Consider the following 112547-nt stretch of genomic DNA (forward strand, 5'->3'; position numbering starts at 1 on the left):
CGCGGAACTGGGCGCCAGGGCCGGTGCGGTCCTCGGCGGCAGGACGCTGCTGGTCACCGATCCCGGCATCCGAAAGCTCGGCCTCGCCGAAAAGGCGATCGCTTCCCTGCAGGCAACCGGCGCGGAAATCCTCGTCTTCGACGCCGTGGAAGCCGACCCGTCCCGAACGACGCTGATGAATGCGGTCGATGCGGGCCGGTCGCTGGGCGCTACCGGAGTGATCGGATTCGGCGGCGGCTCGTCGCTCGATGTCGCCAAACTCGCCGCGCTCCTTCTCGGCTCCGGCGAGGATCTCGACGGCGCCTGGGGCGTCGCCCAGGCGAAAGGGCCGCGCCTGCCGCTCGTCCTGGTGCCGACGACCGCCGGAACCGGTTCCGAGGTGACGCCCGTGTCCATCATCACGGTGGGCGGAGACGAGAAGCGTGGTGTCTCCAGCCCAGTGATCCTCCCCGACATCGCCGTGCTCGACGCGGAACTGACATTGGGCCTGCCTGCCCATATCACGGCCGCGACCGGCGTCGACGCGATGGTGCACGCAATCGAGGCCTATGCCTCGAAGAACGCGAACAACAACCCGTTGTCGAAAATGCTGGCCCGGGAAGCGCTGCGGCTGCTTGGCGCCAACATCGAGAAGGCCGTGTTCGAGGGCAGCGACATCGAAGCCCGCGGTGCGATGCTGCTCGGCTCGATGCTGGCAGGACAGGCCTTCGCCAACTCGCCCGTCGCGGCCGTCCATGCGCTCGCCTATCCGCTCGGCGGATTCTTCCACGTCCCGCACGGGCTATCGAATGCGCTCGTGCTACCGCACGTATTGCGGTTCAATGCGCCGCGCGCTTCGATGCTTTATGCCGAGATCGCGGCGGACGCGTTCCCGTCACTGGCAAGCGAGACAGATGCCGAGACGCGCGCCGCAGCATTCGTCGATGCACTCGCCGACCTGTCCAAGCGCCTGGGGATGCAGACCACCCTGCGCGAGGTGAACATACGTGAGGCCGACCTGGCCGACCTCGCGGCGAATGCGATGAAGCAGCAGCGCCTGCTGGTGAACAATCCGCGCGATGTCACGCAGGACGACGCTCTGGCGATCTATCGGGCTGCGCTGTAACCCGGACAGCGACCGGCATTGCAACGGTCGCCGTTCAGGGCGACCGTTGGCCTTTCCATCGGACTACTTGGCCGTCATCTTCTCGTAGGCGACCTTGCAGACGTCGCCGCAGCGGCTGAGCCACCCGGGAACCACTGCTTTCTCGAACGCCTCCTTCTGAAGCGACAAGTCCGCCTCGTTCGGCGTGACGATGGTCTGGTTTGCCGGTTCACCCAGAGAACAGGGGCCGGCGCCATTGCAGGCGATGCCCTCGCGGTCCTCGCGGCGGTTCTGCGCCCACATTTCGGCGGAGAGAGCGGTCACCTCCTTGGTCAGGAATTCTTGCACCTTCGGGTCGAGGCCGTCCCACCATGCCTGATTTGCGGCCGTCGCCCCCGCGCCGAAGTTGATAGGCATGTCGAACACGTATTTGGAGCCTTCGTACCAGCGCGCCGTGTAACCGCCGACCGTGCTGGTGATGGCGCAGTCGATGACGCCCTGCTCGAGCGCCTGCTGAACCTCGCCGAACGGCATGTTGACCGGTGCGCCGCCGAGATAGGCGATGAAGTCCGACTGCGATGCACCCGAGGTGCGGACGCGCTTGCCCTTCAGGTCGGCGAGACGCTCGACGGGAACCCGGCAATACGTCACTTGGCTCTGATAGGACTGCAGCGACATCAGATGGATGCCGAGCTTTTCCTTGTAGTATTGCGCGAGCACCGGGAAGAACGCCTTGGACGCCGCCTCGAACTCGTCGTAGTTCGACGACATGCCAGCGAGGTCGTTGCCATCGTTGATCGGATCGTGGCCGGAGTGGTGGCCCAGCTGCGCCGTTGTGATGTTCATCACGCCGTCCGACAGCATGCCCAGCATTTCCGGACCCTTGAGCCCGAGCTCGTTCATCGGACGGAAGCGCGTGGTGATCTTGCCGTCGGACAGCTCGGTGATCTTCTGCGTCCAGAAAGGCGTCTCCAGTAGCTTGCTCTGGGTGGTCGTGCCGAGATTGCCCACGACGTTGATCTGGGTCTCGGGCAGCTCCTGAGCGGATGCACCCGTGAGCGCTCCGGCGACAAAAAGGGCACTGAGTGAAAGCGTTTTCTTCATGACATTCCCCTTGGTTGAATTTCTGTCGTCAAGTTTCTGCCCGCCGCGCTCAGCCGCGCATGAATGTGGGGAGCCAGGTGGCCATGGCAGGGAAGGCGGTGAGGATGGCGACCATCACGAGCATGACGATTACGAAAGGCAGCGATCCGCTCGCCACGTCGCGGAAACTGCCTTCGCCCCGGACGGACTGCACCACGAAGAGGTTCATGCCGATCGGCGGCGTGATCAGGGCCATTTCGATCAGGATCATGAAGATGACGCCGAACCAGAGCGGATCGTAGCCGATGGCCGTTATGATCGGCACGACGATGGGCGTGGTGGCGATCATCAGCGAGAGCGTCTCCATGAAACAGCCCAGCACCAGATAGATGATGACGATCGCCGTGAGGATGACGACGGGCGGAGCGTCGATCGCGCCGACCGCCGTCTTTATCTGTTCGGCCAGCCCGACGGACACCATCACGAAATTGAGCAACTGAGCCGCAAGCACGATCAGCATGACCATGCAGGTGGTTCGCATCGTCCGCTCGAAGGCCTTCATTAGCAGCGCGAATGTCAGCTTGCCGCGCATCGCGGTCATCGCCAGCGCGGCGATGAAGCCGAGCGCCGCTGCTTCAGTTGGCGTGGCGATGCCGAGATAAATCGAGCCGACCATGAGCAGGAACAGGAAAAGCGGCGGCAGCAACCCCGGCAGCGCCTCGAACCGCTCGCGCCACGTCGGCTTGTCTTCGATGCGGCCGCCCGCCGCCGGCTCCCAGAGGCATATGCCCAAAATGAGCAGCGAGAACAGGCCGGCGAGGACGAGGCCCGGGATCAGTCCGGCCAGATAGAGGCGCCCGATCGACACGTCTGCGAGCACCCCGTAGATGATCATGTTGATCGACGGCGGGATGAGGATGCCGAGCGTGCCGCCCGCCGCGATGGATCCCAGGAACAGCGGCGGCGAATAGCCTCCGGTCTTCATCTGCGGGATGGCGACGGTTCCGATCGTCGCCGCGGTCGCCACCGAAGACCCCGATGTCGCCGAGAAGAGGGCGCTCGACCCAATGATCGTGTGCAGAAGACCGCCGGGCACGACGCGCACCCAGCGGTCGATGGCGTTGAACATGCCGGCGGCGATGCCGGAATTGAGCAACAGTTCGCCGGTCAGGATGAACAGCGGCACCGCCACGAGCGCGAAACTGGTCGATCCGCCCCACAGCATCTCGCCGCTCGCCGGGAGCACGGGGAAGAAGGAGAAGAAATGGTCGAGGATGAGTGTGACGATGACGAGCACCGCCGCGACCGGCAGGCCGAGCGCGATCAGAATGAAAAGGACGAGTACGAGCGTCGGTATCATTTCAGGCCTCCCGATGCCGCGCTTCGGCGACCGCCTCTGCGACTTCCTCGTCCTGGCCGAAGCGGCCGATACGATCCGCCTCGGCGCTGCGGCCGTTCAGGAGATGCAGGCCGTGCTGGACCGTGAGCAGCACGCAGGTCAGGGCGAAGACGGCAAAACCGATAGCCCAGGCCATTTGCGGCGGTCCAAGCGGAAAGGCGAGGGCCGAACTCGACATGGTATGGCGCGAGAAGCTGGTCAGCGCGAGGCGGATCGACAGATAGGCGAGCAGCACGGCGAGCGCGGCAAGCGAAAGGAAGGCGACGAAGTCGAGCAGGCGCCGCAATGCCGGCGGGAAGACCGTCAGCATGATGTCGACGCGGATGTGGGCGCCGGACAGCGCGGTGTAGGACAGGCCGAGACTGATGGAAATGGCAAAGAGGTATGTGCTGAACTCGTAGGAATTGAGCACGGTCTGGCCGGAGAGGTTGCGCGTCACGACATCGATCGAAATGCCGATGGCGATCAGCACGACCATCGCGCCTCCAAGCCGCGCGAACAGCGATGACACCTGTTTTACCAGCCGGTCGACCGTCTCCACCCATGGTCCCCTTCACGATTGATATCTCAATAAGCCTGCTGGAGATGAAGGGTATCGAAATCTGCATTCGTATGCAATAGTTGATTTCGTCATGATCGTGGGGCGGGTATCCGCTGAGAGGACGACATTTTTATGGAAAAACAATATGATATGTGAAGAAGCCATGACCTGTACAGAAAGCGCCGGCTCGGCAGGAGAATTCGCATGCACTATCTTGATCGAGCGCCCGATGTCGGGGCTGATGGGGCCAAATTCTTGGTGAAAATGCCGGGTCACCTCCTAACGGAAATCAACAGCCGGATGCACCACGCCACAAATCGCAGCGATCACCGATCACTCACTAAAGACGGTGACGACGATCCTCGACAAGTATCTCGCACGCACGCGCGTCCTGGCCAGCGAGGCTGTCAGTCCGTTCGAGAACGCAAAGAGCACAAAGTTTGCAAACCAAACGTGGCACAGGTCGCTAGGCGCAATGCTTAAGCATTGAAATAAATGGCGCACCCGAAGATTCGAACTTCTTCTTCCATTCGTAGTCTAGAGAATTGAAAGGCATGCGAGATGCGTTGTTTCCCGCGGGTCCGACATGAAGCGGTCGGCCCTTTTGAATGTCTCGAGTGTCGCAGGAGGCTGTGTGCAGTTGCGCACATTCAAGCGCGAGCTGCACGTAAACGCATGACGTTGTCTTTCCCCTCGATAATCGCCATCAACCGAGCGGCCCAAAGGTCTAACGCAGCTCTCTTTTCTTTGTCGTAGGTATATCGAGCGTATACGCGACTGGTGATGCTGCCTTTGGTCACCGTGGCATGATTCAGGACATGACCGATGACGAAGGGCGAGACCCCTAACTCCTCCATGTGTGTCGCCGCGGAACGGCGGAGGTCGTGGCATGTCCAGCGCGCTATGCCCAGTACGGTTTCGCTTCCCGCCGCGCCCACCTTGCGCTTTCCGATGGCCTGCGCCACCGCGGCCGGCGTTAAAGAGCCTAGTGTGCGCACTCCAGGAAAAACGTAAGGCGACCTTGTACGCCGTTTTCGGTCGGTTAGTGCGTCCGCTGCCGCCAATTGCTCTCGAATTATTCCTAAGGCCATTGCTGAGAGCGGTACGACATGCTCGCGACCGTTCTTTGCTCGGTTCGCGGGGATCGTCCAAACAGCCTTGTCCAAGGAGATCTCGTCGAGGGTCATGCCGGACACTTCACCTACTCTCTGACCCGTGACGAGGCAAAGCTTGATCGCCCGGCCAGTCGAACGCCAGAATCCTGCGGTATCCAGTTCAGGCCACATAGTCCTTATTTCATTCGCGGTCAAAACTCGATCACGCTCAACTGTCTCAGTCGGCTTCCTCATTCCCTCAGTTAGATTTTGATCCAGGTCGCCGCGAGCGCGTGCCCACTTAATCATGGAGCGCATGTCTTCGAAAATTCGGTTGGCCTCGACATGCGCACCTCGATCCTTCGCCGCGTCAATGCAACGTGTAAGGTCGCGGCGATGTAGGTCCGCGAGCTTAATGGAGCCAATCAGTTCCTTGACATTCCTCCGGAGCCGCCGCGCTATAGCTTTTCCAGACCGCTTAGTTGAAGCGTGTCGATCGATATAGTTCTCGACGAGCTCAGCGACGGTTTGCGACGCCAGAAGCGCCCGCTTTCCAGCGATAGGATCTTGGCCTTCACCCAAATTTCCCCGTGCCAACCGGGCCTTCTCGCGCGCCTTGGCTAGCTTCATTTCGGGATAGCGCCCGAGCTTCATCCTTGCCCGCTTCCCGTCAATCGGTTTTGTGTAATTGAGATTAAAGGCCTTGGTACCTGCGGGCGAGACCCTTAGCGACAGACCCCTCACGATGGTGTCGAAATAATCTTTTTGCGATCCGTCTGCCGACTTTACAGCGGCGCAAAACTTGTCGGTAAGTTCGACAGTCGGCATGAATTTGACATCCGAGCATTCGATAATAGGTACGGAAATAGGTACGCCATACCTTGCGCTTTGTCGATACTCATTGCGACGTGCTGCAACTCTGCGAATGGCAAAGGAACTTAATTTTCAATGGTTTCAATGTCCAACGCTGTGTTGACGAGTCGCACGGTGTCTCTTAATGAAGCCTCTCATAACCGCTTGGTTGGGGGTTCGAGTCCCTCCGGGCCCACCAAAATCGTTGGATTTCAGCGACATAGCACCGGAATTTCTGCAAAGGCGGCCGATCGAGAGTTTTGTCGGTGAGCAGCCCGAGCCGCAGGGCAAAGCGCGCCGGATCGAACGAGATGGTCGACCCGGCGCGTCCTGGGGAAGTCAATTCAGTGCGCGTGCTTGCCGGCGCGGTCGTCCCAGAAGGTCATGCGGCGGTCACCGCCTGGGCCCGCCGCGCTGACATGCGACAGGATCTCGATCATCTCGGGCTGCGGCGCTGCGAGTACCTCTTCCGTCGCGCCCTCGACCTCGGCTTTCATCTGTGTGCGCAGCGCATCGACACCGCCCGCATCCAGCGCGCCTTCGCCGACCAGTTTGTCGGCGAAAAGGTTGATCGGATCGCGCTTCAGCCATTTGTCGAGTTCGCCCGGCAGGCGGTATGTCGCCGGATCGGAGCGCGAATGGCCGGAGTAGCGGTAGGTCTTCATCTCGATCAGTGACGGCCCTTCGCCGGCCCGCGCGCGGGCAACAGCCGTTTCCATTGCTTCGGCGACCGCGTCGACGTCCTGGCCGTCGACGATGACGCCTGGCATGGCGTAGCTGGTGGCGCGGATGGCGATGTCCTCGATCGGCGTCGTCAGGTTGATGCGGCTGTATTCGCCGTAGAGATTGTTCTCGCAGACGAAGACCACCGGCAGCTTCTGGATCGCTGCGAAATTCAGCGATTCATGGAAGGCGCCGATATTGGCCGAACCGTCGCCGAAGATCGCCACGGCGACGCGGTCGGTGCCGCGTGCCTTGGCGGCGATGGCCGCGCCGCAGGCGATCGGCAGGCCGGCGCCGATGATGGCCGCCGTCGGCATCAGCCCGACCGTCGGCTCGACGAGATGCATGGAGCCCCCGAGGCCGCCGGCGCAGCCGATGGTGCGGCCACAGATTTCACCCAGCACGCCCTGCGGCGTCGCGCCCAACGCCAGAGCATGGCTGTGGCCGCGATAGGTGCAGGTGACGATGTCGTCGGGGTCTATGCTGCGGGCGATGCCGACCGCGACCGCTTCCTGGCCATTGGCGAGGTGGGTCGAGCCTCTGACATAACCGTCCGAGAACAGTTTCTGGATACGCTCCTCGACGAAGCGGATTTCCATCATGCGTTTCAGCTGCTCGACACGGTCGTCCAGAGCCTCGCGGCGGGCGATCGGCGTGTTCGAATTCTTGGCACTCATGATGCTTTCCTCCACCACGGTTCCGGGATGCGGTTCTTGGCAACGAGCGACGCCGTCTGCGCGGCGACGTAGTCGGGGCTGGGCAAATAGCGCGCCTCGAGTTCGCCATTATAGGGGACAGGCGCGTCGGGCAGGGTGATGCGCAACGGCGGCGCCTTCAACTCGCCGAACAATTCGGTCGAGACGGTCGCCGCGATGTCGGCGCCCCACCCGCTGCCGGCCGTGGCTTCCTCGACCGTGACGAGGCGGCCGGTCTTGCGCACCGAGTTCAAGATGGTCTCGCGATCCCACGGCCATATGGTCAGAAGGTCGATGACCTCGGCGTCGAGCCCGTCCTGCTCGGCCGCCTTCTTCGCCACGCGCACCATCTGGCCGCAGGCGACGATGGTCGCGTCCGTGCCTTGTCGCACCACCTCGGCCTTGCCCAGTGGAATGCGGAACGTGTCGGCCTCGTCGAAATCATCGCGCTCGCCGTAGAGGATGCGCGGCTCCAGCACGACCACCGGATCGGGGTCCTCGATGGCCGAGCGCAGCAGGCCATAGACCGAGCGCGAACCCGAGGCGACACAGATTTTCAGGCCCGGCGTGCCGCGGAACCAGTGGTCGAGCATCTGCGAGTGCTGGCAGCCGAAACCCTGGCCGGCGCCGGCGGAGGCGCGCACCACCAGCGGCGTCGTCAGCCGGCCGCGCGACAGGTAGCGCATCGTTGCGGCCTGCGTCGTCAACTGGTCGAGCGCCACGCCGATGAACTCGATGAACATCATCTCGACCACCGGCTTCATGCCGCACACGGCGGCACCCACCGCCGCGCCCATGAAGGCCATTTCGGAGATCGGCGTGTCGATCACCCGCTGCGGCCCGTGGATTTCCAGAAGTCCTTCGGTGACCTTGAACGGCCCGCCGGCGGCGGCGATATCCTCGCCCATCATGATGACGGTGGGGTCCTCGCGAAGCGCGTCGTCGAGTGCCTTCATCACCGCCTGACGCATACGCATCATGGCCACTTCAACACCTCCCTGCTGCTGGCCCGGCCTGCGTCGAGGCCGGCTGATTAGGCCGCGTCAAGCGGCCGGTTTGTAGTCTCCGAACCCTGTCGCCGTCTGGATCAGCTCTACCCTAAAGCCGTCCGGATCGATCAGATACACCGCCCGGCCGCCCTTGTTCGGACCGATCGTCGGCGTCACTGGAGGAGATACGCTTTTTACCCCAGCCTCGGCAAGCCGTTTGTGAAACGTTTCCAAATCATCGACGGTAAAGGCTATGTGACCGTTGCCGATATTGGCGTTTGCCATGTCAACGCGGTCCTGCGGCACGTTCCGGTATTCGAGAAGCTCCAGAAACGTTTCCGTTCCTGGCACGCGCAGGATGGCGCCATGCAGGTCGACATCGGGATAACCGACCAGTTCGCCGATATAGGCGGCCTTCGGATTCCACTTGAAGACAAGCTCAAGCCCGAGCAGGTCACGATAGAAGGCGATTGACCGCTCCAGCGACGTGACCGTGAAGCCGGTGTGGTGTCCCTTGGTGATCTTGGCCATGGTGGTCCTGTTTCTCGGGGCAGTCGGCAGTCGGCAGTCGCAAAGCTCGAAGACCTCGTTTTCCTACTGCCGACTGCCTATTGCCGACTGCCCCTCTATCATCACTGCGTCATGTACCCGTCGTCGCACATGACGATGTGGCCGGTCACGAGTTCGGACGCATCGCTGGCGAGGAAGATTGCCGTGCCGACCAGTTCGCGCGGCAGGCCGAGGCGAGGGCGCAGCATGCGTGCCTTGATCCAGTCGGCGGTGATCGAGGTTTTTTGGCCTGCCGCCTTGGTCAGCGGCGATTCCATCAGCGTCGGGCCGATGCCGTTCACGCGCACGCCGCGGTCGCGCCATTCCAGCGCCAGCGCCTTGGTCACCTGCAGCACGCCCCCCTTGGACGCCAGATAGGCGCTGGCCCATGGGTATGCAGTGAAGGAACCGATCGATGCAATGTTGATGATCGAGCCCTTGCCCTGCTTGAGCATTTTGCCGCCAAAGGCTTGGCAGCAGAAATACGTGCCCTTGAGGTTCAGATCGAGGATGAAGTTGAATTTTTCCTCCGGAAACTCTTCCGCCGGACTGCGGAAGGCCGAGCCGGCGCTGTTCACCAATATATCGACGTGACCATGGGAGGCCGCGACCTTGTCGGCCAGCGCGAAGCAGGCGGCCCGGTCGGTCACGTCGAGTTTTTCGATCTCGGCCTTGCCGCCCTGTTCCAGGATCGTGGCGCGCGTCGCCTCCATGCCGTCAACGTTGATGTCGGCCAGCACGACGTCGACGCCGACCTGCGCGTAACCGATCGCCATGGCCGCGCCCAGCCCGCTGCCGGCGCCGGTGACCACCGCGACACGGCCCTCCAGGTCGAACAGGGTTTTCGCGTAGTTGGCAGGTACGGAAGGTTCGTCCGTCATGGTTTTCCGATCGATCGTTTTAACAACTTTTAGTCCTGCAAAATGTGGTCGGGGTCCTGATGCGGCTGGCTCAGGCACCACTCCTTGTCGATCATCTTGCCGAATCCCGGCCCCTGCGGCAGGGGCTTCATCAACCCGCTCCCGTCCTGCATGATTTCCGGCTGCGCCAGCGCATCGTCATAGGGATGCACGCCCGTCCAAGGCACGCCCCACTCGACCGGCTTGTCGTCGAAACCCCAGGCGCTGAACACCTGGCTGTGGGTGTGCGGGAACATATGCGGGCAGAAATCGACCCCCGCCGCCAGGCATTCGTCGATGACGGCGCGACCGCCGGTGATGCCGCCCATGCAGGTGAGATCGACGCGCACGCGATCCACCGACTTCGCCATGATCAGCGCCTCGGGGAAGTACGAGCCGCCCTGTTCGTCACCAAACCAGATCGGCATTGGCACGCGCTTGCGCAGCTCGGCGAGCTTGCCGGCGTTGCCGGGCGGGAAAATGTCCTCGATGCAGCCCATATCGAGCTCGGCGAGCGTGTTGGCGTAGGCCGCGGCTTCGTCGACGGTCTTGAACATCCAGACCAGATCGGTGCCGAGCCAGGCGTCGGGCGCCGCGTCGCGCGCCGCCTTCAGCCGCGCCTTCGAGATCTCCCAGGTCGCCCCCATCGGCGCCTTGAAGCGCCGCCAGCCGTTCGCATAAAACGCCGCCGTCTGCGCGCCGGTCTTTTCCGGCGGCATGATCGCAGGCGGATAGCCGATGATGCAGGTCGCCGGCATCGGCTTCACCTGTCCGCCCAAAAACTCGGCGATCGACTTGTCGGCGATCTTGGCCGCGGCGTCCCAGCAGGCGAGGTCGACGATGGAAAGGGCGCGAAGCCCCACCCCGGCGCTATGCGAGCCGTAGGTGCGTCCCTTGGTCGTCCTGTATGTCGCCTCGCGGTCGGCGATGTCGGTGCCGACATAGACCGGGGCGATGCTCTTGCGGATCTGCTCGGCAACGGCTCCGTCGCGCGTCAGCGTGAATGCCCAGCCCTCATGCCCAGTCGACGTACGCACGCGCACGGTGGCGAATTCGCGGATCTTCATGACCCAGTCGCCGAAGACGACCGGGGCCGGAAGCTGCGCCTGGATGCTCGCGACCTGGACGTCCTTGATGATGGCCGACTGCGCCATTGAAACGTTTCCCCATTGTCCTTTTGGTCGCGACGTTACGAGCCGCCTGCCGACTAGTCAACCGATTGATTGCGCAAAGTCAAACGATTGACAAGAGGGATTCTGCTGTCTAGGACTCGGCTCATGGTTGGGCCAGAGCGGCTATTCATCGGGCAGTGGAGCGGATGGGGTCGATAAGCCTCAGGGACTTGAGCAAGACGTATGGCGGGGGCGCGATCGCCGCCGTCAAATCCGTCAATCTCGAGATCGAGGACGGCGAATTCGTCGTCTTCGTCGGTCCGTCCGGCTGCGGAAAATCGACGCTGCTGAGGATGATTGCCGGGCTGGAAAAGATCAGCGGCGGCACCGTCGCGATCAACGGCAGAGTTGTGAATGAGGTCGCCTCGCGCAACCGCGACATCGCCATGGTGTTCCAGAACTACGCGCTCTATCCGACCATGACGGTGCGCCAGAACATCGCCTTCGCGCTCGAACTCAGAAAATTCCCGCAGGCGGCCATCGACGAACGCGTCAACGAGGCGGCGCGCATCCTCGACCTGAAAGAACTGCTCGACCGCAAGCCCGGTCAGCTTTCCGGCGGCCAGCGCCAGCGCGTCGCTATGGGCCGCGCCATCGTTCGCCACCCGCAAGCCTTCCTGCTAGACGAACCGCTCTCCAACCTCGACGCAAAACTGCGCGTGCAGCTCCGCGCCGAGCTCGGCCGTCTGCACCAGCGGCTCGGCGTCACCACCATCCATGTCACCCACGACCAGGTCGAGGCGATGACTTTGGGCAGCCGCGTCGCCGTGTTCTCGCGCGGCACGCTGCAGCAATACGATACGCCGCAGAAACTCTACGACGCACCAAAAAACCTGTTCGTGGCCGGCTTTATCGGCAGCCCGGCGATGAATTTTCTGGAAGGCACGCCGGCCGCCGATGGCCTTGTGCGAGTCGGCTCGGCCGAAATGCGGCTGCGTGCTCCGTTGACCGGCAAGCAATCCGGGCTGGTGATCGTCGGCGTCCGGCCGGAGCACCTGAGTTGGAGGCCGCGCGAGGAAGCAACCCCGGGCGCGCTCGCCGGGACGGTCGATCTCGTCGAGACCATCGAGCCCGAAGCCTATGTGACGATCGCGCTGGACGATCCCGCGGCACGTGTCCGGCGGGCGGATGAGCCGGCGGCGAACGGGATGGCGAGCGACGCAACGGCCGGCTCCGCGGTTCAACGCATCCAGATGCGCGTCTCGGCGCGCGCCGCGCCCGCGCTCGGACAGAAGGTGGCGCTGGTTGCCGATCCCGACCGCATAAGACTGTTCGATGCGTCGAGCGGAGCGGCATTGTGATGTCGACGCGGCCTGTTTTTTCTCTTATCGGAAGGGGGCGAGGCTGCCCCAGGGCGGGCAGCCGTCCGGAACTGGAAACGTTTCAAAGGAAAGGCAGCCTATGCGTTCGACCCTGAAGATGCCGAAAGTCGGCGACGCCGCCAACGAGGTGGTGATCATGGAATTGCTGGTGAAGGTGGGCGACGCGGTCGCCGAGGGCCAGAACCTGTTCGTCGTCGAGACCGACAAGGCGCAATTGGAAGTTCCAGCTCCCTTCGCCGGCACCGTGCGCGACATCCTGATCAAGGTGGGCGACGAGGTGCCGACCGGCGCGCCGACGCTGGTTCTGGAGGGCTGACGCATGCCCCGAGTCCACGATGCACGGCAAGAACATTTCGGCCTGTATCTGGACGAATACGAGGCTGGCGACGTGTTCCGGCACTGGCCGGGACACACGGTGACGGAGGCGGAGGATCATCTGTTCTGCCTGCTGACCCACTCCGCCAGTTCCATCCACACCGACCGCCACTATGGCGAGCACGAGACCGCGTTCGGGCGCAACGTCGTCGTCGGCACCTATGTCTATTCGCTGCTGGCCGGCATGAGCGTGCGCGACATATCCGGCCGCGCCATCGCCAATCTCGGCGTCCACGAACTAAAACATCTCGCGCCGCTCTTCCACGGCGACACGCTCTACGGCGTCACCGAAGTACTCTCCACCAGGCCGTCGAAATCGCGGCCGGGGCAGGGGGTGCTGACGGTGCGCACCGACGGTTTCAAACAGGACGAAACGAAGGTCTGTACCTTCACGCGGTCGGTGCTTTTGCCGATGCGTCCTGCCGGGGAGGCGTGATGGACGCGACAGAAGGCCCGCTCGCCGGGATTAAAGTCATCGAACTTGCCACGGTCGTGGCGGGGCCGGGCAGCGGCCGCTACCTCGCCGATTTCGGCGCGGAGGTGATCAAGGTCGAGTCGCCCAGCGGCGACCCGACGCGCCGCATGGGCTGGACCGGCCCGGGCGAAAAGGACGCCTATTTCTGGAAGCTGGTCAACCGCAACAAGCAGGTGGTGTCGCTCGACCTCAAGTCGGAGCAGGGCAAGGCCGACCTCTGGGGGCTGCTGACCGACGCGAATGTGCTGATCGAAAACATGCGGCCCGGCAAGCTGGAAGCGCTGGGATTTTCGCCCGAGGCGCTGCACGCGAAAAACCCAAAACTGGTCATCCTGCGCGTCAGCGGGTTCGGCCAGGACGGCCCCTATGCGCAGCATCCGGGTTTTGCCACCATCGCCGAGGCGCTTTCCGGTTTCGCCGGCCTGCTCGGCGAGGCCGACGGGCCGCCGCTGCTGCCGCCGATCGCGCTGACCGACGAGGTGACGGCGCTCGGCGGCGCCTTCGCCACGCTGGTTGCGGTGCGCCATGCCGAGCGCACGGGCGAGGGGCAGGTGGTGGACGTCAACCTCTTGCAGTCCATGTTCCAGATCATGGGGCCGCTGGTCTCGGCCTACGCGCATATGGGCTATCTTCAGCCGCGCCTTGGCTCCGGCATCCCGTATACCGTGCCGCGCGGCACCTATCGCTGCGCCGACGGTATATGGGTCGCGGTCTCCAGTTCGTCCGACAGCATCGCGCGGCGGGTGCTCGATCTCGTCGGCCTCTCCGGCGACGAACGGTTCTCTTCGTTCCAGGCGCGCAGCGCCAACCGCGAGGCGCTGGAGGAATTGATCAGCGCTTGGATCGCCCAACGGCCCTACGAGGCGGTGCTTGCCGAATTTCGCCGTGTCGACGCGGCCATCGCCAAGGTGCTCGACATGCGCGACATCTTTGCCGACCCGCATTTCCAGGCGCGCAAGATGATTACCGAGGTCGACGGCGTGGTCATGCAGAACATGCTGGCGAACCTGTCGAAGACGCCCGGCCGGCTTCGCCATGCCGGAAAGCCGTTCGGCGCGGACAATGAGGCGGTGCTCGGGCCGCTGCACGAGACAGACGCCGTGGGTTAGCGTCGGATTTCACTCCTGGAGTCATCGCTGGCGGCGCAGGGCCGACAGCATTCAATCTTCCTGCAAGCGCCGAAATCGGCGCCGCTGCCCGCTTCTCTCCTTCTCCCTGTCTCCAGACCTGGGCTATCGCATGTGAGCATAATCCGCTTCGGTCCGGCTTCGCCGGCTCGTTTCGGCATCACCCCCTTGTATCTGCACGAGAGTGATTTTGTGCGATTGCAGCGACTGAACCTCGAACCGGATGGCCATCCGGTTCGAGGTTCAGTCGCTGCAATCGCACAAAATCACTCTCGTGCAGATACAAGGGGGTGATGCCTCCGCGTCTCGCCGCAGGCGAGGCGGGGAGGATTGTTGTCAAATCAACACCATATGCGCTCGCCCTCGTCTCCGGACGGGGAGAATATGCCGGCAGGCGCATGAGGGCCGGTGCCGATAGTCAAGGGCAGGCGCCCAGAGCAACCCATTGGAACGACAAGGAAAATCGCGCAGCAAGCGCCGTGCGAACACCGCCCTTCCGGCTTCCGCCAGAGTTATTTTTCGCGGAACTTATCCCCCTCCGTCCCGCCTGCGCGACAATTGCCGTCGCCCGTGCTGGAAAGGAGGCGGGTGGCGATGGACTGGACGCTGGCGGTCGACAGGCACCTTGAGGCGCTGAGGCGCGTCGTCATCATGCTCGTCGCCATGGCCGGCATGAGCGTCGAGGCCACGCCGGTTGCCGAAGATCAGTCTCTGTTCGCACGAAAAGGCGCTGCGGCGCGAAAAAGAGCGCTGGCGGAGAGAAGCAGACTGTCCCCGGCATTTACCCTGCCGCGCTATCTCTACCGCGCGGTGCTGAAACTGCTGCGTCCGGCCGAGGCGGCGGCGCGGCGCCTGATCATCGTCGCGGCGCGCGGGCTGGTCCTGCCGCCGCCGCGTTTGCGGGAGCCGAAGCCGAAAAGCCCGGAGCCGATGCTGCGCGGGTTCGGAATTGCCGTCACCATGTCGCGTGAGCAGATCAGGCGGGCCGCGGCGGCCAGGCGGGCGGCCGAACTCCGCGCCGCCCGGCCGCAGAAACTCAGCCTGCCGCTGTTCGATCCGCTGAAACCGTGGAGTGTGCGCCCATGGCCGGTCGCTGCCGATGGATCGGGCGTGCCGTTCCGCCGCCTGCCTGCCGGCGATGCCGTCGATGCGACGCGGCTCGCCCTGCGGCTGCGGGCGCTGGCGGCCGCATTGAACGATCTGCCGGGCCAGGCAAGACGGTTCGCCCGCTGGCGGGCGCGCAACGAGGCCATGATTGCCCGAGACAAGCAACGCCGCGAGGCGGGAAACGCGCGATCCAGGAGAGCCGGCAAGGCGGCCCGCTTCCGCCGGATCTGGCCACTGAAACCCGGCTGGCCGCCGGGCTGGCGCAAAAAACCCACCCACGACATTCACGAAGTGCTGAACGACGTCCACGGCCTCGCCTTCGACGTCCTCCAGCGCCCCGACACGTCATGACGCCCCAGCCTTGCCCGACACCACGAGCCGGGGATCGGCGGCCAGCGCGAAAAGTTTCGCGGTCTGGAGGGGATGTTGCGTTGCCCGAACCTCCGCGCGCCGGTTGGCGAACCGAAACAAACCGGCTTAGATTGACCGGGAACAATTACGCTCCAATCTGGTGAGCGTCCCAGGACTCCAAGACGCTCATGGCACTTCCCGTCACCATCCTCGGCAGCGACATCGGCAAGACCGTCGCCGGCGCGCTGCAATACATCTCCTGCTATCATCCGCCGGATTACATCCGGCATCTCGCCGCCGCCTATGAGCGCGAGGAAAGTCTTGCGGCGAAGAACGCGATTGCGCAAATCCTCGTCAATTCGCGCATGGCGGCCTTCGGCAAAAGGCCGATCTGCCAGGACACGGGGCTGGTCGTCGTCTTCGCCAAGATCGGCATGGATGTGCGCATCGAGGCCGCAGAAAGCTTCGCCGACCTGGTCAATGCGGGCGTGCGCGCGGCCTATCTGGATGAGGAAAACCCGCTGCGGCCCTCCATGGTTGCCGACCCGCTGTTCTCGCGGGTCAACACGCGTGACAACACGCCGGCGATCACCCATGTCGAACTGGTGCCGGGCAGGACCATCGAACTGACCGTCGCGGCCAAGGGCGGCGGCTCGGAAAACAAGGCGCGTTTCGTCACGCTCAATCCGGCCGCCTCTGTCGTCGATTGGGTGGTGAAGACCATGGAAGGTTTGGGCAGCGGCTGGTGTCCGCCTGGCATGATCGGCATCGGCGTCGGCGGCGATGCCGAAAAGGCGATGCTGCTGGCCAAGGAGGTTCTGAACGACAAGATCGACATGCTCGATTTGCTGCGGCGCGGCCCGGCCAATGCGCTTGAGGAAATGCGCGTCGAAATTTACGAGAAGGTCAACGCCCTGGGAATCGGCGCGCAGGGCCTTGGCGGTCTGACCTCGGTGGTCGACGTGAAGATCGCAACCTATCCGTCCCATGCGGCCTCAAAACCGGTGGCGCTCATCCCGCAATGCGCGGCCAACCGGCATATCAAGCTGGTGCTCGACGGCAGCGGCCCGGCCTTCGCCGCTCCGCCCGACATCAATGACTGGCCCGAGATTTTTCTGGAGGAAGCCGGCGGCGCGACGCGGCGGGTCGATCTCGATTCGCTGACGCGGGACGAGGCCGCCACCTGGCACGCCGGCGAGACGCTGCTGCTTTCCGGCCGCCTGCTCACCGGGCGCGACGCCGCGCACAAGCGCATCGCCCAGTTGCTGGAGCGTGGGGAACCTCTGCCGGTCGATCTCAACGGCCGCGTTATCTATTATGTCGGGCCAGTCAAAGCGGTGCGCGACGAAGTGGTCGGCCCGGCCGGCCCGACGACCTCCACCCGTATGGACGATTTTGCCGATCTCGTTTTGCGCGAGACGGGCTTGCTCGGCATGATCGGCAAGGCGGAGCGCGGCCCGGCGGCGATCGAGGCGATCCGCAAATACCGGGCGCCCTACATGATCGCCGTCGGCGGCGCGGCCTATCTCATCTCGCAATCGATCAAGTCGGCGCGCGTGCTCGCCTTCGAGGACCTCGGCATGGAGGCGATCCACGAATTCGAGGTCAAGGACATGCCGGTGACGGTCGCCGTCGACGTGACGGGGGAGTCGGTGCATGCCAGCGGACCGAAAATGTGGCGGAGGGTGACTGCCGACGCGGCAAGTTGAATTGCTTGGAAGTCTTTGCGGCATGGCCTACCCTGCCGATGAAGACCTTGCTTGCGATCGGTTCAGCTTTCAAAAAGTCGGAGGTTCAACAATGCCCACCAAAATCATCTATCAGGATCGGGTCGGCACAGGCATCCAGGAGACTCTGCTTGCCGGCGAAGATGTCTATGTCGCCGGCGGGATCACTGTCGGCTCTACCGAAAACGAGGCAATCGCCGGAACAACGGATGACCATGAGTATACGATCGATGGCTACGTGTTCGGCGACTACATGGGCATTCTCAACAACAACGATCTCAGCCGCAACAACCATGTCGTCGTCGGAGAAACCGGAACGGTCAGCGCGAGCTTCCATAGCGGCGTCTATCTGAGCGGCGGCGAGCACACCGTCGCCAATTTTGGCGAGATTCGCGGCAGCACCGGCATCACCATGTACACGACGTCTACCGACGGCGGCCAATCGAAGATCGTCAATCACGGCCTGATCTATGGTGATCACACCGGGATCGGGCGGCAGAACTCCGACGTCCGCGAGACTTTGGTCGTGCTGAACTACGGCACGATCTCCGGCGGTTCGGAAAGCTACTCCTATTCGGCCGGCGATTCGGTCGAGCGCATCATCAACAAGGGCCTGATGATCGGCGACGTATGGCTCGGCGACAATGACGACACCTATGATGGCCGGCTGGGGACGCTCGATGGCATCGTCATGGCTGGAACCGGCAACGATCGCGTCTATGGGGGAGCGCAGGACGATCAGTTTTTCGGTCAGGACGGCAACGACACACTCATGGGTGGGGCCGGTGCGGACGAACTCAACGGCGGCAGCGGCAGCGACCGGGCATCCTACGCTTCGGCCGCCGCGGGCCTGGTCGTCAGCCTCGCCAATCCGACGATTAACACCGGCGATGCCTTCGGCGATGTCTTCGTTTCGATCGAATACCTGTCCGGATCGAACTACAATGATTCGGTATTCGGCAATTCGTCCAAGAACGCGCTCAATGGCGGCGCCGGCGACGACATCATCAAGGGTTACGGGGGCAACGATTCGTTGACCGGCTATAGCGGGGCCGACATCTTCATCTTCAACTCGGCACTCAGCGCATCGACCAATGTCGACACGATCACCGACTTCAACGTGGCCGACGATACGATCCAGATCGACAATGCTTATTTCACCGGGCTTGCGACCGGCAAGCTGGCAGCATCGGCCTTCGCGGCCAACTCGACGGGCCTCGCCGCCGATGCCAGCGACCGGATCATCTACGAGTTCGACACAGGCCGGATTTTTTTCGACGCGGATGGCAATGGCGCCGGAGCGCGGATTCAGTTCGCGACGGTCGCCGTCGGTCTCGGGCTGACCGCCGCGGATTTCGTGGTCATTTGAGGCCGACTAATCGGCGCGAGCCGCCCGCTCGGCCCGCCGCGCGCGCTGGTATTTGATGAACTGGTCGAGCGTGACGGCGAGCACGATGACGGCACCGGTGACGAAGGTCGACCAGGTGGCGTCGATGCCGAAGAAGATCAGGCCGCTCGAAATCACCTGGATGATCATCATGCCGACAACGGCTCCGACGATTGTGCCGTGGCCGCCCGACAGCGGCGTGCCGCCGATGATGACGGCCGCGATCACCACGAGCACGAAATCAGAACCTTCCTGCGGGTCGATGGCCCCGCGGAAGCCGACATACATCACCCCCGACAGGCCGCACAGCGCGCCCATCATCACCAACGTCTGCAATCTTACCTTGCCGGTCGGAATGCCGGCGAAGCGCGCCGCCTCCGGGTTGCTGCCGACCGCCTGCACACGATAGCCGAAGCGCGTGCGATGCAGCACGAAATGCATGACCACCGCGAGCACCACGAAGACGAGGGCCGCCACCGGCAGCACGCCGAACAGCTTTGTCGAGATGATGCTGAAGAAATTGCTCGACGTGTCCGACGGCACGATGGCGCGGCCCTGGTTGGCGACCAGCGAGGCGCCCTGGAACATCGAATAGGTGCCGAGCGTGACGATGACGGCGGGCAGCCGCAGGCCGACGACGAGCGCGCCATTCACGAAACCCAGGCCGGCGCCGAAGATAACGCCGGCAAATGCCGCGAGCCAGGGGTTCAGCCCGGCGACCATGAGGATCGCGGCAAAGACGGCGGAAAAATTGAACATCCAGCCGACCGACAGGTCGATCTCGCGGATCGCGAGCAGAAACACCATGCCCAGCGCCAGCATGCCCAAAAACGTCGTGTTGCCGAGCAGGGCGAACAGGTTGATCGGGTTGAGAAAACGCGGCCGCGCCACGCCGACGATCACCATCATGGCGACGAGTGCTGCGATCACGCCGATCTCGTCGGGCAAGGTGAAGCGGCGGCGGGCCGGCGTTGTGGAAGTTTCGCTCATGGGGCGGCCTTGGCGTTCTTGGCGTTGAGGTCGCCGGTGTTGATCAGGCGCAGAAGCGCGGGGTTATCGGTTTCGCCACCCTTGACCTCGCCGACCAGCCTGCCCTGGTAGATCACGAGGATGCGGTCGCACAGCCCGATCAGTTCGGGCAGTTCGGTCGAACTGAACAGTACGATGCCGCCGTTGGCCGACATTTCGCGGATTAGCCCGTAGATCTCGCGTTTGGCCCCGACGTCGACGCCTCGGGTCGGATCGTCGAGCAGAAAAACGTCCGGTCCGATCTCCAGCCACTTGCCGATCACGACCTTCTGCTGGTTGCCGCCGGAGAGCGAATTGGCGAGCGACCAAGCCGAGCCGGCCTTGATGCGCAGCGCGTCGATCTGGCGGCGCGCGCGCGTGAACGCCTCCTGCGGCAGGTACCAGACGGGACCATCGCCGCGCGCGCCGACGAAGACGTTGGATATGTTGAAGAGTATGGACTTGTCGAGCATCAGCCCGTTCTTGCGCCTGTCGGCGGGGACCAGGCAGACACGCCGTTTCGCGGCCTCGGTCGTGTTCTTCGGGAGACCCCTGCCGTCCGGAAAGGTGACGCTGCCGCTGCGCGCCTGATGGAAACCGAAGAGGATTTCGAGGATGTCGGTGACGCCCGACCCTTCGAGACCGGCAAGCCCAACCACTTCGCCGGAGCGCGCCGAGAAGGAAATGTGCTCCAGCCTTCCTCCCGACAGATCGGAAACTTCGATCCGCCGTTCGGCCACGCCGGGTTTTGGGGGCAGGGGCGGTGGAAACAACGCTTCGCGCTGGCGGCCGATCATCGCCTCGATCACTTCGGGGATGGTCAATTCGGCCGTGTCCTTTGTCATCACGTCGCGGCCGTTGCGGGTCACGGTGATGCGGTCGGTTATCGAAAACACCTCTTCCAGCCGATGCGAGACATAGAGCATGGTGATGCCGCGCTCTCTCAGTCCCTGCAGGACCGAGAACAGCCGTTCCGTCTCGCGTCGGTTCAGCGCCGAGTTCGGTTCGTCGAGGATGAGCAGGCGCGGCTCTTCAAGCAGAACCCGGCAAAGCTCGACCAGCTGCCTTTCGCCGATCGACAGGCGGCTGAGCGGCGCGCGCACGTCGACGTGAAGACCGAGCCGGTCGAGCATGGCGCGGCTTTCGTCCTCCATCGCCTTCAGCGAGATCAGCCCGCCGCGCGTCGGCTCGCGGTTTACGAAAAGGTTGGCGAGCACCGAGCGTTCGGGGAAAAGGCTGAGTTCCTGATAGACGATGCCGATGCCCTGGCGGTGTGCGGCGCGCGGGCTGCCCAACGTCACCGGTGCATCCTCGATAAAAATCTCGCCGCTGTCGGCGTGGACCGCGCCGGCCAGGACCTTCATCAGTGTCGACTTGCCCGCGCCGTTCTCCCCGACGACGGCATGGATGGTGCCGCGCTCGACCTCGATGTTCATATCGGCCAGCGCCACAACGCCGCCGTAGCGTTTGGTAAGATGACGGACCGAGATCAAAGGTATTGACGTACTGGCGCTCACGTTTCCGCGTTCCTTACTGGACATCGGAACGCCTCGTCCCAGCTTGGCGGGAATGTTGACCGAATGAAGCGGTCGATATGAGACGCCAGCCGACAACTAATAATGCGGAAGGCGGTCTTGCGACCGCCTTCCAACGACTTCTGAAAAAAATCCTCACTCCGATTCAGCCGCGATCGGCTGCGGGGCGGCACCCAGCAGTTCGGCCGTCAGCGATTTTGTCCATGGCGCGTAATAGGTGGCCGTCGCCGCCGGGTCGGCGGCGAGCTTTTCCGCTTCCTCGAAGGTGATCTTCGGCAGGCCGTTCGCCATATCGACGCCCTCGGACGTCACGATCTGTGACCCGGAATTGTAGAAGCCGGGCTGCAGGGCGACGCCGTTGCGGATCGAGTTCACCAAGAGCGCGATCGGCAGGTAGCCCTGTACGAAGGCGCTCTGGCCGATCGTCACATAGGCGTGGCCCTCCTTGATCGCCTTCAGGTTGAGTTCGGTCAGGTCGTATCCGCCGGCCACGAACTTGTCGCCGTTGGCCGCATTGAGCTTTCCTAGGCTGGTCACGTCCGGCGCGCAGAGCCCGATGAGCGCAACAGCATCCGGGTTGGCGGCGTAAAGCTGCTCCCAGCGATTATAATTGTCGACCGCCGAGACTTTTACGTCGAATGGGCCGAGCACGTTCAGGCCGGATGCGGCTTTGAGTGACTCCTGGACGCCCTTGGCGCGGTTCTCCAGCACCGGGAAGCCAGGGAAACAATTGCCGATAATGACGGTGCCCTTGGCCGATGCTCCGCCCAGTTTGTCGACGATCATCTTGCCGAGGATGCGGCCGCTTTCCACCGACTTTTCGCCAACATAGGGTGCCTTTACGCCCTGGCTCAGCAGGTTGTACTGAACGATCGGTACACCCGAGCCGATCAGCTCGTTCAGCGCGCCCGCCATGGATTCGCCGGGAACGGACGTCGCGACGCCCTTGGCGCCGGCATTGGCGAAATTCTGGACCAGCTTCAACTGGCCTTCGGGGGCGCCGCCTGCCTGTTGCGCGACGGTCAGCGTCACGCCCAAATCCTTCGCGGCGGCCTGCGCGCCGTCGATGATCTGCTGGATGAAGGGGTCGCCCTGCGAATGGGTGACGAAACCGACCGTTTCGTCGGCCGCCCAGACAGCGGTGCTGACGATGAGAGCGGCGGCTGTTGCCGCCAGTCTTGCCGTGATTGTCTTCAAGCTCATTAGAATCTCCTCCCGAGATTTTCGTTGTGAACTTCTCATTGCCGCGACGCCGACGGCGAGGCGGATGTCAGATGGCGGTCAAGCCGCCATCGACGAACATGAAAGAACCGGTCATGTAGGATGCGTCGTCGGACGCCAGGAACGCCACCGCGCCAGCGATCTCCTCCGGCTCCGCGCCGCGCTTCAGCGGAATGTTCTGAATCTGCCATTCATAGACTTTCGGGTCGGCGACCAGTTCGCGCACGATCGGCGTCAGCGTGAAACCTGGCACCACGACGTTGACGCGGATTCCCTCCGGGGCATGATCGACCGCCATCACCCTCGACAGGCCGTGCACCCCGCCCTTTGACGAGCCATAGGCGATGTTGGCCGGCGTGCAGCCCGACATGCCGGTCGGCGAGCCGGTGAGCACGACCGCGCCCTTGCCGGCGGTTCTTTTGATAGCAGCGACACCGTGCTTGCAGGCCAGATACATGCCGGTGAGATTGACGCCGACGATCTCGTCCCAGACCTCCTTGGGCAGCGCATCGACCTTGCGGTCGCGCTCGCCGGAAAAGATGCCGGCATTGGAAACCAGAATATCGAGCCTTCCAAACGCCTCGACAATTTTGGCAAAGGCCGCCTCGACAGCAGGCTCATCACTGACATCGACTTTGATGGCGATCGCCTCGCCACCAGCGCCGTTGATCATCGCCGCCGTCTTCTCGGCGCTTTCGACCTTCCAGTCGAGAACGGTAACCTTGCAACCCTCCTCGCCAAGGCGGATGGCAGCCGCCTGACCGATGCCGGAACCGGCGCCGGTGATGGCCGCGACCTTTCCTTTCAACCCGCGCATCGCTCCTCCCCAGCTCGCCGCGGCGCTGTCGCGCGGAGAGCGGACCGGCGTAGCTTGCCGGCCTATTTATGGGATAATAACGTTTCCATTCTTCTCGTCAAGCAATGCGAAGTGGGTACTATCATCGTTGATTTTAAAAGATTTCTTGCCCGGAAATCGGTTCCATCGTCCATAGGCCTTCTCGGGACCGGTGGCTGATCGCGCCATCCTTGCAGTTCAGGCGGCCTTTGCCGTTCGCCCGTGCGCTTCCAGGCGGGTAATGTCGGTGGCGAGCTGCTCGACATGATCGTAGGAAGCTAGCGAAAGCGGCGGCGACAGCCGGCCGTCGGACACGACATAGGCGGTGTCGGCGACCTCGAATATCTCCAGCACTTCCGTGCAGAATATAACCACCGCCTTGCCGCTCGCAGCATAGTCGCGCAGCAGGCGATAGATCTCTGCCTTGGAGTGGTTGTCGACGCCGCGCGTCGGCTCCTCCAGCACAAGCAGTTCGGGCGAGCAATGCAGCGCCTGGGCAATCGCGACCTTCTGCTGGTTGCCGCCGGACAGCGAGCGGATCGGCTGGCCGATCGAGCCGGTCTTGACGAGGAAGCGCTTCACGGCGGCTTGCGCCAGCGTCTTCATCCTTCCCCGCTTCAACGCAAGGCTGGGCCAGGCGATCTCGGGTATGCCTAGGCGCACCAGCAGATTGTCGCCGACGGAAAAGTTCGAATAGAGGCTGAGCGCACGGGTGGCGGGCACGTAAGAGCGCAGGCGGCGCAGGCCGAAGTCGTCGGTGTCGCCCAGCCTCGCGGCGCCGGTTGTGCGCTCCAGCCCGGCGAACGAGCGCAGAAGCTCGCGCGCACCGGAGCCTTCCACCCCCATGAGCGCGACGATCTCGCCGCCGTGCGCATCGAAGCTGATATTCTTGAAAGCCGTGGCATGCGACAAGTCGCGCACCGAAAACAGCGCTTTGCCCGCCTGCTTGCCGGAACCCCGGCTGTTCGCCGATGCTGCCTGCGCACTCTCGGTGACGAGTTGACGCGCCAGCCCGTCCTCGGTCAGCGCATCGCCGGAAAGGATCGTGCGAACGCGGCCGTCGCGCACCACCGCGACCCGAGCACAATGCGAAACAAGGTCGTTGAGGCGATGGGTGATCAGCACCACCATGCGGCCGGATGTTGCCAGCTTATCCATCTCGCGGAAAAGTTCGTCGGATTCTTCAGCCGTCAATGCCGAGTTCGGCTCGTCGAACAGGAAGACGCGGGCGTCCCGCGCCACGGCCCGCGCGATCTCGGTGCGCTGCTGGGTGGCCAGCGAGCAATCGGCGAGCGCCGCATCCCGCCATGGCGTGAGGCCAAGCGCGTCCATCACGGCTGCATCGGCAGCGCCAAGTTTAGGCCAGGTCCTCGACGTTCCCTCGCGGCCGGCCATGACATTCTGCGCGACCGTCAGGTTCGGGAAAAGCTGCGGCTCCTGATGAACCACTGCCACCGCATGCCAGTCGTCGGTCGGCGACCAGGGTTTGCCGTCGAAGGCCAGCGTACCCGCGCTGGGCTTTTCCTCGCCGCCGATGATGCGCACCAGTGTCGACTTGCCGGCGCCGTTCGGCCCGGCGATGCCAAGAATTTCGCCCGGCTTGATGTCGAGATCGACGCCGTTCAGCGCGACCGTGTTGCCATAGTGCTTGCTGACACCGCGCAGGCTGATGCCGCTTGACGCGTTCATGCCGCGCGCCTCTTGCGCAGCGAGGTCAGGAACAGGTCGAGCGAGACCGCGCCGATGGTGACCGCGCCGAGGAATATCTGCTGGACGTGCGGGCCGGGCGAGAGCAGGGCGAGGCCGATCTGCAATTCGGCGAGCAGCAGCGCGCCGCCCAGCGTGCCGATGACCGTGCCCTTGCCGCCGGACAGGCTGGCGCCGCCGATAATGACCGCCGCGAATACCGGAAAAGTCTGCGACAGGCCGATGTCGGGCTGGCTGGTCTGGATGAAGGAGAAGTCGAGGATGCCGGCAATCGCCGCCAGCACGGAGCAGAGGATGAAGGCGGTGACCTTGTAGCGCTTGACCGGCAGGCGCGCGAGCTTGCCGGCTTCCGGGTTGCCGCCGATCGCCATCAGCCGGAAGCCGAACAGTGAACGATGCAGTAGGAAGCCGACCACAAGCGCGATGCCGATCATCCAGAAGACTTCGATCGACAGGCGGTATTGGCCGATGCTCTGGGTGAGGCCGATGAAAAAATCCAGCTCGCCTTGCGGCATTTCCGCGTCCGGCGGCGGATAATTGGGATTGAAGGTAGAGGTGTTGGTGATCCAGAGCGACAGGCCGTAGAGCAGGTTGTAGCTGCCCAGCGTCACGATGAAGGACGGTATCTTGAAGCTGGTCACCATCAGCCCATTGAACAGGCCGACGAGTACGCCGACGCCTATGGCGATCGGAATCGCCAGGTAGACCGAAACGCCCATGACGATCCAGACGACGGCAAGCGTGTTGGCCGCAAGGCCGTACATGGCGCCGAAAGACAAGTCGATTTCGCCGACCACGATGACGAGGGTCAGGCCGAGCGCCATGATAGCAACCGAACTCATCGCACGCAGCACCGAGACGCCGAGGACCGGATTGGCGAAGTTCGGATTGATGAAGATGAAGATCAGCGCGACGAGGATGACGGCCAGGAAAAGTCCTCCCAGCCGCAGCACCACGTCGAGCGTGGCTTTTCCGACACCCGTGGCGGGCCGCGTCGCGGCGGTCTGCGTCGTGTCGGTTGTCATCAAGAACCTCGAATATTGTTGAAACGGAAAGCGGGCGGGAATTTTTTCCCGCCCGCGAAAGATCGATGCGGCTATTTCGCCTGCAGGGTGCGGTCGAGTTCCTCGCGCGCCTTGGCGACGTCGGCCTTCATGACGGCCTTAAGCGTCTGCGTGTTCGGTAGGATCTCGCCGTCCTTCAGGAATTTCGCGCAGGCCGGTCCGCCAAAGGCGGCCTGGTCGGGCCAGCGCTGGTCGAGCTGCGCCACCTGTATGCCTTTTTCGATGGCATCGAGCTGGCCCTTGGAGGAGTTCCAGCCGATGGTGAATACCTTGACTTCCAAGCCGAGGTCGACGATCGCACGGTCGGCATGCTCGGCGCCGATGTCGACGTTCTGAATGAACTGAACGTTTGGATTGGCGAGCAGGAAGGCCTTGTAGACGTCGTAGGTCTTACCGGGCTCGTAGGACGTGTTGAGGCCGTTTGCGGCCGCCGTAACGAAGGTAGCGTCGGGAATGGCCGCCTTGATGCCCTCTTCAAAACCCTTCATACGGCCCTGCGCCCAGAACTGGGTCGGGTCACCGCCCGACACCGCAAACACCTTGATGTCGGACTTGTTGTTGTCCTTGATCCACTTCAGCACCGTCTCGGCGGCCGTGGCGCCTTCCGTGTCCGGAATCTGCGTGAAATTCGTGAATTCATGGCCGCGCGAGGTGACGCCGGCCGTGAACACTGGAATGCCTTGTTCCATCACCTTGTTGGTGATTGCGGTCATCGCGTCGGAGGAGACCGGCTCGATGCTCAGGCAGTCGATCTCGCCCGCCGCCAGCTTAGCCTCGATCTGGCTGACCTGCATGTTGGGGTCGTTCTGGACGGGCGCGATTGCAGCGCACTCCATCGGATAGATTTCCTTGCCCATCTTGCAGCCCATCTCGAAGCCCGCCTTGTATTGCGGCGAGAACAGCGGGATGCCGGAGGCCTGATAGGAGAAGACATAGTTGACCGGCTGGTTGTTCTTGATCTTCTCGGCGATGCGGTCGGCAAGCTTGAACGTGCCCCAGTCGCGCTTCACCTCGAAGGGCGCGCCCTCGACTTTGTCGCCGGATTTCGGAATCTGGCTTTCGCTGGATTCCTGCGCGAGCGCGGCGCCGGCAAGCGCCAGGCCGGCGCAGCCGACAGCGGCTGCAAGCATATGCTGGTAGATCGTCTTCACTTCAAACCTCCCATTGTTGTCGTCCGACGAAATGTTCCCTTCGCCTCCCGGCGCCCCGTGCCGGGAGCATGCTTTCAGATGAGGCCAAGCACTTTCTCGCTGCGATAGCCTTCGACCACTTCCTCAATGACCTCGATGCCAAGGCCGGGACCGGTAGGCGGATAGATCCAGCCGTCCCTGTGGTCGAATGGCTTCGTCACAAGGTCGTGCTGCATTGGGTTGCGCAGCGGCTTCAGTTCGAACAACTTGCAGGCCGGCGAATTGAAGGAGATGGCGAGGCTGGCTGCGCTGACGATCGCCGACGACCACGCATGCGCGTTGGCCTGGCGACGGTAGAATTCGCAGCGCTCGGTGACCTTCTTGAAGCCCGTGATGCCTTCGGCGCGGCCTGGATCGACGCCGATGACATCCACCGTGCCCGTCGCCAGCACGCGTTCGAACTGTTCCAGCGTCCATTCGCGCTCGCCATAGGCGATGCGTGTCGTGGTCTTGGAACGCAGATTGGCGTAGCCCTCCGGGTCCCAGGCGCCAAGCGGCTCCTCGATCCAGGCGAGGTTGTATTCCTCCATCGCCTTGGCGCGGCGCACGGCGTCGGTGACATCCCATTTGATGGCGATGCCGTTGTCGATCATCAGCATCTTGTCGCCGAGCACCTCGCGCATCGCCTTGACATAGGCGACGTCGCGTTTGTGGTCGTAGCCGAGATTGGCGTTGCCGCGCTTGCCGAAGCCGGTCTTCAACCCTTGGAGACCGGTCGAGACCCATTCGGCGGTCTCCTCCGCCATCTCCTCGATGTTCTCGTAGTGGGCATGGCATGAGGCGATGGCCGGCAGGCGCTCGTGCACGGGACCGCCAAGCAGGTCGAGCACGCTCTTGCCCAGCGCCTTGCCCTTCAGGTCCCAGAGCGCGATGTCGATCGCGGCCGTGGCATAGGAGGCGATGCCGCCATGATAGCCGTACCACCAGGCCTGCTGCTTGTTCTGCCGCCACAGCGCCTCGGTATGGACCGGGTCCTTGCCGATCAGGTTCGGCGCCATGCCTTCGATGATCGCCTTGGCGGCGAAATTTGCCTCCGGGAACTGGGTGATCGATTCGCCCCAGCCCACCTGGCCGTCATCGGCCGTGATCTTGGCCAGGCAGAGGTGCCTCAACGCATTGAAATCGTTCGGCTCCGGATAGCTGACGGGGATGGCTTCGACCTTGGCGATCTTCATAATGCTTATGCCCTAACCGATTGTGCCGCGAAACAGCGGCATGCCTTCGACCCCGACGTCGACCTCGATGAGTTGCCCCGTCATGGCCGCGCCCGTGACATCGAAGGGGCCCATGTCGCAGCAGAACAGTTTGCCGCCCTTGCCGAAGCAACAGTTGAGGATGGTGCCGCCGGTCTCGACGAAGTGCAAAAAATTGCCGTTGGTGTCGATGACGTCGACACCGCCGCCCGCCACCGCCGTGATCCAGAAATTGCCGTCGACATCGATCTTGAAGCCGTCCGGGATATGCCCGTCCGGAAGCGTCCAAAGATGTGTCTTGGTGCCGTCCGGTTTGCGGCGGACGACCTTCAGCGTGTAGGATTCGACCCAGACGATCGACCCGTCCGGCTCGGCGACGATGCCGTTCGGATAGACATAGTCGAGTTCCTCCAGGATCTTCGCGACGCCGTTCTTTTCGACAACGATGATGCGGCCGGGGTGTGGCTTGTCGGCCGGGTTCCAGTCGCCGGAATCGGTGAAATAGAGGCGGCCATCGGCGCCGAAAGTGAGGTCGTTCGGCCCGTCGAATTTCTTGCCGTCGGCCTCGGTCACAAGAATCTCGACCTTGCCGTTGGGCAGGGTCTTCTGGATCGACGGCGGACGATGCACCGGTGCAACCCAGGCGCCGACATTGGGCGTCTGCGTCGAATAGATGGCGCCATCCGATCCCAGCATGCAGGCATTCGGCCCGCCGCCGACGAAGGCATATTGACCTTGGGTGTTGGTTTTGGGGTCCCAGACGCCGATCTCGCTGGCATAGGTGTTGGCGTAGATCACGCGGCCGTCGTCAAGCTCATAGGGGCCTTCCGGATGGCCGAGGCCCGTCGCGCGGATCTTGATGGGCTTCTTCATTTGTCTCCTCCCCAAAGTCCTCGTCTCGGATTTTACCAGTTGACCGTTCCACCCGTGAAATTCAGGGCCTGCCCGGTCATGTACGCCGCCTCATCGGACAGCAGGAACCAGATCAGTCCGGCGCATTCCTCGGCACTTGCGCCGCGGCCGAGCGGAACGGCCTTCTTGCGCTGCGCGTCCAATTCGGCGGCGGTGATGCCGCGCTTTTTCGCCACGCCCGCCAGGAAATTATCCTGCATCTCGGTGTCGACAATGCCGGGACAGATGGCGTTGACCCTGACCGGTCGGTCAGCCAGCGCATAGGCGAACGAGCGGGTGATCGACAGAATCGTCGTCTTCGACGCGGCGTAGGGCGCGACATCCGTCGAGGTCGCCAGTTTGGCGGAGCTTGACGAGAGGTTAACGATCGCGCCGCCCGGATTGAGCTTTGGGCCGATGCCCTGGCAGAGGAAAAACACCGACTCCGCGTTGACCGTCTGGATGGCGCGCCATTCCTCGACCGTCACCTCGAAGATCGGCTTGACGCGCAGCATGCCGGCCGAGTTGACGAGGTAGTCGTACCCGGCGGCATCGCCGGCCAGCGCCTCGCGCTGAGAATGATCCGAAAGATCCACGACCCGCGTGGAGCATCCTTCGTCAGTGAGGTTGTTCAGCCGGTCTTCGTCGATGTCTACGGCCAAAACCTCGATGTCTTCCGCAAGCAGGCGGCCGACGACGGCCTTGCCGATACCGCGCGCGGCACCGGTCACCACCGCTCGTTTCTTGCCGTGCCCTGAACCCATCAACCTCACCGAGGCGCCTTCGCGCCGCCATTCCTTGCGACCGGAAATTCATCAACGCATGCCGCCCGCAAAGGCAGCGACCCGGTAGCCGCCCGATCTCTGGGGCGATATCGGGGGAACTATATTGAAACGTTCCCATGGCGTGCAAGCGATTTATTTGCATGGTGGAAAGTGAAAAGACAACGCACCGCGTGGAACGGGGGCAGGAGGCGCCGTTCGCGAGGTTCGATGCCGATCTGAGTGCCTTGCGTGGCGATCCCGGAATTCCGCGAGCTCCTGGTTGGAACGCCGTAAAAGCCGGTCAAACCATTGTGCAGTGCGGAATGCTGTGTCGCGGGAGGGCCGTCAGAGCGATTGAGCGCATGCAATTGTTGGTGCGTAGCTATGCGAGTCCCGGTCCCTTGATCGGCACGTCTCACGGCGTTTGGGAGAAATCTGCCGAGGTTTCAGGCCAACATATCCAATTGGTCATTCAGCGGAAACGCCGCCTTGAAAATGGAGAAAAGCACCGCTAATAATGGAAACGATATCATAAAAGGAGCGCCAATCACGCTCCATTGTCCGGGGACGATATGGCTGGCTTCAGGATCGCGGTGATCGAAGGCGACGGCATCGGCAAGGAGGTCGTGCCGGAGGGCATCCGCGTGGTCGAGGCGGCGGCAAAGGCATTCGGCCTCGACATTTCGTGGGACCGGCTCGACTGGGGCTGCGACCATCACGCCCGCCATGGCCGCATGATGCCGGAGAAGGGGCTCGACCGGATCGCGGGCCACGACGCCATTTTCCTCGGCGCCATCGGCTGGCCGACCGTTTCGGATGTGGAATCGCTGTGGACGCTGCTGATGCCGATCCGTCGCAATTTCCAGCAATATGTGAACCTTCGCCCCGTCCGTCTCTTCGAGGGCGTTCCGTCGCCGCTGGCAAATCCGGGGGACATCGACTTCTACATCGTGCGCGAGAATAATGAGGGCGAGTATTCCGAGATCGGCGGGCGGATGTTTCCCGACATGGATCAGGAAATGGTCAGCCAGGAGACGATCCTGACGCGCTTCGGCTGCGACCGCGTCATGCGCTTCGCCTTCAATCTGGCGCGCAAACGCAAGAAAAAACTGACATCGGCGACCAAGTCCAACGGCATCATCCATACCATGCCGTTCTGGGACGAGCGATTCCGCGCCAACGCCAAGGATTTTCCCGACGTGGCGACCGAGCAGTATCATATCGACATCCTGACCGCGCATTTCGTGCGCCGGCCGGCGAGTTTCGACGTGGTGGTGGCGAGCAATCTTTTTGGCGACATCCTATCCGATCTGGGCCCGGCGGTGACCGGCACGATCGGCATCGCGCCATCAGGCAATCTCAATCCCGAGCGGCGGTTTCCCTCGATGTTCGAGCCGGTGCATGGCTCGGCGCCGGATATCGCCGGCCAGAACATCGCCAATCCGATCGGCCAGATCTGGTCGGGAGCGATGATGCTGGAGCATCTCGGCGCGAAGGATGCTGCCAATGCTATTGTGGGCGCTATCGAGCGCGTGCTGGCATCCGGCGAAAACCTGACGCGAGACATGGGCGGCACGGCTTCGACCACCTCGCTCGGGCAAGCCGTGGCTGATGCGGTGTCAAAACATCCGGCGAAGAAGGTGCTGGTCGATGGCTGAACTCGCCTTCGTCGATACGCATTTCCACCTGCACGACATGAAGCATCCGACGCTGCGCTATGGGTGGCTGGAGCCGGATGCCGTGCACGGCTTCCTGTCCGACACCGACCCGCTGAAGGCGCAGCGCTATCGCATCAAGGATTATCTCGCCGAAATCCGCTTCGCCAACGTGCCGAAGGCGATCCACGTCCAGGCGGCCGTCAACACGCCGGACCCGGTCGACGAGACGGCTTGGCTCCAGGCCTTCGCCGACGAGACCGGTTATCCGCACGGCATCGTCGCCGAATGCCATCTGGCACTGCCGCACGCGGGCGAAGTGCTCGACCGGCACATGAAATTCGCCAACCTGCGCGGCATCCGCGATTTCGGCGAGGGCGACTATTATCTGAGAGATCCCGCTTGGCGGCGAGGCTTCGCCGAACTCGGACCGCGCGACCTCGTATGCTGTCTCGACACCAGCATCGAGCGCGCCGCTGACGTACTCGATCTCGCCCATACCTTCCCGGAAACGGTCATCTCGGTTGACCATTGCGCGATTCCGGGGGCGCGCGATGCCGACTATTTCTGCCGCTGGCGCGACGCGATCGCCATCATGGCCGATGCGCCCAACGTCATCATGAAGGTCTCCGGGCTGGGCATGCGCGACCCGCTCTGGACCGTGGACTCGATCCGCCCCTATGTGTTGGGCAGCATCGAGGCGTTCGGGTCGGATCGGGTGGTGTTCGGCACCAACTGGCCGGTCGACCGCATGTTCAGTTCCTACCCGGACGTGATCAATGCCTATGCCGAGATCATTTCCGGTTTTCCGCGCGCCGAGCAGGTCAAAATGTTCTCCGGCAACGCCGAACGCATCTTCAGGATCTGAGCCATGCCTGACACAACCGATGCGGCGGTCATGCTTGGCGTTCATCATGTCGGCCTAACGGTGGCCGACCGCGACAGCGCCCTGAAGTTCTGGGAAACGTTCCTCGGCAAGCCGGCGCGGTGGGCGACGGTGCTGGACCGGCCCTATCTCGGTCGCATTGTCGGCATGCCGGGAGTCAGGATCAACGCGGCCTTCATCGACCTGCCGGGCGGGGTGATCGTCGAACTGCTCGACTACCAGGTTGACGAGCGTTCGCCCAATCCCGACCGCACCTCCAACCCCGGCAATGTCCATCTTTGCGTCAAGGTCGAGGACGCGGCGGAGAGTTTTCGGCGGGCGGTCGATGCCGGCGCGCGGCCGCTGACGCCCGACGGTCCCGTCGACATAGACGGCGGCCCGAACATCGGCGCGCGCGGGGCCTATCTGCGCATCCATGACGGGATTACGCTGGAGATCTTTCAGCCGCCGGCACGGGGGAAATCGGCATGATCAAGCGCGTCAGTTTTCTTAGGCGCAAGGACGGCATGAGCGAGGAGGAGTTCTTCGCGCATTGGACCGGCCCGCATGCCGATATTGTCAGGCAGATGCCGGGCGTGCGCGGGCTGCGCTTCGGCCGCGTGCAGAGCTGGACGCCCGAGGAGGCGCGCTGGGACGGTGTCGGCGAATTGTGGTTCGACAGCGTCGAGGCGGCGCATGCGGCCTTCGCAACCGAGCCGTACAAGTCGCTGCTGGCGGCGGACCGGCCAAAATTCACGCGCGAGATCCAGGCCTGCTTCGTGGAGGAGAAAACCGTCGTCCAGCCACCGGACGGCCGCTGAGAATTTCGGAGAAGCGCAAATGCCTTTCGATCTGAATGCGGGTCTCGCGGGAAAGTCGGTGCTGCTGACGGGGGCGGCCGGCGGCATCGGCCGGGAGGTTGCGATGGCCTTCGCGGGAGCGGGGGCACGTGTCGCGGCAGTCGATATCGACCAGAAGCGCGCCGACGAAGTCGTCGCCAAGATGGAGGGCGGGCCGCATATCGGGATCGGCTACGATTTGAAGCCGGTTGCCGGCCACAAGCCGCTGATCGACCGCGTCGTCAGCGAATTCGGCCGGCTCGATGCGCTGGTGCAGACGGCGGCCGTGCTGGTGCGGCGGCCGACGATTTTCGATGTGTCGGAGGCCGACTGGGATTTCCAGCACGACGTCAATCTCAAGGCGAGCTTTTTCCTGGCGCAGGCCGCGGCGCGGCAGATGACCGAGCAGGGCGGGGGTGGGCGCATCGTCAACTTCACGTCACAAGGGTTCTGGAGTGGCGGGTTTGGCGGGTCGGTCGCTTACGCCGCGACCAAGGGCGGCATCGTCTCGATGACGCGCGGTATGGCGCGCTCGCTTGCCAAGCAGAAGATCACCGTCAACGCCGTCTCGCCGGGCGCAGCCGACACCGCGATGATGCGGAGCGGCATGGATCAGGCAGCACTCGACGCGCAGGTTACGCAGATCCCGCTGGGCTACATGGCGCATCCGTCGCAACTGGCCGGCGCCGTGCTGTTTCTTGCATCCGACCATGCCGACTACATCACCGGGGCGACGATCAACGTGTCCGGTGGCTGGCTGATGTATTGAGAGGCTGGAGCGATGCCTGGCGAATTTTCAGGAAAGGTCGCGGCGATCACCGGAGCGGGCCGTGGCATTGGGGACGCCATCGCCGCCCGCCTGATCGAGGAGGGTGCAAAAGTCTTTTCGTTCGACCTGAACGATCCCGACGAGGCGCGGGCCGGCGTGACCTATCTCAAGGTCGATGTCGCTGACCCCGGCAGCGTCGAGAAAGCCTTCGGCGCTATCGACCGCGAGACCGGACAGATCGACGTGCTGGTCAACAATGCCGGCGTGCAGCGGGTAGCCCTTGCCGAGAACATGCGGCCGGAGGACTGGCACCTGGTTCTCAACACGCATCTCACCGGCATGCATCTGTGTTGCGCGCAGGCGATTCGCCGCATGCGGGCGCGGGGCAGGGGAGGCGCCATCGTCAGCATCGCCTCGGCGGCCGGCATCGTCGGCATTCCGGGGCGCGGACCCTACAGTGCGGCGAAGGCCGGCATCGAAGGCCTCACCCGCGTCTATGCGACCGAGACCGCGGCTGCCAACATCCGCGTCAATGCGGTCGCGCCCGGTTCGACCCGCACCAAACTGATCGAACAGGGCCTGAAGGACGGTTCCATCCGCGGCGACTGGCAGATCGAGCGCATCCCGATGGGCCGGCTCGCCGAACCGTGGGAGATCGCCGATCCGGTCGTCTATCTCGCCAGCGACCGGGCAAGCTATATCACCGGCCAGACGCTGGTGGTCGACGGCGGCTGGACGGTGCAGGGAATGGTGCACATTGCCGACTGGCTGGTGCCTCCGCCGGCTGTGCCGGGTGAATGACGGATCTGCATCGACGATCGGCGGTAGGGCGAAATCGTTCAAGCGAGTGGGGGGTGTCTCAGCGGCACTCACCCCTTCGGCGGGGCGCAGGAGCGGCCAAGAATGAGGCGCGTCGGAAAGGTGACGCGGCGAGGGGGCAGGGTTTCGTTGCCGGCGAGGCGTTCCAGCAGGAGCTGCGCCGCGGTGCGGCCGATGTCGGCCATGCTGCGGTCGATCAGGGTGATCGGGCCGGGATAGAGCCGCGATACGTCGGTCTGGTCGCAGGAGACCAGCGAAATGTCGCCGGGGAAGGAGACTCCCAGTTCCTGGAAGGCGCGCAGCACGCCGACCAGCGTGCGGTTGCCGCCGGCGATGATCGCCGTCGGCCGCTCGCGGGCCTGCAGCAGCGCCAGCGTTTCGCGAAAGCCGTATTCGGCCGAAAGGCTCTGCGACCGGATCAGATCCTGCGGCAGCGAAATCCCCAGCCGCTCGAACGTCTCGGTGAAACCACGGACGCGCTCGCGGCCGGGCCTGATGTCGGGGCCGGCGGTGATCAGCGCGATGCGGCGGTGGCCGAGACCGATCAGATACTCCGTCGCCTGGGCCATGCCGGCGGCGTGGTTGGGCAGCACGGCGTCGAGCGGCAGCGGCACATCGCGGTCTAGCAGCACGGAGGGCACGCGGAGCGCCTCCAGGCGCTTCAAGGTGACCGGGTCGCGCTCGCTGTTGATGGTCATCAGAATGCCGTCGGCGCGGCCGCGCTGCAGCATCTCGACGGCGTCCGCCTCCTGGCGCGCGCGGCCGTCGGTGTTGACGAGGTAGAGCGAGAAGCCGTGCTCTCGGAGCGTCGCGTCGGCGGCCTTGAACAGTTCGGCATGCACCGGGTTGGCGATGTCGTCGACGATGAAACCGACCGTGAGCGTACTCTTGCGGCGCATGTTCTGGGCGCGCGAATCCGGCCGGAAGTCGAGCGCACTGATGGCGGCGCGCACTTTCGCCAGCGTCTCGGGGCGGACAAGGTCGGGGGCGTTCAGGCTGCGCGATACGGTGCCGACGGAGACGCCGGACACCCTGGCGACGTCCCTTATGGTGGCGGGCTTATCCCTGGCGATCGACAAAGCCTGTTCCCATGTCGCCGACTGCTGGCCGGTTCGGCGAAGTTTCCCGGTACTTTCTCAGGCGCTACCTTGAACCCCCGTCAACTTCAACGCCGTCCCCGTCGCTGTCCGCTGAAAAATGCGCTTCATCCCCGGTGTGAAGCGTGTCGTACCCAATCGGCCTCATTCTGCCGGTGACGGTTTGGGCCAAGGTCAAGGGCTTCGTCTTGTCCGGGCCACCAGCCCGGCCTGCGACGAAGCCCTTGACCTTGGCCCAAACCGTCACCGGCAGAATGAGACCGATTGGGTACGACACGCTTCAATGCTCAAACCCGATATTTTTCGATGACGGCCTTGTCCATTTCGATGCCGAAGCCAGCGCCTTGCGGCACGTCGTACCAGCCATTGTCGAATTTCGACCGGTTGGCGACCAGCGCGTAGAACATCGGATCGCGATGGGGGTGGAAGGTTTCGAGATAGGTGCCGTTGGGCACCGAGGCCAGCAGGTGCGCCGAGATCTGAGGCTCCTCGTGATGCCCCATCTGGATCGAAAAGCTCTGGGCAAGTGCGGCGACACGCCGCCATTCGGTCGGGCCGCCGCCCCAGCTCGCATCGAAATTGCAGACGTCGATGGCGTTGCTCATCATCAGGTCGCGGCAGCCGGCGCGCGAAATCTCGCTCTGTCCGGCGCAGACGGGAATGCCGGTGAGGTTGCGCGCAGCGGCCATGTCGAGCCGGTCGTTCTGCCAGTGCACGGGCTCCTCGAACCAGCGGATGTTCAGGTCCTCGGCATGGCGCGAGAACTCGACGGCCTGGCGCAGGCTGTAACCCTGGTTGGCGTCGACGATGAGGGCGAAATCGTCGCCCACCGCCGAGCGACCGGCGCGGACGCGCTCGGCATCCTCCTTCGGCGTGCGGCCGCCGACCTTGAACTTGCAGCCGGCGTAACCGTCCTTGCGGATCTGCTCCATTTCGCGGCCGAAATCGGCCAATGTCTTGCCTTCCTCGTAGTAGCCGGCGATGCAGATGACCGGCAGCTTTTCGGCATAACCGCCCCAGAGCTTGTAGAGCGGGGCGTCGAGCGCCTTGCCGACGGCGTCCCAGATGGCGCTGTCGACGCAGGCCTGCGCACACATCGCCAGCTTGCGGTCGCGTAAAATGTTGGTGGAGGGTTTTCGCATTTTTTCCCAGCAGCCCTCGACGTTGAAGGCGTCCATGCCGATCAGCAGCGGCTGGATCTCGTCGAGGATGATTTTTACCACCTCGGCCTGGGTCTCGAACTCGTCGCCATTGTAGATTTCGCCGACGATACCGGCGCTGGTGTAGAGCTTTGTGATGATCGTGCAGCGATGCGTCATGAAATAATTGCTGCCGCGGAAGGTGCGCGGCAGCGGCATCGACAGCGGAATGCATTCGATCCGCTCGATCTTCAAATTCGGAACCATCTGGGACTCGTCATGCGATATTTTGAAACGTTTCCAACGATAATCATGCTCGATCGTGCGGTCAAGAGACTTCCGCGCACGGCGCCCTCGACGTTGTGGCAGGTGGGAATCGAGGAATAGTGCAAAGCAATCGGGCGGAATGGCTGCTGACCAGGTGCTGACGCCCGGCACATGTGCGGCCAGACTAAAAGGCGTAACATGGCGGTTGCTGGGGAGGGAGGTCGCAAACGGAACCGTTTCAGCCGATTGGCGATCATTGCGGGAGAATGGTGAGTGAGGGTTTTTGGACATCGCCGCAGCTCAGCGGTGTCGGCAAGACAGGGTGCCAAAGCCTGCCTCGCCAGTTTCTCCACCAGATGAGCACGGTGCTTTCCGACAGCAGGGATCGTCGCCAGGCCGCGCAAAAAATACGCGCCTGCCGTTGGTCCTTGGATTTGTGGTGTCCGGCAAGGGCGTAGCCGTCATGACGTGTCGGGGCGATCCAGGGCGTAGACGGCCAGCGCATGGGCGTGAGCAAGGATCTCGTCGACCTCGCGGATTTTTCCCGGATGGGTCGCGACGGGATCGTAGCGCGACAGCCGGCCGCCGGGCGGACGCCCGCGCCGCAGCGGCGAAAGGCGCCGGCTGGAGACGGGTTCGTGCCGTGCGATTGCGGCGTCGCGCCGCGCCTTCCAGCGGGCAAAACGTTGTGCCTGGCCCGGCAGATCGTCGAGCGCGGCGGTGAGCGCGGCAAGGCGCTGGCCGAGACGGGCGGCGTCGATCGGGTCGTCGGAAGAGGGCGGGGGCGGCAGCGGGCGGTACGTCGCGTTGAAGTCGAGGCCCAGGATGCGCGGGGCGGCGTGGGCGGGCACGACGCGGCGGGGGATTTGGAACAGACGCCGCGGCGGATCGAGCAGCGACAGCGAGAGGATGATGCGCGGGGCGGGCCGGCGACGTTTCTTCGGTCCCTTTGGCATGAAGGCGCGTGGCCCTCGCAATGTCGCGGGCTTTGGTTTGCGCGGGCGCGCCGGCGGGAGGGTTACCACGATCCCGCGCGCCGCCGCGATGATCAGCCGCCGCGCGGCGGCTTCGGCCGGACGCAACAGCCGCAGGATGGCGAGATAGAGAGCGCGGGGAAGGGTAAGTGCCGGAGACAGTTTACTCCGCTTGCGCCAGCCTTGAAGCGGCCGCGCCTTTCCGCGGAAAGAAAGTAAACTGTCCCCCAGCGCCAAGGCTCCCAGCGCCCGTACTCCCAGCGCCAACGCTCCCATCGCTAGGGCCCTCAGCGCCCTGTCTCGCCACGCCCATCTCGGCCATGGCAATCAGCGTGACGAGGATGCGCTTCAGCGCCTCCCAGTTTCGCTCGATTGCCGCGCTCCCGTCCATCCACTCCACCGCCGCGTCCTTTCCAGCATAGGCGGCGCCATTATCGTTGCTGCCGGGAGGGTGGGGACAGATGTCAGGAAAACAATCCTGGGGAAGGCCGGCAAATAGAGCGCCAGTGGCGTGCTCCACCCTTGCAATCTCCGACACAAGTGTCGGGACGGCCTGTCTTTTCTCGATCCTTGCGACGTCTGGACCGCCGTGGCCTTTCCGCCGAAGACAATAAATTTTCGTCCGCGGCTCCCCGTTTCGGTGGCGCTATCCGTCCTTCGGCCGCCGGCCTGTAGAGCGGGAAGCGGATGGGTGGCTGCCGATTCACCGAACGACACTGCCGGAGATTGGCGGAGCCCGGCCCAACCTGATTGCCAAGGTGCCGCGCTCCCGGGAGCAAATCAGGGATTGTGTGGATCGAGGTTTGGGATGGTTTCGCGAACAGCCGCTACACCGCCCAGGCCGGCGTCTTGAAATCGTCCCAGGTGGCGCCGATCCCGGCGTCGACGGGCAGCGCCGCGCCGGTGATGCCGGTCGCCACCGGCGAGGTGATGAAGGCGATTGCGGCGGCGATGTCGCGCGGCGACAGCACGCGGCCGAGGGGATGTCGGTCGGCGTAGGATTGCAGGATTTCCGCGCCGTTGGGAACCGTCGCCAGTCGGCCGTCGAGCAGCGGCGTCTTGGTGACGCTTGGGCAGACGCAGTTCACGGTGACGCGGTCGCGCGCCAGGTCGAGCGCGGCGGCGCGGGCGAGGTTGAGCAGCGCGCCCTTGGATACGCAGTAGGAGAACATGCCGTGCTCGGCCTGCAATCCGTCGAGGCTGGAGAGCAGCACGATGGCGCCCGACTTTTTCGGCCGCATCTGCTTTGCCGCCTCGCGGACGACGAGAAACGAACCGCGCACATTGACGCCCATCACCTGCTCGAAATCGGCGAGTGGGGTGTCGAAGACCGGGCCGCCCGCGCCGAGCACGCCGGCGCAGGCGACCGCGACATCGACCGGCCCGAGTTCTTTCCGCGTTGCCGCGAAGGCGTCGACGACCGTCTTTTCGTCGCCTGTATCGCCCGTGAAGGCCAGCGCACTCCGACCGATCCTGCGGATTTCGTCGGCCGCCTGGTCGGCGGCGCCGGGCGTCCAGTCGAGGATGGCGACGTCGGCGCCGAGGTCGGCCAGGGTCAGCGCTGTCTCCAGGCCGATGCCGGAGCCGCCGCCTGTGACAAATGCGATCTTGCCTCTGTGGGAGAGGCCGGGGAAGGGTTCTCGCGGTGTCATGTCTTTGCTCCACTTCGAGTGTAGGTTTACGCCGCCCCTCATCGCTCTGCCGGCGTCCTTCGGACCTCCCCGTAAACGGGGAGAAGGAAGCCGTCGCGTCCGCTTTCGCCGATCGTCAACGTTGCAGAAGGATTGCCCGCATTGCGGCCAGATCCCTTCTCCCCGTTTCACGGCAGGCAATCGCATATGGACTTGCTTTGGAAAGTGATCCTCCCCGCCTCGCCTTTGGCGAGACGCGGAGGCATCACCCCCTCACCGGCCCTTCGGGCCACCTCTCCCCCTGCCCGGGGGAGAGGATCGCGACTTCGACGATTGGCGCCAAGCTCGCGGCCGGCAATCCTCTCCCCCGGGCAGGGGGAGAGGTGGCCCGAAGGGCCGGTGAGGGGGTGGTGCCGAAACGAGCCGGCGAAGCCGGTTCGGAGCGGATAATGTCCATGGCGATTGCCCTGCCGTTCGCGGGGAGGTCCGAAGGACGCCGGCAGGGCGATGAGGGGCGGCGCCACCGGTCGATCCCCCGTTCATTTGCCTCCAGCGATACTGCCCGCCGCCGTCGGCGCGCCGCCGCCGGGGACCGTAAGCTTCCAAAGTTGTCCGCCGAGATTGGGCTTGTCGCTGGCCGCGAGCACGGTGGCGTCGGTGACCCACAGCGTCTCGCCGGAAAAGATGCAGTTGGTCGGCGCGCCGCCGACCTCGATGAAGGCGTCGACCTTGCCGTTGGGCTGGACGACGTGGATGCCCTTGCCGACGAGATCGGTGACGTACAGCCGCCCGTCGGCGCCGATCTTCATGCCGTCGAGGATCGGGTTCGCTCCTGGCATCCTTCCCAGGTCTTCTATCTTGCCGTCCGGGCGGCGGCGGCGGACGTGGCCGGTGTAGGATTCGTCCCAGACCACCGAGCCGTCGGCCTCGACCGCGAGCCCGTTCGGGAACACCGGCTTCTCGAAGGCGACGACGACGCGCGGCGTGCCGTCGGGAGCGATGGCGAAGATGTAGCTGGGGTCCGGATCGGACGGATTGTAGGTGCCGGGATCGGTGAAATAGAGGTGCCCGTCGGCGCCGAAGACAAGGTCGTTCGGGCCGTTCAGCTTGATGCCTTCGACCTCGGTGACGAGGATGACGGCCTTGCCGCCCGGCTCGACGCGCTGGATCGACGGCACGCTCATTTCCGCCGCGCGCCACGGGCCGACCGTGCCGCCATTCTGGCAGACATAAAGTTCACCCTTTGCGCCGACCACGCAGGAGTTCGGCGCGCCCGCTGTGTAGGCGAGGCGGCTGACCTTGCCGTCTCGGAACACCGAAAGCTGGCTGCGGTAGCTTTCCACGAAGACCACGCTGCCGTCCTTCTGCATCGTCGGCCCTTCCGGCCAGCCGAGCCCCTCGGCCATCAGTTCGGGCTTGCCATAATCGGTCATTTGACGGCTCCTGCGGTCAGGCCGCGCACGATGTAGCGCTGGATGAAAAGCGAGAAGATGAGGATGGGAACGACGGTGACGACGCCGACCGTCGCCGCGATGTTCCAGTCGATCGGCCGCTGGGCGCTCACCAGCGTGGCAGCACCCAGCGAGATGGTTTGCAAGGCGCGGGAATCGATGACGTAGAGCGCGACCAGGAATTCGTTCCAGGTGAACAGCGCGCCGAAAAGTGCTGCCGTGAGCATGCCGGGCCGCACGATCGGAATGATGACCCGCCACAGCGTCTGGATGCGGGTGGCGCCGTCGATCATCGCCGCCTCGTCGATCTCCTGCGGCACCTCGTCGAAGAAGCCGATGAGGATCCAGACCACCAGGGGCAGCGAGAAGGAGATGTAGGGCAGGATCAGCCCCGGATAGGTGTTGGTAAGGCCGATGGCCTTGACCGTCAGGAACAGGGGTATGGCGACGGCGATGGGCGGCATGAAACGCATCGACAGGATGGTGCTTGCCATGCGGTCGCTGCCGGCGAATTTGAGCCGTGAGAAAGCGTAGGCGGCAGGCGTTCCGATGATGAGTGCGATCAGCGTCGACAGGCCGACGACGATGATCGAGTTCAGCGTGAAGGACAGCATGCCCTGGCTGAACAGCACTTCGGAGTAGTTCTTGGTGATCTGCGCCCAACTGAAATTCAGGGTCGGCGGCACCTGGGCGACGATTTCTATCCTCTTCTTGGTGGAAAGGATGGCGAGGTAGAGGAAAGGTGCTGCGCCGATGATGCCGAGCGCTACCAGTCCGACATAGGCGATCATGCGGCCGGGTCTCATCGCGCCTGCCCTGGCCGGAGCTGCACGTAGCGCAGCAGGATGGTCGTGCCGACGGCGATGATAATCAGCATGGAATAGGCGACAGCGGCGGCGTAGCCGTAGTTCTGGAACTGGAATCCGTTCTGGAAGGAGAAGAAGGCGAGCGTCGTCGTGCCGCGCGCCGGCCCGCCATAGGACAGGCCGTAGATCAGGTCGAAGGAGCGGAAGGCGTCGACCGCCCGGAACACGGCGGCGAAGACGATGGCCGGCATCAGCATCGGCAGGACGACGCGGCGGAATTTGACGATCGGCCTGGCGCCGTCTACCTCCGCCGCCTCGAAGATCTCGCGCGGCAGCCCCTGCAGGCGGGCGAAGACGATGATGAAGACGAAGGGCGTCCATTGCCAGGTGTCGACGAGGATCAGCGTCACCATCGCCATGCCGACGGAGCCCAGCCAGTCGGGCGGCGTGATCCCGATGGCCGAGATGGTCCAGTCGACCATGCCCCAGTCCGGGTTGAGCAGCGCGCGCCACATGACGCCGACGACGATCGGGGTGATCAGCATCGGCAAAAGCAGGATGCCGCGCACGATCCAAGCGCCCTTGAGATCGAGGTCGAAGAACATGGCCAGCGCAACCCCGAGCACCACCTGCAGGGCAACGGCTGCGATCACCATGATGGCGCTGTTCATGGCCGCGTTCCAGAACAGCGGATCGGCGAGCAGAGCGTAGTAGTTGGCGAGCCCGACGAAATTGCCGGTGCCGGTGGCGGCCGTCAGGTCGGTGAAGGACAGCCGCAGGCTGTAGAACAGCGGGTAGATGGCGAAGGCGGCGAGATAGAGCACGCAAGGCCCGAGCAGCAGCCAGGCGGTCAGCGCCGGCCGGTCGCGGCCTTCGATGACCGCGACCGACTGCCGAGCGGCACTGACGGCGCTCATGCTTCGGCCCCCGCCGAATTCAAAACGATATCAAACCGACGCCACCTAGCCAGACGTCCTAAATTGTCTTCAGAACCATTTTGTTCATCGGATGCCACTGCCAAGCTGGAACACCCCTCATCCGTCGCCTTTGGCGACACCTTCTCCCACAAGGGGAGAAGGGGGATTTTCGCGCCAGCCTCACAGTCAATCGCCGACGTCGGAGATTGGCGGAAGCACTGCGGCAGTCTCCCACCTTCTCCCCTTGTGGGAGAAGGTGTCGAGCCCGAAGGGCGAGACGGATGAGGGGTGTTCCAGCTTGGCTGGACGACCGGCCGCGTGAGGCGGCCGGTCGCGAAACGTTCGACAATGCGCAACGGCGAAATCACTCTTCAAATCCGCCGAAGTCGCCGCTCAAGCCAGATGCCCCGCCTTGCGCAATGCGTCCTCCCATTGCTTCTGCACCTTCTCGCAGGCGGTCTTGGCGTCCTGCTGGCCGATGAGGGCGGCGTTGAACTCGACGTTCATCATGTCGTTGAGCTGGAAGAATTCCGGGATGAGCGAGGTCGGGATGATCTCCGCCGTCGAGGCAGCCTTCAGCGCGTCCGGCAGGTAGGGGAGCTTGGCGACGAGGTCGGGATCGGTGAAGGCCGAGGTGCGGCTGGCGTCGATCTGGTATTTTTCGACTTCGTACTTGTTGAAGTCCTTGCTGGTCATCCAGGTCAGCGCCAGCCAGGCGGCGTCCTTCTTGGCAGGATCGGCGTTCTTCGGGATGGCCACGCCCCAGCCGCCCTGGATGGCGCGCGGCGTCTCGCCGGGTTTTGCCGGCACGGGGCCGGTGCCGGTCTTGTCGGCCACCATCGAGTTTTCGCCGTTGAGGATCGGGCCGGCAATGGTCGACCAGAAGATCATCTGGGCGATCTTGCCGGTGGAGAAGCCGTCGACGTTTTCGGCGAAGCCGTATTTGGTGACGTTCTTCGGCGCGTAGGGCAGGAGGTCGATCAGCATCTGCAGGGCGCCGATGCCTTCCGGCGAATTCACCTGCGGCATGAAATTCTTTTCCTTCGGCGAGCCGGTCATCAGCTTGCCGCCGGTGGTGATGAAGCGCGTGTACCAGTCGACCGCGGCCAGCGAAAAATCATTGGCGCCGATGAAGGAGCACCCGGCGACGTCGTCGCTGTTCAGCTTTTCGGCTGCGGCCTTGAACTCGTCCCATGTGGCCGCAGGCTTCAGGCCGGCGGCATCGAACAGGTCCTTGCGGTAGAAATAGATGACCGAGCCGGAATGCAGGCCGGGAATGCCGTAAATATCCTTGCCCTGGCCGACCGTGCCGGTCGCCATGTCGAAGATGCCGACATTGGCCATGGCCGGCGGCAGGAAGTCGGCGATGTCCCAGTCGGGCGGGGTCTTCGACGGATCGTCGATATAGGCGTTGAGCTGCTCGTAATAACCGCCGCCGACCTGCTGGGTGGTGAGGAAACCCAGATATTCGATCAGCTCGAACGACGACTTGTCGGCCTTGAGGTTCTGCAGCGTCTTCTCGATCAGCGCGCCGAGGGCCGGCGAGGTGATCTCCATTTCCATGCCGGTTTCTTCGGTGAACTTCGGCAGCATGTCGGCCAGCGCGCGGTGGTCGTTCTCGTCACCCGTCATCAGGATCGAGAGTTTCGTGCCTGCATGCTTCTTCCAGTCGAAATCGGCGGCGAGCGCCGGGTCCATTCCGAAGCGCCCGGCCAGCGCGGCCGAAAGGCCGAGCATGCCGGCGCTCCGCAGCAGGCGGCGGCGGTCGATCGAGGCATGCGCGAGCGCGTTCAAAACGCCTGTCTTGGTGCTGTCGTCCATATTTTCCTCCCGAGGTGAAACGCCAAGCTAGAAACGTCGGCTTATGCCAAGCTAACTACGCTGCTTCGAACTAGTCAATCGTTTGAGTGACGCCTTGTTATCGATTCCATCTGAAATTCCGAAAAAATGCGCGGAGCGGACGAATTCTTGACCCGCAATCTAGTCAAACCATTGCCTAAATTCCCGATCGGGTCTTTTCTAGGCGTGGGAGCGCTCCGCAAACCCGGAGCGAAATGCCGGAACCGGATTGGGAGAAAATTGGTCATGAGCGGGAAAAGTGTCGTCGTCACCGGCTGCGGAACCGGCATAGGCAGGGCCATCGCCTTGCGGCTCGCGGCCGATGGATGGAGCGTGGTCGGACTGGAGCTGAACCCGGAGACCGGCGGAAAGACCCGGGCGGACCTCGGCGCCGGCCACGACGTGATCATCGGCGATGCTTCCGAGCGCGCTGTGCTGGCCGCTGCGCGTGAAAAGGCCGAGACGTTCGCTCCGTTGTGCGGTTGGGTGAACAATGTCGGCATAGCCCTGATGGGCAATCTGCACGAGCCGAAGGAGCCCGAGGTCGAGCGGCTGATGAAGGTTAATCTGATGTCGCATTTCTGGGGATCGTCGGAGGCGATCTCCACCTGGGTGCGGCAGCGCAGGGTGGGCGCCATCGTCAACGTTTCGTCGGTGCACGGCCGCTCGGCCTTCAACATGTGGGCGGCCTATGACTGCGCCAAAGCCGGCATCGACGCGCTGACCCGCTACATCGCCGTCGAATACGGGCCGGTCGGCATCCGCGCCAATGCGGTGGCGCCGGGCGCTATCCGCACGCCGCTGGTCAGCCAGGTGATCCGCGAGAGCCCGGACCCCATAATTGCCGAGCGCGAAATGTCGATCCAGCACCCGCTGGAGCGCATCGGCGAGCCGGAGGAGGTGGCCGCGGCCGTCGCCTGGCTGCTCTCGGATGAGGCTTCTTTCGTCACCGGGCAGTCGCTGGCGGTCGATGGCGGCTTGACCTCGCGCTGCTATCGATACAATCCGGATGCGCAATTGCTTGCCCGCTATCAGGAGGCGCGTGCTTGACTGAATCGCCGCGTCCCCGGCCAGCCACGCTGAAGGACATCGCCACGGCCGTCGGCGTCGACATTTCGACGGCGTCGAAGGTCGTCAATGGCGGCGGCATCAGCGTGCGCCCGGAGACGCGCAAGGCGATCCTCGACGAGGCGGCGCGGCTCAACTACCGGCCGCATGCGCTGGCTCGGAATTTACGGACGCGGCGCACCGGCGCCATCGGCGTGCTGCTGCCCGACCTCACCAACCCGATCTATGCGGCGACGATCCGCGGGGCGGTGCGGCGGGCCGAGGAACTGGGCTACGTCACGCTGGTCGCCGAGGCGCAGGACGACGCGGCCTCGGCGTCGATCTACAGCAAGCTTGTGGCTGAGCGGCGCATCGACGGTTTTATCATCGCGGTCGCTGCCAAGCGCGACCTGATCGCGGCGATCGATGCGCAGCCGGTGCCACATGTCTTCGTCAACCGCCGCGCCAGCATAGGGCGCAGTGTTACCGTGGATGACGAGGCCGCGGCACGGCTTGCGGCGCGCACGCTGATCGAGGCGGGGCACAAGCGGTTGGGTTTCATCGGCGATTCTGACGAGATGGACACGGCGCGCCGCCGCCGTGCCGGCTTTTTCGGGGAGGCGAGGAAGGCGGGACTGCCTGATGTAGTGGATGCGGTCGAACCCTATTCGCGGCGGGGCGGCTTCGATGCCTGCCTGAAGCTGCTTGCCGCAAAACCGCGTCCCACCGGCATCTTCGCATCCAACCTTCTGGTCGGCATCAGCGCACTGGCCGCCGCGCGCAGCCTTGGGGTGCGGGTGCCGGAGGATCTCTCCATGGTGACGCTCGACTTCGAGGACGCCAACTATTCCGCGCCGCCGCTGACGGCGATCGCGATGCCGCTCGACGAGATGGGCACGCTCGCCGTCGAGGAACTGCACGCCATGATCGAAGGCCGCGAGCCGAAGGATGTCGTGGTCGACGTCGCGCCGACGCTGATTTCGCGCGCCTCGGTGGCGCCGCCGCCGAAGTGGCCCGACTCTCCCGCTGACGCAGGTCAATAGCAATTGAGCTTTGTTGACAAATGATCCTCCCCGCCTCGCCTTTGGCGAGACGCGGAGGCATCACCCCCTTGTATCTGCACGAGAGTGATTTTGTGCGATTGCAGCGACTGAACCTCGAACCGGATGGCCATCCGGTTCGAGGTTCAGTCGCTGCAATCGCACAAAATCACTCTCGTGCAGATACAAGGGGGTGATGCCGAGACGAACCGGCGAAGCCGGTTCGGGGAGGATAACGCCCATATGCGATAGTCCAGCTATCAGGTCGGAGGGTAAGTGCCCAACGGCAATATCTCCGACCGCTTGACCTGCTTCAACGCAAAGCTGCTTTCGATCGACGCGACATTGTCGAGCCGCGTCAGCTTGGCCTTCAGAAACTCCTCATAAGCATCAAGGTCGCGCACGACGATGCGCAGCAGATAGTCGCGCTGGCCGGTCATCAGGTAGCAGTCCAGCACTTCCGGCCAGCGCGTCACCGCCTGCGAGAAGCGGTCGAGGTCTTCCTCGCGCTGCCGCTCCAACTTGATCGAAGCGAAAGCGCTGATCGGCAGGCCGGCCTTCTTCTGGTCGATGACCGCCGTATAGCCCTTGATGATGCCGTCCTGCTCCATCAGTCGCACGCGCCGCGCGCATGGCGAGGCGGACAGCCCGACCTTGTCCGCAAGGTCCTGGGTGGTGATCTTCCCGTCCATCTGGATGGCGGCGATGATCTTTCGGTCGATCTCGTCCAGTTCGCGCATTGGTGATTTTTCCGCGTTTGCATGGTCACGTTGGCGGAATCCGCCAATTCAAACCATCCCAGAAGCCGAGATTGGCCGCAATATGCGGATAGTCCCTGCTAAGATCGATTGTGCTTCGGGGAGGTTTTCATGAGCAGGCACGATCTCGAAACGCTCGCGGCGCTGGAACGCAAGGTGCTTTGGCTGGCGACATGGATGATCCACAACGCCAATCATCTGCGCGACAGCGATGACGGGCTGAAGGTCGGAGGGCATCAGGCATCCTCGGCGTCGCTGGCGACGATCATGACGGCGCTCTATTTTTCGGCGCTGCGCCCCGAGGACCGCGTTGCGGTCAAGCCGCACGCCAGCCCGATCTTTCACGCGATCCAATACCTGCTCGGCAACCAGAGCCTCGAAAAGCTCCAGAACTTTCGCGGCTACAAGGGCGCACAATCCTATCCGTCGCGGACGAAGGACGTCGATGATGTGGATTTTTCGACCGGCTCGGTCGGCCTCGGCGTAGCGCAGACGCTGTTCTCGGCGCTGGCGCAGGACTATGTGCGCGCAAAAGGCTGGGGGCTCGAGCGGCCGGAAGGCAAGATGGTGGCGCTCATCGGCGACGCCGAGATGGACGAAGGCAACATTTTCGAGGCGCTGCTGGAGGGCTGGAAACACGGCGTTCGCAACACCTGGTGGGTGGTCGACTATAACAGGCAGAGCCTCGATGCCGTGGTGCGCGAAGGGCTTTGGGCGCGATTCGAGGCGATCTTCCGCAATTTCGGCTGGGATGTCGTCATCCTCAAGCATGGCGAATTGCAGCAGCAGGCGTTTTCCGAGCCGGGAGGCGAGAAGCTGCGCGAATGGATCGACGCCTGCCCGAACCAGCTCTATTCGGCGCTGACTTTCCAGGGCGGGGCCGCCTGGCGCAAGCGCCTCAGCGATGATCTCGGCGACCAGGGGCCGGTGTCGCGGCTGATCGACAGCCGCAGCGACGACGAACTGGCACGGCTGATGGGCAATCTCGGCGGCCACGACCTGCCGAGCATCCTCGATGCCTTCGAACAAGCCCGCAAGCATGACCGCCCGACCTGCTTCATCGCCTATACGATCAAGGGTTTCGGATTGCCGCTGGCGGGCCACAAGGACAATCATGCGGGGCTGATGACGCCGACCCAGGTCGAGTCCCTGCGCAAGATCATGGCTGTCCGGGAAGGACGTGAATGGGAGCGGTTCGAAGGGATCAAAATCCCTGAAGCCGTCCTCAAGCGCTTCCTCTCGGCGGTCCCATTTGTCCAGGCCGGTCGTAGGCGCTATTCGGCCCCGGCCATCGCCGTGCCGGAGGCGCTGGCCTTTTCGCCGCAGGCGGCGATGTCGACCCAGCAGGGGTTTGGCCTGCTGATGCATGAGATCGGCAAGAGTGATACGCCGCTCGCCGACCGCGTCGTCACCACCTCGCCCGACGTGACGGTCTCGACCAATCTCGGCGCCTGGGTCAACCGGCGCGGCCTGTTCGCGCGCGATGAACTGGCTGACGTGTTCAAGGCGGAGCGCATTCCCTCGACCTACAACTGGACCTTTTCGCCAAAAGGCCAGCACATGGAACTCGGCATCGCCGAGATGAACCTGTTCATCATGCTGTCGGCGCTCGGCCTGTCGCATTCGATCTTCGGCGAAAGGCTGCTGCCGGTCGGCACGCTCTACGATCCGTTCATCGAGCGCGGCCTCGATGCGCTGAACTACGCCTGCTATCAGGACGCGCGTTTCATCCTCGCGGCGACCCCTTCGGGTGTGACGCTCGCGCCGGAGGGCGGGGCGCACCAGTCGATCGCCACGCCGCTGATCGGCATGGCGCAGGACGGGCTGGCGAGTTTCGAGCCGGCCTATGTGGATGAGCTTGCGACGATCCTGCGCTGGTCGTTCGACTATATGCAGCGTTCGGGCGAGGCAGAGCCGGATGCGCGGAGTTGGCTGCGCGACTTGACCGGCGGGTCGGTCTATCTGCGCCTTTCCACCCGCAACATCGAGCAGCCAAAGCGAGCGATCGGACCCGACCTTGCCCAGGACATGATCGACGGCGCCTACTGGATGCGCCGGCCGGGGCCGAATGCGCAGGTCGTCGTCGCCTATACCGGCGCGGTCGCGCCGGAAGCCATCGAGGCGGTCGGGCTGATGGCCGAGGACCGGCGCGACGTCGGCCTGCTCGCCGTCACCTCCGCCGACCGCCTGAACGCCGGCTGGACCGCCGCGTCTCGGGCGCGCGAGCAGGGCGCTTCCCAGGCGCTGAGCCATATCGAGCGGCTGCTGCTTGGCGTGCCGCCGCATTGTGCTCTGATCACCGTGCTGGACGGGCATCCGGCGACGCTCGCCTGGCTGGGCTCGGTGATGGGGCATCGCACGCGCTCGCTCGGCGTCGAACATTTCGGCCAGACCGGCACCATCGCCGATCTCTACCGCCACTTCGGCATCGACGCGCGCGGCATCATCACCGCGGCGCAGGCGGTCGCGCCGGGGCGGCCGATCCGGCATTTGCGGGCGGTGTAATACCGGCGGCGGTCAACCTTGATCGCCATTGGCATCGGAATACCAGCGCATGCGCCGCCAAGCGCACCAGGCGGATGGCGTTCGAATCCGCGACAAGTCAAACCCTGCATGTGCGGCCGTCACGACGTATCGATACGTCCCGCCTCGGGGCAGGCCATTGCGCGCCGCGCCTCCATTACCTGATCTCGCCGCGCCATCGCCGCCGCGCGGTGCGTAACACTTCGATTTGGCTCGCTGCGAAACAGCCGCCGCCCAACAGGAGCCTTCAAGCCGCCGAAGACGAAGGCCAGCGCGCGCAAGCAGCGGGCGAGCCGCAAAGCCTCGGCGCAGCCATCGGCCTCAACCCCGCCCGCCGCAGTCGGGGGCAAGGCAAGCGCGCCGTCGGCCTGGCCGATAGCAAACGCCCGCGCAACGGCCTCCGCCGGCCGCAGCATCGAAAGCACCAGAACGCGAATCCAGAGCGGCAGGACGCAAAGGAACTCGGCCAGAACGGCCAGCCTAATCAGCGTCGCTGCGATGCTCTCCAGCGTCTCCTGCTCATATTGGCGTTCCGCCCGGTCCATCTCAGCCTCCGTTCGAGGCACACAATAACAGCGGGCTGGAAAAGATCAAGGAATTTTTTCCTATTCATCTCATCCTTCCAGCATGGCATCGTATCAGTGTGGAAGACCATGCAATGCCCGATACCGGCGGCGAGCAAGTTCAAAGGCCCTGGCATAATACCGCCGCCTGTTTGTTTTGACCAGGGCACTCCCCCTTACTGTGCTGCCGGGAGAGAAGTCCGGCAGGACAGTGAGGGGCGGCGCCGGTCAAGAAAAATGACCCTTGCCACAACGCATGCCGACTACAGACGTGGGATGCTCCGGTCCCAGTCGCGGCGTTTCACCAGTTCGCCGTTTTCATAGGCCTCCATCGTCGCCTTAATCTCAAACGTGGTCGAAGTGCAGGCGACGCGCGTCGATGTCTTGGTGCGGATGTCCCAGCCGTCGCGATGCAGCCGCCATGTCGCTCGGGTTTCGGCGGTCGTCGCCGACGGGTCGCCTTCTCGAACGCGATAATGCTCCTCGGAATCCGCCGCGAAGGACAGCCCGATCTTCGGCAGCGTGTAAGACGCGCGTTCGCGATGCACGGTGACCGTGGTTTCGCCGGTCATCGGGTCTTCGGTGATGGTACGGTTGCGGCCGGCGAGCTTTCCGACCGTATAGGGTTCGGGCTCCGCCTCCTGCGGCTCGCCGAAAGGCGTGAGGCGTTCGTCCAGCGGCGAGGCCGTTCGCACAGGCAGGCTGAGCGAACCAGTCGACAGTGTCAGTGTAGCGAGATCAGCTGACGGCCAGGCGATCGGCCAGTGTGCCGTGGCCAGTGCCAGGCGGATACGGTGGCCAGCGGGAAACGCCTGCGCGCTGTCGTTGAGCACGATTTCGACCCGGTAGGTCTCGCCCAGCTCAAGCGGTTCGGGGTTCTCGTGGCCATTGCGGTGGGTGAGATTGAGCAGGCCGTAGGTTACGAGCGTCGACGAGCCGTCCGGTGCGACGTCCTCCAGCCGCGCGGCGATCATCGCGGAGGGTTTGTCGGAGGCGAGGTCGAGCGTCACAACCGGCGCTCCGAAGATTTCGATGTGATTGGGGAGCGGTGCCGTATCGAAGTACACCGAGCGGCCGTCGTCGGGGCGCTGGTCGGCCGGCAATTCGCCGGCGAGGCCGTAGGGACACCATTCGCCGAAGGTAACGCCGGTCGACAGGCTGGAAGCGATGAGGATGGGTTCGCAGGTTGACCGTTCGGGGGCAAGCGCCCGGTCGGAGAGATGAAGGATTTTTGACGCGCGATTCTCCGGCGGCCAGTTCGTCTCGGCGATCCAGCGGCCTGGCCGCTCGGGATAGGTGGTCGCCGGGCGCACGCTCTCCTGCATCCACGCGCGGAGGACAGGCTCATCCATTATTCCATTGTCGATCCCCTTCAGCCAAAAATCCCACCAGCGCAGCGCCTCCTGCAAAAAGCCGATCCGCGGGCCGGGCTGCGCGGCATGCGGCCAGGCATGCGCCCACGGGCCGATCAGCCCCTTTTTCGGTCCGGGCAGGCCGGCCAACATGCGCGGTATGGCGTTGGAATAGCCGTCGGCCCAGCCTCCGACCGCATAGACGGCGGCCTCGATCCGCGAATAATCCTCGCATACAGAACCCTGCTTCCAGTAGTCGTCATAGGTCTGGTGCTCGATCCAGGTGGCAGCCATCAGCGGGTTGTCGTCCAGCCGTGCCAGCCACATGTCGCGCCAGCGCTCGCCGACCACCAGCGGGTCCGGCGGCTGAGCGCCGTAGGCGAACATGGTGGATGCCCAGGCGATCGAATTGTTGAGCAGGCAGCCGCCCATGAAGTGGCAGTCGTCGGCATAACGGTCGTCGGTGGAGCAGGCGGTGATGATCGCCTTCAGCGCCGGCGGACGGTGGCTCGCCACCTGCAGCGAATTGAACCCTCCCCAGGAAATGCCCATCATGCCGACGGTGCCGCTGCACCATTTTTGCGCGGCGAGCCAGGCGATGGCTTCCACCGCATCGGCCTGCTCCTGCGGAAGATATTCGTCGTGCAAAATGCCTTCGGAATCACCGGAGCCGCGCATGTCGACGCGCACGCCGGCATAGCCGTGTCCGGCGAACCAGGCATGCATCTGGCGGTCGCGCAGCACGGTGCTGTCGCGGCGGCGGTAGGGCAGGAATTCGAGGATCGCCGGCACCGGATCTTGCACCGCATCCTCCGGCAGCCAGATGGTGGCGGCAAGCCGCGTGCCGTCAGCAAGCACGATCCATTCCGTGTCGATGGTGCGCACGCGCCTGGGGAAATCATGGACTGTGCGGATGTTCATCGACGCTTCTTTCCGGGATTGGATGGCGGCACCGGCCGGCCGCCATGAAGGGGGTTGGCGACGGCTGCCATCGCGTTCCACGAAACAAGGCCAAAACGGAATGATTTGTCTAGACGTATCGGCCTTGCGAAGAGGTCTTTCTTGTGCGCGAAATGACTTCCATCCAGTTTGAGGGCTGGGACGAATTTTCTCATCGCACGTCGCCGTCAACCGGATTTTTGAAAGGAACGACCATGAGCTTTGAACTTACGCGGAGAGGTTTTCTAGCGGGGACCGCGGCGGCAGCGGTGGGGGTCACCGTGCTCGGCCAGCCATGGTCGAATGTCGTTCATGCCGCCGACGGCCGCATCGTCGTGCGCATCGACGAGGATCTTAAGAACCTCGATCCGGCGAACCGTACCGGCGCGACCGACGTCAACGTCATCCTGGCGGTCGGGCAGGGGCTGGTGAAATTCAAGCCGGGCTCGACCGAATGGGAGAACGACGCGGCGGCCGACATCAAGCAGGTCGACGACAAGACCATCGAGTTCACGCTGAAGGAAGGGCTGAAGTTCAGCGGCAACTATGGCGAACTCACCGCCGAGGACGTGAAGTTCTCGTTCGAGCGCTTCATCACGCCGGGGCCTGACGGCAAGAAGGTCGACTATGCCGACGATTGGGCGGCGCTCGAGTCGGTCGAGGTTACCGGCAAGCTGACCGGAAAAATCCATCTGAAGAACCCGTCGCCGGCCGTGTGGCTGATCGCGCTGGCCGACGGTTCCGGGGTCATCATCTCCAAGAAGGCGTTCGAGGAACTCGGCGAAAAATACAAGACCAGCCCGATCGGCTCCGGCCCCTACATCCTGAAGGAGTGGGTGCCGCGCGACCATTTCACGCTCGTCGCCAATCCCGACTATCTCGGCGACAAGCCGGCTTTTTCGGAAATCGTCGGCAAGCCGATCGCCGAGGACAAGACGGCGCAGCTCGCGCTGCAGGCCGGCGAGATCGATTTTACCCGGCTCGATCCGGCGGTCGCCAAGGACGTCGGCGCGACCAAGGGCCTCAAGGTCGAAAAACTGTCGGCCATCGACTACATCTGGATCGGCCCGAACATCGAGAAGAAACCGTTCGACGACGTTCGCGTGCGCCAGGCGGTGCGGCTGGCGCTCGACATTCCCGCCATCATCGCCGCCGCCTATAACGGCTCGGTCGAACCTGCCTATGCTCTGGAGGCTCCGGGCATCCTCGGTTACTGGGCCGATGCGCCGAAGCGCGAGCGCGACATCGACGGCGCAAAGAAACTGCTTGAGGAAGCGGGGCAGGGCGGCGGTTTCTCGACGCGGCTCACCGTGCTCAACAAGGCGGTTGCGCAGGCGACGGCCGCCGTCGTGCAGGCCAACCTCGCCGAGATCGGCATCGACGTGCAGATCGACGCCATCGACGAGGGTGCCTACTGGGCCTATGGCGAGAACGACGCCTCGAAGGATCTTGACCTCGTACTGGTCGAATATCGCGGCAAATTCGATCCCGGTTTCCAGACGCAGTGGTTCACCTCAGACCAGATCGGCAAGTGGAACTGGCAGCGCTGGGGTAGCAAGGGGTTCGACGACCTGCACAAGCAGGGCGGCATCGAGACCGACGTGAAGAGGCGCGAGGAAATCTACATTGCCGCGCAAAAGCTGATGGACGAGTCCGCGGCCTTCTGGTGGATCACCCACAACGCCTACACGTTCGGCTTCAAGGACACGCTGTCGCCCGGCATCCTGCCGAACGGCAACCAGTGGCAGTACGCTTCGTTCAAGCAGGCTTGACCTTTCTTTGCGGAAGCGAGGACATTGAGGCGCCCGGCTTTCGAGCCGGGCGCTTGCCGTTAGCAGTATGCCAGGGCCGCGCCGCATGAACCGTTTCTGGACCGAAGGCAGCCTGTTCCGCTACGGCGCTTTCCGGCTGGCGACGGCCGTACTCGTGCTGATCGGCTCGATGACCTTGCTTTGCTGCCTGACGCTGCTGGTGCCCGGCGATCCCGCGACCATCCTGCTCGGCCCGCGCGCAACGCCGGAAGCCGCCGCCCTGCTGCGCGAACAGATGGGCCTCAACCTGCCGCTCTATGAGCGCGTCGCGGTGTTTTTCGCCAATGCGCTGCGAGGCGATCTCGGCGTCGACGTCATCAACGGCCGCCCGGTCGCCGGCATGGTTTTCGCTGCCTTGCCCAACACCATGCTGCTCGCCGTCTCGGCCATCGGGCTGGCCGTGCTGATCGGTATTCCGATCGGCTGCTACGCCGCCGTCCGCCAGGGCAGCCTGCTCGACCAGGCGCTCGCGGTCGCCAGCGTCGGGCTGGTCGCCACGCCGAGCTACGTTGTGGCGATCACGTTGCTCTACTTCTTCTCGGTCCGGCTCGGCTGGTTTCCGGTTTTGGGGGCAGGGGATGCGGGCGATCCGCTCGACCAGCTTCATCATCTGGTGCTGCCGACGATAGCGCTCGCCGTCGGCTGGATCGGCTATATCGCGCGGCTTGTCCGCTCCTCGCTACTGGAGGTGCTGAACGAGCCGTATATCCGTACGGCGCGTGCCTACGGCCAGCCGGAACGCCGCATCGTCATGAAATATGCGCTGAAGCTGGCCTGCATCCCGACCGTCGCTATTCTTGGCGTCGGCATCGGCGAACTGATGGGCGGGGCGCTGTTCGTTGAGATCATCTTCAACCGGCCGGGGCTGGGCTCGTTGATCTTCGACGCGATCAGGAACCGCAACTACCCGATCGTCCAGGGCGGCATCCTGGTGGTCGTGTCGATCTTCGTGCTGGTCAATCTGCTGGTCGATTTCTCCTATGCCTGGCTCGATCCGCGCGTGCGCGAGAGCCTCGGCCGGGCCGGTGGCGGAGCCTGAGCGTGGAGGTGTTCCGGCGCATATGGGCGAGCCCCAGCGGCCGTCTCGGAATGGTGGCGACGCTGCTCGTCATCCTCGGCGGGGTGGCCGCGCCGCTGATCGCCACCCACATGCCCAATCAGCTCGATGTCGCCGCAAGGCTGACCCCGCCTTCCGCCGCGCACTGGCTGGGGACCGATCATCTCGGCCGCGACCTGTTCTCCCGTGCGCTGTTCGGCACACGCATCGCCGTCGGCGTGGCATTGGCGGTCACGGCCACGGCGCTGGCCGCCGGCATCCTGCTCGGCGTCGTCGCGGCCAGTGGGCCGGCGGCCGTCGAGCGGACGATCCTCGCCGCCTTCGACATCATCAGCTCGTTCCCGAGCCTCATCCTGGCGCTCGCGCTGGTGGCGGTGCTCGGCCCTGGACTGATCAACATCATCATCCTGGTCACAATCGTCTTTGTGCCGCAGTTCGGCCGGGTGGCCCGGGCGCAGACGCTCGCGGTCAAGGAGCGACCGTTCATCGAGGCCGAGCGCGCGCTGGGCGCCTCCAGCGGGCGCGTCCTGACCTTCCATATCCTGCCCAACATCGTGGGCCCGATCGTAGTTCTCGCCTCGATGAACATTCCGGTGGTGATCACGCTGGAAGCAGGCCTTTCCTTCCTCGGCGTCGGCATCCGCCCGCCGCTGGCGAGCTGGGGCACCATGCTGTTCGACGGTTTCACCTATCTCGAACAGTCGGTCTGGCCGGTGCTGGTGGCCGGCGGCTCGCTGACCTTGGCCACGCTCGGTTTCACCCTGTTCGGTGAAGCCCTGCGCGATGCGCTCGACCCGAAATTGAGGCGCGAGCCATGAGCGCGGATGCGTTGGTCAAAATCGAAAATCTATCGGTGGATTTTTCCACGGCGAAGGGCGCATTGCATGTGCTGCGCGACGTCAGCCTGTCGATCCCGCGCAATCGGGTCGTCGGCCTTGTCGGCGAGAGCGGCAGCGGCAAGTCGACGTTGGCGCTGGCCCTGCTCGGCCTGCTGCCGGACAATACGGGGCGGGTTGCCGGCCGCATCGAACTCGACGGCGAAAACCTGCTCGACACGCCGCCGGAGGAGTTGCAAAAACTGCGCGGCGGGCGCATCGCCATGATTTTCCAGGACCCGATGACCGCGCTCAACCCGGTCTTTTCAATCGGCACGCAACTGGTCGACGCGCAGCGCAACCGGCACCCGAAGATCGGCCGCCGCGAACTGCTGAAACGGGCCGGCGACATGCTGAAACGTGTCGGCATCTCCAATCCCGAGGCGCGGCTTGCCGCCTATCCGCACCAGCTTAGCGGCGGCATGCGCCAGCGCGTGATGATCGCGATGGCGCTGCTCTGCGAACCAGACATATTGATCGCCGACGAACCGACCACGGCGCTTGACGTCACCATCGAAGCACAGATCGTGAAACTGATCGGCGACCTGCGCGCCGATTTCAGCGGTTCGATCGTGCTGGTCTCGCACAGCCTCGGCCTGATCTCCGAACTCTGCGACGAGGTCGCGGTCATGTATGCAGGCAAGGTGGTGGAAAGTGCCCCGACGAAGAACCTGTTCGGCAACCCGCGCCATCCCTACACGCTGGCGCTGCTCGCCTGCGAGATCGATCCGGAGGACGAGCCGGGCGAGCCGCTGACAACCATCAAGGGCGGTCTGCCCGATCTCATCGATGTGCCGAAGGGCTGCATTTTTGCGGCGCGCTGCCCGTCGCGTTTCGACAGATGCGCCGAGGAGCCGCCTCTGCGCGATGTCGAAGCCGGCCACAGATCGGCGTGCTGGCTCGCATGACCGCTGTTCTTACGATAGCGGTTGAAGACCTGCGCATCATTTTTTCCGGTGGCGTGCAGGCCGTGGCCGGCATCAGTCTGGCGCTCAGGGTTGGCGAGACGGTCGGGCTGGTCGGCGAAAGCGGCAGCGGCAAGACGACGCTCGCCAAGGCGCTGGTCGGGCTCAACCGGCCGACATCCGGAAAAGTATTTCTGGAGGGCCGCGACCTGACCGGCCTGACCCGCGCCGACCGGCTGTGGCTGCGCCGCCGCGTGCAGATGATCTTTCAGGACCCGCTGTCGTCGCTGTCACCGCGCATGAAGATCGCGTCGCTGCTGGCCGAGCCGATCAAGATCCATAGTCTCGACCGCCGCGAGCGCTGGCCGCAGGTGCTCGACATCGTCAAGCGACTCGGTCTCTCCGAGGCCCAGCTCGAAAAATATCCCCATCAGATCAGCGGCGGCCAGGCGCGGCGGGTGGCGATTGCCCGTGCGCTGGTCACCGATCCGTCCTTCCTCATCGCCGACGAGCCCACCGCCGGCCTCGATGTGTCCGTGCAGGGCGAGTTGCTGAACCTGCTCGCCGACCTGCAGAAGCGGCACTCGCTCGGCATCCTGATCGTCAGCCACAATCTCAACGTCATCGGCCGGGTCACCGACCGCGTCGCCATCATGTATCTCGGCAAGATCGTGGAAGAGGGGGTTACGCGCAGCGTCTTCCGCGCGCCGCGCCACCCCTATACGCATGCGCTGCTGTCGGCCAATCCGGTCATCGATCCCGAGCACAAGCGGGAAAAGCTGGTGCTGTCGGGCGAGATCCCGAGCCCGTCGAACCCGCCCTCCGGCTGCCGGTTTCACACGCGCTGCCCGCGCGTCCAGGATCGTTGCAAGGTGGAAGAGCCGGCGCTGACCGGGCCGCAGGGCCAGCGCTACGCCTGCCACTTCCCGCTGGAAAGCGCCGCGTAGAGCGCTTCCGCGTCGATGCCGAGCGGGCGGTCCGCCCGCAACATCGCCACATGTGCGCGAACTGCCGCGTGGATCGTCCTGGTGGCCGCAGCCAGGGCGACACCGCCACGCAGGTCGACCGCCTGCGTTGCGGCCATCAATTCAAAGGCAATCAGCCGCCGCCATAGCGCGATCATCTCCGCGCATTTGGCGACCGCCAGCGGGGTCTGGGTGGCGTGGTCCTCGACGCCTTCCGAGACTGGCAGGAAATCGAGCATGACCGGGTTAGCCTTGTGGCGGATGGCGGCTAGGATTGCGGTCACCGTCTTCTGCAAAGGCACGAAACCGGCCGACGCGCCGCCGACCGGCGACAGGTATTTCGGCAGGCCATTGCGGCCGGAACTGGTCAACTGGATGAAACGCGCCGCGCTTGCTGCGGCGGCCTGCGCGATGGCGAGGCCGAGCGTCTCGCAGGCGAGCGCCAGCGCCGGCGTGTGGAAATTGCCGGTGGACCGCACAAGACCGTCATCGGCCAGCACCAGCGGATTGTCGGCGGCTGCGTTGAGTTCGATTTCGGCTGCGTGCCGCGCCCGCCCGATCGCGTCGATCAGCGCGCCGTGGATTGACGGAATGCAGCGGATCGACAGCGGGTCCTGGAGGGCCGTCGGCAGTCCGTCATCCTCGCCCAGCAGACCGCGCAACTGCGCCGCCGCCTCGGCCTGTCCGGGAGCCGGCCGCGCCTCCTGCAGCCTGGGATCGAGGATGGAGCGGTTGGCGCCCCAGGCCGCCATGGTCAGCGCCGCCGCCTGCTGCTGCTGGTCGAAGGCCGACAGGGCATCGGCGATGGCCAACGCGCCGGCGCCGGCAGATACCGCGGAAGAATTGATCAGCGACAGTCCGTCCTTCGGTCCCAGCGTGACGGGCGACAGTCCGGCGCGCGCCAGTGCTTCCACCGCCGGCAGGCGCTCGCCGAAAAACTCGACTTCGCCTTCGCCGATCAGGCAACGCGCCAAGGCGGTCATCAGCACGAGATCGCCCGCGCCGATGGAGCCGATCGACGGCATCACCGGATGGATTTTTGCGTTCAGCGCGGCGACCAGCGCTTCGAACACCTTTGGCGAAAGGCCCGACCCGCCGCGCGACAGCATGGCGGCGCGCGCGAACATCGTCGCGCGGACAGTCTCGGCAGGCAGGGGATCGCCGACCGCGCCTGAGCGGCCATGCAGCAACTGCCGCTGGAATTCGGAAGCGTCGCCCTCCACCGAGGTCCCGAGATTGGCGCCCAGCCCGGTGTTCAGCCCGTAGATGCGCTGACCATCGGCTGCGACCCGATCCAAGACTTCGCGCGCCTTGCGCAGCCGCTCTCCGACGGCAGGAGCGACGGCGACCACCGCGCCACCGCGCGCGACGGCGGCGACGTCCTCCACCGTGACATGAGCGGCACCGATCTCGACCGTGGTCACGCGAAGCGCAGCCTCTGGCCGATGCCCCTAGCCGCCGCCTTGGTAAGCATCGCCTTGCCCAGCGCGATGTCGGAGAGCGACAGGCCGCGATGCCAGAACAAGATCGTCTCGTCGTCGCTTTCCCGGCCGGACTTCAGCCCCGCCGCGATCTGCCCGAGTTCGGCATGCAGCGTTTCTTCGCTCAGCCGGCCGGTCTCGACATGGGCGCGCAGCGAGCCGAACTTTCCGGTTCTGCACTGGCCCCAGTCGTCCACCACCATCTTGTCCATGATGTCGGTCAGAGACAGTTCCACCGCGCTCATCGTGCCGTAGGGGACCACGAAGGCGCCCGGCTTGATCCATTCCGTCTTCAGCATCGGCTCCGGCTGAGACAGCCGTGACGCCTCGACGATTATATCGGCGCCCTCGATGGCGCTTTGCCAATCCTGCGTTGCCCTTACCGGCTTGCCGAGAACGGCCGACAGCTTTGCCGCAAAACCATCCCGGCTTTCCGGGCGGCGCGAATGCACGCGGATCTCGTCGAAATCGAACAGCGAATCCAGCAGGCGCACATTCCAATACGCCGTACCGCGCGCGCCAATATGCGCCAGCACTTTCGAGCCCTTGCGCGCCAGGTGTTTTGCGCCGAGCGCCGTCACCGCGCCGGTTCGCATGTCGGTGATGACGGTGGCGTCCAGAATGGCGCGCGGCATGCCGGTACGCGGATCGAACAGGTTCAGGATACCGAATTCCGACGGCAGCCCGTGCAGGTAATTGTCGACATAGTCGCCGACGATCTTTACCCCGGCCGCGTCCAGCGGCGCGACGTAGCCGCGCAAGACGTTGAAATGGCCGTGGAAATCTGGATTCGGTTCGAGATGCACGCGCGGCTCGATCACCGTCTGGCCTTTGCCCTGCGCTACCAGTCCCGCCTCGACGGCCTCAAGGATTTCGGCGTCCGTCATGGCCAGCGCATCGATGTCGAGGGCATTGAGATAGTCGATATAGATCGGCGTCATCGGACCTGCTTTTTCCTGGCTACCCGCAGGGTGATAGGAGCATTGCTCACATGACGCAATCGCCCGCCGCCCGGCGCGGTCGAGCCGCCGGCCAGCAACCCGGCGAGCGGCTGGGCGCTTCTTCCTCCGGAATGCGACGCAGCCCCGCGGCGATTTGCAATGGACTTCCTGCTTGTCTGCCTGTTCACTGGGAGTGAAAAGGGACGCAACGGGAAGCGGTCGATGGCCAGGGAAAAACACGTCAGCAGGCCACTGCCCGCAGGGGAAGCAGTCGCGCCTCCCGGGCGCGGTCCTGCCAGCGAGATGGTTCACACGCCACATCCGCTGAACCAGAATCCGCACGCGGTCCGCGATCCCAAGGAGAACGTTCTGGAGGTGGCCATCGGCCGCGAGGTGAGGGCGCTCCGGAAAAAGCTCGGCATCACCGTCGCCGATCTGGCGGCCACTGCCAGCATCTCGCTGGGCATGCTCTCCAAGATCGAGAACGGCAACACCTCTCCCTCCCTGACCACGCTGCAGGCGCTGTCGCGGGCGCTCGGCGTGCCGCTGACGGCCTTCCTGCGGCGCTTCGAGGAAGATCGCAAGGCGGTGTTCGTCAAAGCGGGCGAGGGGGTCGATGTCGAACGCCGCGGGACGCGGGCCGGCCACCAATACCGGCTGCTCGGCCATGTCGGCGGGACGACCAGCGGAGTCGTCGTCGAACCGTATCTCATCACGCTGACGGAAAACTCGGACGTCTTCCCAACCTTCCAGCACGACGGCATGGAGTTCCTCTACATGCTGGAGGGCGAAGTGCTCTACCGCCATGGCAGCAATCTCTATCGCATGACGCCGGGCGACAGCCTGTTCTTCGACGCCGACGCCCCGCACGGGCCCGAGGAACTGACAAAACTGCCGATGCGCTATCTGTCGATCATCTCCTATCCCCAGAACAGCAGCGAATGAGCGTCGGCGGCAATGTCCGACAATCGCTTTCATGGCTAACTCGCGCGCTTTTGCTGATTTCCCTCACATGAATATAAAATTCATGGTGGTTGAAGGCGGTGGCGACCTCTGCTATTCGTAGCGGTGAAGCTTGCAGCGGAGACTTGTGCCATGTGCGGCATCGTCGGACTGTTCCTGAAGGACAAGGCGCTTGAGCCGAAATTGGGCGCCATGCTGTCGGAAATGCTGGTGTCGCTGAGCGACCGCGGACCCGACAGCGCAGGCATCGCCATCTACGGCCCCTCTTCGAAGGGCAAGGCGAAGATCACCATCCAGTCGGCCCGGCCGGAACAGGATTTCGACGGCCTCGCCGCCGAACTTGGCAAGGTGGTTGCGGCGAAGGTGGCAATGCAGGTGAAATCCACGCATGCGGTGATCGAGGTGCCCGCCGGCAAGCTCGAGGCTGCCCGCGACGCGCTGCCGGCCTTGCGGCCGGACGTGCGCGTCATGGGAGCCGGCGATGCGGTCGAGATTTTCAAGGAGGTCGGCCTGCCCCGGCAGGTGGTCGAACGCTTCGGCGTCGACGCCATGGGCGGCACGCATGGCATCGGCCACACCCGCATGGCGACGGAATCGGCGGTCACCACGCTTGGCGCGCATCCCTTCTCGACCGGGCCGGACCAGTGCCTCGTCCATAACGGCTCGCTCTCCAACCACAACAATGTCCGCCGCGACCTGGTCCGCAAGGGCATGCGGTTCGAGACCGAAAACGACACGGAAGTCGCCGCGGCCTACATCTCGTCGCGCCTGAAGGACGGCAGCGACCTCGGCGAGGCGCTGGAAGGCACGCTTTCCGACCTCGACGGCTTCTTCACCTTCGTCGTCGGCACGCGCAACGGTTTCGGCGTGGTGCGCGACCCCATCGCCTGCAAGCCCGCCGTGATGGCAGAGACCGACCAGTACGTGGCCTTCGGCTCGGAATACCGGGCGCTCGCCGGCCTTCCGGGGATTGCCGAGGCAAAAGTCTGGGAGCCTGAGCCGGCGAAAGTCTATTTCTGGGAGCACTGAATGCCGGTCGTCATCGATCTCGCAAAGTCTTCGTTGCGCGACCTCAATCAGGCGCTTCATGACATTCCGGACGGCTCGAACGAGACCGCCTGGGAAGTGCTCAATCCGCGCGGCAGCCATGCGGTGGCCGCCGGTGTCGACAAGCCGGTCAGCGTCGATGTGCGCGGCAGCGTCGGCTACTACTGCGGCGGCATGAACGACGGCGGCGAGATCACAGTTCATGGCTCGGCTGGGCCGGGCGTCGCCGAGAACATGATGTCAGGTGTGATCGTGGTCAAAGGCGATGCCAGCCAATATGCCGGCGCCACCGGGCGCGGCGGGCTGCTGGTCATCGAGGGCAACGCATCGTCGCGCTGCGGCATCTCGATGAAGGGCATCGACATCGTCGTGCATGGCTCGATCGGCCACATGTCGGCCTTCATGGCACAGTCGGGAACTCTGGTGGTGCTCGGCGACGCGGGCGACGCGCTCGGTGATTCCATCTACGAGGCGAAGCTGTTCGTGCGCGGTGCAGTGAAAAGCCTGGGCGCCGACTGCGTGAAGAAGAAGATGAAGCCGAAACATCTGGAGCGCCTGCGCGAGCTGCTGGAGCGCGCCGGCGTGACCGGCGTCGAGCCTGAGGAATTCACGCGCTACGGCTCGGCGCGAAAACTCTACAATTTCAACATCGACAATGCCGACGCGTATTGAGGCAGCATGACCTATCGCAACCCGCCGACCGCGCCGCGCAAGTCGGCGACCTTCGACGACTACACGCTGTCGGAAATCCGCCGCGCGGCGGCCACCGGCATTTATGATATCCGCGGTGCCGGCGCGAAGCGCAAGCTGCCGCATTTCGACGACCTGCTGTTCCTCGGCGCGTCGATCTCGCGCTATCCGTTGGAGGGTTATCGCGAGCGCTGCGGCACCGAGGTCGTTCTGGGCAGCCGGCATGCGAAGAATCCGATCGAGCTGAAAATCCCCATCACAATCGCCGGCATGAGTTTCGGCTCGCTTTCCGGCCCGGCCAAGGAAGCGCTCGGGCGTGGCGCGACCATCGCCGGCACCTCGACCACCACCGGCGACGGCGGCATGACGGAGGAGGAGCGCGGCCATTCGCAGACGCTGGTCTACCAGTACCTGCCGTCGCGCTACGGCATGAACCCGCGCGACCTCAGACGCGCCGACGCCATCGAGATCGTGGTCGGGCAGGGTGCCAAACCCGGCGGCGGCGGCATGCTGCTCGGCCAGAAGATTTCCGACCGCGTCGCAGACATGCGCACGCTGCCGAAAGGCATCGACCAGCGCTCGGCCTGCCGTCACCCGGACTGGACCGGCCCAGACGATCTGGAGATCAAGATCCTCGAAATCCGCGAGATCACCGATTGGGAAAAGCCGATCTATGTGAAGATCGGCGGTGCGCGGCCCTATTATGATACGGCGCTGGCGGTGAAGTCCGGCGCCGACGTGGTGGTGCTGGACGGCATGCAGGGCGGCACGGCGGCCACGCAGGAAGTTTTTATCGAGCATGTCGGCATGCCGACGCTGGCCTGCATCCGCCCGGCGGTGAAGGCACTGCAGGACCTAGGCATGCATCGCAAGGTGCAGTTGATCGTCTCGGGCGGCATCCGCAACGGCGCGGATGTAGCGAAGGCGCTGGCGCTCGGCGCCGACGCGGTGTCGATCGGCACGGCGGCGCTGGTGGCGCTCGGGGATAACGATCCGCGCTGGGAGGCGGAATACAACGACCTCGGCACCACCGCCGGTGCCTATGACGACTGGCATGAGGGCAAGGACCCGGCCGGCATCACCACCCAGGATCCGGATCTGATGCTGCGCCTCGACCCTGCCGCCGCCGGACGGCGGCTCGCCAATTACTTGAAGGTGATGACGCTGGAGGCGCAGACCATTGCCCGCGCCTGCGGCAAGAACCACGTCCACAATCTGGAGCCGGAGGACCTCTGCGCGCTGACGGTCGAGGCGGCGGCTATGGCGCAGGTGCCGCTGGCCGGCACGGACTGGATACCTGGCAGGAACGGCTACTAGGGGCGCAGGACGGAACAACAGGAAATGCCGGGGACAGTTTACTTTCTTTCCGCAGAAGGGCGGAGCCGTTTCAAGGCTGGCGCGGGCGGAAAAAAGTAAACTGTCCCCCAGCGCTTACCGAATAATGGCACCGGAAAATCCGGGCACAACGGGGAACTTCATATGGCAAAGACTTCCGAGACCGCAGACCTCGCCGCCTTCGCGAAGGCGAAAAACGTTAAATATTTCATGATCTCTTATACCGACCTGTTCGGCGGCCAGCGCGCAAAACTGGTGCCGGCGCAGGCGATATCGGACATGCAGAAGGACGGCGCGGGTTTTGCTGGTTTCGCCACCTGGCTCGACCTCACCCCGGCGCATCCGGACATGCTGGCGGTGCCGGATGCCAACTCCGTCATCCAGTTGCCGTGGAAGCCGGAAGTTGCCTGGGTCGCCGCCGATTGCGTGATGGAAGGAAAAACCGTCGACCAGACGCCGCGCGCCACGCTGAAGCGGCTGACGGCGGAGGCGGCCGCGGAAGGCATGTATGTGAAGACCGGCGTGGAGGCCGAGTTTTTTCTGATCTCTCCCGATGGAACCGCGATTTCCGATGCCGCCGACACGGCCTCGAAACCCTGCTACGACCAGCAGGCGGTCATGCGCCGCTACGATGTGATCGCCGAAATCTGCGACCACATGCTGACGCTGGGCTGGGGGCCGTACCAGAACGACCATGAGGACGCCAACGGCCAGTTCGAGATGAACTGGGCCTTCGACGACGTGCTCGCCACCGCCGACAAACACTCCTTCTTCAAGTTCATGGTGAAGTCGGTCGCGGAAAAGCACGGGCTGCGTGCCACCTTCATGCCAAAGCCTTTTTCGGGGCTGACCGGCAATGGTTGCCACGCCCATATTTCCGTCTGGGACGAGGCTGGCAAGACCAACGTCTTTGCCGACGATGCAATGGAACTCGGCCTGTCGGCGCGTGGCCGCAATTTTCTGGGCGGCATCATGAAGCATGCCTCGGCGCTGGCGGCGATCACCAATCCGACGGTGAATTCCTACAAGCGCATCAACGCGCCGCGCACGGTCTCGGGCGCGACTTGGGCTCCCAACACCGTCACCTGGACCGGCAACAACCGCACCCACATGGTGCGCGTGCCGGGGCCGGGCCGCTTCGAGCTGCGCCTGCCTGACGGTGCGGCCAATCCGTATCTGCTGCAAGCGGTGATCATCGCGGCGGGGCTGGACGGCATGCGGACCAAGGCCGATCCGGGAAAACGCTACGACATCGACATGTATCAGTTCGGGCACACGGTGAAGGGCGCGCCAAAACTGCCGCTCAACCTGCTCGACGCGCTGCGCGAATTCGAAAAGGACAAAGGGCTGAAGGCGGCCCTTGGCGAGGAATTTTCGGCCGCCTATCTGAAGCTCAGGCATCAGGAATGGAATTCTTACGCCTCGCACTTCACGCAGTGGGAACGCGACAACACGCTGGATGTTTGAGGCAACGATTGCGGGCTTCGACGCGGTGATCACCCCAACCGCCGTGCTTCGCACGGCATCCTCCCCATCGGGGGGAGGGTGGGACGCCAAGCTCGCCGACCTCCTCCCCCTCGATGTGGGGTCTGAAGGATGCCAGAGGGCGGGAGGGCGTGAGACGCTCAACTCAGCCTTTTTCCTGCCCCGTCGAACCAGTGCAGCTTTGCCGGCTCGATGCCAATCGCCAGCCGGTCTCCGGGGACAACCGAAGTGCGGCCCGGCGCGCGCAGGATGACCCGGTTGCCGCCGAGCAGGCTGTGGATGAAACTTTCGGCGCCGACCGGCTCGACGCCTTCCACCGACACCTCCAGCCCCGACGCACCGCCATCGGTTGGCGCGATCGAGGCATCCTCGGGACGGAACCCGACCGTCTGGGCGCCGGGCGGCACCGGAATGCCGGCGGAGGCGGGCAGGGCGGTCGTCGGCAGCAGGTTCATGGGCGGCGCGCCGATGAAACTGGCGACGAAGGTCGAGGCCGGCTTTTCGTAGACGTCGAGCGGGGCGCCCGTCTGTTCGACCAGGCCGGCATTCATCACCACCAGCGTGTCGGCGAGCGTCATCGCCTCCAACTGGTCGTGGGTGACGTAGACGGAGGTGACGCCCAGCGCACGCTGGAGCGACTTGATCTCGACCCGCATCTGGCCGCGCAGTTTGGCGTCGAGGTTTGACAGCGGTTCGTCGAACAGGAAAACCTTCGGGTTGCGCACGATGGCGCGGCCCATGGCGACGCGCTGGCGCTGCCCACCGGACAGTTCGCGCGGCCGGCGGTCAAGCAGGTGCGAGAGTTCCAGCGTCTTGGCGGCCGCGCGGACGCGCTTGTCGATGTCCTCCTTGCCCATGCCGCGGTTGCGCAGGCCATAGGCCATGTTGTCGTAGACCTTCATGTGTGGGTAGAGCGCGTAGTTCTGGAACACCATGGCGATGTCGCGCTCGGCCGGGCCGATCGTGTTGACCACCTTGCCGTCTATCGAAACCGCGCCGGCGGTGATCGATTCCAGCCCCGCGATCATGCGCAAAAGGGTAGACTTTCCGCAGCCAGACGGCCCGACCAGCACGCACAGCGCCTTGTCGGGAATGGCGATGGAGACGCCCTTCACCGCCTCGACCTTGCCGCCATAGATTTTTCGCACGTCTTTCAGATCGACGGTTGCCACCGGTTCACTTCTCCGTCTCGATCAGTCCGCGCACGAACCAGCGCTGCATGAGAACCACCACCAGGATCGGCGGCACGATCGCCAGCATCGACGTGACCATCACCAGGTGCCATTGCGTGTCGGCGTCGGCGAAGGACACCATCTTCTTCAGCGCGATCACTATGGTGTTCATGTCGTTGCGGTTGGTCATCAGCAGTGGCCACAGATATTGCGTCCAGCCGTAGATGAAGAGGATGACGAACAGCGCCGCGATATTGGTGCGCGACAGCGGCAGCAGGATATCCTTGAAGAACTTCCACGGTCCGGCGCCGTCGATGCGGGCGGCTTCAACCAGCTCGCCCGGGATGGTCAGGAAGAACTGGCGGAACAGCAGCGTCGCGGTGGCCGAGGCCATCAGCGGCAGGGTCAGGCCGGTATAGGTGTCGATCAGGCCGAGATCGACCATCACCTTGTAGGTCGGCATGATGCGCACCTCGACCGGCAGCATCAGCGTGATGAAGATCAGCCAGAAGAAGGTCATGCGCAGCGGGAAGCGGAAGAACACGATCGCATAGGCCGACAGGATGGAGATCACGATCTTGCCGATGGCGATGGCCAGCGCCATCACGGTCGTGTTGAACAGCAGCGTCCACACATTGACGCCGCCGATGCGGCCGATGCCGCCGAACAGCGCCTCGTAGTAATTGTTGAAGAACTCGCCGCCCGGCAGCAGCGGCAAAGGCGGGCGCAGGATGGTCTGCAGCGTGTGGGTCGAGGCGACGAAGGTGTAGTAGATCGGGAAGGCGACGATGACGATGCCGACAATGAGCAGCCCATGCGCGAGATAGCGCGAGGAGCGGCTGAGCCCCAGCATCTCGCCTTCTTCCCGCCGCCCGAGCGCGACGGCGGTTCCCTGCGCCTCCGGCCTGGCGGCGGCGTCAGTCATAGTGCACCTTCTTCTCCACATAGCGGAACTGGATGGCAGTCAGCGCGATCACGATGACCATCAGGATCACGCTCTGCGCCGCCGAATCGCCGAGCAGCAGGTTCAGTGCGCCGTCGCTGTAAACTTTGTAGACCAGCGTCTCGGTGGCCTTGCCGGGGCCGCCGCCGGTGACGGCGTGGATGATGCCGAATGTGTCGAAGAAGGCGTAGGTGGTGTTGATCACCAGCAGGAAGAAGGTCGTCGGCGCAAGCAGCGGGAAGACGATCGTCCAGAACCGCTTGTTCTCGCCGGCGCCGTCGATCGCTGCCGCCTCGATGAGGGATTTCGGGATCGCCTGCAGGCCGGCGACGAAGAACAGGAAGTTATAGCTGATCTGCTTCCAGGCGGCGGCCGTGACGATCAGGATCATCGCCTGGTTGCCGTTGAGCAGCGGGTCCCATGGGATGCCCAGCCAACGCAGGCCGACCGCCAGGCTGCCGATCGACGGATTGAACAGGAACAGCCAGAGCATGCCGGCAATCGCCGGAGCTACCGCGTAGGGCCAGATCATCAGCGTGCGGTAGAAGCCGCGGCCCTTGATCACCTTGTCGACCATGACCGCCAGCAGCAGCGCCACGGACATGGCGACGAAGGCGGTCGACACCGAGAAGATCACGGTCACCTTCAGCGAGTTGAGATAGTTCGGGTCGGCAAGCACCTTTTCGAAATTGGCGAACCAGACGAATTTCGAGCGCAGCCCGAACGGGTCCTCGCGCAGCATCGACTGCTGCAGTGCCTGGCCGGCCGGCCAGTAGAAGAAGACAAGCGTGATGGCGAGCTGCGGCGCCAGCAGCAGGTAGGGCAGGAATTTGTTGGGGAAGGTTACGCGCGGGGTCATGAAGAACTATCCCGCAGCCGCGCGCAATCACCCCCCTCTGTCCTGCCGGACATCTTCCCCTCAAGGGGGGAGATCGACAGCATCAATGGGGTGCGAACCAGACCGTTTGTGATGTGCGAAAGCCTTCGCGCCAGCCAATCTCCCCCCTTGAGAGGGAGATGTCCGGCAGGACAGAGGGGGGCGATTTCGCTCACGCTCCCAGGCTCAGGGTGCTCAATTCCCCAGCGCTTCCTTGATCGCCGCGTTGCCGCGCGACACGGCGTTGTCGAGCGCTTGCTGGGCGGTCTGTTCGCCGGCCAGCATCTTCTCGTATTCCTCGTTCATGATGTCGCGGACCTGCGGCAGGTTGGCGAGACGCACGCCCTTGGAATTCTCGGTCGGGGCCTTGCCAAGCATCTGCTTGATCGGGATCTCGCGGGCGGGGTTCTTGTCGTAAAAACCGTCGGCCTTGGTCTTCTCATAGGCGGCCATGGTCACCGGCAGATAACCCGACACCTGGTGCAGGCGGGCCTGGATTTCGGTCTGCGACAGGAAGTTGAAGAACGCCGCGACGCCCTTGTACTCCTCGTCCGACTTGCCGGCGAACACCCACAGCGAGGCGCCGCCGGGGATCGTGTTCTGCGATTCGGTGTCGTAGGGCAGCGAGCCGGTGCCAAAATTCATGCCCGACTTCACCACGTCGCCGAGACCGCCCGACGATTCGGTGAAGATGCCGCATTCGCCGGCGAGGAAGATCTGCTTGGCCTCGGAGGTGCGGCCGCCATATTTGAAGGTGCCGTCCTTGGCGAGGTCGGCCAGCGCCTGGAAATGCTTCACGAAGGGTTCCGCGTTGATCTTCAGTTCAACGTCGAGCGAGGCGATGCCGTTCTCGTTGGTGCCCCACTGGTAGTTGTTCCAGGCGGCGAAGTTTTCGGTGTGGATCCAGGTCAGCCAGGTTGAGGTGAGGCCGCAGGGGGCAGCGCCGCTCGACTTGATCTTCTTGGCGGCGTCCCAGACCTCGTTCCAGGTCTTGGGCGGGTTGTCGACGTCGAGGCCGGCCTTCGCGAAAATGTCCTTGTTGTAATAGAGGATCGGCGAGGACGAATTGTAGGGGAAGGACAGCATGGTGCCGTCCGGCTTCGAATAATAGGAGACGATGCCGGGCAGGTACTGGCTCTTGTCGAACGGCGTGCCGCCCATCGACAGGATCTCTGCGACCGGCTTGATGGCGCCTTCGGCGGCCATCATCGTGCCGGTGCCGGCGTCGAACACCTGCATGATCGCCGGCGGCTGCTTGGCGCGGAAGGCGGCGATGCCGGCGTTCAGCGTCTCGGGATAGGTGCCCTTGAACACCGGCACGATCTTGTAGTCGCTCTGGCTCTCATTGAATTCCTTGGAAAGCGTTTCCACGACCTCGTTGTTGGCGCCGGTCATGGCGTGCCACCAGGAGATCTCGGTCACAGCGAAGGACGAGGTGGTGGAAAGCAATGTGAAGGCGAGGCCGAATCCGGCCGCCAAGCCGCTGAATTTCATCGTGTTCACTCCCAATTTTCGTTGGCGAAGGTTTGAGGTTCGCAAACGGCAGTATCGACTGATTGTGACAGCCGGACAACGGTTTTTTCGCCATCCGTTTGCCGACTAATTGTTTAGATCCGCCGGGGTGGACTTTGGAAGAACCGTGCCTAAAAACCCGGCACACTTCGTCGTTGCCACGCTGCGGAGAACCGCCCTGGCCATTGCATGGAAACTCCCGTTCGGGAGGGTGGGAAGCGGGGCACGCGGCCGAGCCTCTCAAAGTTTTTGTACGTGGCGCGAACCGCGCGCCCCGCCGGCGTGCTTGCCCGACCGCTGATACCGCCCACTCGATCCGGGGCGCGTCGTCGCGATCTGGGGCCCGGGCGTAAAGGCTCTCGCCAGGCCACGCACCGTTACGCGGCCATCCCGGCACCGTCGCTCTCCCCTGATACCCGGTGCGCACCAGGTTTCCCGCGAGAGCGATGCGGGTGAGTATAAGGGAGGCGGAAAAAGCGGGGACGGAAAGCGATCGGAAGAATTTCCGGTAATAACGATATCAAAGGCTTGTACGAGATTCGCAAAAAATCGGCCGATTCCATCCCCTTTTCTGGGCGTATGGCGCAGATAACTATCCACAGACCTTAATTGGCGCGACCAGTTATCCGCGCCGGGGCATCGGCCTCACCCCGTCTCCAAATCGCCGGGCTGCGGCGGGGCGATCGGCGTGAACAGGGCGCGGTCGGGCTTGATGTCGAGCAGGGGCGTGCCGTCGAGGCAGTCCAGGCCGCGCACCAGCACGACGCCGTTTTCCACGCCGACCAGCGTGGCGATCGACGTGCCGATCGGATTGGGCCGCGCCGGCGAGCGCAATGAAAACGTGCCGCGCGCGCTGCCGTCATTGGCCGGGCTCTGCAAAACCAGGTCGCGGCGCGACAGGTGCAGCCAGTACAGCACCTCCAGCCGTTCGAACTGTTCGACACTGTCGAGCGCCTGCCACCACGGCTCGAATATCTCGATCCGGCAGACTGGACCGTCGGCACGACCCTGGCGCGGCGTCATCATGCGCGAGGTCCAGGGTGTGCGGATCAGGCCGATGAACACCAGCCCGGCGTCGGTCGCCGGCGGCGGATCGACCGCGACCTCGCCGTACCGGATCTCGTTCTCGCGGACCATGCGGCGGCTCAGTCGACAGCCACCATCACATCCGACGCCTTGACCACGGCATGGGCCTGCTTGCCCACTTCGAGGCCCAGATCGTCCACGGCGGCATTGGTGATCGACGCGGTCACCACCGTCCCGCCGACATCGATGCGCACATGCGCGGTGGTGGCGCCTTTGGTGACTTCGACGACCTTGCCTTTGAGGATGTTACGGGCGCTGATCTTCATGGTTTTCACTCCTTGGACGATTGTGCATGCGCCGGCAGGGCGCCCGCGCGTTGTATCATGGCGGCGCGTTTGGATGTTCGCAAAATGTCGGATCTGCTGCAGAATTTGTTGTCTCCAAGCCCGCCGTCGGTTGCGCCGGGCCTAGCAGTTATGTTTGATTGAATATATCGATCACGCAGGCCGGTCGCGGAACGCGGCGGCGTCAACAGGGAGTTTGGTCTATGGCACGGATGGGCATGCGGCTTCTGGCGGCCGCCGGGGTTTCGGCGATGGTTCTGGCGGCGCCGGCCGCCTTGGCGGCGGAGAGCCTGACGGTGTTCGCCGCCGCCAGCCTCAAGAACGCGCTCGACAACGTCAACACCGCCTGCGAAGCCGATGTCGGCGAGAAGGCGACGATCTCCTATGCCGCGAGTTCGGCGCTCGCCAAGCAGATCGAGGAGGGCGCGCCGGCCGACGTGTTCATCTCGGCGGACCTCGCCTGGATGAAATACCTTTCCGACAAGAAGCTGACCAAGCCGGATACCGAAGTGCGCCTGCTCGGCAATCGAATCGTGCTGGTCGCGCCGGCCGATTCCGCCGCAGCCACCGAGATCGCGCCGAATTTCGACCTCGCGAAACTGGTCGGCGACGGAAAGCTCGCCATGGCCAATGTCGATTCGGTGCCGGCCGGCAAATACGGCAAGGCGGCGCTTGAAAAGCTCGGCGTCTGGGGTTCGGTCGAGGGCAAGGTGGCGCAGGCCGAGAACGTGCGCGCCGCCCTTGCATTGGTCTCCACGGGCGAGGCGCCGGTCGGCATCGTCTACCAGACGGATGCGGCGGCCGACAAAAAGGTCAAGATCGTCGGCACCTTCCCCGAGGATTCGCACCCGCCGATCATCTATCCGGTGGCGCAGACCGCCGAATCGAAGGACGCCGAGACGCCGGCCTTCCTGAAATGCCTGCAGTCGGACAAGGCCAGGGGCCTTTTCGAGGAGCAGGGTTTTACCGTATTGGTGCCGCCAGCCTCGAACTGATTTCGACTGGATCGTGAATGGAGTGGCTGCATCTCAGCCCCGATGAGTGGAACGCGGTCCGGCTCTCCATAAAGGTCTCGACCTGGGCGACGGTGGTGGCGCTGCCATTCGGCATCGCCATTGCCTACGCGCTTGCCCGGCGCGAGTTCTGGGGCAAGGCGCTGCTCAACGGCATCGTGCACCTGCCGCTGATCCTGCCGCCGGTGGTGACGGGCTACCTGCTGCTCATCACCTTCGGCCGGCGCGGCCCTGTCGGGTCGCTTTTGGACCAGTATTTCGGGATCGTCTTTTCTTTCCGCTGGACGGGTGCGGCGCTTGCCTGCGGCGTCATGGCCTTTCCGCTGATGGTGCGGGCGATCCGCCTGTCGATCGAGGCGGTCGACAAAAAACTCGAGGCGGCCGCCGGAACGCTCGGCGCAAATCCCCTCTGGGTGTTCGCCACCATCACCCTGCCGCTGATCCTGCCCGGCATCATCGCCGGCATGATCCTGTCCTTTGCGAAAGCCATGGGCGAGTTCGGCGCGACCATCACCTTCGTCTCCAACATTCCGGGCGAGACGCAGACCTTGCCGTCGGCCATCTATACTTTTACCCAGGTGCCGGGCGGCGATTTGGGCGCGCTCAGGCTGACGCTGGTCTCGATCGTGATCGCCATGGCGGCGCTGGTCGCTTCCGAGGTGCTGGCGCGGCGTGTCAGCCGGCGGCTGGATATCGAGGGATGAGGGTGGGTTCTTCCCCGTTCGCGTTTTCCTGGGTTGGTGTTCCAGCGAGGCGGGACAGATGACCCTCTCCGTCCGCATCCGCCACAGGCAAGGCGATTTCCTGCTCGACGCGGCGTTCGAGAGCGCCGGCCGGCTGACCGCGCTGTTCGGGCCGTCCGGCTCGGGAAAGACCTCGCTGATCAACATGATCGGCGGGCTGGTGCGCCCCGGGAGCGGGCGCATCGAGGCGGACGGGCGTCTGCTGGTCGACACCGACGCCCGAATCTTCGTGCCGAAACACCGCCGACGCATCGGCTATGTGTTTCAAGACGCGCGGCTGTTTCCGCATATGAGCGTAGCGCAAAATCTCGGTTACGGCCGCTTCTTCACACCCGGCGCTGAACGCTATGCGGATTTTTCGGGCGTGGTCGATCTGCTCGGCATCGGCCATCTCCTGACCCGCAAGCCGGCTTCGCTGTCGGGCGGCGAAAAGCAGCGCGTGGCGATCGGCCGGGCGCTGATCGCCAGCCCGAAACTGATCCTGATGGACGAGCCTTTGGCCTCGCTCGACGAGGCGCGCAAGGCCGAGATCATGCCCTATATCGAGCGGCTGCGCGACGAGACGAAGATCCCGATCGTTTATGTCAGCCATTCGGTCGGGGAGGTGGCGCGGCTCGCCACGGATGTCGTCGTGCTTTCAGCCGGCAAGGTAAAGGCCAGCGGCCCGGCCGCCGACATTCTTGCACGCTTCGACATCCTGCCCGAGGAACAGCGCTCCGAGGCCGGCGCGATGGTCGATCTGACCGTCGCGGGACAGGAAGAGGGTTTTGGACTGACCGTTCTGCACTCCGCGGGCGGCGAGTGGCGGCTGCCGCGCATCGACGCGCCGGCGGGCGCCAAAATCCGCGCGCGGGTCAGGGCACGCGACGTCATGCTTTCGCTGGAGCGGCCCACCGGCATCAGCGCGCTCAACGTCCTGCCGGCAACAATTGCGGCGATCTCGATGGACGGCGAGCCCGATGCGCTGGTCTCGCTGGATTGCGGCGGCGACCGGCTCGCCGCCCGCATCACCCGCCGCTCCGTCGAAATGCTCGGCCTCGCCGACGGCGGCGAGGTGTTCGCGGTGATCAAGGCTGTGACGTTCGACCGGGGCAGCGTCGGAGGTCCTTCGAGGCTCGCCAACGATCTGTCTACGTTATAATTGACCCTCGCCTGAGGTTCGCACCTCAGGATGAGAGAGGTCGGCGCACCGTCGCTTATTTATAGCGCAGCGTCGCCAATTCTCTCCTAGTAGTAAAAGCGCTCCTCAACGATCCTGCCGTCCTTGACGGTATAGAGCCCGACCTCGTCCATCGCACGCGCTCGCCTGTCGCCTTGAGCGTAATCTCCATCTGGAAACGGACGGCGAATTGGTCGCCGTTGACATAGGGGCCCTCGACGGAGCCGCCATGGACTTCGTGGTTGTCGCGCCACCAGTCGCTTTTCTGCTTGACGGCTTCCTTGCCGTTGCAGACCGCCATCGGGCCCTCCATGGCTTCGTAGCTTACGATGGTGTCGGCATTGTATTTTTCGGCGGCGCCCTCGTGGTCGTTCCGCTTGAGAAGGTCGGTGAAATCCCGGGCAAGTTCGGCGGTGGTCATGAGCGTTTTCCCTTTGCGTGAAGTGGCTATGCCTACCCTAATTTGAGTATACCACTGACGCCTCGACGAGAACATGACAGCAGCCTGCCACCTGCCAAATCCGGCAGGAGGCTCATGCGCCCCAGACGACCGCCTGCTCGTGCCGCTTGATCAGATGTTTCAGGTTCTCGAAGCTTTTTCCGACATGGGCGGCAAAGGCATCCACCGCCGGTGCGCGCGGCGTGTCGGACAATCTCAGCAGCCCCAGAGCCCGCTCCGGCTGCGGAAAGTCGAAAGGCAGCGCGGTGATCGCCCGGTCCTTGCGCAGCGCAAAGACCACGCTGTGCGGCAGAACGGTCAGCGCGTCGGTGGCCTTCATGTAGTTGACGACGCTGAGCGGCGATCCGCCGGAATAGCGGACGCGGATTTCCGTGACGCCCAGCCACAGCAGGATGCGGTGCAGGTCCGACAGCAGCGGACTGCCGGGCGGCGGCGAAATCCATGGATAGGCGACCAGGTCGGCGGCGCGGATCTTCCGCTTCATCAGCAGCGGGTGGGTCGCGCCGCACGCGATCACGTTGCGGGCGGGCAGGATCTCCTGGAAGGTCAGGCCCGACCCTTCGTCCAGAATGTCGATCGGGCAGACGCCGATGTCGATACGGTCCGACAGCAGCGCCGCACTGAGATCGGGCAGGTAGCCGTAGGTCTGGTCGATGCGGATGTCCGGATGCATCTGCTGGAATTCCGCGATCATGCCGGCGATCAGTGCGTCCATGAAAAACGGCACGCCGCCCAGCCGCACCACGCCTGCCTGACCCTGGCGGAAATCCGCCACCAGTTCCGACGCCTTTCGCGACGCGGCGAGCATGACCTGGCCGTGGTCGGCCAGCGCTCGGCCGAGCGAGGTCGGCTCCAGCGGCCGGCGCCCTTTGTGGAACAGCGCTTCGCCGAGGCGTTTTTCCAGCATGGCGAGCGTACGGGAAACCGCCGGCTGGGTCAGTCCCAGCAGCGCGGCGCCCTCGGTGACGCTGCCGGTCTGGACGACGGCCGCGAGTTGCACGAGATGGCGTTCGTCGAGTTTCATAACGATATGGTATATTAACTCCGCATAAAATCATCAGGCAATCGCAACGCCGGTGTTAGCTTGTTTTCGACAAGGCGAAGACCTTGGGAGGAAACATGCCATCGCTGAGCACCGCGCCGGCTTTCGGCGAAGACACCTCTTTCGATATTTTCGCCCGCCGGCTGGACAAGGCCCGGGCCAGCCGCCTATCCAAAGCGCTGGTCTCCACGGTGGCGCATCTCCACCAGCTTGTCCGCGAGGTCAGGCCCACGCCGGCCGAATGGAAGAAGATCGTCGCGTTCCTCACCGAGGTGGGCCACGCCAGCGACGACAAGCGCCAGGAATGGGTACTGCTGTCCGACCTGCTCGGCGTCACCGCGCTGGTCGAGGAGTTGAATGCGCGGCGCCCCCATGGCGCGACGCCGAACACGGTGCGCGGACCATTCTATCGCGCCGATGCGCCGAGACTGCCGAACGGCGCCAGCATTTCGCTCGACGGTGTCGGAGAACGGCTCGATGTCCGCGGAAAGGTTCTGGACCTCGACGGCCGGCCGGTGGCGGGCGCGACGGTCGAGACCTGGCAGGCCAACGACAAGGGTTTTTACGAGAACCAGCAGCCGGACCTGCAGCCGGAGTTTAATCTGCGCGGGGTCTTCAGCACAGGCGGCGACGGCGCCTTCGACTACGTGACGGTCAAGCCGGCGGGCTACACCGTGCCGGACGACGGGCCGGCGGGCCAGTTGCTGCGTGCCGTCGGCGGGCCGTTGCGGCGGCCGGCGCATTTGCATTTCATGATCAGCGCTGATGGCTTCGAGACCGTGACGACGCATGTGTTCGAGCGCGCCGAGGCGGTGCTGCACGAGGATCCGCTGTTCGGCGTCCGGCCGGAACTCCTCGGCGATATCCGGCATGTGACCTGCGAGGGCGGGACGGCCGTCTGGGCGCTCGACTTCACCTTCGTGATGGTGCGGGCAAAGCCTGGGAGGCGGGCCGTATGAAGGCGTTCGGGATGCATTCCGGGCAATGGCAGCCAGCCAGGGTTTGCCCGGCGGAAACGGTGCTACACTGCAAGGCGGCCTAACTTTCTGGGAGGAGAAAATGGCTCTTATCGACGGTTATCATCACCTCACCATGAGCGTCGACGGCGCTCAGGAGGACTTCGACTTCTTCACCAAGACGCTCGGCATGAAGTCGGTGAAGAAGACGGTGCTGTTCGACGGCACCACGCCCGTCTACCATCTCTACTACGGCAACGCCGCCGGCGACGCCTCGACCATCGTCACCACCTTTCCGTTCCGCAAGCCGGGGATTTTCGGCAAGCGCGGCACCAACCAGACGAAAGTCATCCAGCTCGCGGTTCCGCCCAAAAGCCTGGATTTCTGGGAGGACCGGCTGAACAAGGCCGGGCGTAACGCAAAGCAGATCGAGCGTTTCGGCATCAAGCGGGTCGCCTTCGAGCATCCCTGCGGCATCCCGATCGAACTGGTCGCGGCCGACAACGACAAGCGCGAGTCGATCTCCGCCGACGGCATCAGCGCCGCGCACGGCATCAAGGGCATCTACGGCGTCGGCATCGCGGTTTTCGACAAGACCTCGATGGACGACTTTTTGACCATCGGCCTGGGGCTGGAGAAGCTCGGCGAGGAAAGTGCGGCGCTGAAGTTCAAGCTTCCGGCTTCCGGTCCGATGGGCTCGGTCGAGGTGCTGCATGAGCCGAACAAGCCGCAAGGCACCTGGACGCTGGCCGGTGGCACCATCCATCACCTGGCGCTCAACACCATCAACGAGGAAAACCAGCTGAAACTCAAGGCGCATCTTGAGGGCCTCGGCTTCACCGACGTCTCCGATCAGAAGGACCGCAACTATTTCAAGTCCTGCTATGTGCGCTCGCCCGGCGGCGCGCTGTTCGAGATCGCCTGGTCGGTCGAGCGCGGCTGGGCGGTCGACGAGCCGGAAGGCAAGACCGGCCAGACGCTGGTCTTCCCGCCCTGGTTCGAGGACCGCAAGGCCGAGATGGTGGCCGGCCTCGAAAAGTTCGAGTGGTAGGCGTCTTGCACATGGCCGCCGACCTAGCAGAGGACGACGTGCTGAGGCTGGGGGCGATGCCCGCCCATGCCGATGCACTCTGCGTTTTCGTGCATGGCCGCGGCCAGTCGCCGGAGGAGATGGGCGAGCATGTGATCGAGCGCCTCCGCAACACGGGCGCGCATGTCGTGCTGCCGCGCGCGCCGGGCGGCGTCTGGTACGACGCCCGTGCCATCGATCCGCTGACGGAGCGGACGACTGTGCAATTGCAGGCGGGGCTTGATGCCATCGACGCGGCGATTTCGCTGGCCGTCTCCGAGGGTGCGCCGGGCGACCGGGTGGTGCTCGCCGGTTTTTCGCAGGGCGCCTGCCTGGCGCTCGAATACGCGCTGCGGCGGCCCGGCCGGCTGCGCGGGCTGGTGGCGTTCACCGGCTGCCGCGTCGGCGGGGCTTCGCGCGTGGCAACTGCCGCGCGGCTCGCTGGCCTGTCTGCCTATCTCTCCTGCGGCGACGCCGACCCATGGATACCGCTCGATGCGTTCTTCGAGGCGGCTCAGGATGTGGCTCGCACGGGTGCCGCGCTGCGCGTGGAAGTATTCCCTGGCCGTATGCATGAAGTTCTGGACGCCGAGATTGAAGCACTTGACCGGATGCTTGCAGATGTCGCAGCCGGTCGCCCGGCTTCCGGCGCGAGAAGGGGAGCGGCGGCATGAGCGCGACAAACCCCTTCGTCTTTCCCGGCCTGCGCTCCCGCGTCATCTTCGGCCATGGCACGATTGCCGAGACCGGCGCCGAAATCGAAAGGCTGGGGCGCCGCAAAGCGTTGGTGCTGTCCACGCCCAACCAGAAAGCCGACGCGGAGGCGCTTTCCGAGCGGCTCGGCGCGTTGTCCGCCTGGGTCTTCGCCGACGCCACCATGCATACGCCCGTCGAGGTAACAGAGCGGGCGCTCGCTGCCTTCAAGGCAAGCGGCGCGGATTGCGTCGTGGCTTTGGGCGGCGGCTCGACCATCGGGCTCGGCAAGGCGATCGCCACGCGCACCGGCGTCGACCAGGTCGTCATCCCGACCACCTATGCCGGCTCGGAGATGACCGACATCCTCGGCGAGACCGCCGGCGGCGAGAAGACGACGCGGCGCGATCCGTCGATCCTGCCGGAAACGGTGATCTACGACGTCGACCTTACGCTGACCCTGCCGCCGGCGCTGACCATCACTTCCGGATTGAACGCCATGGCGCATGCGGCGGAGGCGCTTTATGCCCGCGACCGCAATCCGATCATCACGCTGATGGCGACCGACGCGCTCAGGGCGCTGTCCAAGGCGCTGCCCGCGTTGGCGCAAGATGCCGGCGACCGTGAGGCGAGGGCAGGGGCGCTCTACGGCGCATGGCTTTGCGGGGCGGCCCTCGGCGGTGCGTCGATGGCCTTGCACCACAAGCTCTGCCACACGCTCGGCGGCTCGTTCAACACGCCGCATGCCGAAACCCATGCGATCCTGCTGCCGCACACGATCGGCTTCAATTCCGCCGAAGTGCCGGACCTGCTCGCCCCGATCTCGCAAATCCTGGGCGGTACGCCGGGTGTCGCCCTGTTCGATTTCGCGGCCTCGCTCGGCGCGCCGACAAAGCTCAGGGATTTCGGACTGGACGAAAGCGATCTCGACCGCGCCGCCGAGATCGCGACCAGGAATCCCTACTGGAATCCGCGGCCCTTCGATCGCGAAAGCATCCGCGCGCTTCTGCACGACGCCTGGGAGGGCCGGCGACCGCCGCAATGAAAGAAGAAAGCTTGGGAGGAAGACAATGACAAGGCTTGTTACGCAGAGACTGACCAGACGCACATTGCTGAAGAGCGCCGCCGCCACCGGTTTGGCCGCCGGCGCATCGGGCCTGCCGATGCCGGCGATTGCCCAGAACAAGGCGGTGAAGGTCGGCTATGTCAGCCCGCAGACCGGGCCGCTCGCCGCCTTCGCAGAGGCCGACGCCTTCACCATCGAAGGGCTGAAAGCCGTCACCAAATCGCTCGGCCTCGACATCGAGGTGATCGTCAAGGACAGCCAGTCCAACCCCAACCGGGCCGCTGAGGTCGCCAAGGAACTCATCGTCACCGACGAGGTCAATCTGATGTGCGTCGCCTCGACGCCGGAGACGACCAACCCGGTCGCCACCACCTGCGAGGCCGAGGGCATGCCTTGCATCTCCACCAAGGCGCCCTGGCAGCCCTGGTTCATCGGCCAGCAGGGCAATCCCGGCGATCCCTCGACCTGGAAGCCATTCAACTATGCCTATCACTTCTTCTGGGGCCTGGAGGACGTGATCGCCGTCTTCACCAACATGTGGGCGCAGGTCGAGACCAACAAGAAGGTCGGCGGACTGTTCCCGAACGACGGCGACGGCAACGCCTGGGGCGACAAGACCGTGGGCTTCCCGCCGGTGCTGGCGGAAAAGGGCTTTACGCTGAACGATCCCGGCCGCTACCAGAACCTCACCGACGATTTTTCGGCGCAAATCAACGCCTTCAAGTCGGGTGGCGTCGAGATCATCACCGGGGTGATGATCCCGCCGGACTTCACCACCTTCTGGAACCAGGCCAAGCAGCAGGGTTTCACGCCGAAAGTGGCGTCGATCGGCAAGGCGATCCTGTTCCCGCAGGCGGTCGAGGCGCTCGGCAACCAGGGCAACAATCTGTCGTCCGAGGTCTGGTGGTCGCCGACGCATCCGTTCAAGTCGTCGCTGACGGGCGTCTCCTGCGCCGAACTCGCGGCCGGCTTCACGGAGGCCACGAAGCGTCCGTGGACGCAGCCGATCGGCTTTATCCACGCGCTGTTCGAGGTCGCCGTCGACGTTATCAAGCGTGTCGACGACCCGACCGATGCCGAGGCCGTGACAGCCGCGATCGCCGCGACCAAACTCGACACGATCGTCGGCCATATCGAGTGGAACGGGGCGAACGTGCCGCCCTTCGCCGCCAAGAACATCTGCAAGACGCCTCTGGTCGGCGGCCAGTGGCGACTGAAGGATGGCGGCGGCTACGACCTCGTCATCACCGACAACAGGACCGCGCCGGAGATCCCGACCGGCGGCAAGATGGAGGCGATTGCTTAGCTCGGTTTTCCCGCCCCCTTGAGGGGGTGAGGAGCGGTCCGCGCAGCGGACGAAAAGCCAACGATTTGGCTTTTCGAGCAACGAACGCCCGGAGCGATAGCGAAAGGCAAGGAGAACGAAGCGAGGCGGGTGGGGTCCTCGCGGCCAAACGCCAACCTTGCTTTGCGCCGGAGCGCTTCCGCACCGACCCCACCCCCGGCCTTCGGCCGGACCCTCCCCTCAAGGGGGAGGCTGCAACCATCGGGAACACCATGCCCATCCTGTCCTTGCAATCCGTCTCGAAATCCTTCGGCGCCCTGAAAGTCGCCGACGCGGTTTCGTTCGACGTTTCCGCGGGCGAGGCGCTGGGCATCATCGGGCCGAACGGCGCGGGAAAATCGACGCTGTTCAACCTGATCACCGGCAATATTTCCGCCGACGCCGGCGCCATCCACTTCGCCGGCGCGGATGTCACCCGCGCCCCGCCGATGCAGCGCTGCCTGTCGGGCATCGGCCGCACTTTCCAGATCCCGCAGCCTTTCGAAAAGCTGACGGTGTTCGAAAATCTGCTGGTGGCCGCGGCCTTCGGCTCGCGAAAGAGCGAGGGCGAGGTGACGGACCGCTGCGCCGGTATCCTGCTCGAGACCGGGCTTTTCGACCGCGCCAACCAGACGGCGGGCAGCCTCGGCCTGCTCCAGCGCAAGCGGCTGGAACTCGCACGCGCTTTGGCGACCGATCCGAAAGTGCTGCTGCTCGACGAGATCGCCGGCGGGCTCACCGAGGCCGAATGCCACGCGCTGGTCGAGACCATTCGGGCCGTGCATCAAGGCGGCACGTCGATTGTCTGGATCGAGCATGTGCTGCATGCGCTGAACGCCGTGGTCGGGCGGCTGCTGGTGCTGAATTTCGGGAAGGTCATCGGTATCGGCAAGCCCGACGAGATCATGGCCTCGCGCGCAGTTCGGGAAATCTATCTCGGGATCGAGGTCTGATGGCGCTGCTCGAAACACGTAGCCTCACGGCGCGCTACGGCGACTTCCAGGCGCTGTTCGGCGTCGACATCGCGCTGGAGGCCGGAGAAACCGTCGCCATCATCGGAGCCAACGGCGCGGGCAAGACGACGCTGATGCGCTCGATCTCCGGCGTGCTGACGAACGCCCCCGAGCAGATCTTGTTCGGCGGCGAACCGATCGGAGCGCTTGCCGCGCCCGATGTCATGGCGCGCGGCATCGCCATGGTGCCGGAGGGGCGAAAGCTGTTCCCGTCGCTGTCGGTCGAGGAGAATCTTCTTGTCGGCAAATACGGCCGCGTGGTCGACGGCCCATGGTCGCTGGATACGGTCTACAAACTGTTCCCGATCCTGAAGGAGCGCCGCAGCAGTCCCGGCACCGCGCTGTCGGGCGGCCAGCAGCAGATGGTGGCGATCGGCCGGGCGCTGATGTCCAATCCGCGCGTGCTTCTGTGCGACGAGATCAGTCTCGGCCTTGCGCCGGTCGTCATCCGCGACATCTACGCCGCCTTCCCGGCGATCCGCACCGCCGGCGCCTCGATCGTCATCGTCGAGCAAGATATTTCGCAAGCGCTGAAGGTCGCGGATCGAGTCTATTGCATGATGGAGGGGCGCATCACCCTGTCCGGCACGCCGGCCGCCCTGACGCGCGAGAATATCCATGTGGCGTATTTCGGGGTGAGGGTGTGATGAGGTCTGCTCGCAATGCCCTTGGGCATCCCTCCTCCGATCTCGCTTGGCTCGTTCGGCAGCCTCGCCAAGCTGGAACACCCCTCATCCGCCTCGCTTGCGCTCGGCACCTTCTCCCACAAGGGGAGAAGGGGGAGCGCTGCCGCTTCGTCTGTGCAAATCTCCAATGTTGGCGATTGGCACAGGCGTCAGCGCGAAATTCCCCCTTCTCCCCTTGTGGGAGAAGGTGGCCGAGCGAAGCGAGGTCGGATGAGGGGTGTTGGACGGAGTGCGACATCGAAGACGGCAAGTTCCCTGCCATTTGCGAGGTTCACCCATGAATCTCGTCGACACCATCGTCCAGGGAATTCTGCTCGGCGGGCTGTACGCCCTGTTCGCGGCGGGGTTGTCGCTCGTCTTCGGCATCATGCGGCTGGTAAACCTCGCGCATGGCGACCTGATAGTACTCGCCGCCTTCCTGATCCTGGTGCTGGTCACCGCGCTGGGGCTGAACCCGTTCCTGGCGGCGCTGGTCGCCATGCCCATCATGTTCGCCATCGGCTGGCTGCTGCAGTCGCAGCTTTTCAACCGCACGCTCGGCCCGGACATATTGCCGCCGCTGCTTGTCACCTTCGGCCTTTCCATCGTCATCCAGAACGCGCTGCTCGAAGGTTTTTCCGCCGACAGCCGCCGTATTTCGGCCGGCGCGCTGGAGACTGCGTCGCTGGCGCTCGGCCCGGTCAATGTAGGGGTCATGCCGCTGCTGACCTTCCTCTCGGCGGTCCTCGTGATCGTCGGGCTGAACCAGCTTTTCTATCGCACCGCGCTTGGCCGCGCCTTCCGCGCGACTTCCGATGACGCGGTCACCGCCGGGTTGATGGGCATAAAACCCGACCGCATTTTTGCAACCGCCACCGGCATCGCAATGGTGGTGGTCACCATCGCCGCACTCTATCTCGGCACGCGCGCCAATTTCGACCCGACCATCGGCCCGGCCCGGCTGATCTACGCCTTCGAGGCGGTGATCATCGGCGGGCTGGGCTCGCTATGGGGGACGCTCGCCGGCGGCGTCATCATCGGCGTGGCGCAGACGCTAGGCGCGGCGATCAATCCGGAATGGCAGATTCTTGCCGGGCATGTCGCCTTCTTGGCTGTGTTGCTGGTCTGTCCGCGCGGGTTGTTTCCACGGGCGGTGGATTGAAGGTGATGGACGCGGCCAACATCCCCTGGAAAGTCGAAACCCGCACGAAGGCTTCGCGCGCCTTCGCGGTGGCGGCGGCGATCGTCGTCGTCCTTGCCATCCTCGCGCCGCTGTCCATCTCGCGTGGCCTGTTGCAGGACCTGTTCTTCATCCTCACCATGCTGACGCTGGCACAGAGCTGGAACCTGCTCGCCGGCTATGCAGGCCTGGTCTCTGTCGGCCAGCAGGCCTTCGTCGGTTTCGGCGCCTATGCGATGTTCGCCTGCGTCATCCTGCTCGGCCTCGACCCGCTTCCCTCGATCCTTCTTGCGGGTGTCGCCGCCGTGCTGCTCGCCGTCCCGACGGGCTTTTTCGTCTTCCGGCTACAAGGCGCCTATTTCGCCATCGGCACATGGGTCATCGCCGAGGTTGTGCGGCTGAGCCTCGCGCAATGGAAGGCGCTGGGCGGCGGCACGGGCACCTCGCTGCCCTCAGGCACGACACGCGACATGGTCGGCGTCGGCCTGGTCGGCGACCTGTTCGGCATGCGCCCCGCGCAAGCCGCCGACGTCGTCTGCTACTGGCTGGCGCTGGCGCTTGCCGTCGCAACCATCGGCTTTGTCTACCGCCTGCTGCGGTCGCGGCAGGGGCTGGCGCTGGCCGCCGTCCGGGACAACCAGGAGGCGGCGCGCTCGGTCGGTGTCGATGCGCGCCGCGTGAAGACATATGTCTATCTCGCCGCCGCCTTCATCACCGGGCTCACCGGCGCGCTGATCTACGTGCAGAAGGCGCGCATCTCGCCCGACGCCGCCTTCTCGGTGATCGACTGGACGGCCTACGTCATCTTCATCGTCGTCATCGGCGGCATCGGCACGATCGAGGGGCCGATCGTCGGCGTCATCGTCTTCCTGCTGCTGCAGAACGTGCTTGCCGACTACGGCTCCTGGTATCTGCTGGTGCTCGGCCTCATCGGCATCGCCGTCATGCTGTTTGCGCCGCGCGGCCTCTGGGGCCTGTTCACCGAGCGCACCGGCATCCAGTTCTTCCCCATCCGCCGCACGCTTCGCGGCGGGCCGATCCCCCAGACAGACATCAAGGGAGCGCCGCATGGCTGACATTACCACCGACGTCCTCATCATCGGCACCGGCCCGGCCGGCTGCGCCACTGCCGCGCTGCTCGCCAACTACGGCGTCGAGAACATGGTGATCAACCGCTACCGCTGGCTGGCGAACACGCCGCGCGCCCACATCACCAACCAGCGCACCATGGAGGTGCTGCGCGACCTCGGCCGCGAGGTCGAGGACGAGGCCTACATGTTCGCCACCGAGCAGGACCTGATGGGGGAGAACATTTTCTGCACGTCGCTCGCCGGCGAGGAAATCGGCCGGATGCGGAGCTGGGGCAAACATCCGCTGTCGCGCGCCGAGCACCAGCTTTCCTCGCCGAGCCACATGAACGACCTGCCGCAGACCTTCATGGAGCCTCTGCTGTTCAAGACGGCCTGTTCGCGCGGCACGCAGGCACGCATGTCGACGGAATACGTTTCCCACCAGCAGGATGCTGACGGCGTCACCACCACCTGCTACGACCGCCTGACCTGCAAGGAGTTCACCGTCCGCTCAAAGTACCTGGTCGGCTGCGACGGCGGCAACTCGAAGGTGGCCGAACATGCCGGGCTGACCTTCGAAGGCAAGATGGGCGTCGGCGGCTCCATGAACATTTTGTTCAAGGCCGACCTGTCCCGCTACGTCGCGCATCGTCCGTCGGTGCTCTACTGGGTCGTGCAGCCCGGCGCCGATGTCGGCGGCATCGGCATGGGCCTGGTGCGCATGGTGCGGCCATGGAACGAGTGGCTGATCGTCTGGGGCTACGACATCAGCCAGCCGGCGCCCAAGGTCGACGATGCTTTCGCGACCAAGGTAGCGCGCGACCTTGTCGGCGATCCGGAACTGGAGATCGACATCCAGTCTGTCTCGACCTGGACTGTCAACAACATGTACGCGACGACCATGTCCAGCGGCCGCGTCTTCTGCATGGGCGATGCCACCCACCGCCATCCGCCGTCGAACGGGCTCGGGTCGAACACCTCGATCCAGGACGCCTTCAACCTCGCCTGGAAGCTCGCCTACGTGCTGAAAGGCCAGGCTGGGCCAAAACTGCTGGACAGCTTCAATACCGAGCGCGCGCCGATCGCAAAACAGATCGTGACGCGCGCCAACCAGTCGATCGAGGAGTTCGGGCCGATCTTCAAGGCGCTCGGCCTGCTCGATTCCATCGACCCAGTGAAGATGCAGCAGAACATGGACGCGCGCTGCGACGACACGCCGGAGGCCGAGGAGCAGCGCAAAAAGATCCGCGAGACTGTCGCCTTCAAGGTCTACGAGTTCGACGCGCATGGCGTCGAGATGAACCAGCGCTACAGGTCGGATGCCATCGTCACCGACGGGCAGAAAGAGCCGGCCTTCGAGAAGGACGCCGAGCTTCACTATCATCCGACGACCTGGCCGGGCGCGCGCCTGCCGCATGTCTGGGTGTTCGACAGCCACGGCGGCAAGATCTCGACCCTCGATCTTGCGGGAAAGGGCCGTTTTTCCGTGTTCACCGGCATCGGCGGCCAGGGCTGGGTCGAAGCGGCAAGAATCGTCGGCAGGGATCTTGGCATCGACATTGCCGCCCATATCATCGGTCCGCGCCAGCACTGGCAGGATTTTACCGGCGACTGGGCGCGTGCCCAGGAGGCCCGAGACAGCGGCATCGTGCTGACGCGGCCCGACCAGCATGTGTGCTGGCGCCGCGAGACGATCGCCGACGATCCGGTAGCGGAACTGCGCCGCGTGCTGAAGGCGGTGCTGGCGCGGTGAGGTGTCGCGGGAAGGTATGACTGGCAGCAAAACGAGCCACCAACTCATGAGGTAGCGTCCATGGAAGCGCATGAAAAGGGATTCTTCAGCGAAGAAAATTCGGTCGAGGTTGTCACCAGCCGAAACGCGAATGCCAAAAGCGAGCGGCTGAAAGAGGTGATGGAAGTCGTTACCCGAAAGCTGCATGAGGCGGTCAAGGAGATCGAGCCGACGCAGGACGAATGGATGCAGGCGATCCAGTTCCTCACCCGCACCGGCCATTTGTGCAACGACTGGCGGCAGGAGTTCATCCTGCTGTCCGATGTGATCGGCGTCTCCATGCTGGTCGACGCGATCAACAACCGCAAGCCGGCCGGCGCTTCCGAGAGCACGGTGCTCGGCCCGTTCCACGTCGCCGACGCGCCGCAGTTACCAATGGGCGCCAACATCTGCCTCGACCAAAAAGGCGAGGACATGGTAATCTCCGGCCGCATCCTCGACACGTCGGGAAAACCGGTCGCCGGCGCGGTGCTGGACGTGTGGCAGGCCAATGACGAAGGGTTCTACGACGTGCAGCAGAAGGGCATGCAGCCCGACTTCAACCTGCGCGGCGTGTTCCGCACAGGCGCGGATGGCCGCTATTGGTTCCGTGCGGTGAAACCGAAATGCTATCCGATCCCCGACGACGGCACTGTCGGCCGGCTGCTGCGGGATCTCGGCCGCGATCCCTACCGGCCCGCGCACCTGCATTTCATCATCAAGGCCGACGGCTTTGAGACGCTGGTCACCCATATTTTCGATCCAGACGATCCGCACATAGACTCGGATGCCGTGTTCGGCGTGAAGGAGAGCCTTCTGGCCGAATTCAAGCGTGTCGACGATCCCGCGAGATCGAAGGAACTTGGCTTCGACGGCTGGTTCTGGGAGGTGGAATACGATTTCGTGCTGGCGGGTCCTTCGAGGCTCGCCCGCTGACGCGTTTGCTTGTATTTCCAACACGTTGCGGGCTCGCGCTAATACAAGGTGCGAGCCCGCACGGCGCCCGCGATCGGTTCAGCGCGGCGATCGCGGACGGAAGTACCGATCTCTATTCTAGAAAGAGCAGCGCCGTCCGCACTCGCTCCTTCAGCAGATCCCTATACCGTATATAGTTGCCATAGTTCACGGGATCCAACCCGTGCGGTCCCCCTTCACAACTATCATTCAAATTGTTGACTAATGTGTCCCACTGACTCAGACCGGACTCGAGCTGTCTTCTAGCATCATCTTTCCTGCCTTCTCCCATAGCCGCTCTTGCGGCGGCAAATGCTCGTACTGCCTCGTCACCTGGTACCCGCCTCGAGGGCCAGTTCAACGGGGGAACTCCGTGCTTTCCGCCGCCGCAACCCTGGTCCATCGACCTCATTGTATTTTGGATCTCAGGTATTGCTTCATCCAGGATCTTATTTATTACGCTCTCGGCGCTCATTGGAAATCTCCTTGGTTCACATAATGTAATTCTCAGGTGTGGCGGTCATTCACATCTATGATCCAAGGCAACTCTAAATTGTGACAAGCGAGTTGCTTTTGGAGTGCGTCATATCAAAACCATCGAGGTGCCCTATTTGCTTCGATTTCCTCATAAATCACCCCAAACCCATGGCCCAGGCTTCCTCACGGACGTTCAACCATGACTGGAACACTTTGGCACCAGTTCTGGTTGTCGCTAATCTTGTCTAAAAGGCAATAAACCTTGCTCCCCCAAGGGTTTTTCATTTATATCACCTTTTGGATTGGCGGAAAAGCGAAAGGTGAAGCTCAGTTGCCGAGGAAGCTATTCGTAGTGTCGCGGCTCGCCCGCTGTGCAACTTGACACTTCTAAAAACCTCGCAGCCCTCCCGCGGTGACGTATTTCGGCGCGATTTGATTCCGATCTGTTCTGTTTCTGACTCCCATGCGCTCCTGCGGCAGTGTGACCGTCAAACGCCCTTCAGGAGTTTTTAGAAGTGTCCAACAATGTAAGGAGGGCAGAGTTCGTGACGCGCGTATTGAATAGGATTTTTAACATACCCCGAATTATCCTTCAGCGCTGCTATACGGCCCGGCTGAGGAGCCTTGGGGCGTCCGGCGCTTTTACGTTCGCGACCCGTTCGGAAAAGTGGTCAATATTCTCATGCACTTGTGAAGGCTGTTTGTGGGAGCGAAGCGAGGTCGGATGAGGGGTGTTCCAGCTTGGCGATGCCGATCTTGGTTGATGGCATCTCCCTGGCACTATCTGCCTACACCCGCTCCAGCGCCACGGCGATGCCCTGGCCGACCCCGATGCACATGGTCGCCAGCGCCAGTTTTGCCCCGCGCTCCCGCAGTTCCAGCGCCGCCGTGCCGGTGATGCGGGCGCCGGACATGCCGAGCGGATGACCCAGCGCGATCGCCCCGCCATTCGGGTTGACGTGCTCCGCGTCCTCGGCGATGCCGAGTTCGCGCAACACGGCGATGCCTTGGGAGGCAAAGGCTTCGTTCAATTCGACCACGCCGAAATCCTTCGGCGACAGGCCGAGCCGCGCACACAGTTTTTTCGTGGCCGGCGCCGGGCCGATGCCCATGATGCGCGGCGCGACGCCCGCCGTGGCGCCGCCCAAGATACGTGCAATCGGCGTCAGGCCGTATTTCCTGGCCGCTGCTTCGGAGGCGACGATCAGCGCCGCCGCGCCGTCATTGACGCCGGAGGCATTGCCCGCCGTCACCGTGCCGCCCTGCCGGAACGGCGTCGGCAGTTTCGCCAGAGTCTCGACGGTCGTGCCGGCGCGCGGATGCTCGTCCTTGGCCACCACCACCGGCTCGCCCTTGCGTTGCGGGATCGTCACCGGCGTGATTTCCCTGGCGAGCCGGCCGTTGGCCTGCGCCGCCACCGCCTTGTCCTGGCTGCGCACGGCAAAGGCGTCCTGGTCTGCCCGCGACACGGCAAGATCCTCGGCGACGTTCTCGCCGGTCTCCGGCATGGAATCGATGCCGTACAGCTTCTTCATCAACGGGTTGACGAAACGCCAGCCGATGGTGGTGTCGTAAATCTCGGCGTTGCGCGAAAAGGCGCTGTCGGCCTTGGGCAGCACGAAGGGCGCGCGGCTCATCGATTCCACGCCGCCTGCGATCATCAGTTCGGCCTCGCCGGCCTTGATGGCGCGGGCAGCGGCGATGACCGCGTCCATGCCCGAGCCGCACAGCCGGTTGATCGTGGTGCCGGACACTTCCTTGGGCAGGCCGGCAAGCAGCAGCGCCATGCGTGCCACGTTGCGATTGTCCTCGCCCGCCTGGTTGGCGCAGCCATAGATCACGTCGTCGACAGCCGCCCAGTCCAGCGCCGCATTGCGCTCCACCAGCGCCTTCAGCGGCACCGCGCCGAGGTCGTCGGTGCGGACCGGCGAAAGCACGCCGCCGAACCGGCCGATCGGGGTGCGGATGTAGTCGCAGATGAAAGCTTCCGTCATGCTAGGCGGCCTTCTCCTTTTTCGCCGTCCCCTCATGCGCCGCTTTCGTGCGGGCCTGCAAGTCGCGCAGCGTCTTCAGTTCGAGTTCGGTGGGCGCGGGCGTTTCCTCCAATCGCCCGGCGAATTTCACCGTCCAGCCGCAGGTTTCCTGCACCTTTTCGCGGGTCACGCCGGGATGCAGGGAGACCACGGTGAATTCCTTGGTTTCCGGGTCCGGTTTCCAGATGGCGAGGTCGGTGATCAAGAGCGTCGGGCCGGCCGTATCGATGCCCAGCCGCTTGCGGTGGTCGCCGCCTTCGCCATGGCCGAACGATGTGAAAAAGTCGATTTTTTCCACCATGCCGCGCTTGGTCTGGGTCATGGTGATGTAGACCTGCTGAGACGAGGTCGCGATCTCCGGTGCCCCGCCGCCGCCGGGCAGGCGGGTTTTTGGGTGAAAATAGTCGCCGATCACCGTCGTGTTGATGTTGCCGAACTTGTCGAGCTGCGCCGCGCCGAGGAAACCGATGGTGATGCGGCCGCCCTGCAGCCAGTAGCGGAACATTTCCGGCACAGGCACGGTGGTCACCGCCGTTTCGCAGAGTTCGCCATCGCCGATCGACAGCGGCAGCACGTCCGGCGCGGTGCCGATCGTGCCGCTCTCGTAGATCAGCGTGATATCGGGGGCATGCGTCAGCCGCGCCACGTTGCAGGCGGCCGACGGCGCGCCGATGCCGACGAAGCACACGTCGTCATTGGTCAGCGCGCGCGATGCCGCGATCGTCATCATCTCGTTGGGGGTGACGGTGCTCATGCCGCTTTCCTCAGATGCGCGACGCGGCCGGCGAAATCGTCGGCGGTCTTTTCGATCACGTTCTTCTGCATCCACTCGCGGAAGCGATCCCGGTCGGCCGCGATCTCGTCCCATTCCAGATAGGCGGCGTTGTCGCGATCGTAGTAGCCCTGCGTGTAGGAAGGATGCGAGCCGCCCGGCACCACCGAGACCGCGTGAACGGTCCATGATGGCAGCACGCAGAGATTCGGGTGCAGATCGTCGAAATTGTCGACCACCTCCTCGACCGTCACCACCGCGCGCCTGGCCGCCAATACCGCCTCCTTCTGGATGCCGACGATGCCTTCCACCAGCACATTGCCCTTGCGGTCGGCCTTTTGCGCATGGATGAAGGTCACGTCCGGGCGAACCGCCGGCACGGCGGCCAGCTTTTCGCCGGTGAACGGACAGGTGACCGACTTGATGTTCGGGTTGACCTCGGCCAGCCCGGCGCCGCGATAGCCTCGAAAGATCGCGCAGGGCAGGCCTGCGGCGCCCGCCTCATAGGCATTGGCCATGGCGGCGTGGCTGTGCTCCTCGATCTCAAGCGGATGCGGAAAACCGTTCTCGACCGCATCGCGCAGCCGCCGCAGCAGGCCGACGCCGGGATTGCCGGCATAGGAAAAGATTGCCTTCCTCGCCATGCCCATGCCGATCATCTGGTCGTAGATCAGGTCCGGCGTCATGCGGACCAGGGTCAGGTCCTTGAAACCCTGGCGGATCGCCTCATGCGCCGCGGCGGTCGGGATCAGATGCGTGAATCCCTCGAAAGCGGCGGTGTCGCCATCCTTCAGATTGTCCGAAACCGCCTGGCTCAGCGGCAGGAATTTTGCCACGGACGCACCCTCCTCTTCCTGTAAAAAAGTTCGTATTGCGAACATATGTTTCTTATGCGATACTATCTGTCCTGACTGCCTGATTGTCAACCGCCTGACGTTGCCACGAGCAAGGACGCTGCGTTCAAATGCCGGAAGTGCCTTCCATGCGTGATCACGTCGGGTCACTGGAAAAAGGTCTTGGCGTAATCGAGATTCTCGCCACGCATCCGGCCGGGCTGACGCTGACGGAGACCGCCGAGCGCGCCGGGCTGACGCGCGCCGGGGCGCGCCGGCTGCTGCTGACGCTTGTGGCCGCCGGTTATGCCGGCCAGAACGGCCGCGTCTTCGCCCTGACGCCGAAACTGCTGTCGTTGTCACGGATGTGGCTGGAGGGCACGTCGCTGTGGTCCTTCGCCGAGCCGTTCATGCGCGCGGTGGCGACCGAGATGAACGAATCCTGTTCGGCCGCGGTTCTGTCGGGTCACGACGTCGTCTACGTTGCCCGCATCCCCGGCGCCCGCATCATGCGGGTGGCGCTGCAGGTCGGCACCAGGCTTCCGGCTTATTGCACATCGATGGGCCGGGTGCTGATGTCCGGCATGACGCAGGAGCAACTCGCAGACTTCCTCGGCGGCGCGGTGATCGAGCCGAACACGCCGAAGACCATCACCGACCGCCACGAGATTGCCCGGAAAGTCCGGCAAGCGGCCGAACAAGGTTTCGCATTGGTCGATGAGGAACTGGAAATCGGCCTCCGCTCGATTGCGGTTCCGATCCGCGACCGGCAGGGCGCCATCGCCGCGGCGATCAACGTCTCGGCTCAGTCCGCCAGGTTCTCAGTCGCCGAAATGGAGACCGCCGTCCTGCCGCCCTTGAAGCGCGCCGCCGAAAAGATCGAGGGTTTTTTCACCGTGCAATAGGAAGCGGTTATGGCTTCCCTCCGCGAGCGCAAAGGCCGAGATCGGACTTGCCGGGATTGGTTCGTGGCGTCCGCGGGAGCACGTCGGGGATAGCCTCGGCCGCGTTAGGTGAAACAGCCAGCGGAGCGATGCTCGGGCAGGCCAAATCGTGCCTGGATACCTTCGACGTCATGCTCGCGGAGGGAGTGCGTCAGGTCAAACAGCGGATTTCGGCGTGGTCTTTTCGATAACTTTATGAAATCGCACGATATTCCGGACTTGACGTACAAGCCTCCGGATACGGTCCCGCGCCGCCCGACCTGACGCTGGCCGGCGGCTGATCATCCAACCCCTTGTTATCCCTGCCGATCCTTGCTCTGGAGATAGCTCAGCGCGATTGCATGCATGCGCCCGCCATCGAAACTTGGGCCGTGGCCGCCGTGTCCCACGTCTATGTCGAGTTCGGCCAACCGGTGCATCGTTTCGACATAGGCCGAAATGTCCGCTCCGGGAATGTCGTCCACCAGTTCGTCATCGTAAATGGCGTCGCCGGAGAAGAATTCGCCGTTCCTTTCGTCGAGGAGCGCGATCGATCCCGGCGAATGGCCGGGCAGGTGCAGGATTTTGAACCGCCGGTCGCCGGTATCGACCGTATCGCCGTCGCCGAGCAGTTGGGTCAGCGGCGCGGGTAACAGGCTGTAATCATTCAAGGAATAGCCGTCATGCGGGAGCCGCGCGATAGGCTCGTCCTGCGAAGCGAACCACGACGCCAGCGTGCCTTCGTCCGTCATCGTACGGAAGAATTCCGCCTCCGCCTCGTGCCCGGCGCGCCTTTCGAACTCATGGAAACTGCCGACATGGTCGACATGCGCATGGGTGGCTATTGCAAGGACAGGCTTGCCCATTATCGGCATACCCTTGGAAAGACTGGATATTCCGACGCCAAAGTCGATCTGGATGTCGAAGTCGCGGCCTTCGATGCGGTAGAGGTTCGCCCGGAAGAAGGGATGCACGAACGGCTCGGTGATCAGTGTGACGCCGGGCGAAATAGGCCGGAATTCGAACCAGGAAGACGGCATAACACTTGGATTCCAATGGATTGCGCCGAACACATGCAAGCGGGCTACATCATGCGGCCCGCCTGCATAGCAGGAAATCCGGTCTCGTTCAGCCGCCGGTCGTCTGGTGTTTCGAGTGGTCGGCCTCGCCGGCCTTCGGTTCGACGGCGAACTCGACTTCCACCGCTCCGGCTTTCTCGAAGGTCAGCGTTCCCGGGAATTTCACGCCCGCCTTGGGCATCTGTTTCAGGTCCATGAACATGATGTGGAAGGCGCCGGGCTTCAGCGCGACCTCGCCGCCGGCCGGAATTTCGATGCCGGCTTCCACCGGGCGCATGGTCATGACGCCTTCGGAATTCACAGACATTTCATGGACTTCCGCCTTGCCGGCGATCGGCGAGACGATCGAAACGAGGCGGTCGGCAGTGGTCCCATGGTTCTTAATGACCATGTAGCCGGCGGCGACCTTTGCACCGTCCGGGATCTCGCGCGACCAGGGATGACCGATCTCGAGGTCGCCGAGCTTGAACTCATGCGCCCAGAGCGGCTGGGCGAAGGCCATGAGGAGCATCAGGATGAAGCCGAGCAGGCCGGCCCGTTCATCGAGGCTGCGGAAGCGATGAGCGATTGCGTGCGCCGGGGCGCGTGAAAAGATTTGCATGGGAATATCCATTGCTTGTGGCCGCGCCTGCAAGGCCGCGGCAATTCTGTTCAGGAATTCAAACGGATACGGCGCAGTGACGCCGTCAGACACGGGTCAGGCGAGGGCAGGCGGCGCGCGCGGGCTGCCGGGGCGGTGATCGTCGGCCTGGACGATGACGATCGGTGCGGGCAGGGACCGGCCGAGAGCTTCCGCCCGGAAAACGATGATGAGCGAAGCTTCGTCAGGAGGCGCGCCGGCCACCGTTGCCGAGGCCGCGCAGCCGAGCATGCAGCAGCCGGGCATCTTGCCGTGGTCGCTGTCGTCAGCCGGCGTACCATGCGTGCTGGTGATGCAGAGCGGGTTGCCGAAGGCATCGAGCGCAATCTGTGTGGGGCTGGGCAGGGCGAAGCCAGTGCCGAGCATCTGAACGAGGAACAGCATGGCGGCGGCCAGCGCCAACCCTTTCCGCCATTCCTCGCGCAAGAACCTCACGGACATCTCTCTTCCGAACCGGCTTTCGATTAACACGGCGCGGCTTGTTTCCAAACCGGATTGTCGTGCTGCGGCAACGTGCCGTCCGCCGTCAGGGCCGGGGGAGACCGATTCCTCTTCGCCGTTACAATCGCGCCCGCGTTGTCCGCGGCGTAGCCAGCAACAGGCTTGTTTCGGACCCGGTGATGCCCGGAATGAGCCGGATGCGCCGCAGCACGGCGTCGAGGTCGGTCAGCGATGTGGCGCCGATCTCGACCACCAGATCCCAGCGGCCGTTGGTGGTGTGGATGGTCGAGACCTCGGAAAATCCGCCCAGCGCGCGGATCACGCGGTCGGCGGCATGTCCCTCGATCTCGATCATCATGATGCCGCGGATGCGCTGGTCGACGGCGTCGGCGCGCAGGATCACCGTGTAGCCGATGATGTCGCCGGCCTTCTCCAGCCGCTCCATGCGGGCGCGGGCCGTGGCGCGCGAGACGCCGAGGTCGATCGCCAGGTCCGAGATGCTGCGGCGCCCGTCATGGCGCAGCAAGGTCACAAGTTTTTCGTCAAGACTGTCCATGGCGTTTCAATTCGGCTGCCAGATTAATCAGAATGATAAGCTATTTCACATTATTTGCCAATTTTCGCTATTCGTTTCGTCGGGCATCGCTGTTTGAATTCGGACATTCTCCAATCCGCGAATTTCAGGGGTTTTCGATGTTGTGCAGGATTGTCGGCGCGCCCGTTCAGGATGGCGCAGGACGCATGGGCTGCGAGATGGGGCCGAGCGCGTTGCGCACTGCCGGGCTGGTGTCGGCGCTGCGCGATCTTGGTCACGAGGTGGAAGATCTCGGAGCCGTGCAGCCGCTCGCGGCCCGCCGCGTTATCCACGGAAACCTGGCCCTGAAGGCGCTGCCGGAGATTTCCGCCTGGACCTCCGCCATTGCCGAGACCGCCTACGTCGCAAGCGCCGGCGCCATGCCGATCTTCCTCGGCGGCGACCATTCGATTTCCGCCGGCACGCTCTCCGGCGTGGCCCGCCGCGCCGCCGAGCAGGGGCGTCCGCTGTTCGTGCTGTGGCTCGATGCCCACCCGGATTTCCACACGCTGGACACCACGACCAGCGGCAACCTGCACGGCGTGCCGCTCGCCTATGCCAGCGGTCAGCCGGGGTTTGCAGGCTATTTCCCTGATCTTACGGCGACCGTCGACCCGTCGCGCGTCTGCACGCTCGGCCTTCGCAGCGTCGATCCGGCAGAACGCCGTGCGTTGATCGCCGCTGGCGTGACGGTGCACGACATGCGCGCCGTTGACGAGTACGGCATTCCAAAACTGCTGCGTGCCTTCCTGGCAAGAGTCGAGGCGGAAAACGGGCTGCTGCATGTCAGCCTCGACGTCGATTTCCTCGATCCGTCGATCGCGCCGGCGGTCGGCACCACCGTTCCCGGTGGCGCAACCTTCCGCGAGGCGCATCTGGTGATGGAGATGTTGTCGGACAGCGGCCTCGTTTCCAGCCTCGACCTGGTCGAACTCAATCCCTTCCTCGACGAGCGAGGCCGCACCGCGACGCTGATGGTCGACCTCACCGCCAGCCTGATGGGACGCCGCATCATGGACCGCCCGACAAGGAGCTTTTGATCATGCAGCCGAAACTCAACATCGTGCCCTTCGTCAGCGTCGACCGCATGATGAAGCTGGTGCTTGCCATAGGTGTCGAGCGCTTCCTGACCGAACTTGCCGGCTATATCGAGGACGATTTTCGCCGCTGGGAGCTGTTCGACAAGACGCCGCGGGTGGCCTCGCACAGCCATGACGGGGTGATCGAGCTGATGCCGACCAGCGACGGAAAGCTCTACGGATTCAAATACGTCAACGGCCATCCGAAGAACATGCGCGAGGGCTTGCAGACCGTTACGGCCTTCGGCGTGCTGGCCGATGTCGGCAACGGCTATCCGATGCTGCTCACCGAGATGACGATCCTGACGGCGCTGCGGACGGCTGCGATGTCGGCGGTCGCAGCCAAACATCTGGCTCCGAAAGGAGCACGCACCATGGCCATCATCGGCAACGGTGCGCAGTCGGAATTCCAGGCCATCGCCTTCAAGGCGCTCACCGGCGTCGACCGGCTGCGGCTCTACGACATTGATTCATCTGCGTCCCGTAAGTGCGCGAAAAACCTGGCGGGAATGGGTTTCGACATCACCATCTGCGCGACCGGCCAGGAAGCGGTGGAGGGCGCCGAGATCATCACCACCGTGACAGCCGACAAACTGTCGGCGACGATCCTGACCGACAACATGGTCGGCCCGGGCGTCCATATCAACGCGGTCGGCGGCGATTGTCCCGGCAAGACCGAGCTGCACCGCGACATCCTGCTGCGCTCCGACATCTTTGTCGAATTCCCGCCGCAGACGCGCATCGAGGGCGAGATCCAGCAGCTTGCCGCCGATCATCCGGTCATCGAGCTGTGGCAGGTGATCGCCGGCAAGGCAGAGGGCCGCAGGAACGGCCGACAGATCACGCTGTTCGATTCCGTCGGCTTCGCCATCGAGGATTTTTCGGCGCTGCGCTACGTGCGCGACCAGTTGCAGGCGACCGGCCTCTATGAGGAACTCGACCTGCTTGCCGACCCGGACGAGCCGCGCGACCTGTTCGGCATGCTGCTGCGCGCCAAGGCGGCGGCGGCTGCGTGAGCGGCCGCCCGCGGATCCTTGGGTCAGGCGGCGCGGGCCGGTACGCGGTAGCGCGGGGCAGGGGTACGCCGCGACAGGTTAGGATACATCGCCGTGCGCGCAGCCTTGAAGGCGTCCCAGTCGGCATTGTCGGGCAGGGAGACGATGCTGATGCTTTCGCCCGCGTCTAGTCCGGCAAGCGCGGCGTCGACCATGTCGTCGACCTCCATCGTTATTTCCGCGGGAAGCTGATTGATGTCGACGCCGCCGCGCTCCCATATCTCGGTGCGGGTCACGCCTGGAAGCACGGCCTGGACGCGCACGCCCAGCGGCGCAAGCTCGGTCTCGATGCCTTCGCTCAGCGACAGCAGGAAGGCTTTCGTGGCGTTGTAATAGACGCCGACGGCCGGGCGGTCGTTGGTGATGCCGGCGATCGAAGCGAGGTTGATCAGCGTGCCGGCGCGCTTTCGGGCAAAGGTCTCCGCAGCCACGCGCGCCAGGCGGGCGGCCGCCATGACATTCAGTTCGATCATCGCGTCGAGCTTCTCGATGTCCGCGTCGACGGTCGGGCCGGTGACCGCCATGCCGGCATTGTTGACGAAGACGGCGATGTCGTCGCGCTTGAGCCGCTCCTCGACCTTGGCGCGGTCAGCCGTCGTTCCGAGGTCGGCGCGCAGGACTTCCACCGTCACGCCGGCGTCCTTCCGCAGTCGCGCCGCCAGTTGCTCCAATCTGGTCTCGTCGCGAGCAACCAGCACGAGGTCGTGGCCGCGCTTCGCAAGGCGGTCGGCATAGACGGCGCCTATTCCGGTCGATGCGCCGGTGATCAGCGCGGTTCCTTTTGCAATCGTCATTTCAAATGCTCCTGTCTGCTCTGGGTTGCGCCGCGCGGACGTCGCGCGGCATTGGGGATTGGAAAATCGGCGAAGGCCGCTGGAGCGGTCTTTCGATATTGCGCGGTGCTCTGCCGCCGGCCGGCCCTGCTTCGAGGCCTCGCTTGTGAAACGTCCCGCCGTTCTTATGTTTCAGGCGATGGCCGCCGGACGGACGGGAGGCCGAGTACACCAGGGAAACGTGATGCGTGTCAGCAGGGAAAAGGCGGAGGAAAACCGCGCGGCGATCGTCGCTGCGGGCTCGCGGCTGTTTCGCGAACAGGGTTTCGATCGTGTCAGCGTGGCCGATGTCTGCGGCGAGGCAGGGCTGACGCATGGCGGTTTCTACGGGCATTTCGCGTCGAAGGATGCGCTGGAGGCCGAATGTGTCGACGCAGCTTTTGCCGACAGGATTGCTGACATCACCGATCTGGATTCGGTCGCGGCCCTGGTCGGCCGCTATCTCAGCACCGAGCATCGCGACAATCCCGGCCAAGGCTGCGCCGTTGCGGCGCTGGGATCGGCGGTGCCGCAGCGCGACAATCTGCTGAGGCAGCATTTCGCGGCCGACATCGGCAAATATCTGGACGTCCTGACCGCGGCGATTGGGGCGGAAGGCGAAGCGGGACGCGACCGCGCGATCCTGCTTCTGTCGGCGTTGGTCGGCGGCCTCACGCTGGCCCGTGCCGGAAAAGCTTCGCCTGAATTGTCGCAGGAAATCCTCGACAGCCTGCGCGGCAGCCTCGGCGCGTTGTTGCCCGCCGAGGCCGCGCCCGTCTGACGCGCCGGCCGTCTCCAATCTGCGATTTCTAGCGCTGTCTGGCATGTCGCCCGGCTTCGAGCTTTTTGATGATGACTATCATCTAAGTGCGGCGTCGATGTTCAACAAGGAGCAAATTTCGTCATTGCAGGGGAAGCGGCATTTTCTGATGGCAGGGAACGCCGCCAGACCGCGAAAAATGTCGCGCCGGCCATCGTTTCCTCGGTGTCGTGTCGCACAGAGGCGTCGCCGTCACGACGTGTCGGGCGACTGCAGCACCCAGCAGGCGAGCCCGTGCACGACGTCCAGAACCTCGTGGACGTCATGGGTGGGTTTTGGGCGCCAGCCCGGCGGGCGGCCGGGTTTCAGGGGCCAGATTCGGCGAGCCCGGCCCGGCCTGGGAGGGTCTCCGCTCCGCGCTGTCGCCGCTTTGCGCATTCTGCGCCGCGCGCCGATCGCGGCGAGCATTTTGTCATGCTCGCTCATCGCATCGGGGTCTCCGTCCCCAGCGGTCATCGCGTCGCGAGTTTTCTTATCCTGCGCGCTTGCCGCGTCGCGCCGCGCCTGCCAGCGGGCAAAACGTTTGGCCTGGCGCGGCAGGTCGTCGAGGGTCGCGGCCAGCGTCTGAAGGCGCAAGGCCAGCCGCGTCGCATCGACCGGGTCGTTCCGCGACGGAGGCGCCGCAACGGGAACCGGCTCGCCGAAACCGGCAATCGAGATGCGTGGCACGCCGCAGGGTGCCGGCCGCGAGGGCCGGCGGTTCCAGGGCGGCAGGGGATCGAACAGCGGCAGCGCCGGGACGCGGCGGTCTTCCGGCTGCCTGCCGATACGGCGGAATTTGCGCCGGCCGAGCTTCTTCGGCTTCGGCTTTCGCGGAGACGGCGGCGGCAAGACCAGCCCGCGCGCCGCCACGACGATCAGCCTGCGCGCCGCCGCCTCGGCCGGACGCAGCAGTTTGAGGATGGCCCGGTGGAGATGGCGGGGGAGGGTAAGTGCCGGGTTAAGTGCCGGGGACAGTTTACTTTTTTCCGCCAGCACCTGCCTTGAAGCGGCCGCGCCCTTCCGCGGAAACAAAGTAAACTGTCCCCCAGCGCCAAGGTCCCCAGCGCCAAGGTCCCCGGCGTCAGGCCCTCCGGCGCCAACGCCCCCAGCGGCAAGCCCAATACCGGCAGCCAGCCCGGCCATGCCGACAAGCATGGCAAGGATGCGCTTCAAAGCCTCCCGGTTCTTGTCGATCGCCGCATTCCAGTCCATCGCCGCTTCCTTCCAACACGCGGCGAAATTATCGCTGCGAAAGGGAAGGGCGGGGACAACTTTCCGGAAAACAATCCTGACGAATGCTGACAAAGAGGGCCGGCGGCAGGCTATCCGGGGCGAGAATTCCGTCTTGGGTGCCCCGGAAGCAAGATCGTGGACGATACAGCCTGCTCAGACGTCCAGATTGGCGACGCTCAGCGCGTTCTCCTGGATGAAGTCGCGGCGCGGCTCGACCTCGTCGCCCATCAGCCGTGCAAACAGCGAGTCGGCGTCGGTGGCGTCATTCACCTGGACCTTCAACAGCGAGCGCACGTTCGGGTCGAGCGTGGTTTCCCAGAGCTGCTCGGCGTTCATCTCGCCAAGTCCCTTGTAGCGCTGCATGGTCAGGCCTTTACGGCCCGCGGCGAACACGGCGGTCAGCAGCGCCAGAGGCCCGGCGATCGTCTCCGAAGTCTCCTTGCGGCGCAGCACCGGCGGGACGTTGTAGACCTCGCCGAGGCGCGGGGCGTAGCGGTCGAGGGCGCGGGCGTCGGCCGAGTTGATCAGCGCCATGTCGAGCGCCACCACGTCCTTCACGCCACGCAATACGCGCTCGAAGACGTAGCCGCCGGAACCGTCGTTGGACACGGAGGTGCGGCCGCTCCAGCCGCGCTCCATGTCCTCGGCGATGGCGTCGAGCCGCCTGGCGACGATCTCCGCCATCGCGTTGGCGCGGCCGAGATCGTCGAAGATTTCCGGCTTCAGGGCTCCGGCGATCGCCGCCTGCTCGACCACGCGGCGGTCGTAGCGCGAGTGCAGGCCGTTGACCAGCGAGCGGACGGCGAGAGCGTCGTCGATCGCCGTGCGCAGGTCCTGGCCGGCGCGCGCCTCGCCCGAGCCCAGCGTCAGCGTGGCATCGTCGATGCCGGACTCGATCAGGAATTCCTCATAGGCGTTCTCGTCCTTGAGGTACTGGGCGCTCTTGCCGCGCGAGACCTTGTAGAGCGGCGGCTGGGCTATGTAGAGGTGGCCGCGCTCGATCAGTTCCGGCATCTGCCGGAAGAAGAAGGTGAGCAGCAGCGTGCGGATGTGAGCGCCGTCGACGTCGGCGTCCGTCATGATGATGATCTTGTGATAGCGCAGCTTGTCGGCGTTGAACTCGTCCTTGCCGATGCCGGTGCCGAGCGCCACGATCATCGTGCCGATCATTTCCGACGACAGCATGCGGTCGAGTTTCACGCGCTCGACGTTCAGGATTTTTCCGCGCAGCGGCAGGATCGCCTGGTTCTGGCGCGAGCGGCCGCCCTTGGCCGAGCCGCCAGCGGAATCACCCTCGACGATGAAGATCTCGGATTTTGCCGGGTCGCGCTCCTGGCAGTCGGCAAGCTTGCCGGGGAGGGAAGTGATGCCCAGCGTGCTCTTGCGGGTGATGTCGCGCGCTTTGCGCGCCGCCTCGCGGGCCGCCGCCGCCTGGATGACCTTGTCGATCACCACCTTGCCCTCGGCCGGATGCTCCTCCAGCCAGGTGCCGAGGGCCTCGTTGACCAGGCTTTCGACCACAGGGCGGACTTCCGACGAGACGAGCTTGTCCTTGGTCTGCGAGGAGAATTTCGGGTCGGGCACCTTGACCGAGAGCACCGCTGTCAGGCCCTCGCGGCAGTCGTCACCGATCAGCGCCACCTTTTCCTTCTTGGTGAGGCCGGAGCTTTCGCCATAACCTGTGACCTGCCGGGTCAGCGCGCCGCGAAAGCCGGCAAGGTGCGTGCCGCCGTCGCGCTGCGGGATGTTGTTGGTGAAGGCCAGCACGTTCTCGTGGTAGCTGTCGTTCCACCACATGGCGACCTCGACGGCGATGCCGTCGCGCTCGGCGCGGATGGCGATCGGCGTCGATATCAACGGCTTCTTGGCGCGGTCGAGATATTTGACGAACTCTTCCAGGCCGCCTTCGTAGAGCAGTTCGACCTGCTTCAAATCCGCGTGGCGCGCGTCGGTGAGCACGATGCGCACGCCGGAATTGAGGAAGGCGAGCTCGCGCAGGCGGTGCTCCAGCGTGCCGTAGTCGAACTCGACCATCGAGAAGGTCTCGGTCGACGGCATGAAGGTGATCTCGCTGCCGCTGCGGCCTTCATTGGTGCCGGGCATCTTGTTGGGTTCGTAGGTGCCGGTGACCTTCAGCGGCGCGTCGGCGTCGCCATGCGTAAAGCTCATTTCATGGATTTTGCCGTCGCGGCGGATTTTTAGCTTCAGCCAGACGGACAGCGCGTTGACAACGGAGACGCCGACGCCGTGCAGGCCGCCGGAGACCTTGTAGGAATTCTGGTCGAACTTTCCGCCGGCGTGCAGCTGGGTCATGATGACTTCGGCGGCCGAAATGCCTTCGCCGGTGTGGATGTCGGTCGGGATGCCGCGGCCATTGTCGATGACGGTGACCGAGCCGTCGGGGTTGAGCGTCACGGTGACCAGGTCGGCGTGGCCCGCCAGCGCCTCGTCGATGGCGTTGTCGACGACCTCGTAGACCATGTGGTGCAGGCCGGAGCCGTCGTCGGTGTCGCCGATATACATGCCCGGCCGTTTGCGGACTGCGTCGAGGCCCTTGAGGACCTTGATGGAATCCGCGCCATATTCGGCGCTGCCGCCGTTGCCGGTGTCTAGCTCGTCGCTCATGAAGTGCTTTCGTATGACTGAAACAAACAGGCGCTAATTGCCGCCGATTCGCGCCTCTTTTTTGACCATGTTGATATAGGCGTTTTTGCCGCGTTTTTCCAATCGCAGCGGCGGTCTTCCCGGCTATTCGCGACGATTGGCGCAGTTTGGCTGGGGGCGGGGCTGCGGGGACAGTTTACCTTTATCCCCTGACGCCAACTTGTCCCGAGCCGAGCCCTGCCGGGGATAAGAGTAATACCCGGTCCACCAGGAAATCCGAACTGGTGCGGAAGGTGCGCGGCCGAACCGACGCAAGTGCCGGGGACAGTTTACTTTTTTCGGCCCGCGCGACTTCTGGACTGCTGCGGCCTTTCTGCCGAAAGAAAGTAAACTGTCCCCTGCACTTCCCCTTTCGGCGTCGACCACGCGAGAACGGTTTTCGGGTTTCCGAGTGGACTGGGTAAAACTGTCCCCTGCGTGCAACCGTCCTCGTCGCCCCGGTCGGGCGATCGATTTTCCGCTGTGGTGTCGCATGCCGTCGGCGCCTATCTTATGTAAAAGTCCGCCCGGATCGATCTGACATATGGACACCTCGCCAGCCCCGTTCCGCCCGCCCGCGCCTGTGCCGCGCACGTCGCCGCCGTCGATGCTGGAGATGATCCGCATCATCTACCGCAATCCGCTCGAGCTTTGGGGCGAGCCTTCCTACAACCAGCCGTGGATATTGGTGAACGGCGTCGGCGGGCCCTTGATCGTCGCCAACGATCCCGGCCTGATCCGGCACGTGCTGGTCGATAACGCGAAAAACTACAAGCTCGCCACCGTGCGCCAGAAGGTGCTGCGGCCGATACTGCGCGACGGGCTGCTGACGGCGGAAGGGCAGGTGTGGAAGCGCTCGCGCAAGGCGATGGCGCCGGTGTTCACACCCCGCCACATCTTCGGATTCGCCGAGCCGATGCTCAGGCGGACCGAGGCCTTTGCAGAGCGCTACGAGGATGTCGACGACACCGTGGACATGGCCCACGAGATGACGCTGCTGACCTTCGACATCATGGCCGAAACCCTGTTCTCCAACGAAATAGCGGGCGAACCCGGCAGTTTCGGCGGCGAGATCGAGCGGCTGTTCGAGACCATGGGGCGGGTCGATCCGCTTGACATTCTTCGCGCGCCTGACTGGCTGCCGCGCTTCACGCATATCCGCGGGCGGCGGACGATGAAGTTCTTCCGGAAAATCGTCACCGACACGGTGGCGATGCGCATCGAGCGGATGAAGAGGACGCCGTACGACGTGCCGGAGGATTTTCTCACGCTTCTCCTTAACGCCGAGGGCAAGGACGGGCTGACCCGGCAGGAGGTGGAGGACAACATCATCACCTTCATCGGCGCCGGCCACGAGACGACCGCCCGCGCGCTGGGCTGGACGCTCTATTGCCTGGCCGAGGCGCCGTGGGAGCGCGCGCCGATCGAGGACGAGATCGACCGGGTGATGAAAAGCGAGCCCGACCCGGTGAGATGGCTGGACCTGATGCCGCTGACGCGATCAGCCTTCGAGGAGGCGATGCGGCTCTATCCGCCGGCGCCGTCGATCAACCGCGAGCCGATCGAGCCGGAAACCTTTGACACGTTGCAAATCCCGCGCGGCGCACAGGTGCTGGTGATGCCCTGGGTGGTGCACCGGCACAGGAAACTGTGGGACGATCCGAACGCCTTCCTGCCGTCGCGGTTCCATCCCGGCAACAGGGACAAGATCAACCGTTTCCAGTACTTGCCTTTCGGCGCAGGACCGCGGACCTGCATCGGCGCGACATTCGCCATGCAGGAGGCGGTCATCGCGCTCGCCGTGCTCTTGTCGCGCTTCCGCTTCGACACGGTGGCCGAGACGAAACCCTGGCCTGTGCAGAAGCTGACGACGCAGCCGCAGGGTGGGTTGCCGATGCGGGTGACGCGGCGGAAGTAACGCCACCCGCATGGATATGTGCAGCACGTTTTCGCGTCGCCGATCAGTTCCGCCCATGAAAAATGTTCTCGACATGCACGGGCCAGCGCCAGGGCAGGACTGCGACGAGGTCGAAGCGCATGGAGAGGCGGGCATGGTCGCGCTGGCGCGTCAGCCAGAGGTCGGCGGCGCCCTCGATGCGGCGTTCCGACGGATAGGAGATTGCTTCCATCGCCTGCATCAACGTAGCGCGTGCTTTCACCTCGACGATCAGCACGAGGTCGCCGCGCCGGGCGATCAGGTCGATCTCGCCGAGCGGCGTGCGGTAGCGGCGGGCGACGATGCGGAAACCCTTGGCCATGAGGGCGAGCGCGGCCAGCCATTCGCCGCGGTGGCCGCGGCGGTAGGCTTTTCGGCGGAAGAGTGTCTCATCCGGCTTCATTAGAGCCACGGATGTTCAAGTTTGACCGTCCTGCCGGGTCAATTTGACCCAAATCCTTCGGGCTTCGGCTCGGCCGTACCAACCGGTATGACCTGCGACGAACCCCTCGACCTTGTGTCGAATTGCCTCCGACAGGACGGTCAAACTTGAACATCCGAGGCTCTTGCCTTCAGGTCCATGAGGCGGCGGTAGAGGTCCGGCTTGCGGCCTCCGGTCATGCGCGCGGCTTCGGCCGCGGCTTTCGAGGCCGGCATCTCGGCTGCGAGCGACAGCAGCAGGCGGTCAATGTCGCCGGCATCGAGCGGCGTTTCGGCGACGGGCGGGCCGACAGAGACGACGATCTCGCCCTTCGGGGTGTCGGCGGCCGCATAGTGTTCCGCCAGGCCGGCAAGGGTGCCGGTGCGCATTTCCTCGAAGGTCTTGGTCAGTTCACGGCCGACGGCGGCGTTGCGCGCTCCGTAGACGTCGACCATGGCGGCGAGCGTGTCGGCGACCCGGCGCGGGGATTCGAAGAAGACGAGCGTCGCCGGAACGGCTTTCAATTCTTCCAGCCGGGAGCGGCGTTGCCCGTCCTTCACCGGCAGAAATCCGGCGAACAGGAACGTGTCCGAGGGCAGGCCGGAGGCTGTCAGAGCCGCGAGCACGGCCGACGGGCCGGGGATCGGCACGACCCGGATGCCGGCGGCGAGCGCCTTTTCCACCAGCCTGAAGCCGGGATCGGAGACCAGCGGCGTGCCGGCGTCGGAAACCAGGGCGACGCTCTTTCCCGCGCCCAAAGCCTCGATCAGTTTCGGACCGGCCTCGGCGGCATTGTGCTCGTGATAGGGGGTAGGCCGCTGGCGGATGCCGTAGCGGTCGAGCAGCACACGGGTGACGCGCGTGTCCTCGCAGGCCAGCACGTCGGCGGCGGCCAGCGTTTCCAGCGCGCGCAAGGTAATGTCGCCGAGATTGCCGATGGGCGTGGCGACAAGATAGAGCGCCGGCTCCAGCGGACGCGCGGCAATTTCCACCTGTCCGACCATGAAGGCGGGGATTTTAACGGTGTCTTTCACGGGGCTGAAACTCGCATATGCGCCTTGTGCCACGCGCGCTGTGGGCAGCGCAAAGCAGATTATTCAGCCGCCGCAATTTTACCTTTGTTTCGGAACGATATCACTGCCCGCCCGTTGATCGGGGCTCGAGGAGGAGCTCATGGAATCACTTCAGATACAGGACGCTTTTGCGCCCTATTACGTCGATCGCCCCGCCAAATCCGACAAGGCCGCCAAGCGTCGGGAAACGACCGCTGTCAAGGGTCACCCATCCGACATCAGGGCAAGGCTGGAGGCATGCCGCAACAAGCTCGCTCGCGCCATCGCAGCGGCGGAAGCGGAAAGGCACTGACCGCGATGCCGGCACGTTTCGACGTGTTCGTGGGCCGGATCGCCGGCGCATCGCAGAACCGTTCAGGCGCGGTAGGCGACCAGAACCGTTCCCCCCGCGATAAGAACGACGCCAAGCCAGTTCGCAAGGCTCAGCCGCTCGCCAAGAAAGGCGGCGGCAAAGACCGCGACCAGGACCACGCTCAGCTTGTCTAGCGGCGCGACCCTCGCCGCATCTCCCAGCTTCAGCGCGCGAAAATAGCAGAGCCAGGATGCGCCGGTGGCCAGGCCGGACAGGATGAGGAACATCCATGTGCGGCCGCCGATCGATGCGGGCGGCTGCCACTGGCCGGTCACAGCGACGATCGCGGCTACAACAGCCATGATCACCACTGTCCGGATCAGCGTGGCGAAGTCCGGATTGATGGCGCTGACGCCGACTTTCGCGAAAATCGCGGTGAGGGCGGCGAAGGCAGCCGAGAGGATTGCCCAGAACTGCCAGGACGTGGTCATGACCGCTTGATCTAATTATGCGGCCAGCGACCTTGCACGCTTAAGTGTAGCGGCATTGGCACGCGGTGCAGTTTTTGACGGCTTCAGCTTCCTGTCTATCTTGTAAACAAATCCTTCAACGATATAGCCATCATCAAAAGCTATGCCGACAATCCGGGTGGGATGGGGAGTGATTTGGCGAGGACCGTATGACTCGGGAATCCTGTTCACAAAATGGTTCGACGTGTTGGTGATCCTGAGATTACCAAGCGATAAGGGCGATTCTATCGCAGTGAGAAGCGTATCGACAAACCGGATAACAGTCGTCGGCCCGTAAGTCTGCACGTCGGGCGATGCTATATAAAGCTGCCAGTCAAACGTTTCTCGCAGGCTCAACCAGCCAGCAAATGCAACCGGTATTCCTGTTCGTTCCAAGGCCTCGATCAATTCACGCCCTGCGGCGAAATCCGGCCCTACCAGTGGCGTCTTATCCATGGGAGCACTCCTGTTCCGCGTCGTGCAACTGCGTTCATCATACTTGTCGCTTCCAATTGGGTCCAAGTTAAATACCGCGAATGGACGTTCCATTCCTGTACGGTAGCCCAATTTTCCCGAAATCCAACGGAGGCCGCCTCTTCGGCCGCGAGCGCCGCCTGAAGTCCGGAGAGCCTGATTAGCGCCGTCAGCACATGGCCGTTCCTGTAGAAGTCGTCTACCAACTGCTTCTCCGGTACATCGTTCTTCCGGAACAGTGTCGCTATCTTTGCCTTGATCGCGCACTCAACCGCAAGGCCGGAAATGTGGTAGGCAACACTGTACTGGTTATTCGCCAACAGAACGGATGCACTCCGCTCGAAGTCACGCGACCGCACTTTCCATTGGTTTCTGTTCATCTCCGCCCCCGGACGAAATCTAGCGTCGACGACAGAAGTTGCAACTGCGGTATTCTATTGCAGATTACCGCGCCAAATCGGCCACCACGGCGTTCAGCACGACCATCCCCGCAGGCGTGGCGCGCAGGCGGGAGTTGCCGATCGAGGCGACGAGGCCTTCGCCCTGCAGGATCGAAAGGCGCTCGGGCGAGAGTTCACGCCCGGACAGCCGTTCGTATCGATCGAGGTCGATGCCTTCCGACAGGCGCAGTCCCATGAGCAAAAACTCGTCGGCTTCCTCCGAGCGGTTAAGGATCTCGCCGTCGACGACGCCATGGCCCTTGGCTTCGACCAGGTTGAGCCAGGTTTCCGGGGTCTTCTCGGTCACCGTGACGACGCGGCGGTCGTGCTCGACGAAACGGCCATGGGCGCCGGGGCCGATGCCGGCATATTCGCCATAGCGCCAATAGGTGAGGTTGTGGCGGCTTTCCGCGCCGGGCCTTGCGTGGTTGGAGATTTCGTAGGCGGGCAGGCCGCGCGCCGCAGTCACCTGCTGCGTCAGGTCGTAGAGGTCGGCGGCCAGATCCATGTCGGGCATCGCGATCTTGCCGGCGGCGTGCAGCGCGTGGAAGCGCGTGCCTTCCTCGATGGTGAGCTGGTAGAGCGACAGGTGATCGGCGGCGTAGCCGATCGCTTCGTCGAGTTCCGCCTCCCATGCATCGAGCGTCTGGCCGGGGCGGGCATAGATCAGGTCGAAGGAGAGGCGGGGGAAGATGTCGCGGGCCAGCCCGATCGCCTTCAGCGCTTCCTCGACATTGTGCAGGCGACCGAGAAAGCGCAGGTCGGCTTCGTTCAGCGCCTGCACCCCGAGCGAGACGCGGTTGACGCCTGCCGCCCGGTAGCCGCGGAAGCGATCGGCTTCGACGGAGGAGGGATTGGCCTCCAGCGTGATCTCGATATCGGCCGGCACCGTCCAGTGCCGCGCGATCGCGTCGAGAACGGCGCCGACCGTCTCGGGCTGCATCAGCGACGGCGTGCCGCCTCCGAGAAAAATGCTGGTGACGGTGCGCGGGCCGGTGCGCTCGCGCGTCGTCGCCATCTCGCGGTCGAAGGCGGCTGCGAAGCGAGGCTGGTCGACCGGCTGGTGGCGGACATGGCTGTTGAAGTCGCAATAGGGGCATTTGGCCGCGCAGAACGGCCAATGGACGTAGACGCCGAATCCCGGATCGCTGGCCCCGATCATCGGATCACGCCGAGCCCAGTTTCGCCCGCGCGAATTTCTGGAAGGCGCGGGCGCGGTGCGAAAGGGCGTCGGCCTGGCCCGGTTTCCAGCCGTGCTTTTCCTCGGCGCTCATCTCGCCGAAGGTGCGCTCGTGGCCGTTGGGGACGAAGACGGGGTCGTAGCCAAAGCCTTTGTCGCCGCGCGGCGGCCAGACGAGATGGCCCTCGGCTTCGCCGCGAAAATACTCGGCTTCGCCATCCGGCCAGGCGAGGCAGATGACGGCGACGAAGCGTCCTGTGCGTTGTGCCGGCTCCGTCGCGCCGACTTCCTGCATGGCGACTTCGGCGCGCTGCATAGCGAGGTTGAAGTCGCGGCCGCCGTCGGGCGTCTCGGCCCAGTTGGCGGTGTAGATGCCGGGCTGGCCGCCGAGCGCGTCGATGCACAGGCCGGAATCGTCGGACAGGGCTGGCAGGCCGGTCGCCTTGGCTGCCGCGAGCGCCTTGATGTAGGCGTTCTCCTCGAAGGTCGTGCCGGTCTCGTCGGGCTCGGGCAGGCCGAAATCCTTGGCCGAGCGCGCCTCGATGCCGAAGGGCGCCATCAGGTCGGCGAATTCGCGTAGCTTGCCGCCGTTGTGGCTGGCGACGACCAGTTTTTTCTCGGCTAGTGGCCGCATCAAAGACCCCAGATCCTCGGCTCGGCGAATTCGATGGAATTGCCGGACGGATCGCGAAAATAGATCGAGCGGCCGCCATTCGGCCATTCGAAATCGGCCTCGATGGCGATTCCGAGCGTTGTGAGCCGGGTTTTCCACTGCTCAATTTCGTCCGCGGTGGCGGCGAAGCAGAGATGGCCCTGGCCGACCGCTCCGTGTGGCGGTACTGGCAGCCTCGCAGCCGGCGCCGGTGGGATTTTGGTCGCTTCGGCGTTGAAGAGCAGCAGCACGCCCTGGCCGCAACGGAAGAAGACGTGCCGACCTTCGACGCGGGTGATGAGGGAGAGGCCGAGCACGTCGCGGTAGAATGTTTCCGCCGCATCGAGATCGGTCACATAGAGCGCGGATTCGAGGATGGCGGAGGGGGTCATCTCTCTGCGACCCTTCCTGATTGAATCGCGTTCGGCCAGCACCCCTCATCCGACCTCGCTTCGCTCGGCCACCTTCTCCCACAAGGGGAGAAGGTGAAGCGTTGCCTTTCCGTCTCGGCAAATCTCCAACGCTGGCGATTGGCGGCGAGGTCGGCGCGAAACTCCACCTTCTCCCCCTGTGGGAGAAGGTGGCCGAGCGAAGCGAGGTCGGATGAGGGGTGTTGGCCGAACACAAACGTCTCCGAACTATGCCACCGCCATCTGCTGCAAATTCACCAGCCGCGAAATGCCTTTGCGGGCGAGTGCCATCAGCGCTGCGAACTCTTCCTCGGAGAAGGGCGCGCCTTCGGCCGTGCCCTGGATCTCGACGATGCCGCCCTTGCCGGTCATGACGAAATTGGCGTCGGTGCCGGCGGCGGAATCCTCGACATAGTCGAGGTCGAGGACCGGCTGGCCGTCGTGGATGCCGCACGAGATGGCGGCGACGTGATCCTTGAGCACCTTGGAGACAGTCGTCATCTGCCGC

The 112547-nt window shown here is 64.2% G+C and carries 106 protein-coding genes and 1 pseudogene (2 of these 107 running past the window's edge); 48 read left to right on the forward strand and 59 right to left on the reverse strand.

Going from position 1 to position 112547, the window contains the following annotated elements; genetic code table 11:
• Positions 1 to 1105 carry the 3' portion of an iron-containing alcohol dehydrogenase gene (locus ABMA59_RS01875; RefSeq protein ID WP_349003591.1) on the forward strand. Its footprint begins 56 nt before the window's first position, so the window shows 1105 of its 1161 coding nt (coding positions 57-1161); its start codon lies off the left edge, out of view; its stop codon occupies positions 1103 to 1105.
• Positions 1106 to 1168: 63 nt separating this feature from the next.
• On the opposite strand, the gene ABMA59_RS01880 is transcribed toward ABMA59_RS01875, so the two are convergent.
• The 9 genes from ABMA59_RS01880 to ABMA59_RS01920 all read right to left on the reverse strand — a co-directional run bounded on the left by ABMA59_RS01880 (position 1169) and on the right by ABMA59_RS01920 (position 11062).
• Positions 1169 to 2188: a TRAP transporter substrate-binding protein gene (locus tag ABMA59_RS01880; protein WP_349003592.1), complete on the reverse strand. Its 1020-nt coding sequence runs from the start codon at positions 2186 to 2188 to the stop codon at positions 1169 to 1171.
• Positions 2189 to 2237: 49 nt separating this feature from the next.
• Entirely contained in the window at positions 2238 to 3527 is a 1290-nt protein-coding gene (locus ABMA59_RS01885) for a TRAP transporter large permease (RefSeq protein ID WP_349003593.1), read from the reverse strand.
• Position 3528: 1 nt separating this feature from the next.
• Positions 3529 to 4107, reverse strand: coding sequence for a TRAP transporter small permease subunit (locus tag ABMA59_RS01890; RefSeq protein WP_349003594.1), 579 nt, complete (start codon positions 4105 to 4107; stop codon positions 3529 to 3531).
• A gap of 650 nt (positions 4108 to 4757) precedes the next feature.
• Positions 4758 to 6029 (reverse strand): tyrosine-type recombinase/integrase, encoded by a 1272-nt coding sequence (locus tag ABMA59_RS01895; RefSeq protein ID WP_349003595.1) that lies wholly within the window; start codon positions 6027 to 6029, stop codon positions 4758 to 4760.
• A gap of 368 nt (positions 6030 to 6397) precedes the next feature.
• On the reverse strand, positions 6398 to 7453 hold the full coding sequence (locus tag ABMA59_RS01900) for a thiamine pyrophosphate-dependent dehydrogenase E1 component subunit alpha (protein ID WP_349003596.1): 1056 nt from the start codon (positions 7451 to 7453) through the stop codon (positions 6398 to 6400).
• Positions 7450 to 8451, reverse strand: a complete 1002-nt coding sequence (locus ABMA59_RS01905) for an alpha-ketoacid dehydrogenase subunit beta (protein WP_349003922.1) — start codon at positions 8449 to 8451, stop codon at positions 7450 to 7452. The genes ABMA59_RS01900 and ABMA59_RS01905 overlap by 4 nt, the downstream gene beginning before the upstream one ends.
• Before the next feature lie 63 nt (positions 8452 to 8514).
• The gene (locus tag ABMA59_RS01910; protein ID WP_349003597.1) at positions 8515 to 8991 is read right to left on the reverse strand and encodes a VOC family protein; all 477 of its coding nucleotides are present in this window, start codon (positions 8989 to 8991) and stop codon (positions 8515 to 8517) included.
• Positions 8992 to 9092: 101 nt separating this feature from the next.
• Complete coding sequence (locus tag ABMA59_RS01915; RefSeq protein WP_349003598.1) at positions 9093 to 9890, reverse strand: SDR family NAD(P)-dependent oxidoreductase; 798 nt, start codon at positions 9888 to 9890, stop codon at positions 9093 to 9095.
• Positions 9891 to 9919: 29 nt separating this feature from the next.
• Positions 9920 to 11062: an enolase C-terminal domain-like protein gene (locus tag ABMA59_RS01920; protein WP_349003599.1), complete on the reverse strand. Its 1143-nt coding sequence runs from the start codon at positions 11060 to 11062 to the stop codon at positions 9920 to 9922.
• A 164-nt stretch (positions 11063 to 11226) separates the two neighbouring features.
• On the opposite strand from ABMA59_RS01920, the gene ABMA59_RS01925 reads away from it, so the two are divergent.
• The 7 genes from ABMA59_RS01925 (at position 11227) to ABMA59_RS01955 (ending at position 18933) form a co-directional block, all read left to right on the forward strand.
• Positions 11227 to 12381: an ABC transporter ATP-binding protein gene (locus ABMA59_RS01925; RefSeq protein ID WP_349003600.1), complete on the forward strand. Its 1155-nt coding sequence runs from the start codon at positions 11227 to 11229 to the stop codon at positions 12379 to 12381.
• Between the two features lie 100 nt (positions 12382 to 12481).
• Positions 12482 to 12718: a biotin/lipoyl-containing protein gene (locus ABMA59_RS01930; protein WP_349003601.1), complete on the forward strand. Its 237-nt coding sequence runs from the start codon at positions 12482 to 12484 to the stop codon at positions 12716 to 12718.
• A gap of 3 nt (positions 12719 to 12721) precedes the next feature.
• The gene (locus ABMA59_RS01935; RefSeq protein WP_349003602.1) at positions 12722 to 13213 is read left to right on the forward strand and encodes a MaoC family dehydratase; all 492 of its coding nucleotides are present in this window, start codon (positions 12722 to 12724) and stop codon (positions 13211 to 13213) included.
• Positions 13213 to 14361: a CaiB/BaiF CoA transferase family protein gene (locus ABMA59_RS01940; protein WP_349003603.1), complete on the forward strand. Its 1149-nt coding sequence runs from the start codon at positions 13213 to 13215 to the stop codon at positions 14359 to 14361. The genes ABMA59_RS01935 and ABMA59_RS01940 overlap by 1 nt, the downstream gene beginning before the upstream one ends.
• 612 nt (positions 14362 to 14973) lie before the next feature.
• A complete protein-coding gene (locus tag ABMA59_RS01945; protein ID WP_349003604.1) occupies positions 14974 to 15837 on the forward strand; it encodes a hypothetical protein in 864 nt (287 codons plus the stop codon).
• 188 nt (positions 15838 to 16025) lie between these two features.
• Positions 16026 to 17546 carry a fumarate hydratase gene (locus tag ABMA59_RS01950; protein ID WP_349003605.1) on the forward strand — a complete coding sequence of 507 codons (1521 nt, stop codon included), beginning with the start codon at positions 16026 to 16028 and terminating at the stop codon, positions 17544 to 17546.
• 91 nt (positions 17547 to 17637) lie between these two features.
• The gene (locus ABMA59_RS01955) at positions 17638 to 18933 is read left to right on the forward strand and encodes a calcium-binding protein (RefSeq protein ID WP_349003606.1); all 1296 of its coding nucleotides are present in this window, start codon (positions 17638 to 17640) and stop codon (positions 18931 to 18933) included.
• Positions 18934 to 18939: 6 nt separating this feature from the next.
• On the opposite strand, the gene ABMA59_RS01960 is transcribed toward ABMA59_RS01955, so the two are convergent.
• The 10 genes from ABMA59_RS01960 to ABMA59_RS02005 form a co-directional block, all read right to left on the reverse strand.
• Complete coding sequence (locus ABMA59_RS01960; RefSeq protein WP_349003607.1) at positions 18940 to 19941, reverse strand: ABC transporter permease; 1002 nt, start codon at positions 19939 to 19941, stop codon at positions 18940 to 18942.
• Positions 19938 to 21476 carry a sugar ABC transporter ATP-binding protein gene (locus tag ABMA59_RS01965; RefSeq protein WP_349003608.1) on the reverse strand — a complete coding sequence of 513 codons (1539 nt, stop codon included), beginning with the start codon at positions 21474 to 21476 and terminating at the stop codon, positions 19938 to 19940. The genes ABMA59_RS01960 and ABMA59_RS01965 overlap by 4 nt, the downstream gene beginning before the upstream one ends.
• A 153-nt stretch (positions 21477 to 21629) precedes the next feature.
• Complete coding sequence (locus tag ABMA59_RS01970; RefSeq protein ID WP_349003609.1) at positions 21630 to 22697, reverse strand: sugar ABC transporter substrate-binding protein; 1068 nt, start codon at positions 22695 to 22697, stop codon at positions 21630 to 21632.
• Between the two features lie 67 nt (positions 22698 to 22764).
• Positions 22765 to 23532, reverse strand: a complete 768-nt coding sequence (locus ABMA59_RS01975) for an SDR family NAD(P)-dependent oxidoreductase (protein ID WP_349003610.1) — start codon at positions 23530 to 23532, stop codon at positions 22765 to 22767.
• 216 nt (positions 23533 to 23748) lie between these two features.
• Positions 23749 to 25239, reverse strand: coding sequence for an ATP-binding cassette domain-containing protein (locus ABMA59_RS01980; RefSeq protein WP_349003611.1), 1491 nt, complete (start codon positions 25237 to 25239; stop codon positions 23749 to 23751).
• On the reverse strand, positions 25236 to 26282 hold the full coding sequence (locus ABMA59_RS01985) for an ABC transporter permease (RefSeq protein WP_349003612.1): 1047 nt from the start codon (positions 26280 to 26282) through the stop codon (positions 25236 to 25238). The genes ABMA59_RS01980 and ABMA59_RS01985 overlap by 4 nt, the downstream gene beginning before the upstream one ends.
• A 71-nt stretch (positions 26283 to 26353) precedes the next feature.
• The gene (locus ABMA59_RS01990; RefSeq protein ID WP_349003613.1) at positions 26354 to 27472 is read right to left on the reverse strand and encodes a sugar ABC transporter substrate-binding protein; all 1119 of its coding nucleotides are present in this window, start codon (positions 27470 to 27472) and stop codon (positions 26354 to 26356) included.
• Positions 27473 to 27546: 74 nt separating this feature from the next.
• Complete coding sequence (locus ABMA59_RS01995) at positions 27547 to 28686, reverse strand: mandelate racemase/muconate lactonizing enzyme family protein (protein WP_349003614.1); 1140 nt, start codon at positions 28684 to 28686, stop codon at positions 27547 to 27549.
• Positions 28687 to 28698: 12 nt separating this feature from the next.
• Positions 28699 to 29577 (reverse strand): SMP-30/gluconolactonase/LRE family protein, encoded by an 879-nt coding sequence (locus tag ABMA59_RS02000; protein ID WP_349003615.1) that lies wholly within the window; start codon positions 29575 to 29577, stop codon positions 28699 to 28701.
• 32 nt (positions 29578 to 29609) lie between these two features.
• The gene (locus ABMA59_RS02005) at positions 29610 to 30359 is read right to left on the reverse strand and encodes an SDR family NAD(P)-dependent oxidoreductase (protein ID WP_349003616.1); all 750 of its coding nucleotides are present in this window, start codon (positions 30357 to 30359) and stop codon (positions 29610 to 29612) included.
• A 572-nt stretch (positions 30360 to 30931) separates the two neighbouring features.
• On the opposite strand from ABMA59_RS02005, the gene ABMA59_RS02010 reads away from it, so the two are divergent.
• From ABMA59_RS02010 to ABMA59_RS02035, 6 genes are read left to right on the forward strand one after another with little or no spacing between them, the layout of a single operon-like run.
• Complete coding sequence (locus ABMA59_RS02010) at positions 30932 to 32017, forward strand: tartrate dehydrogenase (RefSeq protein ID WP_349003617.1); 1086 nt, start codon at positions 30932 to 30934, stop codon at positions 32015 to 32017.
• Positions 32010 to 32882 carry an amidohydrolase family protein gene (locus ABMA59_RS02015; protein ID WP_349003618.1) on the forward strand — a complete coding sequence of 291 codons (873 nt, stop codon included), beginning with the start codon at positions 32010 to 32012 and terminating at the stop codon, positions 32880 to 32882. Before ABMA59_RS02010 ends, ABMA59_RS02015 begins: the two co-directional genes overlap by 8 nt.
• A 3-nt stretch (positions 32883 to 32885) precedes the next feature.
• Positions 32886 to 33371, forward strand: a complete 486-nt coding sequence (locus ABMA59_RS02020; protein ID WP_349003619.1) for a VOC family protein — start codon at positions 32886 to 32888, stop codon at positions 33369 to 33371.
• Complete coding sequence (locus ABMA59_RS02025) at positions 33368 to 33700, forward strand: EthD domain-containing protein (RefSeq protein WP_349003620.1); 333 nt, start codon at positions 33368 to 33370, stop codon at positions 33698 to 33700. Before ABMA59_RS02020 ends, ABMA59_RS02025 begins: the two co-directional genes overlap by 4 nt.
• A gap of 19 nt (positions 33701 to 33719) precedes the next feature.
• Positions 33720 to 34487 (forward strand): SDR family NAD(P)-dependent oxidoreductase, encoded by a 768-nt coding sequence (locus ABMA59_RS02030; RefSeq protein ID WP_349003621.1) that lies wholly within the window; start codon positions 33720 to 33722, stop codon positions 34485 to 34487.
• Between the two features lie 12 nt (positions 34488 to 34499).
• A complete protein-coding gene (locus tag ABMA59_RS02035; RefSeq protein WP_349003622.1) occupies positions 34500 to 35288 on the forward strand; it encodes an SDR family NAD(P)-dependent oxidoreductase in 789 nt (262 codons plus the stop codon).
• 68 nt (positions 35289 to 35356) lie between these two features.
• Here the strand turns inward: ABMA59_RS02035 and ABMA59_RS02040 are convergent, their stop codons facing one another.
• The 8 genes from ABMA59_RS02040 to ABMA59_RS02075 all read right to left on the reverse strand — a co-directional run bounded on the left by ABMA59_RS02040 (position 35357) and on the right by ABMA59_RS02075 (position 45409).
• On the reverse strand, positions 35357 to 36385 hold the full coding sequence (locus ABMA59_RS02040) for a LacI family DNA-binding transcriptional regulator (RefSeq protein ID WP_349003623.1): 1029 nt from the start codon (positions 36383 to 36385) through the stop codon (positions 35357 to 35359).
• A 305-nt stretch (positions 36386 to 36690) separates the two neighbouring features.
• Complete coding sequence (locus ABMA59_RS02045; RefSeq protein ID WP_349003624.1) at positions 36691 to 37809, reverse strand: mandelate racemase/muconate lactonizing enzyme family protein; 1119 nt, start codon at positions 37807 to 37809, stop codon at positions 36691 to 36693.
• Positions 37810 to 38270: 461 nt separating this feature from the next.
• The gene (locus ABMA59_RS02050; protein ID WP_349003625.1) at positions 38271 to 39059 is read right to left on the reverse strand and encodes a hypothetical protein; all 789 of its coding nucleotides are present in this window, start codon (positions 39057 to 39059) and stop codon (positions 38271 to 38273) included.
• Between the two features lie 551 nt (positions 39060 to 39610).
• Positions 39611 to 40435: an SDR family NAD(P)-dependent oxidoreductase gene (locus tag ABMA59_RS02055; protein ID WP_349003626.1), complete on the reverse strand. Its 825-nt coding sequence runs from the start codon at positions 40433 to 40435 to the stop codon at positions 39611 to 39613.
• A 518-nt stretch (positions 40436 to 40953) separates the two neighbouring features.
• Positions 40954 to 41847 (reverse strand): SMP-30/gluconolactonase/LRE family protein, encoded by an 894-nt coding sequence (locus ABMA59_RS02060; RefSeq protein WP_349003627.1) that lies wholly within the window; start codon positions 41845 to 41847, stop codon positions 40954 to 40956.
• The gene (locus tag ABMA59_RS02065) at positions 41844 to 42671 is read right to left on the reverse strand and encodes a carbohydrate ABC transporter permease (protein WP_349003628.1); all 828 of its coding nucleotides are present in this window, start codon (positions 42669 to 42671) and stop codon (positions 41844 to 41846) included. Before ABMA59_RS02065 ends, ABMA59_RS02060 begins: the two co-directional genes overlap by 4 nt.
• The gene (locus tag ABMA59_RS02070; RefSeq protein ID WP_349003629.1) at positions 42668 to 43588 is read right to left on the reverse strand and encodes a carbohydrate ABC transporter permease; all 921 of its coding nucleotides are present in this window, start codon (positions 43586 to 43588) and stop codon (positions 42668 to 42670) included. Before ABMA59_RS02070 ends, ABMA59_RS02065 begins: the two co-directional genes overlap by 4 nt.
• Before the next feature lie 393 nt (positions 43589 to 43981).
• Positions 43982 to 45409 (reverse strand): extracellular solute-binding protein, encoded by a 1428-nt coding sequence (locus ABMA59_RS02075; protein WP_349003630.1) that lies wholly within the window; start codon positions 45407 to 45409, stop codon positions 43982 to 43984.
• Between the two features lie 264 nt (positions 45410 to 45673).
• Between ABMA59_RS02075 and ABMA59_RS02080 the strand changes: the two genes are divergently transcribed.
• Both ABMA59_RS02080 and ABMA59_RS02085 read left to right on the forward strand, forming a co-directional pair.
• A complete protein-coding gene (locus ABMA59_RS02080) occupies positions 45674 to 46477 on the forward strand; it encodes an SDR family NAD(P)-dependent oxidoreductase (RefSeq protein ID WP_349003631.1) in 804 nt (267 codons plus the stop codon).
• On the forward strand, positions 46474 to 47517 hold the full coding sequence (locus ABMA59_RS02085; protein ID WP_349003632.1) for a LacI family DNA-binding transcriptional regulator: 1044 nt from the start codon (positions 46474 to 46476) through the stop codon (positions 47515 to 47517). The genes ABMA59_RS02080 and ABMA59_RS02085 overlap by 4 nt, the downstream gene beginning before the upstream one ends.
• A 257-nt stretch (positions 47518 to 47774) precedes the next feature.
• Here the strand turns inward: ABMA59_RS02085 and ABMA59_RS02090 are convergent, their stop codons facing one another.
• Positions 47775 to 48254 carry an Lrp/AsnC family transcriptional regulator gene (locus ABMA59_RS02090; RefSeq protein ID WP_349003633.1) on the reverse strand — a complete coding sequence of 160 codons (480 nt, stop codon included), beginning with the start codon at positions 48252 to 48254 and terminating at the stop codon, positions 47775 to 47777.
• 129 nt (positions 48255 to 48383) lie between these two features.
• On the opposite strand from ABMA59_RS02090, the gene ABMA59_RS02095 reads away from it, so the two are divergent.
• The gene (locus tag ABMA59_RS02095) at positions 48384 to 50777 is read left to right on the forward strand and encodes a transketolase (RefSeq protein WP_349003634.1); all 2394 of its coding nucleotides are present in this window, start codon (positions 48384 to 48386) and stop codon (positions 50775 to 50777) included.
• A 119-nt stretch (positions 50778 to 50896) separates the two neighbouring features.
• On the opposite strand, the gene ABMA59_RS02100 is transcribed toward ABMA59_RS02095, so the two are convergent.
• Positions 50897 to 51340, reverse strand: coding sequence for a hypothetical protein (locus ABMA59_RS02100; protein WP_349003635.1), 444 nt, complete (start codon positions 51338 to 51340; stop codon positions 50897 to 50899).
• 281 nt (positions 51341 to 51621) lie between these two features.
• The gene (locus ABMA59_RS02105) at positions 51622 to 53631 is read right to left on the reverse strand and encodes a CocE/NonD family hydrolase (protein WP_349003636.1); all 2010 of its coding nucleotides are present in this window, start codon (positions 53629 to 53631) and stop codon (positions 51622 to 51624) included.
• Between the two features lie 233 nt (positions 53632 to 53864).
• On the opposite strand from ABMA59_RS02105, the gene ABMA59_RS02110 reads away from it, so the two are divergent.
• From ABMA59_RS02110 to ABMA59_RS02130, 5 genes are all read left to right on the forward strand, one after another.
• On the forward strand, positions 53865 to 55421 hold the full coding sequence (locus ABMA59_RS02110) for an ABC transporter substrate-binding protein (protein ID WP_349003637.1): 1557 nt from the start codon (positions 53865 to 53867) through the stop codon (positions 55419 to 55421).
• An 85-nt stretch (positions 55422 to 55506) separates the two neighbouring features.
• Positions 55507 to 56499: an ABC transporter permease gene (locus ABMA59_RS02115; RefSeq protein WP_349003638.1), complete on the forward strand. Its 993-nt coding sequence runs from the start codon at positions 55507 to 55509 to the stop codon at positions 56497 to 56499.
• 2 nt (positions 56500 to 56501) lie between these two features.
• Complete coding sequence (locus ABMA59_RS02120) at positions 56502 to 57335, forward strand: ABC transporter permease (protein WP_349003639.1); 834 nt, start codon at positions 56502 to 56504, stop codon at positions 57333 to 57335.
• Entirely contained in the window at positions 57332 to 58300 is a 969-nt protein-coding gene (locus ABMA59_RS02125) for an ABC transporter ATP-binding protein (RefSeq protein ID WP_349003640.1), read from the forward strand. The genes ABMA59_RS02120 and ABMA59_RS02125 overlap by 4 nt, the downstream gene beginning before the upstream one ends.
• Positions 58297 to 59244, forward strand: coding sequence for an ABC transporter ATP-binding protein (locus tag ABMA59_RS02130; RefSeq protein WP_349003641.1), 948 nt, complete (start codon positions 58297 to 58299; stop codon positions 59242 to 59244). The genes ABMA59_RS02125 and ABMA59_RS02130 overlap by 4 nt, the downstream gene beginning before the upstream one ends.
• Here the strand turns inward: ABMA59_RS02130 and ABMA59_RS02135 are convergent.
• Both ABMA59_RS02135 and ABMA59_RS02140 read right to left on the reverse strand, forming a co-directional pair.
• Positions 59208 to 60686 carry an HAL/PAL/TAL family ammonia-lyase gene (locus tag ABMA59_RS02135; RefSeq protein WP_349003642.1) on the reverse strand — a complete coding sequence of 493 codons (1479 nt, stop codon included), beginning with the start codon at positions 60684 to 60686 and terminating at the stop codon, positions 59208 to 59210. The genes ABMA59_RS02130 and ABMA59_RS02135 overlap by 37 nt on opposite strands.
• The gene (locus ABMA59_RS02140) at positions 60683 to 61684 is read right to left on the reverse strand and encodes an ornithine cyclodeaminase family protein (protein WP_349003643.1); all 1002 of its coding nucleotides are present in this window, start codon (positions 61682 to 61684) and stop codon (positions 60683 to 60685) included. Before ABMA59_RS02140 ends, ABMA59_RS02135 begins: the two co-directional genes overlap by 4 nt.
• Before the next feature lie 303 nt (positions 61685 to 61987).
• Here ABMA59_RS02140 and ABMA59_RS02145 point away from each other — a divergent pair, with 303 nt between their 5' ends.
• The 5 genes from ABMA59_RS02145 to glnT all read left to right on the forward strand — a co-directional run bounded on the left by ABMA59_RS02145 (position 61988) and on the right by glnT (position 67186).
• Entirely contained in the window at positions 61988 to 62629 is a 642-nt protein-coding gene (locus ABMA59_RS02145; RefSeq protein ID WP_349003923.1) for a helix-turn-helix domain-containing protein, read from the forward strand.
• Positions 62630 to 62779: 150 nt separating this feature from the next.
• Positions 62780 to 63676 carry a class II glutamine amidotransferase gene (locus ABMA59_RS02150; RefSeq protein ID WP_349003644.1) on the forward strand — a complete coding sequence of 299 codons (897 nt, stop codon included), beginning with the start codon at positions 62780 to 62782 and terminating at the stop codon, positions 63674 to 63676.
• Complete coding sequence (locus tag ABMA59_RS02155; protein ID WP_349003645.1) at positions 63677 to 64366, forward strand: GltB/FmdC/FwdC-like GXGXG domain-containing protein; 690 nt, start codon at positions 63677 to 63679, stop codon at positions 64364 to 64366.
• 6 nt (positions 64367 to 64372) lie between these two features.
• Complete coding sequence (locus ABMA59_RS02160) at positions 64373 to 65701, forward strand: FMN-binding glutamate synthase family protein (RefSeq protein ID WP_349003646.1); 1329 nt, start codon at positions 64373 to 64375, stop codon at positions 65699 to 65701.
• A 162-nt stretch (positions 65702 to 65863) separates the two neighbouring features.
• Positions 65864 to 67186, forward strand: a complete 1323-nt coding sequence (glnT, locus tag ABMA59_RS02165) for a type III glutamate--ammonia ligase (protein WP_349003647.1) — start codon at positions 65864 to 65866, stop codon at positions 67184 to 67186.
• Positions 67187 to 67344: 158 nt separating this feature from the next.
• Here glnT and ugpC read toward each other — a convergent pair whose 3' ends face one another.
• The 6 genes from ugpC to ABMA59_RS02195 all read right to left on the reverse strand — a co-directional run bounded on the left by ugpC (position 67345) and on the right by ABMA59_RS02195 (position 73060).
• A complete protein-coding gene (gene ugpC, locus ABMA59_RS02170) occupies positions 67345 to 68376 on the reverse strand; it encodes a sn-glycerol-3-phosphate ABC transporter ATP-binding protein UgpC (protein WP_349003648.1) in 1032 nt (343 codons plus the stop codon).
• A gap of 4 nt (positions 68377 to 68380) precedes the next feature.
• Positions 68381 to 69229 carry a sn-glycerol-3-phosphate ABC transporter permease UgpE gene (gene ugpE / locus ABMA59_RS02175; RefSeq protein WP_349003924.1) on the reverse strand — a complete coding sequence of 283 codons (849 nt, stop codon included), beginning with the start codon at positions 69227 to 69229 and terminating at the stop codon, positions 68381 to 68383.
• Positions 69230 to 69293: 64 nt separating this feature from the next.
• Complete coding sequence (gene ugpA / locus ABMA59_RS02180; RefSeq protein WP_349003649.1) at positions 69294 to 70178, reverse strand: sn-glycerol-3-phosphate ABC transporter permease UgpA; 885 nt, start codon at positions 70176 to 70178, stop codon at positions 69294 to 69296.
• A gap of 213 nt (positions 70179 to 70391) precedes the next feature.
• Positions 70392 to 71690 carry a sn-glycerol-3-phosphate ABC transporter substrate-binding protein UgpB gene (ugpB, locus tag ABMA59_RS02185; protein ID WP_349003650.1) on the reverse strand — a complete coding sequence of 433 codons (1299 nt, stop codon included), beginning with the start codon at positions 71688 to 71690 and terminating at the stop codon, positions 70392 to 70394.
• A 663-nt stretch (positions 71691 to 72353) separates the two neighbouring features.
• Positions 72354 to 72845 (reverse strand): tRNA (N6-threonylcarbamoyladenosine(37)-N6)-methyltransferase TrmO, encoded by a 492-nt coding sequence (gene tsaA, locus ABMA59_RS02190; RefSeq protein ID WP_349003651.1) that lies wholly within the window; start codon positions 72843 to 72845, stop codon positions 72354 to 72356.
• A gap of 8 nt (positions 72846 to 72853) precedes the next feature.
• A complete protein-coding gene (locus ABMA59_RS02195; protein WP_349003652.1) occupies positions 72854 to 73060 on the reverse strand; it encodes a TOBE domain-containing protein in 207 nt (68 codons plus the stop codon).
• Positions 73061 to 73281: 221 nt separating this feature from the next.
• Here ABMA59_RS02195 and modA point away from each other — a divergent pair, with 221 nt between their 5' ends.
• The 3 genes from modA to modC are packed head-to-tail and all read left to right on the forward strand — an operon-like array spanning position 73282 to position 75975.
• On the forward strand, positions 73282 to 74073 hold the full coding sequence (gene modA, locus ABMA59_RS02200) for a molybdate ABC transporter substrate-binding protein (RefSeq protein ID WP_349003653.1): 792 nt from the start codon (positions 73282 to 73284) through the stop codon (positions 74071 to 74073).
• 17 nt (positions 74074 to 74090) lie between these two features.
• A complete protein-coding gene (modB, locus tag ABMA59_RS02205) occupies positions 74091 to 74795 on the forward strand; it encodes a molybdate ABC transporter permease subunit (RefSeq protein WP_349003654.1) in 705 nt (234 codons plus the stop codon).
• Between the two features lie 58 nt (positions 74796 to 74853).
• Entirely contained in the window at positions 74854 to 75975 is a 1122-nt protein-coding gene (gene modC / locus ABMA59_RS02210) for a molybdenum ABC transporter ATP-binding protein (RefSeq protein ID WP_349003655.1), read from the forward strand.
• Between the two features lie 55 nt (positions 75976 to 76030).
• Here modC and ABMA59_RS02215 read toward each other — a convergent pair whose 3' ends face one another.
• Positions 76031 to 76414: a nuclear transport factor 2 family protein gene (locus ABMA59_RS02215; protein ID WP_349003656.1), complete on the reverse strand. Its 384-nt coding sequence runs from the start codon at positions 76412 to 76414 to the stop codon at positions 76031 to 76033.
• A 112-nt stretch (positions 76415 to 76526) separates the two neighbouring features.
• Positions 76527 to 77477 carry a LysR family transcriptional regulator gene (locus ABMA59_RS02220; RefSeq protein WP_349003657.1) on the reverse strand — a complete coding sequence of 317 codons (951 nt, stop codon included), beginning with the start codon at positions 77475 to 77477 and terminating at the stop codon, positions 76527 to 76529.
• A 95-nt stretch (positions 77478 to 77572) separates the two neighbouring features.
• On the opposite strand from ABMA59_RS02220, the gene ABMA59_RS02225 reads away from it, so the two are divergent.
• The 12 genes and pseudogenes from ABMA59_RS02225 to ABMA59_RS02280 all read left to right on the forward strand — a co-directional run.
• Positions 77573 to 78454, forward strand: coding sequence for a dioxygenase family protein (locus ABMA59_RS02225; RefSeq protein WP_349003658.1), 882 nt, complete (start codon positions 77573 to 77575; stop codon positions 78452 to 78454).
• A gap of 100 nt (positions 78455 to 78554) precedes the next feature.
• Entirely contained in the window at positions 78555 to 79502 is a 948-nt protein-coding gene (locus tag ABMA59_RS02230; protein WP_349003659.1) for a VOC family protein, read from the forward strand.
• Between the two features lie 11 nt (positions 79503 to 79513).
• Positions 79514 to 80194 (forward strand): alpha/beta hydrolase, encoded by a 681-nt coding sequence (locus ABMA59_RS02235; RefSeq protein ID WP_349003660.1) that lies wholly within the window; start codon positions 79514 to 79516, stop codon positions 80192 to 80194.
• On the forward strand, positions 80191 to 81258 hold the full coding sequence (locus ABMA59_RS02240) for a maleylacetate reductase (protein WP_349003661.1): 1068 nt from the start codon (positions 80191 to 80193) through the stop codon (positions 81256 to 81258). Before ABMA59_RS02235 ends, ABMA59_RS02240 begins: the two co-directional genes overlap by 4 nt.
• Before the next feature lie 25 nt (positions 81259 to 81283).
• On the forward strand, positions 81284 to 82585 hold the full coding sequence (locus tag ABMA59_RS02245) for an ABC transporter substrate-binding protein (protein WP_349003662.1): 1302 nt from the start codon (positions 81284 to 81286) through the stop codon (positions 82583 to 82585).
• Positions 82586 to 82836: 251 nt separating this feature from the next.
• Positions 82837 to 83556 carry an ABC transporter ATP-binding protein gene (locus tag ABMA59_RS02250; protein WP_349003663.1) on the forward strand — a complete coding sequence of 240 codons (720 nt, stop codon included), beginning with the start codon at positions 82837 to 82839 and terminating at the stop codon, positions 83554 to 83556.
• Positions 83556 to 84263 carry an ABC transporter ATP-binding protein gene (locus tag ABMA59_RS02255; protein ID WP_349003664.1) on the forward strand — a complete coding sequence of 236 codons (708 nt, stop codon included), beginning with the start codon at positions 83556 to 83558 and terminating at the stop codon, positions 84261 to 84263. The genes ABMA59_RS02250 and ABMA59_RS02255 overlap by 1 nt, the downstream gene beginning before the upstream one ends.
• A gap of 316 nt (positions 84264 to 84579) precedes the next feature.
• Complete coding sequence (locus ABMA59_RS02260) at positions 84580 to 85443, forward strand: branched-chain amino acid ABC transporter permease (RefSeq protein ID WP_349003665.1); 864 nt, start codon at positions 84580 to 84582, stop codon at positions 85441 to 85443.
• Between the two features lie 5 nt (positions 85444 to 85448).
• Positions 85449 to 86537 (forward strand): branched-chain amino acid ABC transporter permease, encoded by a 1089-nt coding sequence (locus tag ABMA59_RS02265; RefSeq protein ID WP_349003666.1) that lies wholly within the window; start codon positions 85449 to 85451, stop codon positions 86535 to 86537.
• Positions 86530 to 88284, forward strand: coding sequence for an FAD-dependent oxidoreductase (locus tag ABMA59_RS02270; protein WP_349003667.1), 1755 nt, complete (start codon positions 86530 to 86532; stop codon positions 88282 to 88284). Before ABMA59_RS02265 ends, ABMA59_RS02270 begins: the two co-directional genes overlap by 8 nt.
• A gap of 60 nt (positions 88285 to 88344) precedes the next feature.
• The gene (locus ABMA59_RS02275; RefSeq protein WP_349003668.1) at positions 88345 to 89238 is read left to right on the forward strand and encodes an intradiol ring-cleavage dioxygenase; all 894 of its coding nucleotides are present in this window, start codon (positions 88345 to 88347) and stop codon (positions 89236 to 89238) included.
• Positions 89239 to 90337: 1099 nt separating this feature from the next.
• A pseudogene (locus tag ABMA59_RS02280) lies at positions 90338 to 90427 on the forward strand (glyoxalase); the annotation flags it as partial.
• A 94-nt stretch (positions 90428 to 90521) separates the two neighbouring features.
• Here the strand turns inward: ABMA59_RS02280 and pcaF are convergent.
• The 3 genes from pcaF to ABMA59_RS02295 are packed head-to-tail and all read right to left on the reverse strand — an operon-like array spanning position 90522 to position 93374.
• Positions 90522 to 91727 (reverse strand): 3-oxoadipyl-CoA thiolase, encoded by a 1206-nt coding sequence (gene pcaF / locus ABMA59_RS02285; RefSeq protein ID WP_349003669.1) that lies wholly within the window; start codon positions 91725 to 91727, stop codon positions 90522 to 90524.
• A gap of 1 nt (position 91728) precedes the next feature.
• Positions 91729 to 92520, reverse strand: coding sequence for a CoA-transferase subunit beta (locus ABMA59_RS02290; protein WP_349003670.1), 792 nt, complete (start codon positions 92518 to 92520; stop codon positions 91729 to 91731).
• Positions 92517 to 93374, reverse strand: coding sequence for a CoA transferase subunit A (locus ABMA59_RS02295; protein WP_349003671.1), 858 nt, complete (start codon positions 93372 to 93374; stop codon positions 92517 to 92519). Before ABMA59_RS02295 ends, ABMA59_RS02290 begins: the two co-directional genes overlap by 4 nt.
• 128 nt (positions 93375 to 93502) lie before the next feature.
• On the opposite strand from ABMA59_RS02295, the gene ABMA59_RS02300 reads away from it, so the two are divergent.
• On the forward strand, positions 93503 to 94276 hold the full coding sequence (locus ABMA59_RS02300; protein ID WP_349003672.1) for an IclR family transcriptional regulator domain-containing protein: 774 nt from the start codon (positions 93503 to 93505) through the stop codon (positions 94274 to 94276).
• 335 nt (positions 94277 to 94611) lie between these two features.
• On the opposite strand, the gene ABMA59_RS02305 is transcribed toward ABMA59_RS02300, so the two are convergent.
• The 4 genes from ABMA59_RS02305 to ABMA59_RS02320 all read right to left on the reverse strand — a co-directional run bounded on the left by ABMA59_RS02305 (position 94612) and on the right by ABMA59_RS02320 (position 97010).
• Positions 94612 to 95334: an MBL fold metallo-hydrolase gene (locus ABMA59_RS02305; protein WP_349003673.1), complete on the reverse strand. Its 723-nt coding sequence runs from the start codon at positions 95332 to 95334 to the stop codon at positions 94612 to 94614.
• An 88-nt stretch (positions 95335 to 95422) separates the two neighbouring features.
• Positions 95423 to 95974, reverse strand: coding sequence for a copper chaperone PCu(A)C (locus tag ABMA59_RS02310; protein WP_349003674.1), 552 nt, complete (start codon positions 95972 to 95974; stop codon positions 95423 to 95425).
• 96 nt (positions 95975 to 96070) lie between these two features.
• Positions 96071 to 96454 carry a hypothetical protein gene (locus ABMA59_RS02315; RefSeq protein WP_349003675.1) on the reverse strand — a complete coding sequence of 128 codons (384 nt, stop codon included), beginning with the start codon at positions 96452 to 96454 and terminating at the stop codon, positions 96071 to 96073.
• 118 nt (positions 96455 to 96572) lie between these two features.
• On the reverse strand, positions 96573 to 97010 hold the full coding sequence (locus ABMA59_RS02320) for an Lrp/AsnC family transcriptional regulator (protein WP_349003676.1): 438 nt from the start codon (positions 97008 to 97010) through the stop codon (positions 96573 to 96575).
• A 137-nt stretch (positions 97011 to 97147) separates the two neighbouring features.
• On the opposite strand from ABMA59_RS02320, the gene rocF reads away from it, so the two are divergent.
• Both rocF and ABMA59_RS02330 read left to right on the forward strand, forming a co-directional pair.
• Complete coding sequence (gene rocF, locus ABMA59_RS02325; RefSeq protein WP_349003677.1) at positions 97148 to 98068, forward strand: arginase; 921 nt, start codon at positions 97148 to 97150, stop codon at positions 98066 to 98068.
• Positions 98065 to 99123 (forward strand): ornithine cyclodeaminase, encoded by a 1059-nt coding sequence (locus ABMA59_RS02330; RefSeq protein WP_349003678.1) that lies wholly within the window; start codon positions 98065 to 98067, stop codon positions 99121 to 99123. The genes rocF and ABMA59_RS02330 overlap by 4 nt, the downstream gene beginning before the upstream one ends.
• Before the next feature lie 23 nt (positions 99124 to 99146).
• Here ABMA59_RS02330 and ABMA59_RS02335 read toward each other — a convergent pair whose 3' ends face one another.
• Positions 99147 to 99956: an SDR family NAD(P)-dependent oxidoreductase gene (locus ABMA59_RS02335; protein ID WP_349003679.1), complete on the reverse strand. Its 810-nt coding sequence runs from the start codon at positions 99954 to 99956 to the stop codon at positions 99147 to 99149.
• Positions 99957 to 100179: 223 nt separating this feature from the next.
• Here ABMA59_RS02335 and ABMA59_RS02340 point away from each other — a divergent pair, with 223 nt between their 5' ends.
• A complete protein-coding gene (locus ABMA59_RS02340) occupies positions 100180 to 100755 on the forward strand; it encodes a TetR/AcrR family transcriptional regulator (RefSeq protein WP_349003680.1) in 576 nt (191 codons plus the stop codon).
• Positions 100756 to 100986: 231 nt separating this feature from the next.
• On the opposite strand, the gene ABMA59_RS02345 is transcribed toward ABMA59_RS02340, so the two are convergent.
• Both ABMA59_RS02345 and gyrB read right to left on the reverse strand, forming a co-directional pair.
• Complete coding sequence (locus tag ABMA59_RS02345) at positions 100987 to 101988, reverse strand: hypothetical protein (protein WP_349003681.1); 1002 nt, start codon at positions 101986 to 101988, stop codon at positions 100987 to 100989.
• 174 nt (positions 101989 to 102162) lie between these two features.
• The gene (gyrB, locus tag ABMA59_RS02350) at positions 102163 to 104634 is read right to left on the reverse strand and encodes a DNA topoisomerase (ATP-hydrolyzing) subunit B (protein WP_349003682.1); all 2472 of its coding nucleotides are present in this window, start codon (positions 104632 to 104634) and stop codon (positions 102163 to 102165) included.
• Between the two features lie 562 nt (positions 104635 to 105196).
• On the opposite strand from gyrB, the gene ABMA59_RS02355 reads away from it, so the two are divergent.
• Positions 105197 to 106570, forward strand: a complete 1374-nt coding sequence (locus tag ABMA59_RS02355; RefSeq protein WP_349003683.1) for a cytochrome P450 — start codon at positions 105197 to 105199, stop codon at positions 106568 to 106570.
• A 43-nt stretch (positions 106571 to 106613) separates the two neighbouring features.
• Here ABMA59_RS02355 and ABMA59_RS02360 read toward each other — a convergent pair whose 3' ends face one another.
• Positions 106614 to 106991, reverse strand: a complete 378-nt coding sequence (locus ABMA59_RS02360; protein ID WP_349003925.1) for a YraN family protein — start codon at positions 106989 to 106991, stop codon at positions 106614 to 106616.
• A 140-nt stretch (positions 106992 to 107131) separates the two neighbouring features.
• Positions 107132 to 108013 carry a 16S rRNA (cytidine(1402)-2'-O)-methyltransferase gene (gene rsmI, locus ABMA59_RS02365; RefSeq protein ID WP_349003926.1) on the reverse strand — a complete coding sequence of 294 codons (882 nt, stop codon included), beginning with the start codon at positions 108011 to 108013 and terminating at the stop codon, positions 107132 to 107134.
• 169 nt (positions 108014 to 108182) lie between these two features.
• On the opposite strand from rsmI, the gene ABMA59_RS02370 reads away from it, so the two are divergent.
• Complete coding sequence (locus ABMA59_RS02370; RefSeq protein ID WP_349003684.1) at positions 108183 to 108374, forward strand: hypothetical protein; 192 nt, start codon at positions 108183 to 108185, stop codon at positions 108372 to 108374.
• A gap of 62 nt (positions 108375 to 108436) precedes the next feature.
• Here ABMA59_RS02370 and ABMA59_RS02375 read toward each other — a convergent pair whose 3' ends face one another.
• From ABMA59_RS02375 to rph, 7 genes are all read right to left on the reverse strand, one after another.
• Positions 108437 to 108865 (reverse strand): EamA family transporter, encoded by a 429-nt coding sequence (locus tag ABMA59_RS02375; RefSeq protein ID WP_349003685.1) that lies wholly within the window; start codon positions 108863 to 108865, stop codon positions 108437 to 108439.
• A gap of 15 nt (positions 108866 to 108880) precedes the next feature.
• Entirely contained in the window at positions 108881 to 109339 is a 459-nt protein-coding gene (locus ABMA59_RS02380) for a hypothetical protein (protein ID WP_349003686.1), read from the reverse strand.
• Complete coding sequence (locus tag ABMA59_RS02385) at positions 109318 to 109737, reverse strand: hypothetical protein (RefSeq protein ID WP_349003687.1); 420 nt, start codon at positions 109735 to 109737, stop codon at positions 109318 to 109320. The genes ABMA59_RS02380 and ABMA59_RS02385 overlap by 22 nt, the downstream gene beginning before the upstream one ends.
• 64 nt (positions 109738 to 109801) lie before the next feature.
• Complete coding sequence (gene hemW / locus ABMA59_RS02390) at positions 109802 to 110959, reverse strand: radical SAM family heme chaperone HemW (RefSeq protein WP_349003688.1); 1158 nt, start codon at positions 110957 to 110959, stop codon at positions 109802 to 109804.
• 4 nt (positions 110960 to 110963) lie between these two features.
• Positions 110964 to 111611 carry an RdgB/HAM1 family non-canonical purine NTP pyrophosphatase gene (gene rdgB, locus ABMA59_RS02395; RefSeq protein WP_349003689.1) on the reverse strand — a complete coding sequence of 216 codons (648 nt, stop codon included), beginning with the start codon at positions 111609 to 111611 and terminating at the stop codon, positions 110964 to 110966.
• Positions 111611 to 112021 (reverse strand): VOC family protein, encoded by a 411-nt coding sequence (locus ABMA59_RS02400; protein WP_349003690.1) that lies wholly within the window; start codon positions 112019 to 112021, stop codon positions 111611 to 111613. The genes rdgB and ABMA59_RS02400 overlap by 1 nt, the downstream gene beginning before the upstream one ends.
• Positions 112022 to 112267: 246 nt before the next feature.
• Positions 112268 to 112547 carry the end of a ribonuclease PH gene (gene rph, locus ABMA59_RS02405; RefSeq protein ID WP_349003691.1) on the reverse strand. It continues 437 nt past the right edge of the window, so 280 of the gene's 717 nt are visible here — the last part of the coding sequence; its start codon lies off the right edge, out of view; its stop codon occupies positions 112268 to 112270.

Source organism: Mesorhizobium yinganensis, assembly GCF_040081985.1.
In the GTDB taxonomy this organism is placed as follows: Bacteria; Pseudomonadota; Alphaproteobacteria; order Rhizobiales; family Rhizobiaceae; genus Kumtagia; species Kumtagia yinganensis.

Bases quoted from the DNA above. Each gene is read 5' to 3' on its own strand.
- ABMA59_RS01880 (WP_349003592.1), bottom strand. From the start codon at position 2,188: ATGAAGAAAACGCTTTCACTCAGTGCCCTTTTTGTCGCCGGAGCGCTC.
- ABMA59_RS01885 (WP_349003593.1), bottom strand. From the start codon at position 3,527: ATGATACCGACGCTCGTACTCGTCCTTTTCATTCTGATCGCGCTCGGC.
- ABMA59_RS01895 (WP_349003595.1), bottom strand. From the start codon at position 6,029: ATGCCGACTGTCGAACTTACCGACAAGTTTTGCGCCGCTGTAAAGTCG.
- ABMA59_RS01900 (WP_349003596.1), bottom strand. From the start codon at position 7,453: ATGAGTGCCAAGAATTCGAACACGCCGATCGCCCGCCGCGAGGCTCTG.
- ABMA59_RS01905 (WP_349003922.1), bottom strand. From the start codon at position 8,451: ATGATGCGTATGCGTCAGGCGGTGATGAAGGCACTCGACGACGCGCTT.
- ABMA59_RS01910 (WP_349003597.1), bottom strand. From the start codon at position 8,991: ATGGCCAAGATCACCAAGGGACACCACACCGGCTTCACGGTCACGTCG.
- ABMA59_RS01915 (WP_349003598.1), bottom strand. From the start codon at position 9,890: ATGACGGACGAACCTTCCGTACCTGCCAACTACGCGAAAACCCTGTTC.
- ABMA59_RS01920 (WP_349003599.1), bottom strand. From the start codon at position 11,062: ATGGCGCAGTCGGCCATCATCAAGGACGTCCAGGTCGCGAGCATCCAG.
- ABMA59_RS01925 (WP_349003600.1), top strand. From the start codon at position 11,227: ATGGGGTCGATAAGCCTCAGGGACTTGAGCAAGACGTATGGCGGGGGC.
- ABMA59_RS01930 (WP_349003601.1), top strand. From the start codon at position 12,482: ATGCGTTCGACCCTGAAGATGCCGAAAGTCGGCGACGCCGCCAACGAG.
- ABMA59_RS01935 (WP_349003602.1), top strand. From the start codon at position 12,722: ATGCCCCGAGTCCACGATGCACGGCAAGAACATTTCGGCCTGTATCTG.
- ABMA59_RS01940 (WP_349003603.1), top strand. From the start codon at position 13,213: ATGGACGCGACAGAAGGCCCGCTCGCCGGGATTAAAGTCATCGAACTT.
- ABMA59_RS01945 (WP_349003604.1), top strand. From the start codon at position 14,974: ATGGACTGGACGCTGGCGGTCGACAGGCACCTTGAGGCGCTGAGGCGC.
- ABMA59_RS01950 (WP_349003605.1), top strand. From the start codon at position 16,026: ATGGCACTTCCCGTCACCATCCTCGGCAGCGACATCGGCAAGACCGTC.
- ABMA59_RS01955 (WP_349003606.1), top strand. From the start codon at position 17,638: ATGCCCACCAAAATCATCTATCAGGATCGGGTCGGCACAGGCATCCAG.
- ABMA59_RS01960 (WP_349003607.1), bottom strand. From the start codon at position 19,941: ATGAGCGAAACTTCCACAACGCCGGCCCGCCGCCGCTTCACCTTGCCC.
- ABMA59_RS01970 (WP_349003609.1), bottom strand. From the start codon at position 22,697: ATGAGCTTGAAGACAATCACGGCAAGACTGGCGGCAACAGCCGCCGCT.
- ABMA59_RS01975 (WP_349003610.1), bottom strand. From the start codon at position 23,532: ATGCGCGGGTTGAAAGGAAAGGTCGCGGCCATCACCGGCGCCGGTTCC.
- ABMA59_RS01980 (WP_349003611.1), bottom strand. From the start codon at position 25,239: ATGAACGCGTCAAGCGGCATCAGCCTGCGCGGTGTCAGCAAGCACTAT.
- ABMA59_RS01985 (WP_349003612.1), bottom strand. From the start codon at position 26,282: ATGACAACCGACACGACGCAGACCGCCGCGACGCGGCCCGCCACGGGT.
- ABMA59_RS01995 (WP_349003614.1), bottom strand. From the start codon at position 28,686: ATGAAGATCGCCAAGGTCGAAGCCATCCCCGTCAGCTATCCGGAGCCG.
- ABMA59_RS02000 (WP_349003615.1), bottom strand. From the start codon at position 29,577: ATGAAGAAGCCCATCAAGATCCGCGCGACGGGCCTCGGCCATCCGGAA.
- ABMA59_RS02005 (WP_349003616.1), bottom strand. From the start codon at position 30,359: ATGGGTTCAGGGCACGGCAAGAAACGAGCGGTGGTGACCGGTGCCGCG.
- ABMA59_RS02010 (WP_349003617.1), top strand. From the start codon at position 30,932: ATGGCTGGCTTCAGGATCGCGGTGATCGAAGGCGACGGCATCGGCAAG.
- ABMA59_RS02015 (WP_349003618.1), top strand. From the start codon at position 32,010: ATGGCTGAACTCGCCTTCGTCGATACGCATTTCCACCTGCACGACATG.
- ABMA59_RS02020 (WP_349003619.1), top strand. From the start codon at position 32,886: ATGCCTGACACAACCGATGCGGCGGTCATGCTTGGCGTTCATCATGTC.
- ABMA59_RS02025 (WP_349003620.1), top strand. From the start codon at position 33,368: ATGATCAAGCGCGTCAGTTTTCTTAGGCGCAAGGACGGCATGAGCGAG.
- ABMA59_RS02030 (WP_349003621.1), top strand. From the start codon at position 33,720: ATGCCTTTCGATCTGAATGCGGGTCTCGCGGGAAAGTCGGTGCTGCTG.
- ABMA59_RS02035 (WP_349003622.1), top strand. From the start codon at position 34,500: ATGCCTGGCGAATTTTCAGGAAAGGTCGCGGCGATCACCGGAGCGGGC.
- ABMA59_RS02045 (WP_349003624.1), bottom strand. From the start codon at position 37,809: ATGGTTCCGAATTTGAAGATCGAGCGGATCGAATGCATTCCGCTGTCG.
- ABMA59_RS02050 (WP_349003625.1), bottom strand. From the start codon at position 39,059: ATGGGAGCGTTGGCGCTGGGAGTACGGGCGCTGGGAGCCTTGGCGCTG.
- ABMA59_RS02055 (WP_349003626.1), bottom strand. From the start codon at position 40,435: ATGACACCGCGAGAACCCTTCCCCGGCCTCTCCCACAGAGGCAAGATC.
- ABMA59_RS02060 (WP_349003627.1), bottom strand. From the start codon at position 41,847: ATGACCGATTATGGCAAGCCCGAACTGATGGCCGAGGGGCTCGGCTGG.
- ABMA59_RS02065 (WP_349003628.1), bottom strand. From the start codon at position 42,671: ATGAGACCCGGCCGCATGATCGCCTATGTCGGACTGGTAGCGCTCGGC.
- ABMA59_RS02070 (WP_349003629.1), bottom strand. From the start codon at position 43,588: ATGAGCGCCGTCAGTGCCGCTCGGCAGTCGGTCGCGGTCATCGAAGGC.
- ABMA59_RS02075 (WP_349003630.1), bottom strand. From the start codon at position 45,409: ATGGACGACAGCACCAAGACAGGCGTTTTGAACGCGCTCGCGCATGCC.
- ABMA59_RS02080 (WP_349003631.1), top strand. From the start codon at position 45,674: ATGAGCGGGAAAAGTGTCGTCGTCACCGGCTGCGGAACCGGCATAGGC.
- ABMA59_RS02090 (WP_349003633.1), bottom strand. From the start codon at position 48,254: ATGCGCGAACTGGACGAGATCGACCGAAAGATCATCGCCGCCATCCAG.
- ABMA59_RS02095 (WP_349003634.1), top strand. From the start codon at position 48,384: ATGAGCAGGCACGATCTCGAAACGCTCGCGGCGCTGGAACGCAAGGTG.
- ABMA59_RS02100 (WP_349003635.1), bottom strand. From the start codon at position 51,340: ATGGACCGGGCGGAACGCCAATATGAGCAGGAGACGCTGGAGAGCATC.
- ABMA59_RS02105 (WP_349003636.1), bottom strand. From the start codon at position 53,631: ATGAACATCCGCACAGTCCATGATTTCCCCAGGCGCGTGCGCACCATC.
- ABMA59_RS02110 (WP_349003637.1), top strand. From the start codon at position 53,865: ATGAGCTTTGAACTTACGCGGAGAGGTTTTCTAGCGGGGACCGCGGCG.
- ABMA59_RS02115 (WP_349003638.1), top strand. From the start codon at position 55,507: ATGAACCGTTTCTGGACCGAAGGCAGCCTGTTCCGCTACGGCGCTTTC.
- ABMA59_RS02125 (WP_349003640.1), top strand. From the start codon at position 57,332: ATGAGCGCGGATGCGTTGGTCAAAATCGAAAATCTATCGGTGGATTTT.
- ABMA59_RS02130 (WP_349003641.1), top strand. From the start codon at position 58,297: ATGACCGCTGTTCTTACGATAGCGGTTGAAGACCTGCGCATCATTTTT.
- ABMA59_RS02140 (WP_349003643.1), bottom strand. From the start codon at position 61,684: ATGACGCCGATCTATATCGACTATCTCAATGCCCTCGACATCGATGCG.
- ABMA59_RS02145 (WP_349003923.1), top strand. From the start codon at position 61,988: ATGGTTCACACGCCACATCCGCTGAACCAGAATCCGCACGCGGTCCGC.
- ABMA59_RS02150 (WP_349003644.1), top strand. From the start codon at position 62,780: ATGTGCGGCATCGTCGGACTGTTCCTGAAGGACAAGGCGCTTGAGCCG.
- ABMA59_RS02155 (WP_349003645.1), top strand. From the start codon at position 63,677: ATGCCGGTCGTCATCGATCTCGCAAAGTCTTCGTTGCGCGACCTCAAT.
- ABMA59_RS02160 (WP_349003646.1), top strand. From the start codon at position 64,373: ATGACCTATCGCAACCCGCCGACCGCGCCGCGCAAGTCGGCGACCTTC.
- glnT (WP_349003647.1), top strand. From the start codon at position 65,864: ATGGCAAAGACTTCCGAGACCGCAGACCTCGCCGCCTTCGCGAAGGCG.
- ugpE (WP_349003924.1), bottom strand. From the start codon at position 69,229: ATGCTGGGGCTCAGCCGCTCCTCGCGCTATCTCGCGCATGGGCTGCTC.
- ugpA (WP_349003649.1), bottom strand. From the start codon at position 70,178: ATGACCCCGCGCGTAACCTTCCCCAACAAATTCCTGCCCTACCTGCTG.
- ugpB (WP_349003650.1), bottom strand. From the start codon at position 71,690: ATGAAATTCAGCGGCTTGGCGGCCGGATTCGGCCTCGCCTTCACATTG.
- tsaA (WP_349003651.1), bottom strand. From the start codon at position 72,845: ATGGTCCGCGAGAACGAGATCCGGTACGGCGAGGTCGCGGTCGATCCG.
- ABMA59_RS02195 (WP_349003652.1), bottom strand. From the start codon at position 73,060: ATGAAGATCAGCGCCCGTAACATCCTCAAAGGCAAGGTCGTCGAAGTC.
- modA (WP_349003653.1), top strand. From the start codon at position 73,282: ATGGCACGGATGGGCATGCGGCTTCTGGCGGCCGCCGGGGTTTCGGCG.
- modB (WP_349003654.1), top strand. From the start codon at position 74,091: ATGGAGTGGCTGCATCTCAGCCCCGATGAGTGGAACGCGGTCCGGCTC.
- modC (WP_349003655.1), top strand. From the start codon at position 74,854: ATGACCCTCTCCGTCCGCATCCGCCACAGGCAAGGCGATTTCCTGCTC.
- ABMA59_RS02215 (WP_349003656.1), bottom strand. From the start codon at position 76,414: ATGACCACCGCCGAACTTGCCCGGGATTTCACCGACCTTCTCAAGCGG.
- ABMA59_RS02220 (WP_349003657.1), bottom strand. From the start codon at position 77,477: ATGAAACTCGACGAACGCCATCTCGTGCAACTCGCGGCCGTCGTCCAG.
- ABMA59_RS02225 (WP_349003658.1), top strand. From the start codon at position 77,573: ATGCCATCGCTGAGCACCGCGCCGGCTTTCGGCGAAGACACCTCTTTC.
- ABMA59_RS02230 (WP_349003659.1), top strand. From the start codon at position 78,555: ATGGCTCTTATCGACGGTTATCATCACCTCACCATGAGCGTCGACGGC.
- ABMA59_RS02235 (WP_349003660.1), top strand. From the start codon at position 79,514: ATGGCCGCCGACCTAGCAGAGGACGACGTGCTGAGGCTGGGGGCGATG.
- ABMA59_RS02240 (WP_349003661.1), top strand. From the start codon at position 80,191: ATGAGCGCGACAAACCCCTTCGTCTTTCCCGGCCTGCGCTCCCGCGTC.
- ABMA59_RS02245 (WP_349003662.1), top strand. From the start codon at position 81,284: ATGACAAGGCTTGTTACGCAGAGACTGACCAGACGCACATTGCTGAAG.
- ABMA59_RS02250 (WP_349003663.1), top strand. From the start codon at position 82,837: ATGCCCATCCTGTCCTTGCAATCCGTCTCGAAATCCTTCGGCGCCCTG.
- ABMA59_RS02255 (WP_349003664.1), top strand. From the start codon at position 83,556: ATGGCGCTGCTCGAAACACGTAGCCTCACGGCGCGCTACGGCGACTTC.
- ABMA59_RS02260 (WP_349003665.1), top strand. From the start codon at position 84,580: ATGAATCTCGTCGACACCATCGTCCAGGGAATTCTGCTCGGCGGGCTG.
- ABMA59_RS02265 (WP_349003666.1), top strand. From the start codon at position 85,449: ATGGACGCGGCCAACATCCCCTGGAAAGTCGAAACCCGCACGAAGGCT.
- ABMA59_RS02270 (WP_349003667.1), top strand. From the start codon at position 86,530: ATGGCTGACATTACCACCGACGTCCTCATCATCGGCACCGGCCCGGCC.
- ABMA59_RS02275 (WP_349003668.1), top strand. From the start codon at position 88,345: ATGGAAGCGCATGAAAAGGGATTCTTCAGCGAAGAAAATTCGGTCGAG.
- pcaF (WP_349003669.1), bottom strand. From the start codon at position 91,727: ATGACGGAAGCTTTCATCTGCGACTACATCCGCACCCCGATCGGCCGG.
- ABMA59_RS02290 (WP_349003670.1), bottom strand. From the start codon at position 92,520: ATGAGCACCGTCACCCCCAACGAGATGATGACGATCGCGGCATCGCGC.
- ABMA59_RS02300 (WP_349003672.1), top strand. From the start codon at position 93,503: ATGCCGGAAGTGCCTTCCATGCGTGATCACGTCGGGTCACTGGAAAAA.
- ABMA59_RS02305 (WP_349003673.1), bottom strand. From the start codon at position 95,334: ATGCCGTCTTCCTGGTTCGAATTCCGGCCTATTTCGCCCGGCGTCACA.
- ABMA59_RS02310 (WP_349003674.1), bottom strand. From the start codon at position 95,974: ATGCAAATCTTTTCACGCGCCCCGGCGCACGCAATCGCTCATCGCTTC.
- ABMA59_RS02315 (WP_349003675.1), bottom strand. From the start codon at position 96,454: ATGTCCGTGAGGTTCTTGCGCGAGGAATGGCGGAAAGGGTTGGCGCTG.
- ABMA59_RS02320 (WP_349003676.1), bottom strand. From the start codon at position 97,010: ATGGACAGTCTTGACGAAAAACTTGTGACCTTGCTGCGCCATGACGGG.
- rocF (WP_349003677.1), top strand. From the start codon at position 97,148: ATGTTGTGCAGGATTGTCGGCGCGCCCGTTCAGGATGGCGCAGGACGC.
- ABMA59_RS02335 (WP_349003679.1), bottom strand. From the start codon at position 99,956: ATGACGATTGCAAAAGGAACCGCGCTGATCACCGGCGCATCGACCGGA.
- ABMA59_RS02340 (WP_349003680.1), top strand. From the start codon at position 100,180: ATGCGTGTCAGCAGGGAAAAGGCGGAGGAAAACCGCGCGGCGATCGTC.
- ABMA59_RS02345 (WP_349003681.1), bottom strand. From the start codon at position 101,988: ATGGACTGGAATGCGGCGATCGACAAGAACCGGGAGGCTTTGAAGCGC.
- gyrB (WP_349003682.1), bottom strand. From the start codon at position 104,634: ATGAGCGACGAGCTAGACACCGGCAACGGCGGCAGCGCCGAATATGGC.
- ABMA59_RS02355 (WP_349003683.1), top strand. From the start codon at position 105,197: ATGGACACCTCGCCAGCCCCGTTCCGCCCGCCCGCGCCTGTGCCGCGC.
- ABMA59_RS02360 (WP_349003925.1), bottom strand. From the start codon at position 106,991: ATGAAGCCGGATGAGACACTCTTCCGCCGAAAAGCCTACCGCCGCGGC.
- rsmI (WP_349003926.1), bottom strand. From the start codon at position 108,013: ATGGTCGGACAGGTGGAAATTGCCGCGCGTCCGCTGGAGCCGGCGCTC.
- ABMA59_RS02370 (WP_349003684.1), top strand. From the start codon at position 108,183: ATGGAATCACTTCAGATACAGGACGCTTTTGCGCCCTATTACGTCGAT.
- ABMA59_RS02375 (WP_349003685.1), bottom strand. From the start codon at position 108,865: ATGACCACGTCCTGGCAGTTCTGGGCAATCCTCTCGGCTGCCTTCGCC.
- ABMA59_RS02380 (WP_349003686.1), bottom strand. From the start codon at position 109,339: ATGGATAAGACGCCACTGGTAGGGCCGGATTTCGCCGCAGGGCGTGAA.
- ABMA59_RS02385 (WP_349003687.1), bottom strand. From the start codon at position 109,737: ATGAACAGAAACCAATGGAAAGTGCGGTCGCGTGACTTCGAGCGGAGT.
- hemW (WP_349003688.1), bottom strand. From the start codon at position 110,959: ATGATCGGGGCCAGCGATCCGGGATTCGGCGTCTACGTCCATTGGCCG.
- rdgB (WP_349003689.1), bottom strand. From the start codon at position 111,611: ATGCGGCCACTAGCCGAGAAAAAACTGGTCGTCGCCAGCCACAACGGC.
- ABMA59_RS02400 (WP_349003690.1), bottom strand. From the start codon at position 112,021: ATGACCCCCTCCGCCATCCTCGAATCCGCGCTCTATGTGACCGATCTC.